The sequence below is a fragment of the Enterococcus florum genome, from assembly GCF_004309355.1.
GTDB classification, from domain to species: Bacteria; Bacillota; Bacilli; order Lactobacillales; family Enterococcaceae; genus Enterococcus_A; species Enterococcus_A florum.
On the sequence record NZ_BJCC01000004.1, the window covers coordinates 1 to 93,839 of the forward strand.

Annotated in this window: 94 protein-coding genes and 1 other annotated feature; of the genes, 63 read left to right on the forward strand and 31 right to left on the reverse strand. The window is 41.4% G+C overall.

All coding sequences use genetic code 11. The features are described 5' to 3' along the window. Window positions 1-204: 204 nt before the first annotated feature. From yidA to NRIC_RS02075, 11 genes are all read left to right on the forward strand, one after another. Window positions 205-1,026: a sugar-phosphatase gene (gene yidA, locus NRIC_RS02030; RefSeq protein WP_146621034.1), complete on the forward strand. Its 822-nt coding sequence runs from the start codon at window positions 205-207 to the stop codon at window positions 1,024-1,026. Window positions 1,027-1,058: 32 nt separating this feature from the next. Continuing rightward, the gene (locus NRIC_RS02035; RefSeq protein WP_146621035.1) at window positions 1,059-2,150 is read left to right on the forward strand and encodes an NADH-dependent flavin oxidoreductase; all 1,092 of its coding nucleotides are present in this window, start codon (window positions 1,059-1,061) and stop codon (window positions 2,148-2,150) included. A gap of 67 nt (window positions 2,151-2,217) precedes the next feature. Then, window positions 2,218-2,446 (forward strand) — a binding site (T-box leader). 323 nt (window positions 2,447-2,769) lie between these two features. Then, window positions 2,770-4,131: an anthranilate synthase component I gene (gene trpE / locus NRIC_RS02040; protein WP_146621036.1), complete on the forward strand. Its 1,362-nt coding sequence runs from the start codon at window positions 2,770-2,772 to the stop codon at window positions 4,129-4,131. After that, entirely contained in the window at window positions 4,128-4,706 is a 579-nt protein-coding gene (locus tag NRIC_RS02045) for an anthranilate synthase component II (protein ID WP_146621037.1), read from the forward strand. The genes trpE and NRIC_RS02045 overlap by 4 nt, the downstream gene beginning before the upstream one ends. Beyond that, window positions 4,690-5,703, forward strand: coding sequence for an anthranilate phosphoribosyltransferase (gene trpD / locus NRIC_RS02050; RefSeq protein WP_146621038.1), 1,014 nt, complete (start codon window positions 4,690-4,692; stop codon window positions 5,701-5,703). Before NRIC_RS02045 ends, trpD begins: the two co-directional genes overlap by 17 nt. Beyond that, on the forward strand, window positions 5,703-6,461 hold the full coding sequence (gene trpC / locus NRIC_RS02055; RefSeq protein ID WP_146621039.1) for an indole-3-glycerol phosphate synthase TrpC: 759 nt from the start codon (window positions 5,703-5,705) through the stop codon (window positions 6,459-6,461). Before trpD ends, trpC begins: the two co-directional genes overlap by 1 nt. Then, window positions 6,458-7,075: a phosphoribosylanthranilate isomerase gene (locus tag NRIC_RS02060; RefSeq protein WP_146621040.1), complete on the forward strand. Its 618-nt coding sequence runs from the start codon at window positions 6,458-6,460 to the stop codon at window positions 7,073-7,075. Before trpC ends, NRIC_RS02060 begins: the two co-directional genes overlap by 4 nt. Continuing rightward, window positions 7,053-8,246, forward strand: a complete 1,194-nt coding sequence (gene trpB / locus NRIC_RS02065; protein ID WP_146621041.1) for a tryptophan synthase subunit beta — start codon at window positions 7,053-7,055, stop codon at window positions 8,244-8,246. The genes NRIC_RS02060 and trpB overlap by 23 nt, the downstream gene beginning before the upstream one ends. Next, a complete protein-coding gene (gene trpA / locus NRIC_RS02070; RefSeq protein ID WP_146621042.1) occupies window positions 8,243-9,028 on the forward strand; it encodes a tryptophan synthase subunit alpha in 786 nt (261 codons plus the stop codon). The genes trpB and trpA overlap by 4 nt, the downstream gene beginning before the upstream one ends. A 178-nt stretch (window positions 9,029-9,206) precedes the next feature. Continuing rightward, window positions 9,207-9,359, forward strand: a complete 153-nt coding sequence (locus NRIC_RS19185; RefSeq protein WP_175579976.1) for a hypothetical protein — start codon at window positions 9,207-9,209, stop codon at window positions 9,357-9,359. Between the two features lie 401 nt (window positions 9,360-9,760). Further along, window positions 9,761-11,164: a C69 family dipeptidase gene (locus NRIC_RS02075; protein ID WP_146621043.1), complete on the forward strand. Its 1,404-nt coding sequence runs from the start codon at window positions 9,761-9,763 to the stop codon at window positions 11,162-11,164. 54 nt (window positions 11,165-11,218) lie between these two features. On the opposite strand, the gene NRIC_RS02080 is transcribed toward NRIC_RS02075, so the two are convergent. Further along, window positions 11,219-11,974, reverse strand: a complete 756-nt coding sequence (locus NRIC_RS02080; protein WP_146621044.1) for a GNAT family N-acetyltransferase — start codon at window positions 11,972-11,974, stop codon at window positions 11,219-11,221. Between the two features lie 146 nt (window positions 11,975-12,120). Between NRIC_RS02080 and NRIC_RS02085 the strand changes: the two genes are divergently transcribed. Beyond that, the gene (locus NRIC_RS02085; protein WP_146621045.1) at window positions 12,121-13,113 is read left to right on the forward strand and encodes a LacI family DNA-binding transcriptional regulator; all 993 of its coding nucleotides are present in this window, start codon (window positions 12,121-12,123) and stop codon (window positions 13,111-13,113) included. A 67-nt stretch (window positions 13,114-13,180) separates the two neighbouring features. Here NRIC_RS02085 and NRIC_RS02090 read toward each other — a convergent pair whose 3' ends face one another. Both NRIC_RS02090 and NRIC_RS02095 read right to left on the reverse strand, forming a co-directional pair. After that, window positions 13,181-13,480, reverse strand: coding sequence for a YtxH domain-containing protein (locus NRIC_RS02090; protein ID WP_146621046.1), 300 nt, complete (start codon window positions 13,478-13,480; stop codon window positions 13,181-13,183). Window positions 13,481-13,620: 140 nt separating this feature from the next. Then, a complete protein-coding gene (locus NRIC_RS02095; protein ID WP_146621047.1) occupies window positions 13,621-14,808 on the reverse strand; it encodes an aminotransferase-like domain-containing protein in 1,188 nt (395 codons plus the stop codon). A 214-nt stretch (window positions 14,809-15,022) separates the two neighbouring features. Between NRIC_RS02095 and NRIC_RS02100 the strand changes: the two genes are divergently transcribed. Continuing rightward, window positions 15,023-15,214, forward strand: coding sequence for a DUF6440 family protein (locus tag NRIC_RS02100; protein WP_146621048.1), 192 nt, complete (start codon window positions 15,023-15,025; stop codon window positions 15,212-15,214). A 59-nt stretch (window positions 15,215-15,273) separates the two neighbouring features. Here NRIC_RS02100 and NRIC_RS02105 read toward each other — a convergent pair whose 3' ends face one another. After that, entirely contained in the window at window positions 15,274-16,284 is a 1,011-nt protein-coding gene (locus NRIC_RS02105; RefSeq protein ID WP_146621049.1) for a C45 family autoproteolytic acyltransferase/hydrolase, read from the reverse strand. 172 nt (window positions 16,285-16,456) lie between these two features. Here NRIC_RS02105 and NRIC_RS02110 point away from each other — a divergent pair, with 172 nt between their 5' ends. Next, window positions 16,457-17,365, forward strand: coding sequence for a DUF2268 domain-containing putative Zn-dependent protease (locus tag NRIC_RS02110; RefSeq protein WP_146621050.1), 909 nt, complete (start codon window positions 16,457-16,459; stop codon window positions 17,363-17,365). A gap of 178 nt (window positions 17,366-17,543) precedes the next feature. Here the strand turns inward: NRIC_RS02110 and NRIC_RS02115 are convergent, their stop codons facing one another. Both NRIC_RS02115 and NRIC_RS02120 read right to left on the reverse strand, forming a co-directional pair. Next, window positions 17,544-17,978, reverse strand: a complete 435-nt coding sequence (locus tag NRIC_RS02115) for a DUF1697 domain-containing protein (RefSeq protein ID WP_307720534.1) — start codon at window positions 17,976-17,978, stop codon at window positions 17,544-17,546. A 28-nt stretch (window positions 17,979-18,006) separates the two neighbouring features. Beyond that, a complete protein-coding gene (locus NRIC_RS02120; RefSeq protein ID WP_265416094.1) occupies window positions 18,007-18,303 on the reverse strand; it encodes a GFA family protein in 297 nt (98 codons plus the stop codon). Between the two features lie 257 nt (window positions 18,304-18,560). Between NRIC_RS02120 and NRIC_RS02125 the strand changes: the two genes are divergently transcribed. The 3 genes from NRIC_RS02125 (at window position 18,561) to NRIC_RS02135 (ending at window position 20,644) form a co-directional block, all read left to right on the forward strand. Further along, window positions 18,561-19,331 carry a DeoR/GlpR family DNA-binding transcription regulator gene (locus NRIC_RS02125; RefSeq protein WP_146621051.1) on the forward strand — a complete coding sequence of 257 codons (771 nt, stop codon included), beginning with the start codon at window positions 18,561-18,563 and terminating at the stop codon, window positions 19,329-19,331. Window positions 19,332-19,466: 135 nt separating this feature from the next. Further along, window positions 19,467-19,745, forward strand: coding sequence for a PTS galactitol transporter subunit IIB (gene gatB, locus NRIC_RS02130; RefSeq protein ID WP_146621052.1), 279 nt, complete (start codon window positions 19,467-19,469; stop codon window positions 19,743-19,745). Between the two features lie 134 nt (window positions 19,746-19,879). After that, window positions 19,880-20,644 carry a DeoR/GlpR family DNA-binding transcription regulator gene (locus tag NRIC_RS02135; protein ID WP_146621053.1) on the forward strand — a complete coding sequence of 255 codons (765 nt, stop codon included), beginning with the start codon at window positions 19,880-19,882 and terminating at the stop codon, window positions 20,642-20,644. A gap of 53 nt (window positions 20,645-20,697) precedes the next feature. On the opposite strand, the gene NRIC_RS02140 is transcribed toward NRIC_RS02135, so the two are convergent. Beyond that, window positions 20,698-21,636 (reverse strand): 1-phosphofructokinase family hexose kinase, encoded by a 939-nt coding sequence (locus NRIC_RS02140; RefSeq protein ID WP_146621054.1) that lies wholly within the window; start codon window positions 21,634-21,636, stop codon window positions 20,698-20,700. A gap of 290 nt (window positions 21,637-21,926) precedes the next feature. Here NRIC_RS02140 and NRIC_RS02145 point away from each other — a divergent pair, with 290 nt between their 5' ends. The 21 genes from NRIC_RS02145 (at window position 21,927) to NRIC_RS02245 (ending at window position 43,844) form a co-directional block, all read left to right on the forward strand. Continuing rightward, window positions 21,927-22,373, forward strand: a complete 447-nt coding sequence (locus NRIC_RS02145) for a PTS sugar transporter subunit IIA (protein WP_146621055.1) — start codon at window positions 21,927-21,929, stop codon at window positions 22,371-22,373. 18 nt (window positions 22,374-22,391) lie between these two features. Continuing rightward, window positions 22,392-22,670, forward strand: a complete 279-nt coding sequence (gene gatB / locus NRIC_RS02150) for a PTS galactitol transporter subunit IIB (protein ID WP_146621056.1) — start codon at window positions 22,392-22,394, stop codon at window positions 22,668-22,670. A gap of 18 nt (window positions 22,671-22,688) precedes the next feature. Beyond that, on the forward strand, window positions 22,689-24,080 hold the full coding sequence (locus tag NRIC_RS02155; RefSeq protein ID WP_146621057.1) for a PTS galactitol transporter subunit IIC: 1,392 nt from the start codon (window positions 22,689-22,691) through the stop codon (window positions 24,078-24,080). Next, window positions 24,040-25,092, forward strand: coding sequence for a galactitol-1-phosphate 5-dehydrogenase (locus tag NRIC_RS02160; protein ID WP_146621058.1), 1,053 nt, complete (start codon window positions 24,040-24,042; stop codon window positions 25,090-25,092). The genes NRIC_RS02155 and NRIC_RS02160 overlap by 41 nt, the downstream gene beginning before the upstream one ends. A gap of 3 nt (window positions 25,093-25,095) precedes the next feature. Beyond that, complete coding sequence (gene lacD, locus NRIC_RS02165; protein WP_146621059.1) at window positions 25,096-26,103, forward strand: tagatose-bisphosphate aldolase; 1,008 nt, start codon at window positions 25,096-25,098, stop codon at window positions 26,101-26,103. Window positions 26,104-26,158: 55 nt separating this feature from the next. Further along, the gene (locus tag NRIC_RS02170) at window positions 26,159-27,058 is read left to right on the forward strand and encodes an aldose 1-epimerase family protein (RefSeq protein ID WP_146621060.1); all 900 of its coding nucleotides are present in this window, start codon (window positions 26,159-26,161) and stop codon (window positions 27,056-27,058) included. Between the two features lie 2 nt (window positions 27,059-27,060). Next, complete coding sequence (locus tag NRIC_RS02175; protein WP_146621061.1) at window positions 27,061-27,702, forward strand: HAD family hydrolase; 642 nt, start codon at window positions 27,061-27,063, stop codon at window positions 27,700-27,702. A 236-nt stretch (window positions 27,703-27,938) separates the two neighbouring features. After that, the gene (locus tag NRIC_RS02180) at window positions 27,939-29,438 is read left to right on the forward strand and encodes a BglG family transcription antiterminator (RefSeq protein WP_146621062.1); all 1,500 of its coding nucleotides are present in this window, start codon (window positions 27,939-27,941) and stop codon (window positions 29,436-29,438) included. A 46-nt stretch (window positions 29,439-29,484) separates the two neighbouring features. Continuing rightward, window positions 29,485-29,946 carry a PTS sugar transporter subunit IIA gene (locus tag NRIC_RS02185; protein ID WP_146621063.1) on the forward strand — a complete coding sequence of 154 codons (462 nt, stop codon included), beginning with the start codon at window positions 29,485-29,487 and terminating at the stop codon, window positions 29,944-29,946. A 20-nt stretch (window positions 29,947-29,966) separates the two neighbouring features. Beyond that, window positions 29,967-30,833, forward strand: a complete 867-nt coding sequence (locus tag NRIC_RS02190) for a ketose-bisphosphate aldolase (RefSeq protein ID WP_146621064.1) — start codon at window positions 29,967-29,969, stop codon at window positions 30,831-30,833. 16 nt (window positions 30,834-30,849) lie between these two features. Continuing rightward, window positions 30,850-31,158, forward strand: a complete 309-nt coding sequence (locus NRIC_RS02195; RefSeq protein ID WP_146621065.1) for a PTS fructose transporter subunit IIB — start codon at window positions 30,850-30,852, stop codon at window positions 31,156-31,158. A 78-nt stretch (window positions 31,159-31,236) separates the two neighbouring features. Continuing rightward, a complete protein-coding gene (locus tag NRIC_RS02200; RefSeq protein WP_146621066.1) occupies window positions 31,237-32,334 on the forward strand; it encodes a PTS fructose transporter subunit IIC in 1,098 nt (365 codons plus the stop codon). 17 nt (window positions 32,335-32,351) lie between these two features. Beyond that, window positions 32,352-32,867, forward strand: coding sequence for a D-lyxose/D-mannose family sugar isomerase (locus NRIC_RS02205; protein ID WP_146621067.1), 516 nt, complete (start codon window positions 32,352-32,354; stop codon window positions 32,865-32,867). A gap of 56 nt (window positions 32,868-32,923) precedes the next feature. Continuing rightward, the gene (locus tag NRIC_RS02210) at window positions 32,924-33,886 is read left to right on the forward strand and encodes an aldose epimerase family protein (protein ID WP_146621068.1); all 963 of its coding nucleotides are present in this window, start codon (window positions 32,924-32,926) and stop codon (window positions 33,884-33,886) included. Window positions 33,887-33,898: 12 nt separating this feature from the next. Further along, window positions 33,899-35,371 carry a xylulokinase gene (xylB, locus tag NRIC_RS02215; protein WP_146621069.1) on the forward strand — a complete coding sequence of 491 codons (1,473 nt, stop codon included), beginning with the start codon at window positions 33,899-33,901 and terminating at the stop codon, window positions 35,369-35,371. A gap of 215 nt (window positions 35,372-35,586) precedes the next feature. Continuing rightward, a complete protein-coding gene (locus tag NRIC_RS02220; RefSeq protein ID WP_146621070.1) occupies window positions 35,587-36,438 on the forward strand; it encodes an AraC family transcriptional regulator in 852 nt (283 codons plus the stop codon). A 95-nt stretch (window positions 36,439-36,533) separates the two neighbouring features. Continuing rightward, a complete protein-coding gene (locus NRIC_RS02225) occupies window positions 36,534-38,780 on the forward strand; it encodes an alpha-galactosidase (protein WP_146621071.1) in 2,247 nt (748 codons plus the stop codon). 23 nt (window positions 38,781-38,803) lie between these two features. Further along, entirely contained in the window at window positions 38,804-40,228 is a 1,425-nt protein-coding gene (melB, locus tag NRIC_RS02230) for a melibiose:sodium transporter MelB (RefSeq protein WP_146621072.1), read from the forward strand. A gap of 104 nt (window positions 40,229-40,332) precedes the next feature. After that, window positions 40,333-41,832, forward strand: a complete 1,500-nt coding sequence (xylB, locus tag NRIC_RS02235; RefSeq protein ID WP_146621073.1) for a xylulokinase — start codon at window positions 40,333-40,335, stop codon at window positions 41,830-41,832. A gap of 657 nt (window positions 41,833-42,489) precedes the next feature. Next, window positions 42,490-42,732 (forward strand): hypothetical protein, encoded by a 243-nt coding sequence (locus tag NRIC_RS02240; RefSeq protein ID WP_146621074.1) that lies wholly within the window; start codon window positions 42,490-42,492, stop codon window positions 42,730-42,732. Between the two features lie 140 nt (window positions 42,733-42,872). Continuing rightward, window positions 42,873-43,844: a diaminopimelate dehydrogenase gene (locus tag NRIC_RS02245; protein WP_146621075.1), complete on the forward strand. Its 972-nt coding sequence runs from the start codon at window positions 42,873-42,875 to the stop codon at window positions 43,842-43,844. A 329-nt stretch (window positions 43,845-44,173) separates the two neighbouring features. Here the strand turns inward: NRIC_RS02245 and NRIC_RS02250 are convergent, their stop codons facing one another. Further along, on the reverse strand, window positions 44,174-44,386 hold the full coding sequence (locus tag NRIC_RS02250; RefSeq protein WP_146621076.1) for a zinc ribbon domain-containing protein: 213 nt from the start codon (window positions 44,384-44,386) through the stop codon (window positions 44,174-44,176). Window positions 44,387-44,584: 198 nt separating this feature from the next. Between NRIC_RS02250 and NRIC_RS02255 the strand changes: the two genes are divergently transcribed. From NRIC_RS02255 to NRIC_RS02295, 9 genes are all read left to right on the forward strand, one after another. Further along, window positions 44,585-47,164 carry a sigma 54-interacting transcriptional regulator gene (locus NRIC_RS02255; RefSeq protein WP_175579977.1) on the forward strand — a complete coding sequence of 860 codons (2,580 nt, stop codon included), beginning with the start codon at window positions 44,585-44,587 and terminating at the stop codon, window positions 47,162-47,164. Between the two features lie 132 nt (window positions 47,165-47,296). Further along, complete coding sequence (locus NRIC_RS02260) at window positions 47,297-47,713, forward strand: PTS sugar transporter subunit IIA (protein WP_146621078.1); 417 nt, start codon at window positions 47,297-47,299, stop codon at window positions 47,711-47,713. A 19-nt stretch (window positions 47,714-47,732) separates the two neighbouring features. Further along, complete coding sequence (locus NRIC_RS02265; protein WP_146621079.1) at window positions 47,733-48,224, forward strand: PTS sugar transporter subunit IIB; 492 nt, start codon at window positions 47,733-47,735, stop codon at window positions 48,222-48,224. A gap of 17 nt (window positions 48,225-48,241) precedes the next feature. Next, on the forward strand, window positions 48,242-49,048 hold the full coding sequence (locus tag NRIC_RS02270) for a PTS mannose/fructose/sorbose/N-acetylgalactosamine transporter subunit IIC (RefSeq protein WP_146621080.1): 807 nt from the start codon (window positions 48,242-48,244) through the stop codon (window positions 49,046-49,048). Then, window positions 49,045-49,869, forward strand: a complete 825-nt coding sequence (locus tag NRIC_RS02275; protein WP_146621081.1) for a PTS system mannose/fructose/sorbose family transporter subunit IID — start codon at window positions 49,045-49,047, stop codon at window positions 49,867-49,869. The genes NRIC_RS02270 and NRIC_RS02275 overlap by 4 nt, the downstream gene beginning before the upstream one ends. Before the next feature lie 12 nt (window positions 49,870-49,881). Beyond that, a complete protein-coding gene (locus tag NRIC_RS02280) occupies window positions 49,882-52,059 on the forward strand; it encodes an alpha-galactosidase (protein WP_146621082.1) in 2,178 nt (725 codons plus the stop codon). After that, the gene (locus NRIC_RS02285) at window positions 52,060-53,724 is read left to right on the forward strand and encodes a glycoside hydrolase family 13 protein (RefSeq protein ID WP_146621083.1); all 1,665 of its coding nucleotides are present in this window, start codon (window positions 52,060-52,062) and stop codon (window positions 53,722-53,724) included. It begins immediately after the preceding gene. Window positions 53,725-53,852: 128 nt separating this feature from the next. Further along, entirely contained in the window at window positions 53,853-54,590 is a 738-nt protein-coding gene (locus tag NRIC_RS02290; protein WP_146621084.1) for an AAA family ATPase, read from the forward strand. A 204-nt stretch (window positions 54,591-54,794) separates the two neighbouring features. Beyond that, a complete protein-coding gene (locus tag NRIC_RS02295; protein ID WP_146621085.1) occupies window positions 54,795-55,226 on the forward strand; it encodes a hypothetical protein in 432 nt (143 codons plus the stop codon). A gap of 50 nt (window positions 55,227-55,276) precedes the next feature. On the opposite strand, the gene NRIC_RS02300 is transcribed toward NRIC_RS02295, so the two are convergent. Continuing rightward, window positions 55,277-56,161: a LysR family transcriptional regulator gene (locus tag NRIC_RS02300; protein ID WP_227873712.1), complete on the reverse strand. Its 885-nt coding sequence runs from the start codon at window positions 56,159-56,161 to the stop codon at window positions 55,277-55,279. Window positions 56,162-56,263: 102 nt separating this feature from the next. Here NRIC_RS02300 and NRIC_RS02305 point away from each other — a divergent pair, with 102 nt between their 5' ends. The 4 genes from NRIC_RS02305 to NRIC_RS02320 all read left to right on the forward strand — a co-directional run bounded on the left by NRIC_RS02305 (window position 56,264) and on the right by NRIC_RS02320 (window position 58,419). Then, entirely contained in the window at window positions 56,264-56,800 is a 537-nt protein-coding gene (locus tag NRIC_RS02305; RefSeq protein ID WP_146621086.1) for a prolyl-tRNA synthetase associated domain-containing protein, read from the forward strand. A gap of 549 nt (window positions 56,801-57,349) precedes the next feature. Beyond that, window positions 57,350-57,844, forward strand: coding sequence for a GNAT family N-acetyltransferase (locus tag NRIC_RS02310; RefSeq protein WP_146621087.1), 495 nt, complete (start codon window positions 57,350-57,352; stop codon window positions 57,842-57,844). Between the two features lie 107 nt (window positions 57,845-57,951). Beyond that, the gene (locus NRIC_RS02315; protein ID WP_146621088.1) at window positions 57,952-58,164 is read left to right on the forward strand and encodes a hypothetical protein; all 213 of its coding nucleotides are present in this window, start codon (window positions 57,952-57,954) and stop codon (window positions 58,162-58,164) included. Between the two features lie 3 nt (window positions 58,165-58,167). Further along, entirely contained in the window at window positions 58,168-58,419 is a 252-nt protein-coding gene (locus NRIC_RS02320; protein ID WP_146621089.1) for a GNAT family N-acetyltransferase, read from the forward strand. A 501-nt stretch (window positions 58,420-58,920) separates the two neighbouring features. Here the strand turns inward: NRIC_RS02320 and xerS are convergent. Then, on the reverse strand, window positions 58,921-60,018 hold the full coding sequence (gene xerS, locus NRIC_RS02325; RefSeq protein ID WP_146621090.1) for a tyrosine recombinase XerS: 1,098 nt from the start codon (window positions 60,016-60,018) through the stop codon (window positions 58,921-58,923). 772 nt (window positions 60,019-60,790) lie between these two features. Between xerS and NRIC_RS02330 the strand changes: the two genes are divergently transcribed. Continuing rightward, a complete protein-coding gene (locus NRIC_RS02330) occupies window positions 60,791-62,356 on the forward strand; it encodes an AcpB/EbpR/MafR family transcriptional regulator (RefSeq protein ID WP_146621091.1) in 1,566 nt (521 codons plus the stop codon). Between the two features lie 47 nt (window positions 62,357-62,403). Here the strand turns inward: NRIC_RS02330 and NRIC_RS02335 are convergent, their stop codons facing one another. The 9 genes from NRIC_RS02335 to NRIC_RS02375 form a co-directional block, all read right to left on the reverse strand. After that, the gene (locus NRIC_RS02335; RefSeq protein ID WP_227873713.1) at window positions 62,404-63,270 is read right to left on the reverse strand and encodes a sortase domain-containing protein; all 867 of its coding nucleotides are present in this window, start codon (window positions 63,268-63,270) and stop codon (window positions 62,404-62,406) included. 468 nt (window positions 63,271-63,738) lie between these two features. Then, complete coding sequence (locus NRIC_RS02340) at window positions 63,739-64,581, reverse strand: sortase domain-containing protein (RefSeq protein WP_146621093.1); 843 nt, start codon at window positions 64,579-64,581, stop codon at window positions 63,739-63,741. 554 nt (window positions 64,582-65,135) lie between these two features. Further along, the gene (locus NRIC_RS02345) at window positions 65,136-65,762 is read right to left on the reverse strand and encodes a uracil-DNA glycosylase family protein (protein ID WP_146621094.1); all 627 of its coding nucleotides are present in this window, start codon (window positions 65,760-65,762) and stop codon (window positions 65,136-65,138) included. After that, window positions 65,743-66,669, reverse strand: a complete 927-nt coding sequence (locus NRIC_RS02350) for a helix-turn-helix transcriptional regulator (protein ID WP_175579978.1) — start codon at window positions 66,667-66,669, stop codon at window positions 65,743-65,745. Before NRIC_RS02350 ends, NRIC_RS02345 begins: the two co-directional genes overlap by 20 nt. Window positions 66,670-66,728: 59 nt before the next feature. Continuing rightward, window positions 66,729-67,199, reverse strand: coding sequence for a TspO/MBR family protein (locus NRIC_RS02355; RefSeq protein WP_146621122.1), 471 nt, complete (start codon window positions 67,197-67,199; stop codon window positions 66,729-66,731). 188 nt (window positions 67,200-67,387) lie between these two features. Further along, entirely contained in the window at window positions 67,388-68,929 is a 1,542-nt protein-coding gene (locus NRIC_RS02360; protein WP_146621096.1) for a hydantoinase/oxoprolinase family protein, read from the reverse strand. Further along, window positions 68,922-70,013 carry an S-methyl thiohydantoin desulfurase family protein gene (locus NRIC_RS02365; protein ID WP_146621097.1) on the reverse strand — a complete coding sequence of 364 codons (1,092 nt, stop codon included), beginning with the start codon at window positions 70,011-70,013 and terminating at the stop codon, window positions 68,922-68,924. The genes NRIC_RS02360 and NRIC_RS02365 overlap by 8 nt, the downstream gene beginning before the upstream one ends. 4 nt (window positions 70,014-70,017) lie before the next feature. Then, entirely contained in the window at window positions 70,018-71,310 is a 1,293-nt protein-coding gene (locus tag NRIC_RS02370) for a cytosine permease (protein ID WP_146621098.1), read from the reverse strand. Window positions 71,311-71,444: 134 nt separating this feature from the next. Next, a complete protein-coding gene (locus NRIC_RS02375) occupies window positions 71,445-72,932 on the reverse strand; it encodes a PucR family transcriptional regulator (protein ID WP_146621099.1) in 1,488 nt (495 codons plus the stop codon). Between the two features lie 160 nt (window positions 72,933-73,092). On the opposite strand from NRIC_RS02375, the gene NRIC_RS02380 reads away from it, so the two are divergent. Both NRIC_RS02380 and thiD (NRIC_RS02385) read left to right on the forward strand, forming a co-directional pair. Next, window positions 73,093-73,689, forward strand: coding sequence for an ATP-dependent Clp protease proteolytic subunit (locus NRIC_RS02380; protein WP_146621100.1), 597 nt, complete (start codon window positions 73,093-73,095; stop codon window positions 73,687-73,689). 239 nt (window positions 73,690-73,928) lie between these two features. Continuing rightward, the gene (gene thiD, locus NRIC_RS02385; protein ID WP_146621101.1) at window positions 73,929-74,729 is read left to right on the forward strand and encodes a bifunctional hydroxymethylpyrimidine kinase/phosphomethylpyrimidine kinase; all 801 of its coding nucleotides are present in this window, start codon (window positions 73,929-73,931) and stop codon (window positions 74,727-74,729) included. Between the two features lie 65 nt (window positions 74,730-74,794). Here thiD (NRIC_RS02385) and NRIC_RS02390 read toward each other — a convergent pair whose 3' ends face one another. From NRIC_RS02390 to NRIC_RS02410, 5 genes are all read right to left on the reverse strand, one after another. Continuing rightward, window positions 74,795-76,177, reverse strand: coding sequence for a M24 family metallopeptidase (locus NRIC_RS02390; protein ID WP_146621102.1), 1,383 nt, complete (start codon window positions 76,175-76,177; stop codon window positions 74,795-74,797). 32 nt (window positions 76,178-76,209) lie between these two features. Then, window positions 76,210-76,965, reverse strand: coding sequence for a DeoR/GlpR family DNA-binding transcription regulator (locus NRIC_RS02395; protein WP_146621123.1), 756 nt, complete (start codon window positions 76,963-76,965; stop codon window positions 76,210-76,212). 85 nt (window positions 76,966-77,050) lie between these two features. Continuing rightward, window positions 77,051-78,226 carry a DUF6179 domain-containing protein gene (locus NRIC_RS02400; RefSeq protein WP_146621103.1) on the reverse strand — a complete coding sequence of 392 codons (1,176 nt, stop codon included), beginning with the start codon at window positions 78,224-78,226 and terminating at the stop codon, window positions 77,051-77,053. After that, entirely contained in the window at window positions 78,219-78,641 is a 423-nt protein-coding gene (locus NRIC_RS02405) for a DUF6323 family protein (RefSeq protein WP_146621104.1), read from the reverse strand. Before NRIC_RS02405 ends, NRIC_RS02400 begins: the two co-directional genes overlap by 8 nt. Before the next feature lie 309 nt (window positions 78,642-78,950). Continuing rightward, a complete protein-coding gene (locus tag NRIC_RS02410) occupies window positions 78,951-80,516 on the reverse strand; it encodes an NlpC/P60 family protein (RefSeq protein ID WP_146621105.1) in 1,566 nt (521 codons plus the stop codon). A gap of 268 nt (window positions 80,517-80,784) precedes the next feature. On the opposite strand from NRIC_RS02410, the gene NRIC_RS02415 reads away from it, so the two are divergent. Both NRIC_RS02415 and NRIC_RS02420 read left to right on the forward strand, forming a co-directional pair. Then, the gene (locus tag NRIC_RS02415) at window positions 80,785-81,756 is read left to right on the forward strand and encodes a GIY-YIG nuclease family protein (protein WP_146621106.1); all 972 of its coding nucleotides are present in this window, start codon (window positions 80,785-80,787) and stop codon (window positions 81,754-81,756) included. Window positions 81,757-81,889: 133 nt separating this feature from the next. Beyond that, window positions 81,890-82,381, forward strand: a complete 492-nt coding sequence (locus NRIC_RS02420) for a GyrI-like domain-containing protein (RefSeq protein ID WP_146621107.1) — start codon at window positions 81,890-81,892, stop codon at window positions 82,379-82,381. Window positions 82,382-82,413: 32 nt separating this feature from the next. Here NRIC_RS02420 and mgsA read toward each other — a convergent pair whose 3' ends face one another. Together mgsA and NRIC_RS02430 are read right to left on the reverse strand one after the other, a co-directional pair. After that, window positions 82,414-82,836: a methylglyoxal synthase gene (gene mgsA, locus NRIC_RS02425; RefSeq protein ID WP_146621108.1), complete on the reverse strand. Its 423-nt coding sequence runs from the start codon at window positions 82,834-82,836 to the stop codon at window positions 82,414-82,416. 89 nt (window positions 82,837-82,925) lie between these two features. Beyond that, complete coding sequence (locus tag NRIC_RS02430; RefSeq protein WP_146621109.1) at window positions 82,926-83,540, reverse strand: histidine phosphatase family protein; 615 nt, start codon at window positions 83,538-83,540, stop codon at window positions 82,926-82,928. A 323-nt stretch (window positions 83,541-83,863) separates the two neighbouring features. On the opposite strand from NRIC_RS02430, the gene NRIC_RS02435 reads away from it, so the two are divergent. Beyond that, window positions 83,864-84,127 (forward strand): hypothetical protein, encoded by a 264-nt coding sequence (locus NRIC_RS02435; RefSeq protein WP_146621110.1) that lies wholly within the window; start codon window positions 83,864-83,866, stop codon window positions 84,125-84,127. A 34-nt stretch (window positions 84,128-84,161) separates the two neighbouring features. Further along, the gene (locus NRIC_RS02440; RefSeq protein WP_146621111.1) at window positions 84,162-84,908 is read left to right on the forward strand and encodes a YdcF family protein; all 747 of its coding nucleotides are present in this window, start codon (window positions 84,162-84,164) and stop codon (window positions 84,906-84,908) included. 42 nt (window positions 84,909-84,950) lie between these two features. On the opposite strand, the gene NRIC_RS02445 is transcribed toward NRIC_RS02440, so the two are convergent. Continuing rightward, window positions 84,951-85,193, reverse strand: a complete 243-nt coding sequence (locus NRIC_RS02445; RefSeq protein ID WP_146621112.1) for a hypothetical protein — start codon at window positions 85,191-85,193, stop codon at window positions 84,951-84,953. A gap of 189 nt (window positions 85,194-85,382) precedes the next feature. Here NRIC_RS02445 and NRIC_RS02450 point away from each other — a divergent pair, with 189 nt between their 5' ends. The 5 genes from NRIC_RS02450 to NRIC_RS02470 all read left to right on the forward strand — a co-directional run bounded on the left by NRIC_RS02450 (window position 85,383) and on the right by NRIC_RS02470 (window position 89,994). Then, window positions 85,383-85,820: a GNAT family N-acetyltransferase gene (locus NRIC_RS02450; RefSeq protein ID WP_146621113.1), complete on the forward strand. Its 438-nt coding sequence runs from the start codon at window positions 85,383-85,385 to the stop codon at window positions 85,818-85,820. A gap of 104 nt (window positions 85,821-85,924) precedes the next feature. After that, entirely contained in the window at window positions 85,925-87,526 is a 1,602-nt protein-coding gene (gene aspD / locus NRIC_RS02455) for an aspartate 4-decarboxylase (protein WP_146621114.1), read from the forward strand. Between the two features lie 192 nt (window positions 87,527-87,718). Further along, window positions 87,719-88,540 carry a bifunctional hydroxymethylpyrimidine kinase/phosphomethylpyrimidine kinase gene (thiD, locus tag NRIC_RS02460; RefSeq protein WP_146621115.1) on the forward strand — a complete coding sequence of 274 codons (822 nt, stop codon included), beginning with the start codon at window positions 87,719-87,721 and terminating at the stop codon, window positions 88,538-88,540. Next, window positions 88,530-89,078, forward strand: coding sequence for an ECF transporter S component (locus NRIC_RS02465; protein WP_146621116.1), 549 nt, complete (start codon window positions 88,530-88,532; stop codon window positions 89,076-89,078). Before thiD (NRIC_RS02460) ends, NRIC_RS02465 begins: the two co-directional genes overlap by 11 nt. A gap of 142 nt (window positions 89,079-89,220) precedes the next feature. Next, complete coding sequence (locus NRIC_RS02470) at window positions 89,221-89,994, forward strand: DeoR/GlpR family DNA-binding transcription regulator (RefSeq protein ID WP_146621117.1); 774 nt, start codon at window positions 89,221-89,223, stop codon at window positions 89,992-89,994. 78 nt (window positions 89,995-90,072) lie between these two features. On the opposite strand, the gene NRIC_RS02475 is transcribed toward NRIC_RS02470, so the two are convergent. From NRIC_RS02475 to argH, 4 genes are read right to left on the reverse strand one after another with little or no spacing between them, the layout of a single operon-like run. Next, window positions 90,073-90,921 (reverse strand): substrate-binding periplasmic protein, encoded by an 849-nt coding sequence (locus tag NRIC_RS02475; protein ID WP_146621118.1) that lies wholly within the window; start codon window positions 90,919-90,921, stop codon window positions 90,073-90,075. 16 nt (window positions 90,922-90,937) lie between these two features. Continuing rightward, complete coding sequence (locus NRIC_RS02480) at window positions 90,938-91,660, reverse strand: amino acid ABC transporter ATP-binding protein (RefSeq protein WP_146621119.1); 723 nt, start codon at window positions 91,658-91,660, stop codon at window positions 90,938-90,940. Further along, on the reverse strand, window positions 91,647-92,399 hold the full coding sequence (locus tag NRIC_RS02485) for an amino acid ABC transporter permease (RefSeq protein WP_146621124.1): 753 nt from the start codon (window positions 92,397-92,399) through the stop codon (window positions 91,647-91,649). The genes NRIC_RS02480 and NRIC_RS02485 overlap by 14 nt, the downstream gene beginning before the upstream one ends. 3 nt (window positions 92,400-92,402) lie before the next feature. Then, window positions 92,403-93,731 (reverse strand): argininosuccinate lyase, encoded by a 1,329-nt coding sequence (argH, locus tag NRIC_RS02490; protein WP_146621120.1) that lies wholly within the window; start codon window positions 93,729-93,731, stop codon window positions 92,403-92,405. Window positions 93,732-93,839: the final 108 nt, after the last annotated feature.

A 93,839-nucleotide genomic window follows, 5' to 3' on the forward strand; every position in this document is an offset into this window, starting at 1 on the left:
TAAAAGAAAAAACTGTAGACAGCATCCATAAAATGGACTTTGTCTACAGTCTGAAACAGCTCGTCATGAGCTGTTTTTTTGTGAAACCATTTCCGAATCGATTTCATTTGTCCGTTCACTTGATTTTTTAAATCAGAATTCAAATAGCTGATTTATTGACTAAAAAAACGTATACTAGGAAACAGTACTTTTAAGGAGGAAGCTATGACGATCAAATTAGTAGCCATTGACATGGATGGCACTTTATTAAACGAGCAAGGAATGATTACCGACGCAGTTGCCGAGACAATTAAAAGAGCTCGAAAGCAAGGCGTTTATATTGTTTTATGTACAGGGCGGCCCTTGATGGGTGTGTTGAATTACCTGACTGATTTAGAGCTGGTCACATTGGATGATTTTGTGATCTCCTACAACGGAAGCCTCGTTCTCAACTCGAAATCAGGAGAAGTGATCTCAGAGTATGGCTTGAGTCGTCAAGATTATTTGGCAATTGACACATTGGCCCGGCAGTTGAATGTCCACCTGCACACTGTCAGTCGTGAGGCTATTTATACCTCGAATCGCGACATTAGTCGGTATACAGTCAATGAGGCTTTCCTAGTTGACATGCCTTTGAAATATCGGACACCCGAAGAGATCGCAGAACAAATTTCTGTGACCAAAATGATGATGATCGATGAGCCGGAAATCTTGGCAGACGCAATTGGTAAGATTCCACAGCATTATTTTGAACAATACACATTAGTGACAAGTGCTCCCTATTACTTAGAAGTTTTGAATAGAGAGGCTTCTAAAGGCGCTGCATTAAGAGAATTAGCCGCATATCTGTCGATCAATGCATCAGAGATTATGGCAATCGGAGATGCTCAAAATGACTTGTCAATGATCGAATACGCAGGGCTGGGTATAGCGATGGGCAATGCCACTGAAGAAATCAAAGCTGCTGCAGACCACATTGTAGCCAGCAATGCCGAAGACGGCGTAAAGGAAGCTATCGATCGTTGGGCGATGGGGAACGTTCTTTAAGCCATTCGATAACTAAGTACAAGGAGGCAGCAATGGAAAAATTAATGAAACCCGTCACGATTAAGGGTCTTACCTTAAAAAATCCAATCATCATGGCGCCAATGACTACCAAAATGAGTTTTTTTGATGGGATCGTGACACAAGATGAGATTGAATATTATGCGATGCGTTCAGGCCAAGTTGGTGCTGTGATCACGGGTGCAGCCAATGTTGAGCTCGATGGAAAAGGCTGGGAGGGGGAATTAGGTGTTTATGAGGACCGATTTATCCCTAAGCTAAGTAAACTAGCCGCTGCAATCAAGCGAAATGGTACCAAAGCAATTTTACAAATTTTTCATGGCGGACGGATGACCAATAGTCAAATTTTACGTGGAGCCCAACCTGTTTCTGCTAGTGCAGTTGCTGCAGAGCGGCCGAATGCTGAAGTTCCTCGCGCACTGGAAAGTCATGAGATCTTGCGTTTGATCCAAAGCTTTAAACAGGCAACCCAGCGAGCAATCGCGGCAGGATTTGATGGGGTCGAACTGCATGGGGCGAACACCTATTTGTTGCAACAATTCTTCTCTCCACATTCTAATCGCAGAGAAGATCAATGGGGTGGAAGTCTTGAAAACCGCTTCGCATTTATAAGAGAAGTCGTTGAGGCAACCACTTCTGTCGTCGATCGCGAAGATTTCATTGTTGGGTATCGTTTTTCTCCCGAAGAACTTGAGACCCCAGGAATCCGTTTTGAAGACACGCTGTTTTTAGTTGATCAATTGTCAGCTATGAAAATTGATTATCTGCACATTTCATTGAATCAATTTGATAAAAAGTCCCAGGATGAACACTATCAGGAACGTTCAATGATGGCCTATATTCACGAAAAAATTGACGGACGTGTGCCATTGATCGGTGTCGGCGGAGTCCAAACTAAAGATCAAGCAGAAGCACTTTTGGAGCATGCAGAAGCGGCCGCCTTGGGGAAAATCCTGCTGACTGAACCAAACTGGTACGCAAAGGTGACCAACGATGAGGAAAATCTTGTACGTCACGACCTTTCACGTTTTGATCAAGAAGAATTGCGTATTGGCAGCGGAGTGTGGGGCTTTTTAGAGAGCATGATGCCAAAACGTCTGCATTAGAAAATTATTAAGTTTATTTCATAAACCTATTGACACTTCTTCAAACTAAGTGTAGTATGTTAAAAAAATACATGTCATACAAAAGAGTAGTAACAGGATTTCTCCTTTTCAGAGAGCTGATGGTGCTGAGAATCAGTAAGGAAAATGGTGTGAATGGACTTTTGGACTGAGATTTTGAAAGCAAGTAGGGATCTCCGGGTACTCCCGTTACAGAGAAAGGCTGTTGCTAGACAGCTGATCGAGAGATGCTTTTTAAGCATATATTGAGGTGGCACCGTGGATTAACCGCCCTCAAACTGGACATTCGTCTGGTTTGAGGGCTTTTTTTATTTATTGAAATCAAAAACAAGAGAAGTAGTTTGGAAATGGAAAAGATACAGAAAGCTTCCAGTGATGAGAATGAAGCACTTTTCACCAAATGAATGGACTTGTTGGAGCATCCTTGAACAACAGTAGGGGATGACGGGTACTCCCGTTACAGAGGAAGATCGTTGCTAGACGGTCGAGAGAGATATACTTTTATCGAAGTATGTGTTGAGGTGGTACCGTGCGAAATGCGCCCTCAAGCTGGATGACCCTGTCCAGTTTGAGGGCTTTTTTCTTTGGAAAGGATGAAAAAATGAAAATCGTTAAACAATTAAGTGCAGACTGTGTTACCCCGGTTTCCTTGTATTTTCGGCTAAGCGGAGAATCGAAATGTTTGTTGGAGAGCATTCCTCGTGATTCTGAAAGCAATCGCTATTCTCTTTTGGCATTTGATCCAGTCCACCATATTCAGTTTATGGATGGGGAATTTCAAATCGATCACCATCGTTACACCTGTGAGGACCCCTTAAAAGAACTAGAAAAATATGTACTAAAGGATGAACGTATTGAGGGATTGCCTTTTGAAGGCGGTGCAATCGGGTATGTAGGATATGATATCGCTGCTATGTATGAGGAGTTAGGGAGGATTCCTGAGGATGTATTAGGCTTGCCAGACATGCAGTTTTACTTATTTGAAACGTTTGTAATCTATGACCATCAAAAACAGACGTTAAGTATTGTTGCCAGCGATCTTTACAGTCAATGTGGAAAAACTCAGTTAGACCGACGCATCCAGAGGATCGAAACGGAAATCTTCCAATTACAGGCAGCAGAAAATCAGCCCTTAGAACCAATTAAACTCACATTTACCAGTAATTTTACTCAGGATGAGTACGAAGCAATCGTGGAAAGAGCCAAACAGTATATTCGTGAGGGGGACTTGTTTCAAGTCGTCCCTTCACAACGATTGACGGCTGATTTCCCCGTGGACCCTTTCCAGTATTATCGTCATTTGAGGGTTACTAATCCCTCCGCCTATTTGTACTTTCTTCCTTTTTCGGATGTGACCGTAATCGGCAGCTCTCCAGAGAGCTTAGTGCGAGTGAAGGGAAATACCGTAACGACCAATCCGATCGCAGGAACCCGCAGAAGGGGAACAAACGAAATCGAAGACGATCATTTAGCAGAGGAATTGCTGGCAGATGAAAAAGAAATCGCCGAGCATCAAATGCTGATCGATCTTGGCCGGAATGATATTGGCAAAGTCTCCGAGATTGGGAGTGTACATGTTCCTTTGTTCATGACGATCGAACGATATCGCTTTGTGATGCACATCGTATCATTGGTCGAAGGAAAGCTAAGAAAGGATCAAACAGCGATGGACGCCTTGAAAGCCACCTTACCGGCGGGGACAGTCAGTGGTGCTCCTAAGATTCGCGCGATGACTCGAATTTACGAGTGGGAACCAGTCAAACGTTCCATTTATGCAGGTGCTGTCGGATATCTGTCTTGTGATAATCAAGCCGATTTTGCGATCGCGATCCGGACAATGGTCGTCAAAGATCAACAAGCGCATGTACAGGCTGGAGGAGGCGTCGTCTACGATTCAAATCCAACCAGTGAATACCAAGAAACGCTGCAAAAAGCCAAAGCCTTATTGGAGGTAGGAAAATGATTTTATTGATCGATAATTATGATTCATTTACGTATAACCTGGTGCATCAATTTGAGAGTGACCAACTAGTCGTTGCTCGAAACGATGATCCTGAACTGTTTGAACTGGCAGAACAGGCTGCCGGCATCGTCTTGTCTCCTGGGCCTGGAAAACCAGCAGATGCTGGACTGATGGAAGAAGTGATCCGCCGCTTTTACCGAGACAAGCCGATTCTGGGAATTTGTTTAGGCCATCAGGCGATCGGCGAGGTATTCGGCGGTAAGATCGTTTCAGCTCCTACCATCATGCACGGCAAGCGTTCGACAATCTTTTTTAAAACAAAGGGCTGCTTTAAGGAAATCCAGACCCCTTTAGAGGTGATGCGTTACCATTCCCTGATGATTGCCAAGGAGAGCTTTCCAGTTGAACTGGAGATCATCGCTGAATGCGACGACTGCATCATGGCATTGCAACACAAAAAATACCCCGTTTACGGGCTGCAGTTTCATCCAGAATCGATTGGTACCGAAAAAGGACAGCAGCTGATCGATCAATTTGTAAAGGAAGTAGGGAAAAAACATGCAAACACTATTTGAAAAAGTCTACCAGGGACAAGATTTAACAACTGATGAAATGACGACTATTTCTACAAATATTTTTGAAGGAAAATTGAGCGATACACAAATCAGTGCGTTGTTGATTGCCTTGAAGTTAAAAGGGGTAACTTCTGAAGAATTGACTGGTTTAGCCACCATTATGCAGGGAAAAGCAGAGAAAATGTTAACTCCTCCTAAAGGTGTGATGGACAATTGCGGCACTGGCGGTGACCATTGCAACAGTTTTAACATCAGCACAACAGCAGCTTTTGTTTTAGCTGGCGGTGGAATTCCAATGGCTAAGCATGGCAATCGGAGTATTTCAAGTCGTTCAGGCAGTGCGGACGTACTGGAAACGTTAGGTATTAGCTTAACGGTTTCACCAGAAAAAATCGACTATTTATTGCGAGAAGTCGGCATCGCCTTCTTGTTCTCGCCAGCGATGCACCCAGCTATGAAATACGTGATGGGTATTCGCCGAGACTTAGCAACTCCTACCATTTTTAATTTAATTGGACCAATCATCAATCCGTACCGATTGGATAACCAATTGATGGGGACCTTCGCAGGTGATTCTTTGATGGAAACAGCCGAAACCTTAGGAAAAATGGGCCGGGAAAAAGCCATTGTAGTTCATGGTGCCCATGGCATGGATGAAGCCAATTTAGCTGGAATCACTAATTGTGCGATTTATCATGAGGGCAACGTATCCAGCTTCTCCTTTGCACCAGAAGAATACGGCTTTAGGCGGGCACCTTTAGAGGCAATTGTTGGCGGAGAAGCGCTGCAAAACCGCGACATTTTATTGTCGGTTTTACGCAATGAACAATCTGTTTACTATGACACGATTTTATTAAATGCCGGCTTAGGTTTTTTAGCTAGCGGCAAAGTGGGCACTTTGGAAGCTGGAATTGCCGAAGCGAAACAATCCTTAGCTTCTGGAGCGGCAATGGATTGTTTACAAAAATTAGCACAAGAACAAAAGGCGGTGGCTTAATGGATTTTCTAGCAACGATTTTAGAGAAAAAAGCTGAAGAGGTAGCCCTGCTGCCAGAGCTGAAAGTACAAATAGAAACCCAGCGTCCATCGTTTTATCAAACAGTTAAGAATGCACCCGAAACGGTGCACTTAATCGGTGAAATCAAACGAGCTTCTCCTTCCAAGGGAGATATCAAAACAGACGTAGATATTTTGGCACAGGCTAAGGCGTATGAAGCTGGAGGTGTTAGTGCCATTTCAGTATTGACGGATGAAGTTTTTTTCAAGGGAACAATTGAAGATCTGAAAGAGGTTGCACAGGTGGTAAAGCTGCCGATTTTGTGCAAGGACTTTATCATCGATGAACGCCAATTGGTCCGTGCGAAAAACGCTGGAGCGAGTATTGTCTTACTGATTGTTGCAGCCTTAACAGAAGAACGCTTATCGGAGTTGTATCAGACAGCCAAATCACTTGGCTTAGAAGTGTTAGTGGAAACCCATAACCAACAGGAACTGGATGCGGCTCATCGGATCGACGCTCAAATCATCGGTGTGAACAATCGCGATTTAACTACCTTTGAAGTAATGATTGCTACGAGTGAGGCTTTGGCCCAACCGGAAAATGAACGAGTATACATTAGCGAATCTGGTTTTAAGACTGGTGAAGATGTTCAACGAATTGCTAAAGACTATCAAGCCGTTTTAGTAGGAGAAACGTTGATGCGCTCAGACAATATTGCAGAAAAAATCAAGGAATTGCGAGTGAAACGGACATGACCCGAATTAAAATTTGCGGATTGTCCACTCAAGAGGCAGTGGAAACCGTAGTAAATAGCGGGGCCGATTATTTAGGCTTTGTTTTTGCCAAAAGCCCCCGGCAGGTGACAGCAGAACTAGTAAAGAAAATCACTACAAACGTGCCAGCGGAGATGAAAAAAGTTGGCGTCTTCGTTTCACCTAGTCGTGATGAGGTAGAGACAGCTATTCAAGCTGCTGGTTTGGATCTGGTACAAATTCATGGCGAACCGCTAACCGAGGCGGTAAGTGTTCCGATCATTCGGGCCGTCAGCATTCGTAAATCGCAGACCTTGCCTGAAGCGGGAATTGAAGACTACTTATTATTGGATGCACCACCGACAAAATATATGGGGGGCAATGGGGAAGTTTTTGATTGGCAGGCGGTCAATCCGACTGAGCTGCCACAAGATAAGTTGTTTGTCGCCGGCGGTTTAACACCAGAAAATGTTGCAGCAGCCATTCAATACTTCAATCCCTTAGCAGTTGATGTCTCTAGCGGCGTTGAAACCAACGGAAAAAAGGACTACAAAAAGATAACTGCCTTTTGCCAAGCAGTGAAGGAGGAAACACATGTATCAGCAACCAACCACTAAAGGATTTTACGGAGAATTTGGCGGGCAATTTGTGCCTGAAACCTTAATGTACGCCGTGCAGGAATTAACCGAAACCTATGAAAGCTCTAAAACCGATCCTGAGTTTCAAAAGGAATTGGCGTATTATCTAGCTCAATATGTCGGTAGAGAAAATCCTTTGTATTTCGCGGAGCGTCTGACTGAGAAATTAGGCGGAGCCAAAATTTACTTGAAACGGGAAGATTTGAACCACACGGGTGCTCACAAAATCAACAACGCCATCGGCCAGGTCTTACTGGCTAAACGCATGGGGAAAAATAAAATCGTTGCCGAAACGGGCGCTGGACAGCATGGGGTTGCCACCGCAACCGCGGCTGCTTTATTTGGTATGGAATGTATTGTTTTTATGGGAGAAGTCGATGTCAAACGACAAGAGTTGAATGTCTTTCGCATGGAGCTTTTGGGGGCGAAGGTAGAAAGTGTAGTCTCTGGCAGTAAAACTCTGAAGGATGCCGTAAACGAGGCGTTAAGATATTGGGTATCCAATGTAGAAGACACCCACTACGTCATGGGTTCTGTTTTAGGTCCCCATCCTTTTCCGGAAATTGTGCGGGATTATCAGAGTGTGATCGGTAACGAAGCCCGCCGCCAGATTTTGGAGGCAGAAGAAAAATTGCCGGATGTGGCAATGGCCTGTGTCGGTGGCGGCAGTAACGCGATGGGATTATTTTATCCTTTTGTGGAAGATGAGGGTGTTCGCTTAATTGGTGTAGAAGCAGCTGGAAAAGGCGTTCATACCGATGAACATGCTGCTCCCATTACTCAAGGTGATATCGGAGTATTGCACGGCGCTCGGATGCACTTGCTGCAAGATGAGGATGGCCAAGTGATTGAAGCTTATTCTATCTCAGCTGGGTTGGATTACCCTGGGGTAGGACCAGAGCATTCCTATTTGTCCAGCATTAAGCGGGCAGAATATGTTACGGTTGATGACGAAGAAGCAGTAGAAGCTTTCCATTTATTGTCACGTGTAGAGGGCATTATACCAGCTTTAGAAAGCTCGCATGCCATTGCGCATGTGATGAAGCTGGCACCGCAAATGGAGAAAGATCAACTCATCGTCCTGTGCTTATCAGGTCGCGGGGACAAAGATGTTCAGCAAATCAAAGATCGGATGGAGGCAGCAAAATGAAAACCTTAACCACCTATTTATGCAAAAAGGCAGAGAAGCAAAAGCTGTTTGTTCCTTATATTATGGCTGGGGCACAGGGACTTGGTGCATTGACAGAAGAAATCACGATGCTGGCGAAAAACGGCGCTGCTGCGATTGAGCTGGGGGTTCCTTTTTCCGACCCAGTAGCAGATGGGCCGATTATCCAAGAAGCTGGGTTGAGAGCATTAGAACGAAAAGTGACGTTAAAAAAAATAATCGAGCGTTTGCAGAACTTTGATTCGCCCGTTCCATTGATTTTGATGGGGTATACGAATTCCTTTTTCCACTATGGATTAGAAAAGTTAGCTGAGGATTTAGCAAATACGGATGTTAAAGGTTTTATCATTCCCGATTTGCCGTATGAGCATCGTGATTTGGTATTGCCGGTTTTTGATCAAGCTGATTTGGCATTGCTTCAGCTGATTTCTCTGACTAGTCCTAAAGAAAGGATCAAAACCTTGCTTCAGGCAGCAGAAGGGTTTGTTTATGCAGTGACCATCAACGGGACAACAGGCACCGGGAAAAATTACCGAGATAACTTGGATGAGCACCTTGCTGCGATCACAGCAGAAAGCAAAATTCCTGTATTGGCGGGATTCGGCGTCTCTGAGCGAAGCCACGTAGAACGCTTTAACGCATGCTGCGACGGTGTTGTAGTTGGGTCAAAAATTGTTCAAAGTTTATATGAAGAGGGGATAAAGGAGACTGGAAAATTTGTGGCTTCCCTAACGACCCCAATGAAGCAAGCAGACGCGGTGTAAATGAAGACTGACCATTATGGACGGACGAGGCTGTGACAGTGATGTCACAGTCTCTTTTTGTGCAGTGGTCAATTGAAATTGTGCCATTTAGGACTGAAATCAGACTGTTTTGGAAAGAATACACGATTTCGACAAATGACAGGTACAATAAAAGAAAAAAGCAAAGGAGAAAATCAAAATGAAATTCAAGCTCATCATTATTTACTCAATTAGGGACTACAACAAGAACAAAGAAAAAGATGGACACTTCCCTCATGACGGCGTTGTCATCAATGCATTAATCAACGCAAATAATGGTACCAATTGTGTCGCAGTAGGATTTGAAAACTAGAAAGCTTGAAAGAAATTGCTGGAAAAGTGTGGGATGTACTGATAAAAATGGATTCAAAGTGAAAAGTAGCAGGTTTTGCTTATGACAGCCGGGTAAACTACAGTTCATACAAACGACAGTAAAACGGTCTATTAAACATCTTACGTATCTTCAATCATGTGATCCGCCCCTCTTGACAAGGCAAAAAACAGTTGCTTTTGTCAGGAGGGTGTTTGCGGAGAAGCCTATGCAAAAATTCAAACTAAATTTATCATTGTCTCTTTATGTAGCGAACAAAACATTTTTTACTAATACTACATTAACTTTCAAAAATTTCATTAAAAGTTAAAACCAACTATCACTTTGCTCTTCATTTTGTTGGTGCTATAGTAGAGAAAGAACGATAGAAGGAGTGTCTCAGCATGAAAAGAAGAACAGGTTCTTGTACGACGATCTTAGTGGGAAAACAAGCCTCGATGGACGGATCAACGATTATCGCCAGGAATGATGATGGCCATGAAGCTTTGGATCCTCAGCGTTTTGTCGTAGTGACTCCAGAAAAACAACCGAAGCAGTATCAATCTGTAATCAGTCAGGTTTCGATTGAATTACCAGAGGATCCGTTGCAATACACCTCGATGCCTAACGCAATTTTAACTGAAGGCATTTGGCCTGCGGCGGGGATTAACAGTGCAAACGTCGCAATGTCTGCTACAGAAACCATTACCACGAACCCTCGAATTTTAGGCCTTGATCCTTATGTGGAAAACGGTATTGGAGAGGAGGATCTGGTTACTTTGGTTTTACCTTATATTCACAGTGCCAAAGAAGGAGTTAAAAGGTTAGGAATGTTGCTGGAAACATATGGTACCTATGAGTCAAACGGCATCGCCTTTTCTGATCAGGAGGAAGTGTGGTGGCTAGAGACGATCGGCGGACACCATTGGGCTGCAATCCGTATTCCAGACGATGCGTATGTTGTGGCGCCAAATCGGATGAATATCGATGCATACAGCTTCGATTCTGAAGATACTCTGTATTCAAAGGATCTGCCTGAAATGATCGAGACCTATCACCTGAATCCAGATTATGACGGAATCAACCTGCGGCATATTTTTGGGAGTGCTACGAGTAAGGATACAGTCTATAATAATCCACGGGCGTGGTACGGACAAAAATACTTCACTCCTGAGATGATCCAAGACCCAATGGATCAAAACCTGCCTTTTATCTGCTATGCGAATCGAAAAATCTCGATTGAAGATATCAAATGGGTCTTGAGTTCTCACTTTGAGAATACAGTTTTTGATCCTTATGGAAACGGCACCGAAGAGCAAAAGAAATTGTTTCGTCCAATTGGCATTAACCGCAACCACAATGTGCACATTTTGCAGCTGCGAAATGATGTTCCTGCGGAAATCGCTGGTATCCATTGGTTGGCTTATGGTGCCAACACCTTTAACGCAGTCGTCCCCTTCTATGCCAATGTTGCGGATACACCCGCAAGCTACCGAGACGCTGACGGAACCTTCGATCTAACGAAAATGTACTGGCTCAGTTGTACAACGGCTTTGCTCGGTGACAGCAACTATAGCATGTATGCAGATTTTCGTAATACCTTCGAGCTGCAGGCGATGGCGGCATTTCGTGAGATTCAGATCAAAACGGATCGGGAGGCGATGCAGCAGGCAAATATCCAAGCATTTTTGGAAAAAGCCAATGCACAGCTCGCCGAGATTTCGTTGCAGCGTGCGACTAAATTGCTAGGCGATATGGTTATCTACGGGTCAAATCATATGAAATTGCGCTATAACTTAAACGACTAAAGCAAACAGCCAGGCTGAGGATTTCGGCCTGGCTGCTTTTATGTCGAACAATCATCAATCAGTATGTTTTTCTAAAAACTTCTTCAACTGCCCTTCGTTCATCATGTGGACTGTTTGGAATTTTCCTTTATAATAAATTGCCCAGTTGTTAAAGATACCAGGCAGTGCTTTGGCTTTCTCCAAACTATCGACCGGAATGGTGGTTAAAGGGATTGCATTGGCTTCACAATAAGCCGTCACTTCCTTCAGTCCGTTCGGGATAAAAGGGCATTGCATGCCATAAAAAATCGTCAATTCTTGGTTATTGATTTTTTGGTTGTGCGCACTTTCGGCAAACTGAGGGGTGGTGCCATCGAAAGACAAGGCCAGCAGCTCATAATCTCCGTCCAATGTATCTACTGTTACGAAGCCATATTTTGCCATAAATTGTTTATCCGTTAGAAAAGGTGTTTTCTTTTTTGAGCTGATGACACAAACGCCTGATTTGTTGCGAGCCTTGGCATCCTCAATGCAATCGTTCACTAAGTTTTTGGCATGTCCTTGACCTTTGAATTTTCCGGAGACCCAAAGACAGTAAATATAGATATAATTTTCACCGATAACAGGAACCCATGCACTTTCTAAAGGTGCATATTCAATAAAAACCTTGCCATTTTCGTTCAGCTTTCGAAAAACATGTCCTTCTTGGATTCGTTCTGCTAACCAAGCACGTTTCACATCCACGCCCTGTTGATGCTTTTGTCCGGCGATCGCACAGCATAGATGCTCCTTTTTGATCGTTTCATCAGTTAATGTGAGATAATTGCTCATAAGAAAACCCTCTTTTTGCTTTTCATTTTATCATGAGGAGAAGTCTTTTAGTAGGCCATACTTAACTAAACTTTGTATGAAGGAGAGGACACACACCCTGGGACATGGTATGATGAGTAAAATGATTCAGACAGGAATGACGATGGATGAAAGTGACGATCAAGGAAATTGCTGAGCTTTCAGGGGTTTCGGTGACGACTGTTTCTCAAATCATGAACAATAAAGGTGGAAGATTCAGTGAAAAAACCAGAAACAAAGTCCTGAAGGTCATTGAGGAAAATGAGTATGCGCCAAATTATTTTGCTTCAAACATCATTTTGAAAAAATCAAAAACCATTGGTGTGATCGCACCTTCTGCCTCGGAACAATTTACCAGCGGGATTTTGAAAGTATTGCGTGATGCGTTGCAGAAGAGCGGCTACTATCTGATTATTTGCGAGTCCGATCACCAGCAGGAAAGAGAAACAGCCTTATTGAAAAAGCTGAATCAGTTAGGTGTTGAGGCAATCGTTTTTTTCACAGCCAATCGGTATTCTCAGGAAGTGATTCAGCAGGGAAAATATCTAAAAACCCCAGTTTTGTTTGTAGACCGAGGCTTAAATCAAGGATACTATGGCTCGATCTTAGTGCAGGAAGAGGCTGGTGCGTATCAAGCTACGCAATGGCTGATTCAAAGAGGCAATCAGCGAATTGCTATTTTGACTGACAATGCCACGACCTATCAATTGAACGAGCGCTTTTTAGGTTATCAACGAGCGTTGGAGGAAGCGGGGATTTCATTTTCGGAAGAACTGGTATGTAAGATTCCTCTGACGATCGAAGGGGGCTATACAGGTACAGAACAGTTGATGCAGATGCCTTCTGCAGCTACCGCGATTTTTTGTGTTGACGACATGGTGGCTCTAGGCTGTTATCAAGCGGTCTATGATCTAGGGAAACGATTGTATCAAGAGATAGACATCGTTGGATTTGATGGGGGAGAGATCACTGATCTTGTTCGCCCAAGAATTCGGACGGTTCGGCAACCCTTGACTCAGTTTGGCATCCTCTTGGCAGAAAAAATCAAAAAGGTCACCCAATACCCAAATGAACGGATCGGGGATGTTTTATTGGATACGGTATTCGAAGAGCAGCCTTAAAACTCACTTCTAATAAACCCTCACCGGAAACAGCCGTTTATGTTCTGTTTCCGGTGAGGGTTAGTTTTTATTCAAAGGCAGTTCTTAGATCCTTTGAAAGATTTTTCAATTCTGATTTACTTTCTTCACGAGCTTCAATCAGGTCTTTTTTGATTGATTGTTTGCTACGGTTAAGGCCTTCTCGACTATTTTTCAGTTCTTCTTTGAGGTCCTCTTTGTCTGACTTCAACTCCTGCTTCAATGCAACCATCTCACTGCGAACCTCAGTCTTCCAAATTGGTTGAAACGCATAACGATTGACTACCATCAAACTTAGACAGGCTAGCCCCAACAACAAAACCGTAATATCTAACGCATTCTTTCTCATCCCCGAATCCTCCTTGGTTATTTATCTACCGAATCGTTTCTACTCATTTATCATAAAAGAGTTTTCCATAGATAGCGTCCAACTTGAGACCTATTTTCTTCTAGGCAATAGGACTTGATCTCAAAGGAGTGGGGAAACAGTTAATTCTGGATGACTTCTCGAATAGCTTCTCCAAGACGCTTCATTCCTAAGTCGATTTGTTCTGCTGGCATATTGGAATAATTGAGACGGAAGGTTCCGGGAACGATCTCCTGACAATAAAAGGGTTCTCCTGGAACAAAGGCCACATTGTTTTGAATACAACGATCAAAAAGGTCCTGCGTACTGTCAATACCGGGAACTTCGATCCAAATAAACATACCGCCTTCAGGCCGGCTGTAGGAAACAGTTTTGGGAAAATACTTTTTGATAGCTTGCATCATTACATCTTTTCGTTCTTTATACAATGCTGTGATCTTTGCGATGTGCTCAGCAATATCGTTGTTTTCAAAGAAGGCTGCAACGATGTATTGCGAAAGGATATCAGAATGTAGATCTGCGGATTGTTTCAGTCGTTTATAGTTGCTGATCAATTCTGACGGTGCGATCACCCAGCCTAAACGCAATCCTGGAGCGAGAATTTTGGAAAACGTACTAGTGTAAATGACATGGTCAGTTTCGTCGAATGATTGGATCGCAGGCAGTGGTGTGCCTTCAAAACGAACGGCACCATAAGGGTTGTCCTCCAATACAAGAACATCGTATTGTTGCGCCAGCTGCGCTATTTTTCTCCGGCGTTCCAATGACAAGGTACGTCCGGTAGGATTCTGAAAATTCGGGATCGTATAGATCAACTTTGCTTTCGGATTGGCTTGCAGCGCAGCTTCTAATTGATCCATCTTCATCCCATCTTCGTCCATTTCTATGCCGACCAGGTGTGCGCCATAGGACTTAAAAACATCGATCGCACAAAGATAGGTTGGTTTTTCTACAATCACGGTATCTCCTGAATCAAGAAATAACTTAGCTGTAAGATCCAATACCTGCTGAGAACCAGTCGTAATCAAAATTTGCTCCTCGTTGGTAGTGATGTCATCGAGGGTAGCTCGTGCTGCCACCACTTTGCGAAGTTCAGGAATTCCTTGAGATCCACCGTATTGCAGGGCGGTCATGCCTTTAGCTTGAAAGACTTGATTCACTGCCGTTTGAATTTCTTTTACCGGAAACAACTCTGGTGCAGGAAGTCCTCCAGCAAAAGAAATAATCTTCGGATCAGCTGCCGCTTTCAAGATTTCTCCTACGGCATCTGTATCTGTGTTCGGCGTTTTTGACGAATAACGATAGTTCATTGGATCCTCTCCCTTCAAAAATAAAAAAATGATTATAAAAGATAGTATAGTCTAACTTCCGTTTTTAATATAGGCTTTTTTGTTCTTTGATAAAAGTCGTTACCTGCATTTCAAGATATCTATTTTAAACGATAACGTTACCGTAGAAAAAGCGATTCGTTTGTAGTAAGATTTTTATAGAAGATGTCAGACAATAAAAAATGGAGGGATAACGATGGCAAAAGAAAAACGTTTCGTAAGGATTTATTCTCAAGGAGTCACTGATATGGTTACTATTTTGGTTGATCGAGAAACGGGTGTGAACTACCTGGCTACAAAAATGGGGTATGCAGGAGGATTAACCCCTTTGCTGGATAAAAACGGGGAACCTGTGATTACACCGATCAATCAGATTCCTGAAGAGTAACAGAAGATTTCAATGAAACAAGCCTCTCTTATTTTTTAGGTAAGAGAGGCTTGTTTTGCTTATGAAAATCCTTTATCTTGTTGGAATTCGTTTCGTGAAGGATTGCCTGCACTTCGAAAGATTTCAGAAGATTGCAGATCATAAACACAGGACCAGACGGTATCTTTCCCTGTTGAGCGATCATATTCACACATAAAGCCAAACTTGCCAGACAACAGCTCCTGCGATTGTTTCAGATCAATCGTTTCAAGATTTTCTGACAGATAGTGAGTCATCGTATGGTAACGTTCTTCTGCGAACCAGGTATCCTCAGGAAGACGATTGAATGTCTTCATCTCTGGTAGATTAAACATATTTGTGGCGATCAAACAGTCTTGTTCTTTTTCTAGTCGGCGAATCGCCATTTTATCAGGACTAAGCTCTACTAAGATTCCTTGTTGCTGTGCATCACCGATCACTAACGTACCAGAACCGACATGAGGGATCTGCGTGATCAACACTATGGCATCATCCACTGACTTGCAGCGCTCCAAAACGAGGCGAAGCAGCATTCCGACGTTGATTCCTGGCTGGACCTTATAGGGTGCGACAGAGGTCAGCGCGATCGCTAAGCCGTATTGATTGATGCCATCCTCCATTTCTACAAAAGCAGTAGTGTTGCCTAAAAAGTCGTAGTGTCCAGCATCATCAAAAGAATAGCGGATGTTCATACATCGTTCTTCCGTTATTGTCAGGAAATCACTGTTGCGGCCTAAGAAAACCCCCGATTTATTTCGTACAAGAAAACTAGAACAGTGGGGTTCTTCGGGCATAAGGCAGTACATCCCAAAAAGAACGGACTGCAATCTTTTCACTGAAATCTCTTGTCCGTCAGCAATTCCTTGAATCTCGGCTAAAATATCGGGGCAAAACCTTTGATAAAATGGCAAACAGGTCTCAACAAATTGTCTTCGTTCCTCGGTCTCTTGAAAAGGGACACTTTCCATCAGGTGTATCTTGTTTTGTTTTAACATCCTTCCCCATTTTTGCCCAATGGTGTAATGGTTTCCTTGAAATTGTAATTGCTGCATCTTTTTCCTCCTAATTTGTATTAGGATGTCGACGTCCTTGAAGTCAGTCTAACGGAATAAAAAATGAGATGCAATCAAATAAAATGAGAACTTTTTTCAATTTTTTTCTTTTTAGCTTGTTGACTTTCACGCGACGTAACCCTTTAAACTAGAGAAAAAGGAGGGGAAGAAAATGGATTCAATCAATTTAAAAATCATAGATAGCTTGTCGTTTTATAAGAGATGTATAAAACAAGGATGCACAGAAGATGAGTTTCGCTATGCACTTATGAAGCCTGTAGAGACGATGTGGAAATACCTTAATGCACCTTTGCAGGCAACTATTCCAGGCGGCTATGATGTAGTGATGGCTTCCGAGATGTTGGGTATTTGGACACCGCGAAAATCCGTCGATTTAATCGAGCCGCACATCACCAATTTAGAAGCCACTGGTATTTTTTCGAAGGCTTCTGACGTTATTCGTGAAGGTGTCCAGCGGTTTGCAGCTATCGGCTATCAAATACCGTTGACTGAGATCGTACTTAATATTTTATTGGGAGATTCAGAAAATGGTATTTTGATGGCTAGTCAGGGCTACAGCGGATTCGCGGGTATTCCTGGCTATATCGTGCTGTTAGTCGTGCCAAATGCGTTTAACCAAACAAGATTAGAGTCTGCATTGGCCCATGAATTCAATCACAATGTCCGGTTCAGTTATCAGCCCTTTCATCACGGTGATATCACCGTCGAAGAATATTTAGTAATCGAAGGATTGGCTGAGGTTTTTGCGGAGGAGTTGTTTGGGATCGAAAAACGAGGACCATGGGTACAGGATTATGACCAGGAAGAGATGGCCTACACGATTGAAGTAATGAAGGATGGCCGATCCGCTAAAGGATTTGACCAAGTATCTGCCTATATGTATGGAGACGAAGTGGCTCGTGAACAAGGGTATCATCCAGTTGGACTTTCACGAAATGCAGGCTACACGATCGGTTATCACTTGGTAAAAGCCTATTTAAGAAATACTGGTCATACCATTGAACAAGCAACTCTTACACCAAGCGAAGTAATTGTGAAGGAGTCAAAATTATTCGAGTAATTGACTTAATTCAAGACATCAGTTCAAGACATCAGTTCAAGAAGATCTGATGTCTTGGATTTTACAGGTATCAATCAAATCGACATAGCCTTTTTATCGTATTGGCATTGCGAATCGTAACATGTGGGTTCACAGAGGAGCTGGCAATCTTTGACCAGCGAGCCCTAGAAAAGGTTTCTCATGGAGCGGACCAAAAGAAGATTTCCTCGCAGCGTGCGATTTTTTCATAGTCTGGTTTTATATCACCAATAACCTCCATGACCTGTGATGCTTGCATAGGCGGGATCACAAAAATGACGTAGTGGATCGTATCGTGTGCAACGTCCCACCACTCTGGTGTGGTATCCACTAAACCCTGAAGTTTTTTCAATGAAAGAACCATCACAGGAAGCTCTAACCCAAAATGCTCAGAGATCGCAGTCTGACAAAGCGAGATCAGCTGCGGTACATCGTCGCTCTCACTTGAAAAAATAAGATAGCCGCTATTGATGTACGTAGATACGTCAGAAAAGCCAAGCTCTTCAAATAGTGCTTTAAGCTGCGGCATAGCTAGTTTATTTTTTCCGCCTACATTTATCCAGCGTAGCAAAGCTACATATCTTTTCAGTTGGATCCGCTCCTTTTTAAAGGTTTATTTCCTATCAAGTACTATTCATTTTTTTCGTTTGATTTGCAAAATCATAATAGGCCGGCTTGCGATCGTAAAAAAGCTGCAGGCCAAAGTGGGCATCTTGAATAATCTCAGGGAAAAGTTCTGCATTTAAACAATAGTGATCCCTTTGCAAATGATGCCAAAAAAGATAGGTACCGCAAACAGCATAGAAAGCCCGCTCCATCCCTTCGCTGGAAAAGTAGGTGGTTACTGAGGCTGAGTCAAGTTCAACTATCACGTTTTCGCTAACTTCGGGATCGACTGCCATAACAGGACCTGCGTTCATTTTTCGACACATGTGACAATGACAGCTGTATACAAAATTCCCATATTTTTTACCGCCAGATGATGTTTTCCACGCAAACAAGTTCCAGTAATCGTATCCATACAAACCTCCACGTTTTTCCTTTATCATACCATTGACATTGATCTACTGAATATAGCGAAATATTGGAATCTCCCACTTCATTTCTTAAAATGCCAAATTTGATGTGGTATGATAGAGAAGAGAAAAGACAGAGAAAGTTTGCAAAGGAGAAGCCTATGAATTCGGAAGCCAGAAGAGATCTGATCATTAAGGAATTAGAGGAAAATCATACCGTTAAAATTTTAGAATTGAGTCAACAGTTGAAGGTAACTCGTGAAACGATCCGCAAAGATCTTTACTATTTAGAGAAAAAAGGTCTTATTAAAAAGGTTCACGGAGGAGCTGTTTTAGAGATAAGCAATCAGGAGACCGATTATGAAAAACGCAAAAGCGAATTTCACGATGAAAAGCAGACGATCGCCAAACGAGCAGCTGCCTATATTGAAGAAGGAGATACAGTCTACTTGGATTATGGAACGACAACCTTGGCACTTGCCAAAGAAATTGCAAAGATGAAAAATATTACCGTCGTAACGAACACTATCCCAATCGTCAATCTGCTTTTGAAAAATAAATCGATCCAACTGATTATGCCTGGGGGAATCGTCAGGAACAATGAATCTTCTTTATATGGTCCTTTTGCTTCTAACAATATCAAGGAGATCTATGTTTCAATCGGCTTTTTTGGATGCAGCGGCATTGATTTGGAACGAGGGCTGACTTCGCACCATACAGGAGAAAACGTTGTTTCCAAAGAGATGATCGAACACAGTCAAACAACGATCATCCTCGCGGATCATAGTAAATTTGGAACAGTGGCCTTTAATAAGACCGCGTCTTTTGATCAAATCGACATCGTAATCACCGATCGATCTAGAAGTAAAGATGAACAACAGCAATTTGCGCAACAAGGGGTGGAACTTATCGACCATCATATAGAAGAATGAAAATAAGCAGTGCGCAATTTGCGCACTTTTTTGCGTTAAGTTTGCTAAATGCAAAGTTTTTAGTTGCAAAAGCCAAAAAATGTGTTATTATAATGTTAACGGTTACAGAGAATAAGACAGAAAGCAGGAACGGTGATGAAAAAAGTGATTGTAGCATGTGGCGGAGCAGTAGCAACGTCAACAGTGGCCGCCAATAAGATTCGCGAATTGGCGAAAAGAGAAGGAATTCCAGTCGAAGTCAGTCAGTGCAGAGTAAACGAGTTGGAATCCAAAAAGGATGGCATTGATCTGATTGTCACAACCGCAAAAGTAAAAAAGGATTATGGCGTACCAGTAATACACGGAGTAGCCTTTGTTTCAGGGGTAAACATTGAAGCAACAGAACAAAAGATTTTGGATGTACTGAAACAATAAGCGGAGGAGTGATCCTTCGTTTATTGTTTTAACAGCAGAAACTGTCTTTATATTAGTGAATTAATTAACAAACAACAACTCAAGCAGGAAAATCATGTTCTTTTTGTCTGTTGTTTGTTTGGAAAGGGGAAAAGATGAATTCAACAGAGCGAAAAGAATATATCCTTGATTCATTGGATACGAATCGATCAGTAAGGATCAATGAATTGAGTAAAAATCTCAAGGTTACGAGAGAAACGATTCGTAAAGATTTGTATACTCTCGAGAAGGAAGGTATCATCAAAAAAGTTCATGGTGGCGCTGTTCTTGATAATCAAACAGGGGAGACCGATTATGAAAAGCGTAAGATCGAGCGTTGGCATGCCAAAGAAAAGATTGCAAAAGCAGCCATCCATTATATCGAGGAAGGCGACAGTATTTATCTCGATTATGGAACAACAACATTGGCATTAGCAAAAGAGATATCCCAATTGAAAAACATCACTGTTGTCACGAATACGATTCCTATCATAAATACGCTGCTCAAAAACGATGCGATCGACATCATTATCCCAGGAGGAATGTTGCGCAACAACGAATCTTCTTTGTTTGGACAATTTGCATTAAATAATATGTGTGAAATTTACGTAAATCTTGGTTTTTTCGGCTGCAGCGGGATAGAGAGCAGAGCAGGGATCACCAGTCATCACATGGGGGAGGTGCAGGTTTCTAAGCAAATGATTCAACAAAGTCAAACCAATATCGTTTTGGCAGATCAAAGCAAGTTCGGAAATATGGCATTCAATCGTACAGCTTCTTTTGATGAAATCGATATTGTGATCACTGACTGTTTATCCGATGAGGCTAGAGAAAACGATGCGTTAGCCGAACATGGCATAGAATTGATCTCGGCGGAATAAAAAAGCAACTAGTCCAATCTTCATGACTAGTTGCTTTTTATTGTTTGCTATGTTCATTTGTACTTTTGAACTTCCAATGAATGGTAAATAGCATCGATGTCTTTTTGATTTAACTCAGGATACCAACTTAAAACATTTGCAGTAGAATAACTGATCGCTTTTTTGAGAGTGGTCAAAGCATCACTTTGCAAACAATTATATTTCACTAAGCCACCAAGAAAAAAGTCACCACAAGCAATAGGATTTTTCGCCTGAACCTGTTTTGCTTGAATATGAAAGATCTGATCCTCCATTTTTGCAATGATGCCCTTCGCTCCTAAGGTGATGATAAAAACAGGGATATCTGTCGTCCTTTCTGACTTTAACAATTCAACATAAGACTCGATCGTATCCAATGTCAAATCCGGAAACAAATCAAGAATTTCTTCATCATTGATCTTTATGGCATATGGTTTCGCTTCATAGGCATGAACTAATGCTTGACTGCTGGTGTCAACAAAAACGTTCACGTCCTCATCTCGAAAGCCTTTAATAAAGTCAGCAATGTACTCTGCTGGCATCCCCTTCATCAAGGAACCGCTGAACACCACAACGTCTTTCTTATGAATTTTCTTTTTTAAATTTTCCGTGAATTCTTCCAATAGCATAGGATTCAAATCAAAGCTGTTCTCATAAATCGGATAAGTATCTCCTAGATGGGTATCCATAATAATGTTGCAAACTCGAGTATTTTTGTCGATTCTAGTTAATTCGACTTTTGTTTTATTGGCATTCGCCAATTCTATTAGCAACTCACCGTTTCGTCCACCAGCGATCGTATGGACACAGAAATCAACATCAGGGGACTCAAATCCGATAGCATAAGCGACATTGAAACCTTTTCCACCAGCAAACTCTTTTAATTCATAGGGCCTATTTGGCTTTTCTTTAACAAAGCCATCGATCAAAAGAGTTCGGTCGATTGCAGGATTGGGACAAATCAAATGTATCATCAGATGCAACTCCTTGCCTTTTTTTGTCAATAATAGCATTTAGGCAAAATTAAAGCAATAAAAACAGGGAAACAAGCGTGCTTTTTTGCTTATATACGGATAATGAAAAATATTATTCTAAAAAAGCAAACAAAAGTATTGCAAACGCCAAAAAATGTGCTATGATGATGTTAGCGATTACAACGGAAGAATGAAACATTCGATTAGCAATCATTGTATTTTCGTTAGTCGAAGGGAACCCTTTCGCCAACAAAACGCAAATCGTTGCAAACAGACAAAGGAGGAAAAAAATGATTACCAAGGAGTTCATGTATTGTCGTTACAGTGTGAAGGACAAAGAGGAATTGTTTGACCGTTTGACAAAAGACTTGATGGCTAAAGGAATTGTCAACGAAGGATTTTCTCAGGCTTTGAAGGATCGAGAAGCAGAATTTCCTACAGGCTTGCCAGTCAAACACGGTGTGGCGATCCCACATACAGATGGGTCGTTGGTCAACTCGGATCAATTGATTTTCGCTACATTGACTGAGCCGATCGTATTCAATGAAATGGGTGGAGACGATGAGGATACGATTAATGTAAATGTAGTCGTCTTGTTGGCAGTCAAAGATGGTCAAAAACACTTAACGGTTTTACAGAATCTGATTGAAGCGCTGCAAAAGGAAGGGTTTGTCGATCAGCTGGTTGATGCAAACGACGAAGAAGAGATGTTAAAAACAGTCAATAGTTTTCTATAAAAGAAAGGAAAGATAAAAATGAAAAAAGTAATTGTAGCATGTGGTGGAGCAGTAGCAACTTCAACAGTGGCGGCGAACAAAATTCGTGAATTGGCAAAAAAGGAAGGAATTCCAGTAGAAGTCACACAATGTCGAGTAAATGAGTTGGAATCAAAAAAAGAGGGTATTGACTTGATCGTGACTACGGCAAAAGTAAAAAAAGATTATGGGGTGCCTGTGATTCATGGTGTGGCGTTTGTTTCAGGAGTGAATATCGAAGCAACAGAACAAAAAATTCTGGATGTATTAAAAAAATAATTATTGGAGGAAATAATCATGGGAGTTATTCAATATATTGTTGATTTAGGTGCAAGCGTAATGCTACCGATCGTCATCTTGATTTTAGGTTTACTGTTAGGGCAAGGAATCGGAAAATCATTAAGAGCAGGTATTACGATCGGTATTGGATTTGTTGGGATTAGTTTGGTCATCAGTTTGCTGACAGAGAACTTAGGAGCAGCGGCTGAGGCGATGGCAGAGAATTTTAATCTTGGATTGAATGTAGTAGATTTGGGTTGGCCGGGAACATCACCGATGGCGTGGGCTTCTGATCTTGGTTTGATTGCTATTCCAGTAGCAATTGCCGTGAACATCATCATGTTGGTATTGAAAATGACTCGAGTAGTCAATGTAGATATCTGGAACATTTGGCATATGGCATTTACCGGTGCAATCGTTCAAACAGCAACAGGCAGTTTTTACATGGGTATCTTAGGTGTTGTCGTTCATGCGGTGTTGGCTTACAAACTTGGAGATATGTTTGGATCAGTCACTGATGAGTATTTCGGATTGGAAGGCATTTCGATTCCTCACGGCTCTTCTGCATACATGGGTATTTTTGCAAAACCAATCGATGATTTGATTGAAAGGATTCCGGGACTTAATAAAATTAACATTACTTCAGAAAAAATCGAATCTCGTTTAGGTGTTTTGGGACAGCCTACCATCGTTGGCGCATTTCTTGGTTTAATTATTGGTCTATTGGCTGGCTATAACTTTGGGGATTCAATGCAGCTGGCAATTCAAATGGCGGCTGTGATGGTCTTGATGCCAATGGTTGTTAAATTGATTATGGAAGGCTTGATCCCTATTTCAGAAGCTGCCAGAAATCTGTTGGATAAACATTTTAAAGGCAGTGAATTAAAAATCGGGTTAGACCCAGCACTGCTTTTGGGGGATGCACAGGTCATTGCAGCAAGCTTGATTTTTGTTCCACTCACTATTTTGATAGCGGTAATCGTACCAGGCAACCAAGTATTACCTTTCGGTGATCTGGCAACTATCGGGTTCTTCATTGCAATGGCTGTTGGGGTACACAAAGGCAATTTATTCCGTACATTGATCTCTGGCTCAGTGATCATGTTTATGACGATTTGGATCTCCAATCAAATGATCAATCTACAAACATTGTTAGGACAAAATGTCGGACTGGTTGGTGCTGGTGAACGGGTTTCTTCGCTTGACCAAGCAGGAAGTCCAATCACTTATCTGCTGGCAAATGGCTTGACTTTTGAAATGGGCTTAGGATTCTTTGTCATCTTGACACTGTATATTGCAGCCTTTGTATACACGTTTATCAAATACAAAAGAAATACCTTGTATGTAGAAGTGGATGAAGTTGAAGGAGATGAAACTGGTGAAAGCTTTAGTAGTAACCAAGAAGCATAAACTGGAATTACAGGAAATTGAAAAACCAACGGTTGTTTCAGGCAAAGTTTTAATCAAGGTTGCCTATTGCGGAATCTGCGGTTCAGACCTTCCAAGATATTTCGACGGAGGGGTGCATGCCTTTCCTCAAGTATTAGGACATGAATTTTCTGGTGTCGTTGTAGAAGTCGGAGATAAGGTTACAAATGTAAAAAAAGGGGATAGAGTTGCTGTTGCTCCGCTTGTTCCTTGCGGAAATTGCGAGAATTGTCAAAAGGGAGAACCAGCAATGTGTGCCTACTACAGCTTCATCGGCTCTCGCGAACAAGGAGCAATGGCGGAATATGTCGTTGTTCCAGAAAAAAATTGTGTGAAGGTTCCTGACAGTCTCTCACTGAAAGAAGCTGCTTTGGTAGAACCCTTAACAGTGGCGATTCATGGGATCGAACGGATCAATATCGCAGCAGGAGCCAAAGTTATGGTTTTAGGTGCTGGAACGATCGGCTTGTTGACGGTTTTATCTTTAAGAGCAATCGGGGCAGGAGAGATCATTGTCGTCGATTTGAATGATAAAAAATTAAGTGTTGCAAAAACGATCGGAGCAGACGAAGGCATCAATCCTGCGAATCAAACCTTGGAAGAATATTTCCAAGAGCACTCTCTGCCTGATGCGGTGATTGAAACTGCCGGCAGCTCGATCACACAGAAGCAATCCATCGAATTCGTCAACAAGCGCGGGAAAATTGTTTATGTTGGCACAAGCACGAAAGATGTCGTACTTGATCCAGAAACATTTGAAAAAATTCTTCGTGGAGAGTTAGAAGTTACGGGTTCATGGATGTCCTACTCAGCGCCATTCCCAGGTTATGAATGGGAGACGGGATTACGGTATATGTCAACAGGGAAGATCGATGTGAAGCCTTTGATCACCGGACTTTATCAACTAGAAGACATCGCTTTGCCATTCGATAAAATGGTGGAGCCAAATTCAGAAGCTATCAAATTACTATATGCGATTAACGAGGAGAAATAGTTCATGAAAACAATTACTGGAAGTCAGTATAACGCACTGAAAAATACTAGCAATCAAGATGGAGTGATCGGTGCCTTAGCGATCGATCAACGCGGGGCCTTGAAAAAGATGATTGCTAAACACAAAGATTCCGCTACAAGTCAAGATATAGAGTCATTCAAAAAAATTGTTTCGGAAGAATTAACCCCTTATGCAACCTCCATTTTATTAGATCCAGAATATGGATTGCCGGCAGCAGAGGCTCGCGCAGACAGTGCTGGACTATTATTGGCCTATGAAAAAACAGGTTATGATGCATCCACTCCGGGACGTTTACCCGATTCATTAAACGTTTGGTCTGTTAAACGTCTAAAGGAAGCTGGAGCAGATGCCTGTAAATTCCTTCTTTATTACGATATCGATGAGGCGGATGCCATCAATGATCAAAAGAAAGCGTACATGGAACGAATCGGCTCCGAGTGTGTAGCTGAAGAGATTCCATTCTTCCTGGAACTGGTTTCTTATGATGCGACAATCAGTGACGCAGGCTCCAAGGAATATGCCAAAGTGAAGCCTCATAAAGTAAATGACATGATGAAAGAATTTTCCGATCCTCGTTACAATGTGGATGTGTTAAAGGTAGAGGTGCCTGTCAATATGAAATTTGTTGAGGGGTACGGTGACGAAGCTGTTTACACCAAAGAAGAAGCTAGCAAATTGTTTGCAGAGCAAAGTGCCGCAACGAATCTGCCGTTTATCTTTTTAAGTGCTGGCGTAAGTGCAACGTTATTCCAAGAAACACTTAAATTTGCTAAACAAGCAGGATCGACTTTCAATGGGGTACTATGCGGCAGAGCCACTTGGGCAAACGGTGTCGAACCTTATATTACCAAAGGTGAAGAAGCTGCTCGCGAATGGTTACGAACAGAAGGTCGTAAAAATATTGACGAACTAAATGCAGTATTAAAAGAAACAGCTTCCTCGTGGCACGATAAAATTAAATGCCAAGAGCAGACACAACGATTTTCATAAACTAAGGAAGGTAGAGTTCTTCTGCCTTCTTTATTTTTAATGAGGAGGAAAACAAATGAGCATTTTGACCATCGAGAACAGTCGATTAAAAGTGGAAATGGTAGAAAAAGGGGCCGAGCTGACTAGTATTCAGTCGAAAGGGGATGGCACAGAATTTTTATGGCAGGCTGACGCTGCTTACTGGGGTCGACACGCCCCGATTCTTTTCCCGATTGTAGGAAAATTAAAGGATGATCGTTATGAATACGAGGGACAAACTTATTCAATGAGTCAGCACGGCTTTGCCCGTGATATGGATTTCACAGTTGTAGAAAAAAATCCAGAAAGCATTCGGTTGAGCTTGATGAGCACCTCGGACACACAAAAGCGATATCCCTTTGACTTCCAATTGGAAGTCGAGTACCTTCTAGAGGAAAATTGTTTACGAACGCGTTATATCGTCACAAATAGTTCAGATAAAAACCAACTGTTTTTTTCAGTTGGTGCCCATCCTGGATTTAAAGTGCCTTTGGAGGCGGATCAAACATTTGAAGACTATTGGTTAGAGATTTTACCTGAAAAAGCTAGAAAAATCATTCCTATAACAAAGGAAGTCTTGCTGCAGACAGACCAACTTTTCGAAACCGAACAGACTCGTTTTGATTTAACTAGAGAGCTGTTCAAGGAGGGTGTATTGATTCTTGAAACCTCGGAGCAGACTCAGGTAGCTTTGCGTTCCCAAAACTCTCAAAAAGCAATCGTTATGCAATACAGGGATATGCCTTACTTAGGAATCTGGTCCCCTTTCCCATCGGAGGCGCCATTTGTTTGTATTGAACCGTGGAATGGAATCGCGGACCCTTCCGATGCAAGTGGTCGATTGGAAGACAAAAAAGGCATCTGTCGTTTAGCACCAGGAGAACGTTTTGACACTGAATATCGGACGACTTTTGTGGATACCGCTGGAGGTGATTAACTATGCAGGCAATCATTTTTGACATGGATGGTGTATTGATCGACACAGAGAATGTTTCGAAAGCCGCATTTGGCCAAGCTTTTGAAGCGGTTGGCCTGAGTTTTGGTGAAGAGATGTATCGCAAGATTTTAGGACGAAGCTTAAAGGATATTGAACATTTCCTGACTGAAACCTTCAATAATCCTGCTCTTGCCAGCAACATTATAAGCCAAAGAGAAACAGAATTTGCCAATCATTATCGTAAAAATAAAGTGGTGGTTAAAGAAGGGATAAAAGAGTTTTTAAGCTTCAGCAAAAAAAGAAAATTCAAACTGGCCGTAGCGACATCTGCCAAAGAATCCATTGCAGTTCAATTATTGAAACAGGCCGAACTAATTGATTGTTTTGATACTCTCATATATGGTTCTCAAGTTAAAAAAGCTAAACCAGATCCTGAATTGTTTCTTAAAGCCGCTGAACACTTGCAGGTTTCACCAAGTCAGACATACGTGATCGAGGACTCAGAGTCAGGAATTATTGCTGCAAATCGAGGCGGATTTCATCCTGTGTTCATCCCTGAAAAGCTGCCGACGGCACGATTTTCAAAAGAGCATCGGTTTAAATGCTATCCATGCATCAGTGATTTTCAAGAGTCTTTTGAATAAGTCAGTATCACAAAGCCTATGATCGAGTGAGCGCACTCTTTCGTAGGCTTATTCAGCATGCTTTAAGTAAAAATTTGCGAATGTGATGAAAATACTCAAAGCGATGAGATACAATACTGTGAATGAAAACGAGAGGATAAAACCTATGATGACGCGATTTGTCCGTGGACCAGATCGGCTTGTCCACATATCTAGACAAAGGTTGACGAAGAAAACGGATTCAAGGGAGATAGAATATGAATCAAGAGGTGAGAGAAATGATTTTTAGTTCAAACGAAAACATGCTGATCAATATTTTAAATTTTGAGGAATATGTGTCAGCCAAATATCTCTCGGAAACCTTGTATGTTTCAACAAAAACGATTTATCGGATGATCAAAAAAATCAATGAACTGTCATTAAAAGAAAATCAAAAAACGTTGATTGTCTCAGAACCTGGAAAAGGCTACAAATTGAACACTATTTTCCGCAATCAGGATATTTACTCGATCGTCGAGTTCACTGAAGAAAATAGTTTAAATGAATTAGTCTTGGCTCTATTGTTCAAACATCCCAAAAAGGTCAAACGAAGTGTGATGGATACTCAATTTTTAAGCGATAGCACGATCGAACGTCGGTTAAAAAAGGCTGCAGAGATTTTGAAAAATTATGCGATCCAGCTGAAAGTAGATCGTGAATATTTGTGGCTGATCGGAGAAGAGATTGATCTTCGTAAAGCCATTAACAGTATTTTTTTAGAAATGAACAAGCTAAACAGTCTAAATGAAATTGGTGTAGAAATCCATACGATCGATAAGCATTTTATTGATCAGCAGATCAGTTTGATCGAAGAAATGCTGGGGGAGTACATCAATTATCCTTACGACATTACGATTTACACTCATATTTTTATGATTATTAAGCGCTATCGAGAAGGAGAGGTTCAATATTTAGGTACCCAAGACCCGTTGGAAAAGGAAGAACAGCAATTGATGGAAGCTAATCCGCAGATCAAACAAGTTTCAGAACAAATCATCACCAATATTGAGAATTACTTGACCATCAAAATGAGTTCTTTAGAAAGCTATTTTGTTTTTCAAAACATTTATTCTATCAATAGTCAAAAAAGAGAAAGCAGCAATGTCGATAAAAAACTTGCTGAAGAAATGACTAAAAGATTTATTCTTGACTATTTTTCTATCTCAGATGTTTCTTTATTGCCGTCTAGCCGATCATTGTATGAAGATCTTCACCAGCATATTTTACCGATGCTGAGTCGATTACGTGCAGGGATCAGAGTTGAAAACAACCTCTTAGACGACTTGATGCTGGAATACCGTGCAACTTTTTTGAAGGTAAAAAGAATTGCTGAAGCGATCAATCAGGAATTGATGTTTGACACGAAAATGAACGATGCGGAGATTGGTTATCTTACGCTATATTTTGAAAAGTACAAAATCGACCGCCAAGAGAATAAAAATGTTTTGCTGGTTTGTTCGACTGGTGTAGGTACCTCGGAGCTTTTAAAAGTTCGCGTACAGCAAAATTTCCCGAATCTGAATATTGTGGCCACGATGAGCCAACGGCAGATGAAGAAAAACCAAGGCTTTATTTATGAGAATATCGATTTAATTTTTTCAACCTTGCGTGTGCCTTTAACGATTGAAGAAATACCTGTCTTAAATATCAGTCCGCTATTAACGGATAAGGACATTCAAAATATCAACTATACACTTAACGAACTAGATACTACTTGAGTTTTAGTTAAAACTACTTGCAAAGATAAAAAAGGAGAGAAGAACGATGGAGAAAATCGAACTGGATAAAGTCATCCACAAAGAGTTGATGCAGATTGAGTCAACCGCAGAAAACAAAGCCGAGATCCTAAATGAGCTGGCCCAGCTTTTAGATGAAAAAGGGTATATCGAAAGTGCGGAACGTTTTTTAAAAGACGTTTATTTGCGAGAAGAGGAAGGTGAAACGGGGATCGGACAAGGGATTGCAATCCCTCATGGAAAGTCCCCAGCTGTGAAGGAAACAACTGTTGCGATTGCAACGCTAAAGAATGAAATAGAGTGGGAAACTTTAGACGGTAAGGGGGTTAGCGTGGTCATTATGTTTGCAGTCAAAGATTCTGATGCGAATACCACTCATGTTTTATTGCTGCAAAAAATCGCTATTCTGTTAGCAAACGATTGCTTTATTGAACGTTTGAAAACAGTGGCAACGGTTGATGAATTATTTGAATTAATTACGAATTCCTAAAAAAGAGGAGAGAAAATTAGATGTTAGTAACGGGAAAAGAAATTTTGAGTGTCGCAAAGGAACAAGGATTTGCTGTCCCAGCTTTTAATGCTGGGTCAGGGCAACTATTGAATGCTGTAATGGAAGCTTGTGAGGAAGCACAATCTCCAGTTATGATTGCTATCCACCCCGATGAGTTGAGCTTTTTAACTGACAGTTTTGTGGCTCAAGCGATTTATTTAGCCAATCATACAAAAATCCCGGTGTGTATCCATCTGGATCATGGGGCCAGCTTTGAGCAAGTCATGCATGCTATCAGTATCGGCTTCACTTCGGTCATGATTGATGCTTCACACTTGTCCTTCGAAGACAATGTGGCGATTTCGAAAAAAGTGGTAGAAGCAGCTCATGCTGCTAACGTTTCAGTCGAAGCTGAATTGGGAACGATCGGCGACACAGGAAATACCGTGGAAGGCGGCGTAAGCGAGATCGTTTATACCGATCCTAAAGTCGCTCAAGATTTTATTGACCAAACCGGTGTTGACAGCCTAGCTGTTGCAATTGGAACAGCTCACGGAATTTATCCAAAGGATGTTGATCCTAAATTACGTCTAGACATTTTAGAAGAAATCGAGGCGTTAACGGATATTCCGTTGGTATTGCATGGCGGCTCCAGTAATCCAGATGAAGAAATCAGCAAGGCTGTAACAATGGGCGTAAACAAAATCAATATCTCTAGTGATATCAAAATTGTCTTTGCCAATGAATTACGGGAAGTTTTGAATGCTGGCAACCTAGAAGCAAGAGAGCCAAATGTCTTATTCCCAAGCTGCATGTCAGAAACCAAAAAGGTTGCTCTAAACAAAATTAATTTATTCAAATCAAACGATAAAGTTAAATTCTATTAAGAAAGGCGGAATTGCTATGAAAATTGTTGGAATAGCCGCATGCACAGCCGGAATCGCCCATACCTACATTGCTAAAGAAAAGCTGATTCAAGCCAGCACTAGCCGCGGTCACGAAATTCATATCGAAACGCAAGGCTTGGCAGGTACCCAAGATGCATTAACACAAAAGGATATTGATGAGGCCGATGTTGTCATTATTGCGGCCGACATCAAAGTCAATGGTCGCGAACGTTTTAAAAACAAAAAAATCGTAGAGGTTCCGACCGGTTTAGTCGTAAAATCCCCCAATAAACTAGTGGAAAAGTTAGAGGAAGTCAAAGTCTAAATCTTCTTGTTGGGAGTCCTGAGTATGCAGTTTACAGGGGTTCCCAACAATGAAGCGTAAATTATGAGGAGGAAGATCATGGAAAAGATCAAAGCGATTGGTTTCAAAAAACATTTGATGACAGCTATTTCATTTTTCTTACCAATTATTGTTGCTTCAGGTTTCTTGCTGGCCATCGGCAATATGATGGGCGGTGCCAGTATTGAGAATTTTCGAGAAGGCTTTAGTTTTGCGGACACAATGACTACGATGGGAGGTTATGGGTTAGGCTTCTTGCCAATGATCGTTTCTACTGCGATTGCCTATTCGATTGCAGATAAACCAGGCATTGCCCCTGGTCTAGTAGTTGGATTTGTGGCTCACGGAATCGGAACTGGTTTTCTAGGCGGAGTAGTCAGCGGCTATGTTTCAGGATATGTCGTCGTAGTCATGATGATGATCATCAAAGTACCAAAATGGATGGAAGGTTTAATGCCAACGCTGGTTTTACCTTTCCTTAGTGCCTTTGTGGCTGGTATGGTAATGTATTATGTTGTAGGCACACCGATCACTTGGTTTACAGATTTGATCACTGGATACTTAAGTAATTTGAATACCTCTTCACTATTTGTTTATGGCGCAATTATCGGAGTTTTAGCTTCGATTGATTATGGTGGCGCTATCAATAAAGTGGTTTTCGCCTTTGTCTTCGCTTTATTCTCAGAAGGCATCTACGAGCCGATCACTGTTTTGATTCTAGCTTCAATGGTTACGCCATTTGGATTAACCATTGCTTACTTTATCGGAAAAATAATTAACAAGAATATCTTTAATCGACAAGAAATCGAAACGTTGAAAACGGCTTTTCCGATGGGAATTTGTCAGATTACTGAAGGCTGCTTCCCAATCGTGTTGAATGATTTGGTCCGTAATGTTATCGCTACCGGCGTTGGCGGTGCAATTGGCGGCGGGTTAAGTATGCTTTGGGGAGCAGATAGCCACATTCCAGCTTCTGGTATGTTCGCTATTCCAACGATGACTCGTCCTTGGGCCTTTCTAGCTGCCTTAGCCATCGGTTCCCTGGCAACTGCTATAACGATTCTCGTGTTGAAAAAAAGAGTGGATCCAAACGCTGAAGTTGTTACGGAAGATAAGGAAGAAGAGGAAGTTTCTTGGGATGATTTGACGATTTCTTAAGGAAAAGAGGACAAAACATGATGTATCAAGAAGAAGTGAAGCAACGCTTTTTAGACTCAGGAATTGTATTTACCGAAAAAGAATTGTCTTCGATTGATTATGCAGACTTTGGTTTAAAGCGTTTGGAATCAGAAGGTTTGAATTTGATTGTTTATGAAAACAACGATCGTTATTGTGCAAAGGAAATGGTGTTGCTGCCAGGTCAAACCTGCCCAGAACACCGGCATCCTCCTCGTGAAGGGGATGTAGGCAAGCGAGAAACCTTCCGCTGCCGTAAAGGAAAGGTGTATTTATACGTCGAAGGCGAAGCAACTCCTGTTATTCAAAGTAACATTCCTGAAGGACAGGAAGCCCATTATACGGTGATGCACGAAGTAGAATTGAATCCTGGAGAACAATACACCATTGAACCTAATATCAAGCATTGGTTCCAGGCTGGAAATGAAGGAGCGATCATTTCAGAATTTTCTTCACCTAGTGATGATGCCAGTGATATCTTTACCAATCCTGAAATTCAACGGGTAACCAAATAACCACAGCCAGACTAGGAACCTTGATGTTCCTAGTCTCTTTTTGAAAGGAGCAGCTGATGGAAATTTATCAACTAGAAAATGAGTTTGTTTGTATTGAATTTTTAAGTTATGGAGGAATCTTAACTAAAATGATCAACAAAAAGACTCAGCAAAATTATCTTTTAGCTTATCAGAATTACAAAGATTATTTGAAGAATCCCTATTTTTTCGGAGCAACAATAGGTCGGAATGCTGGACGAACATTTCCAGCATTTTATCAAGATTCTTATGGAGATAGAAGGGTGCTGGATACCAATGAAGGAAAGGTACACTTGCATGGCGGGAAGTCCGGTTTGCATCAAGTAGAATGGACGGTTGAAAAGCTGTCTGATACGACTTATCATTTAATGTTTCAAGATACAGAGTCTCCCTATGACCCAATGAAGCTGGAGCTGATCTATCGATTAGAAAAGAATCACTTTGCGATTCAAATGAAAGGTCAGGCAGATCAGCCGACTGTTTGCAATTTGACCAATCACAGCTATTTTAATCTGGGGGAAGAGCCAACTATTGAGTTCCACCAACTGCAGACAGCACCGGCCAAAATTCAGCTGATTGATGAGCAGTTTGTACCAACAGAAGAGTATTCTGAGATGCAGACATTAGAATATACCCCTTTTAATTTCACTGAAGAAAAGGTGATCCAAAAAGCCTTGAATTTAGATACTCCATTGTCAAAAATCTGTGCCAATGGAATCGATTTGGCTTATTGCTTCATCAATAACGATGAACTGGAGCCAAAAATCCGTTTAACGGATCGCCAACGAAAAAATAAGCTGACCATTTATTCCGATCAAGAAGCTTGTATCATCTATACCCTGAACAAGCTTTCTAATAAAGTAACATTAGCAGCTGGCGCAACCATCGAAAAATACAGTGGGATTACTTTTGAGATGCAGCGCAAACCCAATTATGTCCACACAGCTGTGGACTACTTAGAGACTGATTACGCTGCATACACCATTTATGAAATCGAGTAGGAGGACAAACCCATGACCCTTTTTTTAGGTGTCGATCTAGGCACAAGTTCATTAAAAATTATTTTAGGTACGGAGACTGGCGAGTTATTAGGCAGTACCAGCAGGCCCTTTGCTATTTCTTCCCCACAAGCCGGCTATAGCGAGCAAGATCCTGATGAGTGGCGCCAAGCGTTTGAGCAGGCAATGCTGGATTTGATCATTTTGTTTCCTGAAGTTGCCGAAGCTTCCCTGATTTTAGGTTTTTCAGGTCAAATGCATTCGCTGGTTCTAATAGATCAGGCGGGGAACGTTTTACGGCCGGCAATTTTGTGGAACGATAGCCGTACTTCAGCAGAAGTTCAACAGCTGAGGGAAGTCTTTGGTGACCATTTATTATCCATTGAAAAGAATATTCCCTTAGAAGGGTTTACTTTGCCCAAAATTTTGTGGGTTCAAAAGCATCAGCCAGAAATTTGGGCGCAAACCTGGAAACTCATGTTACCGAAGGATTATTTAGTCTACTATTTAACCGGACAGGTTTATACAGAGGCCTCTGATGCGGCTGGAACGATTATGTTTGATATCGAAAAGCAGTGTTGGGATGAAGAACTGCTACAGCAATTGGCTATTTCTTTAGAACAGTGTCCAGACATTCAACCTTCTACTAAAATAATTGGTGAAATGAACGCTGAAATTAAACAACGACTTGGTTTAAAAGGGAAAGTTCAATTGGTTATGGGAGGGGCGGACAATGCTTGCGGCGCTTTTGGCAATCTAACTGATTCTCAAACTCAAGGGCTTATCTCAGTTGGAACATCTGGTGTTGTTCTCACTTATGAAACGGAAAAGTCCAAGAAAGATTTAGGAAAGTATCACTATTTCAATTCAGTGATAGCCGATCAAAACTATAAAATGGGGGTGACACTTGCTGCTGGGTACTCCCTTGACTGGTTCAAAAAGTTTTTAGCTCCTGAAGAATCTTTTACCGCATTTACTCGTTTAGCAGAGGATAGTCCCATCGGCAGTCAAGGAGTGACCTTTCTCCCTTATCTATTCGGCGAACGCAGTCCTTATTTTACTCCGAATTTAAGCGGCGCGCTGCTTGGCTTACGTGCGCACCATACTCGCAGTGATATTGTTCGCGGAGTTATGGAGGGTATCGCCTTTTCATTGAGAAATGTTTATGAAAATATGGGGATTCAATCTGCAACGTCCTTTAAAGTCTTCCGTATTACTGGGGGAGTCGTTAAGAATCCTTTCTGGTTGCAGCTTTTTGCTGACGTTTTTCAAACGAAAATGGAAGTACTCAGCTTTGATGAGGGTCCCGCTTATGGTGCCATGCTATGTGCTGTAGCTGGTAAAAATGATACCCAGCTTATGGCGACATGGCAGGCAGCGAATCAAGTAAAAATGATTTACCGGTCGAATGCTGAACAAGCGGGCGCTTATCAAGAAGCTTATGAACGGTTTAAGAAGTTGAGTGATCAACAGGCTTCAGCATATTAGATGTTTCAACGCCTGGAAAAACTTGTGTCAATTAACTATACCTATTAAAATAGACTTAGCGAAATGAACCAATATTAGTCTTATACAGTAGAAGAAAACCAAGAAAATGAATGAGATTTTTGGCTGGCTGGTCTGAACCTTTAGTCAAAAGTGAAAAAGGACGAAAAAGTTATCAAAAAATGATATCTCAGCCTCATTAGACAAAGGAGACGAAAATGGAAGAAGCGATTTTTTTAGTCAAACAACAGCGTTCGAATTTCAAGGATTTCTATTTTTCCTTTTGTGGTCATTCTAAAACATTTCCTAGCCACAGCTTTGGACCAGCCGTAAGAGATGTTTTCTTGATCCACATCATTTTGGAAGGCAGCGGCTACTATTCTATTAAGAAAACCAACTATCATCTTTCCAAAGGCCAGGGCTTTGTTATTTACCCTGGAGAGTCGACTTTCTATCAAGCGAGTGAGGAACAGCCTTGGGAGTATGTTTGGTTAGCAATTGGTGGCGAATTAGTCGAATCATATTTGAGTAATTTAGGAATTACCCCTGCTCATTTGTCCTTTGAGGTAACAAACTTAGCCGATTTTCATGCATTAATATTGCAATGCTTAGCCTATGAACAGGACACGCAATTAAATGAATTGATCTTACAAAAAATTGCCTACAACTTTATGGAGCTGCTGTCTAAGTCAATGACTCAGACTCTTAAGGAGAGCCACAGTACTAAAATGAATGGCTATGTTTTAGAGTCATTAGAAATCATTGGAGAGCATTTCTGGCGAAACATTACAGTTAAGGAAATAGCTGAAAAGCTAATGATTGATGCCAGCTATTTATCCCGTTTATTCAAAAAAGACATCGGAATTTCCATTAAATCTTATATTAACGAAATGCGAATTTCTACCAGCCGAGATATTATCGCAACGACGAATTTACCCATTTCTAAAATTGCGGAGATGGTAGGATTTCCCACGACACAAGCTTTCTCCAAGGCTTTCAGCAAAGGCATGGGGTTGTCGCCCTTCGCTTATCGCAAGGAACGAATCGGCTCAAATCGCGAAATTTCATAAAGTCAAAAATTGACAACTTTCCGTATCAAAGAGCGCTTACTTTTCAGGTAAGCGCTTTTTATAATGGAGTCAAGTTAAGCGGAGGTGTCACAAACATGACAAAGCAAACAAAAGCATCGATTGAATATCTAACGAATTGTAAACAGTTCCACCTGTCTAACGAACAAATCAGTTATGTATTTTGCGTTTCTGAGGATGGCAAGCTGCTGCAATTATACTATGGCAAAAGAGTACCTCAAGACAAAGACTATACTCATTTGATTGAACGACATTATCGACAGCAAGCGCCTTGCCGGAAAAAGGACGATTTACTGTATTCACTGGATAGTTTGAAACAGGAGCTGCCTGAATACGGAACGTCTGATTATCGACATCCAGCGATTCGCCTACGTCAGTCCAATGGGTCAGCCGTTAGTGAGCTGGTTTATGATTCGTATGCTATAAAAGCTGGCAAAGAGGCGTTGCCGGGTTTACCTGCAACCTATACTGAAGAGCCGCAAGAAGCAACCACTCTAAAGGTCCATTTAACAGATGAACTCACTGGTTCAGTGGTTGAAGTTGTCTATACGATTTTTTCTGAATTGCCAGTGATTACTCGAAATGTAAACGTTCTAAATCGTGGAACAGAAGATCTTTTCTTAACCCATCTCATGAGTTTGAATTTGGATTTGCCAGACAGCGACTATGAATGGCTGCAGCTTTCAGGTGCCTGGGGCCGAGAACGTCATGTGAAAAAACGGACCCTGCAGCAGGGGATTCAATCGATTGAATCGACTCGCGGGATCTCCAGTCCGCAGCAAAATCCTTTTGTAGCCTTGGCACGTACGAAGACCACTGAATTTTCCGGAGAAGTAATTGGGGCAACACTGGTTTATTCAGGAAATTTTCTAGTCCAAGCAGAAGTGGACACCTTTGATGTGACTAGACTGCAATTAGGTATTAATCCTTTCAACTTTGAATGGAAGCTGGCTCCTGAGGAAAGCTTTGTTTCTCCGGAGGCGGTGCTGGTTTATTCTGATCAGGGATTAAATGGCATGAGTCAGACCTTCCACAGTCTCTTTAGAAAACGCTTAGTTCGCGGAAAGTGGCGTGATCAGGATCGTCCTGTATTGATTAATAATTGGGAAGCGACTTATTTTGATTTCACCGAGGAGAAGCTGTTGGCGATTGCTGAAAAAGCCAAACAGGTGGGCGTGGAGCTGTTTGTTTTAGATGATGGCTGGTTTGGTCAGCGAACGCATGAAAAGGCTGGCTTAGGGGATTGGTATGTTAATCAGGATCGATTACCTGATGGGATCGGGGCATTGGCTGATAAAATTCGAGCTTTAGATTTGAAATTCGGCCTGTGGTTTGAGCCGGAAATGGTTAATCTGGATAGTGATCTTTACCGCAATCATCCCGATTGGATGCTCCATACCCCGAATCGCAAAGCAAGTCATGGTCGTCATCAATACGTGTTGAACTATGCCAATCCTGATGTGGTTGACAATATTTTTCAGCAGATGTGTTTGATAATTGATGAATCGAAGCTGGAGTATATTAAATGGGATATGAATCGCGTGTTGTCCGAGGTTTATGCGGTCAATCTTCCAGCTGATCGTCAAGGAGAAGTTTTTCATCGCTACGTCCTAGGTGTTTACGACCTGTATGAACGGTTAGCAACGAAATATCCAAATATTTTGTTTGAATCTTGTTCTTCCGGTGGGGGACGCTTTGATGCAGGAATGTTGTATTACGCGCCTCAGGCTTGGACAAGTGATGACACGGATGCTATGGAACGTCTGAAGATCCAATACGGGACCAGCTTTTTGTATCCATTGTCTTCAATGGGTTCTCATGTATCAGTCATTCCTAATCATCAGACCAATCGTTTGGTTCCTTTAAATACCCGCGCAAATGTTGCCTATTTTGGTACCTTTGGCTATGAACTGGATTTAAGCAAATTAAGTGACGCTGAGATCGCTGAAGTCAAAGAGCAGGTTGACTTTTTCAAAAAATACCAATCGGTTTTCCATGATGGGACCTTCTACCGCATTCAGTCGCCCTTCGAGAAAAACAGGACCGAAACTAGCTGGATGGTAGTAAGCGAGGATCAGACCATTGCGATTGCCGGGTATTACAAAATGTTAAATGAAGTCAACCGTTCCTTCCATCGCATGAAGCTGCAGGGGCTAAAAGGGGATTGGGAGTATGTAATTGATGGAACCGTTCATAGTGGTGCTGAGTTAATGCATGCAGGATTAGTTTCTTCCGATGCTTCCAGCGGATTTTTAATCGATCAAACACCACTGCCGCCGACTCATGACTATGATTCAAGACTCTGGATTATCGAAAAAGCTTAAGCAAGAAAAAAGGAGAAGATATCATGAAAGTATCTGCAAAAGAAAAGTATTCCTACGGGTTAGGTGCATTAGGAAAAGATATGATTGTTGCTATGATTTTTGTTTTCGCTATGTTGTATTTTACTGATGTATTAAAAATATCCGCGTCATTTGTCGGAAGTTTGTTCTTTCTGGCTAAATTCTGGGATGCCATCAACGATTTGGCCATGGGGGTCATTGTTGATAATACTCGGACCAAGTTTGGTAAATTCCGACCTTGGCTGGTCATCGGAACACTGATCAATGCCATTGTATTTGTTTGTCTATTTACCAATTGGGGGTTGTCAGGAACCGCTCTTTATGTCTTCGCAGCGGTGATGTATATCTTATGGGGGATGACCTACACAGTAATGGATATTCCATATTGGTCGATGCTTCCTAACCTGACCAGCGACAAACGGGAGCGAGAAAAATTATCGGTGATTCCCCGTATTTTCGCTTCGATTGGCGGTTCTTTACTTGTAGCCGGTTTTGGCTTACAGATTATTGACTTCCTAGGCTCCGGAGATATGCAAAGCGGCTTTACCCGTTTTGCTTGGATTATTGCCATTATCTTTATTGTGACGATTGGAATTACGGTAGTAAATGTGAAGTCCGCAGATAAAGCAGTCAGTAAAACTGCGGAAAAAGTATCCGTTAAGCAATTAATGAAGATTATTCTGAAAAACGATCAGCTGGTAGTTGCCATTGGTATTATTTTAACCTTCAATTTGGCGATCCAATTCGTTAATGGAGTGTCTACGTATTACTTTATTTATGTGACAGGCAGTAAAATGATGTTCTCTGTTTTTACCATGTTTGCTGGTTTCGCGGAAATCGGCGGGTTATTTCTCTTTCCTAAATTAGTGGGCAAGTTTTCACGAGCAAAGGTTTATCTGCTAGCGTGCTTGTCGCCGATTATTGGTTTTGTATTATTATTAATCACAGGTTACGTCTCACCTGAGAATGCTTTTCTGACGGCTGCTGCTGGGATTTTGGTTAAATTGGGTTCTGGCCTGCAATTAGGAACCGCTACAGTCATCTTGGCGGATGTCGTAGATTATGGTGAATACAAATTTGGTACTCGCAACGAATCTGTGACTTTCTCTATTCAAACCTTGATGATTAAATTTTCTTCAGCAATTGGTGCTCTTTTGACTGGATTTGCTTTAGATTTAACCGGCTATGTGCCAAATGCTGCACAGAGTCCAGCTACTTTAATGGGTATTCGAATCGTAATGATTGTTTTACCAATTGGTTTTACCTGCATCAGCTATCTAATCTATAAAAAATTCTTCAAGCTCAGTGGCGAGTTTTATGATGAATTTATGACGATTCTAGCAAAACAAAAAGCTGAAATCGAAGAAAAACAAGAACTACTATCAGAGGAAAACCTAGAGATGCTGGAGAAGCTTCCAGCAGATATTTAAATACTCAACAGCAGGGTTCCTCCTTTGACAGCTAGACGTGCTGTTTTGCTTCTGTTAAAAAGATGCTAAGCTTAAGATAACCTCTCTGAAAAGGATGAATTATCATGTATTTATTAGGTATTGATATTGGCACATCTTCTTGTAAAGCGGCTTTGTTTACTTCTGCCGGTGAAGCAATCGCCCAAGCAAGTCAAAGTTACTCAGTTTTTTATCCTCAGGAAGGCTGGGCCGAACAAAATCCTGCTGATTGGTGGCTGGCGGTCTGCAAAGCGACTAAGAAACTAATTGCCGAATCAAAAATTAATCCAAGTACGATTGCTGGAATCGGAGTGGCAGGTCAAAGCTGGTCAGCGATTCCGATGACGGCAGACGGACAGGTTTTAGCCGACACTCCGATTTGGATGGATACCCGAGCAGTGGATATTTGTCAGGATCTGGAGGAACAAATTGGAGAGGAGCGATTTTTTCAGCTTTGTGGAAATCCACTTCAGCCAGCTTATACGCTGCCAAAAATTTTATGGTACAAAAAGCATCAGCCAGAGATGTATCAACAAATCGATAAAATTCTGCAATCCAACAGCTACATTGTTTATCAGTTGACTGGCTGCTTTTCTCAGGATGTTTCGCAGGGCTACGGATATCAATGCTTTGATTTGCGAAAAGGCTCCTATGACCAAGTTATTTGTCAGGAATTGGGCATTCCAATGAAAATCTTACCGGACATTTTCGCTTGTCATGAGATTGTTGGCAAAGTAACCAACGAAGCGGCTCTTCAAACAGGATTGACTGCGGGTATCCCGGTGGTTGCTGGTGGTTTGGATTCAGCCTGTGGCGCGTTAGGTACCGGAGCGATTCAAGCAGGGGAAACCCAAGAACAAGGCGGGCAAGCTGGAGGTATGGGTATTTGTCTGGACACTTACCAGGCTGATAAACGGTTGATTCTCAGTAATCATGTAGTTCCCAACAAGTGGCTGCTTCAAGGTGGTACAGTTGGTGGAGGCGGTGTCCTGAACTGGCTGGAAAAACAGTTAGGGGATGCAGAACGATTACTAGCAATAGAAAATAAGACAAATAGTTTTATCGAATTAAGCAAACTAGCCGAAAAAATCACACCAGGTTCAGATGGATTAATCTTCTTACCTTATATGGCGGGAGAACGTTCTCCTATTTGGAATTCTAAAGCAAAAGGCGTCTATTATGGACTTGATTTCAGTAAAACAAAGGGGCATCTAATCCGAGCGGGAATGGAAGGTGTGGCCTACTCCCTTAAGCACAACCTAGAAACTGCCCAGCAGGCTGGTGCAGAAGTTTCATTACTGCGAGCCATGGGTGGTGCTGCCAACAGTGAAGTGTGGACGCAGATTAAAAGTGATGTAACCGGCAAAGAAATTCGCGTAGTCAACACGGATACCACAACAACTTTAGGATCAGCGATTCTAGCAGGTGTGGCAACAGGTGTTTACAAAGATTTTGAAGAAGCAGTCAATCAAACGGTTACCTATAGTAGACGCCATCTGCCAAATCAGGCATTGATAAATGTTTATCAAGAAGGGTATAAGAAATATTTGGCAATCTATGAGTCGCTATCTGGATTGATGGTTTGATTTTTTGAATAAGAAGGATACGGCGAGCCCGCTCAGTTGTAGGGCTCGCCGTATCTTTAAATCAAGATTTTTCTGTCGACATGGCTTTGTGACTATCGGTTTTGCTTCTATTAGTCTGTCTGAACTAAATAAATCCCAAAATCTCGATAAGACTATCTGCAACTTCCATCTTAGAAAGTGTTTCTGAAAACAGAATCGACAAATAGATCGGAGCGTTCGCCGGTTGGGATAAACAATGCTCAAGAAAAGCGCCTCGTTTGGCTCCCCTTGGCAATGAGCGAAAAAATGATAACCTATCAATGGAAAAAGCTCTTCCCAAGTTTTTGGAAATTTAAAGTTCTTCTGAACAAGCCGAGATCGCAAACAAGGCTTCAGCACTACTAGAGGCCGATATAAACATATAAAGGCTGAATGTTCACCAAATCAGCTTTTATAAGGTTTCAGCAAAATTGACTTATCAGATATTCCAGATTGTATCCAGCAGATGCATAGAGTGTGAGCACCATGGGTATCGTTCAAAATTCCTTATACTATAAAATCAGACGTTCGGTCCACCAGAAATAAGTCTTGGGACGGAGGTCAGGATGACCAGATCAATGCTACACTTTTAGTACGTTGAAAAGGAACTTATTCGTAAACAATGAGGAGGAAGAACAAATGGAAAGCATTGAACATCGTGTTGAGCCAGTCGAATCAAGCAATAGACTGCTGCAGGTCTCTAATAAAGTTCGTTATGAGCAGGCCAAGCATTCAACAGTTGTCTCTTTGGCGATTGCCATGTTAGGGTATAGCGTAGATAGTTTAGCAAACAGTGATTTAGGTCCGTTGATGCTGGCGGGCGGGTTGCTCTTAGGCTGCAGAAATCTTTATTTAGTCAAAAAATATAGTCCAGGGAAATAAATGTTTATTGCCATTATTTGTAATGTAGCTATTTCTACAGTGAAGAATGCGAATATTCTTCACTGTTTTTTTGTACGGCTTTACTTTTCTGTCCATCAATATAGTATAATTTTACTAACAAAAGAGAAGGAGCGATGCAAATGACAAGAGTAGCGATTGTTGGTTATGGTAATTTAGGACGCGGTGTTGAGCGTTCCTTGAAGCAAAATCCTGATATGACTTTGGTGGGTGTTTTTACTAGAAGGGCACCAGAGTCAGTAGCGACTGAAGGGGCAGCCGCTTATACGATGGATGAACTGCTGCAGAAAAAATCAGAGATCGACGTGTGCATTTTATGTGGGGGATCTGCTACGGATTTGCCAGTCCAAACACCAGAGATCACAAAAAATTTCAATACGATCGACAGTTTTGATACCCATGCCAACATTCCTGAGCATTTTGCTGCGGTGGATCAAACGGCAAAAGAAAATCAAACAGTGTCTATTATTTCCACAGGATGGGACCCTGGGTTGTTCAGCTTGAATCGGTTATATGCTCAAAGTATTTTACCTAAGGGAGAGACGAATACCTTCTGGGGCAAAGGAGTCAGTCAGGGACATTCGGATGCGTTACGAAGAATTAAAGGTGTGGCGGATGCTGTGCAATATACAATTCCCAACACAGAGATTATCCAAAAACTCAAATCTGGTGAAAAACTGGACTTGGAAACTAGAGACAAACATTTTAGGGAGTGTTTTGTTGTTTTGCAGGATGGAGCAGATGCTGAGGCGATCAAAGAAGAAATCGTCACCATGCCAAACTACTTTGCTGATTATGATACGGATGTTCACTTTGTCTCCCAAGCAGAGCTGAATCGTGACCATAAAGCAATGCCTCATGGGGGAACAGTGCTTCATACGGGCACTACTCATGAAAAAACCAAGCAAGTGATCGAATACACCCTGCAATTAGACAGCAATCCTGAATTCACTGCCAGTGTTTTAGTAGCCTATGCTAGAGCATGCGCACGTTTAGCGAAAGAAAAACAGTTTGGTGCGTTCACCGTATTAGATATTGCTCCAAAATATTTATCACCGATCGATGATGCGACATTGAGAAAAGAGCTGCTGTAATTAAATAGTCCGCTATGCTATAAACCTAGTAAAAGGAGGTTAGTGCTGTCTTTTACTAGGTTTTTTATGGAGAAACAGAGGTTTGAATAATTGGATAAATCAATTGATATAGATAGACGGCTGATAACGAATTTACGTAGATAGTCAACCTATGGAGATGAAGAAAATGAGTGACAAAGAATGGAAATCAGTAAGCACAACGCCGCTGATTTTAAGCCGACTTTCTGAAAATTACCTGTACGGCTAGGAGATGACTGAAGCACTTTGCATTGTAGATTTTTAATTTAAAAGGTAAAGGGCAATCCTCGTGAAGAGAACTGCCCTTTTTATTAGCCATTCATCAAGAAATCAAGGATGTTCCAGCCATCGGAAGTTACACCGCGATACAACTCTGTAAAGCCGCATTGTGAACAAGTAACGGTATAGAATTTTTTATTTTGCACATCAAAAATTCGCGCAAAATTCCCGCCAGTTGCCTGGAATTGATCTGTCTCATAATGTTGGTTGCCACACTTATCACATACGTACTGTTTTTTATTCATTTTTTCTCTCCTCTATTGGTCAGCTGCTTGGTATAGGTATACTATACCAAGTTTTTAGTAAAAATTCTTAGGCCAAAGGACTGAATTTTTCTTCCATCCTTAGTACAGCTGGATCAACTCAGAAAAAATTTTGTATTTCTCGCTCTGCGACTTGTTGTATAATGAACAAATAAATCATAAGGCAAAGGAGGGATCGTAGTGAAACGCTCTCGTTATGTAGTACTGGATCATTTAAAAGAATTAGTGGAAAATCAAGAGAAGGTCACAACAAATGATGTTGCCGAAAGTACACATTTAAGTAGAAATGTTGTGACAACCTATCTTTCTCAATTATTAAATGAAGGGCTAGTGAAAAAAAGCGGGACTCGTCCGGTCTTTTGGCAGCCAAACAACGAATCAGCGGATGCATTTTCAGGCTTTATTGGGGCACAGGGTAGTCTAGAAGCGGAAATTGCCGAATGTAAAGCTGCGGTCACTTATCCACCGAAAGGATTTCCGATCTTAATCACCGGTGAATCTGGTGTCGGAAAAAGCTATCTTGCATCATTGATTCATCAATATGCAGTCGAGGAAAAGGTTATTGAGCCATCGGCTAAGTTTGTCACCTTGAATTGTGCCGATTATGCAAATAATCCAGAGCTGTTGTCCTCCGTCTTATTTGGGTATCGCAAGGGTGCCTTTACTGGAGCAGAAAAGGACACAGAAGGGCTGGTGCAGCAGGCAGACGGTGGTTTTCTATTTTTAGACGAAGTTCATCGTCTCAATAGTGAGAACCAAGAGAAGTTGTTCACTCTGTTGGATTTAGGCCAATATTATCCGTTAGGTGAAAAGGAACAAGCAGTAAAAGTCGATTTGCGGTTTATTTTTGCCACAACAGAGTCTTTGGATGAATCATTGCTGCGCACATTTCAGCGACGTGTTCCCATGACCGTCAAATTGCCGGCCTTTCATAGACGTCCGATTCACGAGCGATTAGAGATCATTTTTGATAACTTTGTACGTGAGGCGAAAAATTTGGATAAAGATTTCGAACTCGGATTAACCGAAATTTTTTCGCTGATCAATCGACAGTACAAAGGAAATTTAGGAGATGTCAAAAACCAGGTACGCCTGCTTTGCGCCAGAGCGTTTATGGAGCAAAAGAAAGAATCGGTTCTTTGTGTTGGCGAAATGAAGGAGGGACTGATTTTCTTATCTAAAGAGACGGTTTCTTCAACGTTGACGGAGAGATTGTTTAGGCAGAGCTTTTCAGATTTTTTGAACGAAGTCTTTGTTCCTGAAAAAATCCATGACATGAATGAATGCCGCTTTTTGATCCGTAAGGAAATTAAAAAAATCCGTCGACAGCTGCAGCAGCAATCCACCAGTACTTTGATTTTAGCCAGTTTTGTTCAGCAGTTGTCTGACCAAGCGAATGCCTTTTGCGAACAATACGGCATCTTTACTCAATTACAAGAAGAAGATTTGCAGGAGGCTGCGTTGATTGTTGCCCTGTTTCTTGAATCGACGTTCTCACTCAAAGATCATGCGGTGATCGAGAAAATCAAGACTACGTATCCCCGCTCTTATTATTTGATGGGCAGATTTATTGAGCGAATCCAAGATCCTTTTAAACTCGGGAACGAACAAATAGATGTTTTGCAGTGTTTGCTGCTGTTTATTTTGATTGGTGAGGAATTTCAGATAATTGAAAAGATCCCATTTTATTGCTTGCTGTTGTCTCACGGGACGATGGCCTCCAGTATTCAACGAATCGTGAATAGTTTATGTCACACCTACCTGTTTGAAGCGTTTGACATGCCCGTCGATGCATCAATCAAAGAGATTAGTACAGAGGTAGAGACTTTTCTGCAAAAGCAAAACCGTCGAGACCAAGAAGTCATTTTGCTGTTTGACATGGGGTCATTGAGTCAAATGTACAAGGAAATTAAAAAGCAATCGAATGCTGATTTGATGGTCATCAACAATTTGACAACTTCTATGGCATTGGATATCGGCCTGCAGGTCCAGCAACAGCAGCCTTTTAAGGAAATTGCCAAAAAAGCCGAGCACTATAGTGAAATGACGAATGTCCAATATTTTGAAGGGTTATCACAAAACCGCAATATCATTGTTTCCTGTATGTCCGGGGTAGGATTGTCTGAAGAGATCAAGACTATTATGCTGGACAGTTTGGCGGAAGCGACTGAGATCATCACGATGGATTACAAAGATTTAAAACAAACGTTGAATTCTCATGATTTGGCTTATTTTGCCAATACCCAAATGATTTTAACCACGACAGACATCGATACTTTTGAAGAACTCTCGATCATCAATATCTATGATGTGATGGAACCAGAAGGAGCCGCATTGGTGAAGCAACTGTTGATTGAAAATGGTGAATCTGAAATAGCCTGTGATCGCTTGTTGGAACAATTTTTGCAGTTCTTTACGATTGAAGGTATTGGTGCTCGTCTGCAATTTCTGAATCCTGAGATCGTAATTAAAGAGGTTCAGGAAATCGTAGAGAAATACCAGCAATACTACGAATTGACCGTCACTGGACGGGACAAATTGAATCTTTACATGCACATCGCACTGATGATCGAGCGAATGATGGTCAGCTCAAGAAGAGGCGAGGAGAGTCATGTAGAAGAAAAAATCAGCGATGCCCAACGCAAAGAGTTCTATTCGGTCTCTAGAAATATTTTTCACGCAGTGGAGCGAAAATACAATATCCACGTCGATGATTATGAATTGTCATTGATGTACGAGTTGCTTAACATGCAATTTTAATGGGTTATTGCTTAAACATAGTGCTTAGTTTGTTAAGCACTATTTTTTTGTGCTTAACAGACCTTGCCAGCAGTGAATTTGGGAAGTTGGCACATGACTTGCTTATAGTAAGGATGAAAAGGAGGGGAAGAGATGACTAAGTTCGCAATCGCTACTCATGGGAATTTTGCACAGGGGTTGAGAAGTACCTTGGAATTATTTGTACCAAATGAGGAGGTCGCGTTTTTGTCCGCCTATGTGGAAGAGGAACCACCTATCGACGACCAGTTGGAAGCATTTTTTGCCTCATTAGGTGATGACGAATCAGCGATAGTCTTCACGGATTTATTTGGCGGCAGTGTGAATCAAAAAGTTTTATTAGCCAGTGAGGGGAAACAGGTTCAAATCATTGCCGGATTTAACTTGCCAGTAATCTTAGAAGTTGTATTAAATAAAGAAAATTTGACAACAGAAAATTTAACGCATTATTTGGAAACAAGTAAACATGCGATGCAGCTGGTAACACCCATTGTGGAAGACACAGTCAGCGAAGAAGACTTCTTCGCATAATAAAAAGGAGAGAATAACTATGATTAAGGCATTACGAGTTGACGAACGGTTGGTTCACGGACAGATCGCCATGGTCTGGTCAAAAGAATTAAAACTACAAGGCTTAGTCATCGCCAATGACGAAGTAGCTAATAATGACACGCAAAAAATGGCGCTACAAATGGCAGTACCCAGCAATATTAAATCAATTATGAAAGACACCGATGGCGCAATTGCTTTATTAAAGAATCCAAAAGCCAGTGCGATGAATCTGATGGTTTTAGTCAAAACAGTTGCGGATGCCCTTAAAATTGCTAAGGAAATTTCAACGATCGAATATGTAAATATCGGCAATGCCGGCAAAATGATCAATGAACCGAAAAAGGAAATCACTAAATATGTCATGCTGACAGATTCTGAAATTGTTGCCTTGAAAGAGTTGGTTGAAATATATCCAGAAACAGCCTTCCAAGCAGTACCGACAGAAGACAAGCTATTAGCTAGTACGATCATTAAGGATCAAAAATTATAAAAAAGGGGTGTTAGATCATGTGGGATGCATTTTTAGTTGGGTTAGTCGTCTTCCTTTGTGTAGGAGGACATGAGTTAATTGGATTTTCATTGCTGTTTCGTCCAATTGTTGTCGGACCATTCTTAGGATTATTGATGGGAGATTTGCAAACCGGCTTAATGATCGGTGCAGCTTTGGAAACAATCTTTATGGGTGTCATCAATATTGGCGGGGCCTCAGCAGCTGAGCCTGGCTTGGCAACTGCTCTAGCTACTGGCTTTGCGATCAAATTAGGCGGTGGCGTGGATGCAGCAATTGCATTAGCTTTACCAATCGGTATCTTAGGTCAACAAATTAAACTTGCTATTTATATTTTATTCAGTGGGTCAATGGCACCGGTATTCGATCGTTTAGCAGCAGAAGGCAAACAAAAACAATTTACTTATCTGCACTTTGGTGTTTGGGCAATTTGGTTCTTTGCTTATTCCTTGATCCCATTCTTTGCAATGCTGTTTGGTGCGAATGCTGTGCAAGCTGCCCTAGATATGATTCCTGATGTTATCATGAACGGCTTATCTATTGCAGGAAATCTACTGCCTGCAGTTGGTATGGCTATGTTGTTAAGAATGTTGTGGGAAAACAAGATTGCTGTCTTTTTCTTCCTAGGCTTTCTCTTTGTTGCCTATCTTAAATTGCCATTAGTCGCTGTGGCTGGAATCGCCTTTGTAATTGCGATTTTAATTGCTCAACGCGATTATCAATTAAATAAGTTAGAAAAAGCAAAACCAGTTGTGGTACAAGCGGCCGATGGGGTTGATCAAGAGGAGGAGGACTTTTTCGCATGAGCAAACTAGGGAACGATTTAACGAAAGAAGAGAAAAAATTGGTTCGCCAAATGTTCTGGCGTTCGCAAACCTTATACGTTTCAGTCAATCCAGCTAAACAAGGTGCCAATGGATTTTGTTACTCAATGATGCCGTTTATCAATGCTTTTTATAACGAAGAGGAGCAACGCAAAGAAGCGTTAGTTCGCCACATGTCTTATTTCAATACGACCGTGCCGATGGTTTCTTTCATCATGGGTATTGCTGCTTCAATGGAAAAAGAAAATTCTGAAAAGGAAGGCTTCGACGTAGCATCTATCAATGCCGTTAAAACAAGTTTAATGGGACCAATGGCTGGTATTGGCGATTCCATCTTCTGGGGTGTTTGGCGCGTAATTTCTGCTGGTTTAGCTGTTGGCTTAGCAACTAGCGGGAATGTATTAGCACCCATCGTATTCTTGGCGATGTTTAATATCCCACAATGGTTAACCAGATATTATGGTGCTTTCTTAGGCTACTCTTTGGGATCTAAATATATCGAAAAGCTTTATTCAGAGGGCTTAATTGGTATCTTAACGAAGGGTGCCAGCATGGTTGGATTGATGATGGTAGGTGCTATGACGAGTTCAATGGTGGTTTTCCAAACAAAGCTTTCCTTTGATATGCAAGGGGAAACAGTTATGAAGCTGCAGGAAATGCTGGATCAAATTTTTGTCGGTATCGTACCATTATTATTAACCTTGCTTTGCTACTACTTGTTGAAGAAAAAAATAAGCATTACTGTCTTAATGTTGGGGATTATTGTTTTGGGCATTGTCTTATCAGCACTAGGAATTGCATAGGAGGACGAAAAAATGATTACGTTTGATGAAGCAACTGGTATTTTTCATCTTCAGGGAAAACAAACAAGTTATTTCATGCAAAAAAACGAACAAAATCATCTTTTTCATCTATATTGGGGGAGCCGCTTAGCCAAGCGTCTCCCTGATTATGTATTGAAAGAGATTCAACGTGCCAGCTACATAGCGGATACAGATCATATTAAGGAATACAAATTGGAACGTCTCCCTCAAGAATATCCGGCTTTTGGCAATAGTGATTTACGCAAACCAGCTTATCAACTGACATTTCAAAATGGAACGCAAATTAGTGATTTTCGCTATGTTACTCACGAAATCATCCAAGGTAAGCCCGTGTTAAAAGGATTACCAAGTTTGCGGGAAAGCATCGATTGTGAGACGCTGAAAATTACACTGCACGATGCGTATCAGCAAATCAATCTATCTTTATTTTATACCTTGTTTGAAGAAGCGGATATCATTACTCGGCATAGTGAATTGGAAAATGTTGGCGATGATCCGGTAGAAATTAATCAGCTAAACAGTGCCTGTGTTGAATTACCAACTAGCGATTTGGATTTGCTGCATCTGAGCGGTTCTTGGGCACGAGAAACACATATCCAACGGACGCCTCTAAGCCAATTAAATTATCGAGTAGAAAGTACTCGTGGCAGCAGCAGTCATGAGCACAACCCTTTTATTGCTTTAATGGAAAAAGAAGCGACTGAAACTAATGGGGACGTTTACAGCATGAATCTAGTCTACAGCGGGAATTTTGAAGCAACCGTTGATGTAGAAATGCAGGATGCTGTTCGGATGCAAATTGGGATGAATAGTACACTATTTGGCTGGCAGCTGCAGCCAGGAAAAACCTTCGTTTCACCAGAAGCTATCTTAGTATACAGCCAGCATGGACTACAGGAATTAACGCACAAATATCATCAGGCATATCAAAATTATTTGCTGCCGAAGAAATTCGCTAAAAAGGAACGGCCAATTTTGGTCAACAGCTGGGAGGCCTGCTATTTCGACTTACAAGAAGAAGCGCTGTTGGAGTTAGCACAATCTTCCAAAGATCTGGGTGTAGAGTTATTTGTTTTGGATGATGGCTGGTTTGGTCATCGCGATGATACCAGCAGTTCATTAGGTGACTGGTTCGTGGATTCGCAAAAATTTCCACAAGGGCTAGAACACTTTATTACCCAAATTAAGCAAATTGGGTTGGACTTCGGCATGTGGGTAGAACCAGAAATGATTTCTGAAGACAGTAATTTGTATCGTCAACATCCAGACTGGTGTATTGAGGTTCCAGGGCGATTGAAATCTTATTCTCGCGGACAATTTGTCTTAGATTTAGCAAACACTGAAGTACAGAATTGTTTGATTGAAACCTTGTCAGAACTTTTCCAGCGTTATGATATTGATTACGTCAAATGGGACATGAATCGCAGCATGACGGAAACTGGATCAAATGCCTTAACCAGCAGCCAACAAAAAGAATTTTATCATCGATATATGCTGGGATTGTATCGTGTGTTAGCCAAAGTAACTGAGCAATTTCCAGATATCCTATTTGAAAATTGTGCCGGAGGTGGCGGACGGTTTGATCCGGGAATGATGTACTACATGCCGCAAACCTGGACCAGTGATGATACGGATGCAATTGAACGTTTGGCTATTCAAGAAGGAACTAGCTTGATTTATCCTGCGATTTCTATGGGTGCCCATGTTTCTCAAGTCCCGAATCATCAGATTGGTCGGGTAACTCCTTTGAATACTCGGGGAGTGGTCGCGATGCAGGGAAATTTTGGTTATGAAATGGATTTGTCCAAAATCCCACTGGAAGAAAAAATGGAAATAAAAGCACAAATTGAACAATTTAAGAAAATTCGTTCGACGGTGCAATTAGGAACGTTTTATCGGTTGGCAGTACCAGTAAAGGATAATGCTAAAGCTTGGTTGTTTCTGGATGAGCAGCAGGTAGTAGTTTCTTATGTCCAAATTCATGCTAAACCTAATTCACCATCCAAGCGCTTGAAACTAACAGGTTTGAATCCAGAAGGCTTGTACTTGCTTCCAACTGGCGAGAAACGTCATGGAGATGAATTAATGGCTTTCGGTTTAGCTATCGATCCAGTGAAGCAGGATTATTACAGCCAACAATGGATTTTACAGAAAGTAGAGGATGAGTAAATGCAGGACTGGTGGAAAAAAGCAGTATTTTATCAAATTTATCCTAAGAGTTTTAAGGATACAAATGGAGATGGGATTGGTGACATCAATGGTATCCGCGAAAAGCTTCCCTACTTAAAACAGCTTGGTGTTGATGCTTTGTGGATCAGTCCCGTTTACTTATCACCGCAAATTGATAATGGCTATGACATTGCCGATTATCGTAGGATTGATCCAATGTTTGGTACTAACAACGAAATGTATCAGTTGATTGAAGAAGCACATCAGCAAAATTTAAAAATTGTGATGGATTTTGTGGCAAATCATACGTCAGATCAGTGCACTTGGTTTCAGGAGAGTCGCAAATCTAAGGATAATTATTTTAGCGACTTTTACATTTGGAAGGATGCAAAAACAGATGGCTCTGTCCCAAATAATTGGGGCTCCAGCTTTGGCGGCTCCGCTTGGACTTGGGACGAATCTCGTCAGCAGTATTACTTGCATTATTATGCCAAAGAACAACCAGACTTAAATTGGGAAAACCCAACCGTTCGCTCATACATTTATGATATGATGCGCTTTTGGAAAGGGAAAGGAGTAGACGGCTGGCGCATGGACGTAGTGACCTCTATCTCCAAGAATTTAGATTTCCCTGATAACCCACGTCCGTTCACTACCGAGAATCAACAAAATGGTCCACGTATGCATGAATTTATTCACGAAATGAATCAAGAAGTTTTGAAGCCTTTTTCTATGATGAGTGTCGGTGAATCACCAGCGGCTAAATCACCTGACGGCCATTTATTAGTGGATCCCGCCCGAGAAGAGCTGGATATGATCTTTACCTTTGAGCACATGCACGTAGATCGAGTCAAAGGTAATGTTAATGGTCGCTGGGCCTTAAAGCCAATGGATCTGCCGGCATTGAAAAAAATTCTTGCATCTTGGCAGAAAGAATTGCGAGGCCGTGGTTGGAATGCCTTATACTTTGAAAATCACGATCGTGCCCGAGTGATTTCACGTTGGGGAAATGATGAGGAGTATCGTTATGAATGTGCCACTGCTTTTGCGACAGTTTTGCATGGGTTGCAAGGAACACCGTTTATTTACCAAGGGGAAGAAATCGGCATGACCAATCCTAAATTTGCAATTGATGAGTATGAAGATGTGGAGTTGCAAGGCAATTATGAGTTCTACGTGAAGCAGCAACAGACAATTTCTGAAGAAGAATTTCTAGCAGCGGTTCACAAGATTACCCGTGATAATGCTCGGACACCTATGCAATGGGATGACAGCCAAAATGCTGGGTTTAGCGATGCTGATCCTTGGTTTAAGTTGAATCCTGATTATTCGTTGATCAATGTAGCTTTTGATCAAACCAGTGAGAAATCTGTTTTCAAGTTTTATCAAAAGCTGATTGAACTTCGGCATACGGAGGAACTGATGACAGAAGGCGAGTTTGAACTATTGTATGAAGAGGATCCGGCACGTTTTATCTACAAACGCAGATATAAAAAAACGAGTTGGTATATACTGGCCAACTTTTCAAATCACAACCAATCGATTCCTGAAGATTTAAGAGATCTGAATGGACGCTTCGTCTTAAAAAATAGGCCAGAACGAAACACATTGGATCCGGCGTTGACTCCTTATGAAGCTTTCATTTTTGCTGTAGACGAAGAATAAAAATACTATTGATCATACCCCAAAAAGCTAGATGAACCAATCCAGCCTTTGGGGGTCGGTCATTTCATATCATTCTAAATTTGCGGTATACTGATTCTACTAGAGTCAAAAGGAGATGGATCGGCAACATGTTTGTATTCGGATTAATTCTCGAGGATTCGTTGCCTCGCAAAGGGTACCCATTTGAAGTTCCCGCCATTCAAGAATTGATAAAAAACGAGGGTCGACTAGCTTTCGATACACCCGTAACGTTTCTTTCGGGAGATAATGGAACTGGCAAGTCAACGATCTTAGAGGCGATTGCTGTTGCTTATGGAATCAACCCGGAAGGTGGAACACAAAATTTTAATTTTTCAACAGTGAACAGTCACTCAGACCTTCATAAGTATGTTCGATTAATCAAAAAGGGCACTATCCCCAAAACAAAATTCTTTTTGCGTTCTGAGACCTATTACAATGTTGCCTCCGAATTAGAAGAGATAGCGGCAGATTTTCCAGAAGAGACTTACGCTTCTTATGGCGGCCGGTCGCTTCACACACGTTCTCACGGTGAGGGATTGTTTTCGATCATCGTTCATCGCTTTGGCAGTCAGGGATTCTATTTGTTAGATGAGCCGGAGGCAGGATTGGCGACGAACCGACAATTCTCTTTGCTGCAGGAAATCCATAGACTCGTTAAAAATGGGTCACAGTTGATTATTGCGACCCATTCACCGATTTTGATGGCCTATCCGAATGCGAAAATCTACCAATTTTCACAAGAACGAATGCAAGAAGTTGCTTTAGAAGAGACAATCGCTTACCGAGAAACTAAACTTTTCTACGATGATCCTCAACGAATTCTACACTATTTATTATTAGAATAAGACAGAGCATTTGCAGAAAAGTGGAATGATAAAGTATGGCGGCCTCCGTTTGTGAAAGAATGATCTATTAATTGACATTCAGCTAAAGGATACGTATAATTCGTATATAGCTATTCGTGAATATTTTCACTAAATTTAAGTAAGGTTTAAAGTGATCTGTCACTTTTAATAGATCAATTAGAATAAAAAGGAGGAGGGAGAAAAATGGAAACGATCATGCTTGCAGCGGAAGAGATTTTTTTAGACACAACGGATCATGATCCGTGTATGACAGCAGACTGTCGAAAATTAATGGCGTATTCTAATCAAAGAAACTTGAAAACTGCTATCGTTGCCTTTAACGATTCAACTGTCTTCGATACCGATCAAGAAGAGATCCCTGTTTTTAAACTTAATGATGAAAAAGAACTGGAAGAGTTATTACGCCAACCTACCTTTGATCGGTCAACCAAATATTTCTTGGATCATTCACGGAAAAGATTGAAAAAAGCAGCGGAATACGGCTTTACCCCTGTTTTGATAGACCAAAATATCCATATCGAAAAGCCTGATTTTGAATGTCTGGCCTTTCATTCACTGTCCGACTTTCATCTTGCATTGATTCAAGAAAAATTTGAAAATCATCTTCGTGTTTAGAAGCGAAACAGCGGTTGGTTTCAATCTGAAATCAGCCGCTGTTCATTTTATTAAAGTGATTTGCATAGCTCAATAAAAGTTTTACTAGCCAAAGAAAGCATCCGCTTATCCTTATAGGCCAATCCAATTGTTCGAACAGCAGGTACATCTAGTTTTCTAATTGATATCTTATAGGAGATACGTTGTAGTATCAAACGCGGGAGAATGCTGACGCCTAGATTTTTTTCGACCATAGCCATGATAGCATAATCGTCCCAGGTGGTGGCCTGAATGTTCAACGAGACATTCAGGTGTGTCAATAATTTTGTGACATCAGAATTTCCTTCTTTTTCTAATAGAATAAAAGGAAGCTTTTCTAAATCGTGAAAAGAAATTTCTTTTTGCTTAGTCAAGGGATGTTCCCTAGGCAATGTAACCATCAGTTCATCTTCTTCGATAAACTGAACTTCTAACTCCGGCAGCGTTGGCAAACGTAAGAAACCAAAATCAACTCGTCCATTCATGATCCAAGTTTCAATCTCATCATAGTCACCCAAAAGCAGCTCAAACGTAATTTTGGGATGCTTCTTTTTGAACTCACTTAAAAGATCGGGTAGCCGATGAGTAGCCATACTTGAAAATGTACCAATTCGAATCACGCCCGTTTGAATACCGCTTAATTCTTCTAAACGTCTTTGAACCGCTTCGTATTGCTGACAAAGCTGTTTCGCCAATGGGTAAATATTTAAGCCGTCAGAAGTTAAACGAAGACCGGCACGGTTGCGTTCTAACAAGATGATCCCCCACTCATTTTCCAAATCATTGATCATGCGACTAATGGCGGATTGTGAATAGCTCATCACCTTTGCTGCTTTTGTAAAACTGCCCAATTCAACTACTTTGACAAAGGAGATGTATTTTTGGATATTCATATCCAATTGAATCACTCTTTCCATCTGTTTTCATCATGTATAATATGATTATAATTCTTTTTTGTAATGAATAACCTTATGATATGCTAGTTTTGCAATGAATGCAATTAGAAAGTTGGAGAAAACATGATTACGGTGAGTGAGATCTATACCAGAAAACCTGAAAGAATAGAAACTTCCTTGCAGGAAAAAACATATCAAGCCCTGGAAAAGTTAAAAGTTCGATTTGAACGAGTATCAACAGATGAGGTAATTACAATGGAAGATTGCCAGCAAGTCAACGCTCGCTTGAAGATGAACATGGTAAAAACCTTGTTCTTATGCAATCGCCAGCAAACAAAGTTCTATCTTTTTGTAACAAGAGGAGATAAACCCTTTCGGTCAAAAGAGTTCAGTCAGTCATTGGGTATCGCCCGTGTGTCATTTGCCTCTAAAGAAGCAATGGCTAAAATGTTGGAGACCAAAATTGGTGCAGCGACTGTCTTCAGTGCGCTAATTGATGTTGAGAACAACATAGAGATCGTTTTCGATCAAGAGGTAGTTGATGATGAATGGTATGGCTGCAGTGATGGCACTACCACAGGATATTTAAAAATTGCAACGAAAGATATTATTGAGAAACTACTGCCTTATTCGAAGCATGAGTTGAAAATAATAGAGTAGACTTGGACAGTTCATAAAGATATTTTTTGACAGAAAAAATGAGACTTCCCATGAAGTAAGAAAAAGGAGAACAGTAACGTTTTCCTTTTTTAGTTACAACGAGTTTAACACACCAAAGGGTTCATTATTTTCGATTGCGAACGCTGGTTACACAATTCTGTTCAAAATCGAGATCGTTTAAGTGAATGCTGGTAACAGATTAATAGCCAATATCAGTGGTCGATCGTTAAGTCTCGTTCGCAATTACGACGAACAACTGATAGAAAAAGAACATTTCATGATTAGCAGTACTTCTGACAATGTGAGATGCTTTTTTTTGAGCTTGATAAATGCATGGAAATCCATTCAAAATGATGGGCCGTTTCAGACTATCCAAGTACTTGAACTGTATCATGACCAGCAACTAGTACGAGATTGTTTACTAGATATTGCTGGATGAGGACTATCGCAGGCAGGGATTGGAATTGTTAAACATGTGTCCGTATTACGTATGAAAACAATAGTAAGCAACTGATTATCATTGCTGAAAACGGGTAAGGAGGATGAGATATGGCAGATTTAGATTTGAGGCCGTTGGAGGAGAAGGATGTGCCTCTAGTGGAAACATGGTTGCATAAGAATCATGTGAAAAGATGGTACGAAATACCTCATATGGGCATCACCATCGACGACTGGATGACTGAAATCAGTGAGCGTAATGAGGAATTCAGCTGGCTGACCTACCTGATTGCGACTTGGCAAGGACAGCCGATTGGGATGTGCCAATATTATCGGTGCTCGGACAGCGACGAAGAAGACTTTGGAACATTACCTCTGGCAGGTTCCTATGGCATTGACTATCTCATAGGGGAGGAAACCTATTTGGCCAAAGGATTTGGCAAGAAAGTCATCGACCAGCTGGTGATCAGAATTATGCAACTCCCAGATGCACAGAGAGTAACTGCAGACATAGGCCCCAACAACTTTGCGTCACGAAATGCGCTGTTATCTTGCGGGTTTACGCTGTTGGATGCAGAGCGTGGCCGTTATGTATTTGCAAAGTAAATCTAATCCAGTGAAGAAGTTTCGAACAACTGGTGAGTTGAAATGGCTGACGCTGGGTTAAGTCGCTGGCTAATTTTAGAATGATAGATTCGGAGGATGATTGATTTATGACAATACAGTTTGTATCAGTTAGTCAGGAAAATTATCTGGAGTGCATCGACCTGAGTGTCGATGATACTCAAAATCGCTATATTGCACCTAATGTATTTTCATTAGTACAAGCCGCCTACGATCCAGAAATGTATCCTCTTGCTATTTCCAACAATGAAACAAGGGTCGGCTTTATTCTCTTTCATCTCGACGAAGAACTTAGTGGGTGATCGATGAGCCGTTTTATGCTCGATAAAAAGTATCAAGAACGAGGACTTGGAAGACAGGCGCTCCATGCGTTCCTAAACTACTTTTTCCTTTCATATGATGTTTTGAGCCTTTATACCGGTGCGGAGATCGATAACGTGGTTGCCTTAAGACTTTATGAAAGTATGGGTTTTCAGCGTCAGGAAACTATTCAATATGATGCGGGTAGAGAGCATCATGTAGAAATACGTTTACTCTATAATCGGGAAACAGGCTAATGTAGGTGATATCAAATGTTGTTGAGAAAGAAGAAAGGCAACAAGCTGCCCATCAAAACGTGTTTGGCAGCAGGTTGTACGACTGCACCAAAATAGCTGAAAAGAAGAGGAGACATTCAAATAAGGAAAAGACATATGCAAACTATGTTGCAGTAAGGAAATGAAATCGGGAAAATCGATGAGAGTTGCGAGTTTGCAATCACGATCTCCTCGCAGTGGTCTTGGTGGTTCTGAGCTCAACCTTGCCCCTTTTGTAGCGTTATTTCTGCGGCTTCTCTCGGTGGTGTCCATCCTCATCCATATTCTGGAACTGGGAAAAAAGAACAATGAACATTATTTGAACTGATCAGGCTTGTAGAAAGGCTGAAATTTATATAACAGTAGAGAAAGTGAATGGTGTGATTGGTAATGCTTTGTGGCATCAATTGTATAAGATTTACTGACGTATAATATAAAAAAACCTAAATCAAAAAGTGATTTAAGGTTTTTTACTTTTCATTTTTACAACGAATTTAACGCATCAGTCGTTTCATCATTTTCGATATGTGTGTATAAAGTCGTTGTCGTCGTAGAGCTATGGCCCAACTGTTGTGCGGTCAGTACTAAATTATTGGTTTGACGGTATAAGCGAGTTGCTAAGGTATGACGCAGTTTATGGGGTGTCACACGAATCTTGAACTGCGAAGAATATTTTTCAACCATTTTTTCGATTGCGGAGCCCGTGATTCGTTTGGCTTTGCCTTTACTGATAGAAAGGAAGAAGGCATGTTCATAGTTGTCCGGTTGGTAGCGACTTTCTCTGATTGCAGCGTAATTAGCCAAGTATTCCATCGCAAAAGCCGCGATCCGAACTGAATCTGTTTTGTTGCCTTTGCGAACGACAGTCACACGATTTTGTTCAAAGTTGATATCGTTTAAGTTAATACTGACAACTTCCGACAAGCGTAGTCCCGAAGCCAACATCAGCGCATTGATCGCCAAGTCTCGCTCGCAATCACGACGGTAATATTTCATCGCTTGAGCGGATAAAGCTTCTGGGTAGGTATCACGAATGAATTCCAGGTAATTTTCCGTTTCATCACCTAAGAATAATTTTTCCTCCAATAGATCTGCTCGGGACTGTAAGGTTTGCCGATCAGAAACATTCGCGATTTCCCGCATGATGTTGTGGGAAAGATAGGGGTTGTTTTGACTATTGTTAGAGCTTTCTGCCAAATACTTGAAAAGTACTTTCAAAGCGGTAATGTTTCGCTGAATCGTTACTTTTGACAGAGTAGCACTCGATTGTTTTTTTGATCCGTCTTGATTAATTCGCTTCGTGTTCTGTTTTTTTCTTCTTAATAGATAAGATTTGTATTGTGTAGCGGTTCGAAGCTGCAGCGCATCCAAAGAAGCGATGGAAAGTTCTTTAATAGACTTTTCTGGAACTTGCTTTTGTTCGATCAACCATTGAAAGAATTGATGGTAATTTCTTAGATACTCGAGAATCGTATTAGGGGAGTATTCGTCAGCAATTTTTATCTCAACAAATTCTTGAATAAAGAAGGGCATTTGTTCAAGAAGCTGATCGATTTTTTCATTGGCTTTTTCTTTAAGCATAAACACACCTTCCTGTATAGACCTATTTTTGAAAAGAGGAGTTGGTTAACTCTATCATTAGTATAATTGGATTAGACCAATTTGTCAATAGAGATGTAATTTTATTTTAGAAAAACTTGATTTTTAAAATAAAACGGGAGAGTGATAGCGTTATTTTATTTTCTAAAAAAACTTATCTTTTGTGAAAGTTGCACGTAAATATTTTATGTAAACAAATAAAGAATCTGAATTTGTTGAAATTAATAGATTTAAATGAATGAACCAGATACATCAAGTTGAAACAAAAAAGTTTAATTGAGAGCAATGTTCATCCGAAATTTTATAAAACAGAAAAAATAAGTTCAGTGCCATAACCAGAAACGATTAATGGTTTAGCGTGATTGTTTAATGATTGACTGTAAATAAAAAGGAAGATGGTTCGAAAAAGCAAACGGTGTGTAAAAATCTACTAGCAAGGATCCATTTGTGTACAATGATGTTAGAATGGCTCATTTACCAATGTTTACACTATTTTGACTTTATCTGAATAATTCTTATGTTCATCTTTCCGAAAAACGTACATTTTTTAGAAAGATGATTCAATCAGCATAGGCCTTCATATTTTCCATCTGGCTTTATCACCTTATTTCTCAAATAAATCAGAGTTGCGGAGCAATTGCGTCCAACGGATTCAAAAAAATATTTTCCTTTGCAACTAGCATATTTTAGTGGTTTTTGCTCAAAATTTCTGTAAAATAAAAGTAACAACAGTTTTTCTGGAAAGGAAATTCTTATGAGAACATTGTTAAGTACTTCTATTTATCGGAAGATCATGCTGATCGAGTTTCTGGATAGATTTGCGAGCTGGTGTCCAACGAAAGATGTGACGACCTACATCGATTGTTCGCCCAAAACCCTGTTGACAGATATTGATTATATCAATGAATTTTGGGGCGAGTATATCTTTGTAGAGTATTCCAAATTTCAAGGGGTTCGTTTGAATAATCTAGCCTCTAATAAATTGGCTAATGTCTATGCATTGATTTTTCAAGAATGTGATGAATTCCAGTTTATTGAAAAGCTGCTTTATCGACCAAATGAAGATGCCGATTTTTGGATCAATGAGCTATTTATGAGCGAAGCCTCCTTCTATCGCATGGCAAACAATATTGAGGGCTTTTTAGAAAACCGTGGACTTACTCTGGAAAGAAACCCCTTTCGTATCACTGCGAAGGAAGAACGCTGGGTTCGCTTTTTTTACACAGAATATTTCAAAGAGGCCTATGGAGTCAATGACTGGCCCTTTGAATACACCAATCAGCAAGAGACCTATTGTTTCATTATGCGTACCTCTACCGATTTTGATGTTTCTTTAGATGACCGTGAGATTCAGCTGTGTTCTTTTTTATTGATGGTCAGCTTCATTCGAATGGGACAAGGCTTTTTCATTTCTGAAGAAGAATACGATAAGCCAGACGATGTGATCGATCAGGTGATTCAGTACAGTGAACCGCTGGCAAAACGCTTGCTGGCCCACTCCCCTTACTCTCTGCGGGAACGCTGGTATAAAGGCATTGGACGTACCGTTTATTACGAGTTTTATGCCTGGGACAATCACCAACAGGAGATTCGCATACACGACAAAATTGAAACCTTCTTAACCAAACTCTCGCAAGCAGTCGACTTCCCATTGCTTGAAGAGGACAAAAGTAAAATTATCCAACAAATGAAATCCTGGTATCTGCAGTATAACCTTTACCCTTATAATCAAACATTGCTATTTGACAATCAAAAGCGAATGGCAAGAGAAATTTTGAACGTTTATCCAACTTTTTCTGCGATCGTTTCTATGTATCTTGAAGATATCGAGCGAAAAAAACCGGAACTTTGGACCAGCATTCGGATGCACGATATCCTTGTGCTGCTGGTCAAGGAATGGACCAATTTACCGATTCAATTGGAACAGCTGCGAAAAAAGGTTTCGATCATGATTGTCAGCAATTTAGGCAAAAAGCACGCAGAAATGCTCAAGGATTTTCTTTATTCTCAGTATGGCGACAAAGTCATTTTAGAAGTATACCCTTCTCCAACCCTATTTTCTGATGAGGATGATTTTGCTATCTTAGACGATTACGATATCGTGATCAGCAACAATCCGATTGAGAAATACCACGGAGAGCATTGCCTAATCGTAAATAATTTTTTCTCCGCCTCAGATCGGGAAAGCATTTACGAGCTGATTGTGTCCATCCAAAAAGAAGCTTCAGAGAAGCGGATTCATCAATTGGGAATCGCCTATTTTCAAAATGCCAAAAACATTTATTCCTTTCTGCATGAGGATATCGCAATTGATGCGTAGTAAAATTAACCCTAAGGCTGTGACAGCGATGTCACAGCCTTTTTTCGTTATTTGCTGGCAAAAACAACCAAGTTTGTGGAGTCATTGATACACGTTTGCAAGGTGATCCTCTCACCCCCACCGCTGCCGATCATTTGATCCCAATAGTCAACGCCATTGCTGCCATAGGCGTTGTCATCGACGGTGACACAATATTGTACTGTGTAGGAGGTTACTTGTCCGGCCCCATCGGAAACCTGAATCGCGGATCCTGCCCCCACAGAAAACAATGCAGAAAATGCTCCAGGATTATGTCCAATGAAGTGGGTATTCATCCCATCATTTCCAGATTGCACAGCAGCACCTCCCCAGGTTGCACCGATTCCAGAGTTGCTGTCGATCACAGACTGTCCGGAACCTTGACCGGCATTTGAATAAGGAATGTAAGAGCCTCCGATATTTAGCATCATGGCTTGCATAACCGGGGGTCCTGCTGGAGGGTTTGGTGCAGGCGAAGGGTTACTGGTTGTTTCTTCAATGACGGGAGTTTGATTGGATTCATGCTGTACAGGAGCTGGTGCGGGTGCTGGATTTTGCTGTTCTTCAACTACAGAGGGTTCTGTTTCAATCGTGGGTGTTTGTTCTGTTGTGCTGTCTGGAGTAGTTTCAAGGGTCGGGGAAATCTTTGACTCTATACTTTCTTCTGTCTGAACAAAGTCAGGTTCTTTTGATTCTTTGCTTGATGTAGAAATTGATTCGACAGATGTGCTTGTCTCCTCCTTTTTCTTTGCAGTTGATTTTGATGTCGCTGTACTTGCATCTTCTGTCTTTTCAATAGGATTTTCTTCATAAGAAAACGGATAAATAACAGAACTTTCACTGGTGACCAAAGTGACAAAGCTAATTAACAACAATAATACTCTTGGGAACAACATATGGATCATCCTCCTAATTTTGATTTTTGATACGCATTTCTGTTTTTTATATTAGGTTGGATGTTGGGAATTATGAAATCCTTTATTTTTAAAATAACTATTATATATGATGTTAAATTATTTTACTTGCTTATGTTAAGGACATATTGAATCATTCAAAATAACTAAAAAAACATTTTTATTTATTAAATATTTTTTAAGTTGATTCTCCAATTCAACAAATTGTTATTTTATAAATTCTTCGAACTTTGTCAAAAAATATATTTATCTCTAACCCTTCTCTTATCTTATCGTCATTCTATTGTGAAAAAATTATCATAATAGTATAAAAAAACACTAAAATAATAGAATTGTCAGAATAATTAGACAAAGCAATGGCTCTAGATGAGAATTTTCCTCATCTAAAATTCGATTAAACAGCAAAACCCTCAATCATGCTCTAGGAGCACAATTGAGGGTTTTTGATGACTATTTACTAGCAAATACCACTCGGTTTGTCACATCATTGATACACGTTTGCAAGGTGATTCGTTCTCCTCCACCGCTTCCGATCATTTGATCCCAATAATCAACACCATTCGTACCCACGGCGTAATCATCCACATCGACAGTAAACTGTACAATGTATGAAGTCACTTGACCAGCAGCATCAGATACTTCAATGACAGAGCCTGGCCCTACAGAAAACAGGGCACTGAATACTCCAGGGTTATGCCCGATAATATGTGTGTTTAATCCATCGTTTCCGGATTGAACAGGTGCACCTCCCCAAGTAGCTGCTACACCATGATTGCCATCGATTATCGCTTGGCCAGAGCCTTGACCGGCATTTGAATAAGAGATGATCGATCCAGCAATATTTAACTGCATAGGCCCCATACCATTGCCTCTGCTCTCATTTTCAGGAGTGGATATATACTGACTGGTTGGTTCCTGTGTTACTGCTGGCTGTGTTGCAACAACCTCTTGTTGAGGTGCTTCCTGAACTGGTTCTGGAGGAGTTTCTTGAATCGGTTCTTCTGCAACTGGATCTTCAGTAACAACAGGTTGAACTGCTTCCTCGGTACTAACATTTTCCTCGATGTTTTCTTTACTTGCTTCAGAAATTTCTTGACTGGCAGATGATTTTGATGTTTCCTTTTTTTCTTCCTTTTTAGATGATTGTGGAGCTTTTTTCGTATCACTCGTTTCAGTTTGTTCCATTTTTTGTGAATCAGAGTCAGCAAAAGAAGATGGTAACATAACTAAACTTCCGAAGAGAGTTAGCGAAGCAACTGTTACAATCAAAGTTATCATTTTTGAGCTCGACATTTATTTTCGCCTCCTGAAATATATCCATAAGTGTCCTTCTTGTACTTTAATGGTAGAACACAAATGGGAATTCAAGAGTTTGTAGATTTTAAGATAACTAAATATAAATATAAAAAGCTTATATATCGCCCGTTTAACAAGGTTTAAAACAATTTTTGCATAATTTTACTTTAAAAAGAAAAAAATGGTTGAGCATATTTTTTGTTGAAAATCAAGGGTTTTTCAATGTTTTTTTATGAGCGTTTTCTCATATAGATAAACTCGCCATTTTATAATCATTATAATTTAATTATTTTATATCCAAAAACAAAAAATATGTACCAACCGTTTTAAAATAACATATTTATATGGATTTTAATATTGTGAATCATCGTGATACTTGATGCAGCAGTCAAATGAGAAGCCTTCTCGTTTGAATTATCTCTTTTATAAAACAAGAGTTTTCTCATAAATCTGCTATTTTTGAGAAAAATTCGGAAATTCAAGGGAATAAATGGTTTCGCAATCTTTTATACAACAAAAAAAAGACTGAAGCGATTCAGCCTTTTTCGATGCTATTCTTTAATGATTTGGAGCATTTTTGAGATTTCTTCTGCGGACATGACACGCTTCGATTTTTCGATCTTTAAATTTTTCCCCGTCATGATGTAAGCTGGCAGCAGCCGAATCTCTTTGAAGTAGTTTTCTTGGTGGCGCAGTTTATAGGTGGAAGTGGCAGGTAAGGCATTTTTATTTGTTTCTTGCTTACTGATACGGTTTACCGCTTTTCTTGCAACATCCCCCATCAGCATCCACACTTTCGCATCTGGAAACAGTGACAGCTCTCTTTGAAGCAGAGGTAAATAGTGGTCAATATCCGCTGGCTGAATCTTTCCCGATACACTCGGTGTCTTGACGACATTGGTAATGTAGATTCCCGCATTTAGTAATTCCTCTACTCGTTTGATTGGAAAGCCGGCTTCTTCGAATAATTGGACCGTTGTTTCCATATAATAAGAAAGCTCCTGATCACTGTAGAAGTCATCCTCGGGCGTAGGTGCGGCGATTTCGTTCAGCATGATTGCCTTGATCGATTGTGTGTTTAGTTGGTGTGCTGGGAGATACTCAAGTAGTTCATTACATTCTTCTGAGTAGTTCTCTTGAATATAAGTGGCCAATTCATCACGAACAGTGATTTTCATTTTGCTTCCTCCTCAATTGGTGATATGCGGCTTGATGCTGTTTTGCGACTTGTTTCTTTAAAGATACCGGTGAGATATCGATAACTGCTGTACCTAATGAAAGTAAAAACGATACTATCCACTCTCCTTCGATTAACTCTACGTCGACCAATACTTTTTCTTGATTGAAAGTGACTACTTCTGATCCAAAGATGTCCAATAAACGCGAAGTAATCCTGCGATCGGCAACCAATTTCAATCGGACGAATTCAAAACGTTCCGTCTGATAATCATAGGGGGGAAAAGCAGATTCTCTTTCAAAGCAATCATTCAGCACCTTGATCTTTAGTAAACGAGAGCAGCGAAATAGACGGTACGCTTTCCTCAGGTGACAATAGCCATAAAGATACCAGCTGTGGTCTTTAAACAATAGCTTCAACGGATCAACTTTGCGAATAGAATCTTGTCCTTTTTCATTTACATAGCAAATCTCTATCGATTGAAGTTGTTGGATCGCTTGTCTGAGTTCTTGAAATTTCGCGGCCTCTGTCGAAGTGTCCGCCCCCCAGCGTGAAAAATCGACATCGATCGAAGGATCACGCTCATTTTTGAATAAACTTTTCAGTTTGTTCAATAAAGGATCGGTATTCAAAAAACCAGCGGCTTCCAAACTGGATAGCCCATCTAGAAGCTCGGATTGCTCTTCGTTTGTCATGTATAAACGATCCAGCATGAAACTGTCCAATAAACCGACTCCTCCGTTTCGTCCGGTCTCCGTATAGATCGGCAGTCCCATTTGCGACAGACGATCAATGTCTCGGTAAATTGTCCGCACAGAGACCTCAAACTCCTTTGCCAGCATCGAGGCAGAGGTTTGCGGATGCTGCATCAGGTAAAACAATAATTGAAATAGTCGATTTGTTGTCATCATCATCACCTACTTCAGTATAACAAATAAACACTGACAGGGTTTGTCAGTGTTTACGATTAATTTAGAAATAGAATACTGTAGCTTAATACGGAAGCAAAGGTGACCCATAAGAAGTAAGGACCCATCAGCCACATGGCAAGCGGCTTGTGTCGCAGATAGTAAAGCTGCTGGATCACTAATAAGATCCACAAAGCAGTGATGTCGACGACTGCCAATAAATTATTTTGCAATCCGAAAAAGATTGGAGACCATAAGAAGTTCAAAATGAACTGAACAATGAACAATGGAATCATCACTTTTTTTTGCGTCTCGCTAGGATGGATCAAAATAAGGTAAAAGGTCACACCCATCAAAATGTAAAGAACGATCCATACTGGACCAAACAACCATCCTGGAGGCGCAAATGAAGGCAGTGTCAACTCCTGATAATAAGCACGTGCATTTGTTGCAGATATCCCTGAGAGCATTCCCAAAAGGGTAACACCAATGGTGCTTGCCCAAAATCGAACATCTTTGACTATTTTCATCATACGTCTTCCCTCCTTCCTTAAATCCACTCTACCACGAATTATTTTATCAGGCGATAAATCAGCTTACAGTGCCGTTTTAAGGGGAAAAAATAAATTTCTAAATGATTTTTTTATTTAAAATGAGCTTCTAAAATCAAAAACACATCACACTCCTTTTCGAGCGTGATGTGAGAAATGGTAGTATTTTATAGCTTCAGCTTCCCTGCCACCTTAGCCTTAACATTGACTGCTTGTTTTGACAGATAAGCTAATGGAATGACTTCGATTGATATAGGAACTAGATGCTCAGCGATGGCACCGGATTTTATTGCTTCCTTTTCTGCAGTTTGCAGAGCTTTGGCTACCACCGCTTCTTGGGTGGTCCCTTCCAACGAATAAATTGAGTTTATTTCACCTGAAACTTCACCTAATGCTGCGCCTATCGCATTTGCAGCATCGTAATTTTCAGGAATAACGACTTCGGAAACGCCAGCCATTTCTTGGGGTAAAATAATACTCCCTCCGCCGACCAGAACAACAGGTACCTCTCCACTGTCGGTCTTCATTTGATCAATCGCCTCTTCGATCAGTTCCTTGATTTCCGCTTTCACCTCAGCAACCAACTGAGTATCAAGCTGAGGTGATTTTGCACCAGTTACCTCATGCTGCGAACAATTCGCAATGGCGATATCCGTGGCACAGAGGGTTTGCCCTCCAAAAGCCAAGCTTTCTTCCAAAATACGGTAGCCTAAGCTTTCAGGACCGACCTTAATTGCTTCACCTTGATGGACGATCGTTCCTCCTCCAAGACCGATAGAAAGAACATCGGGCATTCTAAAATTGGTCCGAATCCCGCCAATAACGGTTGCCAGAGAAGACTCACGAGGAAACCCGTTTTTCAGCACCCCGATATCTGTCGTCGTACCGCCAACATCAACGACTAACGCATTTTTTAACCCGCTTAAATGAGCCGCTCCCCGAATGGAATTGGTAGGACCACAGCCGATAGTCAAGACAGGGTAACTCAAGGCTTTCGATAAATTCATCAGTGTGCCGTCATTTTGACAAATATAAACATCAGCAGTGATGGAATTCTTCGTTAATGCTTGCTGCAGACCATGGATCATTTCTACAATCGTTTTGGTTAATGCAGCGTTTAAAATGCTTGCATTTTCCCGTTCAAGTAAACCAACGGAGCCGATCTCACTGGACAATGTTACTGGAACATCAAGTTCTTGGGTAACGATTTCTCCTGCTTTTCTCTCTTGATCATTATTAACAGGAGAAAACACACCAACGACTGCGACAGCTTCTACTTTGCCTTTCATCTTTTGGCAAGCTAGACGAATTTCAGACTCGCTGATTTCTGCAATTTTGTCCCCATTGTATTCATAACCTCCTGCAACAACGAATGAAGAGCAATCCATTTTTTCTGCCAAATCCTTCGGCCAGCCTATCATGGGTTCTACCGAGGTAGTGGCAGGTTTAGCCAGGCGGATGATCCCGACTTTGCTAAGTTCTTTGCGCTGAACGATCGCGTTCGTACAATGAGTCGTTCCCAACATGACGACATTGATTTTTTCTGCTGAAATTTTTGTTTCCTGCAGCACCTTTTGGATCGCCAAATGGATTCCCTGACTGACGTCTTCCATGGTGGGACTCTTCACTTTACCGACACAGTGTAGGTGTTCATCTAAAATGGCGCAGTCTGTATTTGTTCCGCCCACATCAATTCCTAATCTATACATTTCCCTTTTCCCCCATCAAGTTCTCCACTGGTGTATATGAAATGTCATATCCGAAATATTTTGGCCCAGCGACTTCGATCCCGCGATCCGTTCGCCATTTAGGATCACAAGGCAGCGCGATCATATGAATCCGTGCACCATAACGCAACGTCTCTGTCGTGATTGGACGGCCCGTTTCATGATCCAGTGCACAAATCAAGTCGGGTGTCATAGCGATCACTTCACCATTTTTTCTTGCCAGCAAAAGTTCATTTTGGAAAAACACCTCAAGCTGGTCACCTTTGTTTTGATTAATCCCGCTCAGCGTCGTTCTTCCCCGGGTAAAGCCTCCCTCGACATTTCTCTCGATATGATTGATTTTGCCTTCGAACAGGGAATAACCCTGCAGCATTTCCAACAAGTTTTGGACAGGAGACGTCACATCCGCCAGGCGTGTCAATGTCTCGCCAATTTGCTTCGCTAGGCTGAGTGTGTTGCGAATCCCACATTCCTTCACAATCTTTCCTGGAAAAATATTGTCAACCATGTTGGCATTTCCACCCATCACATCGGTTATAGCTCGAGCGATTTTTTCCGACCATTCGCCATCTTTGGGGTAATAAACGATCCGGTTCCCTTGGCTGTCTGCCATTGCGACAACATTTGGTTGATACCCCTTCAAAAAGAAGGTGACCATTTGGGACTCAGGAAACGCCCGGCCCATAGCGTCTGCGTCCACGATCGGCAATCCCATTTTTGCTGCACAAGCGATCGGCAGTAACGAATTGCCACCGCCAATTTCGATCGGCATGATTGCTTGTGTCGGTCGATCAAAAAAATCTTTCAGCGCTTCGACTGGTGCAAATACTTCTTCTTCTGAAGCAATTTTTTCGTTAGAAACAGACGGCGCACCGATCGATCCTACGGGCATAACCAAGGCTTCATCATCTAACTCTTCCACCTGCAGCACTTTAACGGGGCCGTATTTTTGAAGTGCCTGTAAGGCCATCAATTTGCCGACAAACGGATCGCCTCCTCCGCCTGTACCTAATAAAGTAGCCCCAATGGCAATATTGTCTAAATCATCAACTGTGATCCATTCCATGTTGTTACGACCGTCCTTTTGTCAGTTTATTCAATATAAAGTAGCAAATCCCCGCAGCAATGATCCCATCTAAAGCTGAAACATTCGTGAGGCTGAAAATGCCAAATCCTGCTGGAGGAGCACTCGTCATAAAGGCGATCACACTGCCGATGATCCAAGAAACAATAGCGACAGGATAATAATCCTTTAATTTGTTTTCGTAAGAGAAATCGTATTTTTCTTTGTAGAAAAAATAGTCAATCAAATAGATCCCAGCAATTGGCGAAACCAATACCGTAATAATAGAAAGAAATGTTTCAAATTTTCCATAAATCCCTAACATTGCCATTAAAATTCCGATCGAACCGCTGATAAAAGTGATGATCTTTGGGTTTGCTCGCCGGAAAACGATGGAAAAATCTAGAGAAGCAGAATACAAATTATTCGTGTTCGTTGTCCATTGTGCCAAAGTAAGTACCAAGATCGAAGGAATTCCCAACCCCAATGCAAAGAAAACAGCAGTCAGATCAGCGGTATTCATCACTTTGACTAAGATCAAAGAAATAATAATCATAAAGCTGTTGCCCACGGTGAAGCCAACAAAACCGGCGATCATTGCTTGTTTAGGATTCTGAGCCCATCTTGCCACGTCTGGCGCCATTACAACTCCCACCATATACACACCAATCACTAAAGAAACAGCAAGGCCAAAAGAAATTGGTGTTCCCTGCGGTGCGGTTGTCAATCCGGAGGTCCCTTGGTTGTTCACTGACATGATCGTAGCGACAATAATCAAAATTGCCAACAGGGGAACAGAATACGTACATAGTTTTTCAATGGCTTGATAGCCCCAGAAGGCAGAGAGCATCATCAATCCCCCACCAATGAATGAGAGCAGCCATAAAGGCAAGGAGGTGCCGGTCAACTGATCGATTGCACCACGAATATTTTCTGCGAAGAAACCAATTTGTACACCGAACCAGCCTAAAGAGGAAATTCCCATGATCACACCCATCAAAGCTGCCCCATTTTTCCCGAAGGCCACACGGGAAATCATTCCCGTTGATAATCCCGCTTTGGCACCAATGTAAGCTGTACCAACAGCCAATATCCCTAGCACTACTGAACCAATCATGATTGCGGCTACGGCTGTCCAAAACGCCATTCCTTGTGAAAGAGCCACGCCCATAAACATTCCTGAAAGATCGATCCCAATGGCGATCCAGACCATGCTGATCGAGAGCCAACGCTTCCGCTTGTTTTCCGGCACTCGTTCCCGTTCGTAATTTCCCGTGTTTGTTTCTGCTACTTCCTCCATCCGTTTCCCTCATTTCTGAATTTTCTGATAAATAAATATTTTTAACAGTATAGCGAAGAGCGGGGAAACTGACTATGTTTGTGTGATCAAAAACTAAATAAGCCTTTGTCTATTTTGACAAAGGCCTTACCATATCAATGATATTTCCGAAAATAAATTAGACTCTTCACCAATAAATAACGCGAAGAAGTGTGGACGAAAGACATTTTTAAAAGTTCTTGGGCTCTTTTGATCCGATATTTTATCGTATTATTATGCAGAAAAAGTGCTTTGGCCGTTCTGTTTATACTTTCGTCATGATCTAGAAAATAGGCCGCCAATGTGTGAATCATCTCTTTTTCCAAATAGGAATCAAACTCTATTGGATTGAACTCACGAGAAACATCGGACAAGAGAGTCAAATCTTCTGGAATAAAGCGAGTTTTTCCTGGGAAAACTCGTGTTAAAGCTGGCAGATACTCCTCGATCAGCTGCATATTCTTTTGAACAAGTGATAACGAAGGAATCGACTTTGCCTCAAACAAGAACTCTGAAGGCTGCCTTATAAGTAGGGGTCTCTCCTCGGGTTCCCTGATTGTGTTTCCGATCAGCCATTCAAATTTGGCTTCTTGATAATACAGGCTGTTTGAGTGAACAGTCACCCATTCCTTTAATCGACTATCGCCTAAATGATTGCGGAAACAATAAAAATCAAAGGGCTGGGTCAGTTCGACTCCTGCTTTTTTAGCTAATAAAGCGGCTGTTGAAAAATCTCCTGTTTGACAGGCGAAAAAGAATTGTTGCCCTGTATTTAACAGCTGATCCTCCCCAAAAAATTTGATCATTTTTTCTGTCATTGTTTGCAGACTGGATAGTTGAGAGTCAGACAGCGGATCCTTGCGGAAAATAGCAAGCGTGTATTTTTGTGCCAGTGAAGGCAGATTCAATCGCGTTTTTGTATAAAAATAAACCATTTGCTGCATTTCGATGACAGCATTTTTTTGTGTGATTTGTGTCGATCGTTGGAACCAGGCTCTTAAATGAGCATCTAAGCTTCGCGGCCAAGACTTGGATAATAGGATCTCCTGTTCTTCATTTAGTAAAAAAAGACTGCATTTCAATTTATCCGATAAGATGCTTAACCCGGTTTCGATTTGGTGCTGCTGTTGCGGCAAATTGCGAATCGTTTCAATCAAAATATCCTGCTGGTTTTCGATCTGTGCTTCTTCCTCGTTTACGTAAGTCAGTACTTCAGAGATAACTTCACTATAGCGCAGTTCCATCCGGCTTCTTGGCATCACGATCAAGATCATTTGCAGTTCATCCATGCGCTTGATTAGCTGAGGAGAGACTTCTGGCATGATGATTCCGACATAGTACAAGATGATTCCCAATTGACTGTGCTGATGTAAGATCGAAACGATTTCCAGTTGTTTTTCCACATTGTCAGCAACTTGAGCAAAGGAGGTAATGACAAATTCATTGCCTGAGTATTCACCTTTGATAGGCATTTTACTGTAAGCATCCGGTTCAGAAACCTCTAATACGGACACTGTCGTTACTAAACGATCCAGTTGATTCTTACCTGCCAAAACACTCGCCCCTTTCATAGAAGGGATTTTTAACAGATCATTTACATTCATTAGGAGGCTCCTTCCATCTACTCTCTTTAGTCAGTAGTATAAAAGAATTTTCCCGTGTTGAATAGCTTTTTTCCGCGCTTTTAGTTGTGAACGTCCGTATTCATCCATTTTAATCACTTATGTTATAATAGATAAATAATCAAAGAAAGATGGTGTTCTGATGTTCTATTTAGACGAAAATGAAGAAAACGAAAATAAAACCAATGAGATCCCTGACGTGTATCGAAAAAAATTACTGGATCAACGTACGGTTTTGATCTATGGCGAGATTACCCAAGAATTAGCAAAAGATATTACTTCTCAGCTTTTGCTGCTTTCCGCATTAAATGATGATCCAATCACCATTTATGTGAACAGTCCTGGCGGTCATGTGGAATCTGGTGATACGATTCACGATGTCATCAAGTTTATCCGACCACAAGTCAACATGATCGGTACTGGCTGGGTGGCAAGTGCTGGAATCACGATCTTCTTGGCTGCTGAAAAAGAAAATCGCTACAGCCTGCCTAACACTCGCTACATGATCCATCAGCCGGCTGGCGGTGTCAGTGGACAAACGACTGAAATCCAAATCGAAGCAAAAGAAATCATTCGGACACGTGAACGGATCAACCGGTTGATCGCAGAAGCCACTGGGCAATCGGTTGAAAAAGTGGAGCAAGATACGGACCGCAATTTCTGGATGTCTGTTGATGAAGCCAAAGACTATGGCATCGTCGGCAAAATTATTTCGACTTCTGAGGAAATCGGTAAATAATCTCTTGTTTCAACATGGAATTTCGTTTATTCTTGAGATATCGTAAAAAATGAATAAGTATTTGCGGGGGGACGCATCGCGTTGAGAAGGTAAAACCTGACCCTTAGAACCTGTTGGTTAACACCGTCGGAGGGAAGCAATCGATCTAGTTGATTCGCGCCCTTAGTTTAAAGGGCGCTTTTTTTGATGATCTGCCTCCGATGTGCAAGACTAAATCAGAACAATTTGGAGGAAGCTATATGAAAAAAGCATTGACTATCGCTGGTTCAGATTGCAGTGGAGGTGCCGGAATCCAAGCGGATCTCAAGACCTTTTCTGCCCATGGCGTATTTGGGATGTCCGTGATTACATCGGTCGTGGCAGAAAATACCGCACGTGTCATCTCCTACCAGGACATTGATCCGATCATCATCAATCAGCAAATGGATGCAGTATTTGAAGATATCGTCCCAAATGCAGTGAAGATCGGCATGCTTTCCACTGTGGAAACAATGCGGGCTGTGACCAAAAGCTTGAACAAATGGAAACCTGAAAAGATCGTTCTCGATCCAGTGATGTACGCCAAAAACGGCTGTGCCTTAATGGACCCTGCCTCGATCGATACATTGATCGAAGAGGTCTTGCCGCTTGCTGATTTAATCACGCCTAATGTGCCAGAGGCAGAAAAAATCAGTGGTATGACGATTGCAACGTTGGATGATATGAAAGCCGCAGCACAAAAAATCTATCAGATGTGCAGTGCCGCTGTCATGTTAAAAGGTGGACACAAGTCTGGTGATGCCACCGATATTTTATATGATGGCTATGAGTTTACTGAGTACACGAGCGAACGAATCGATACAAAAAATACACACGGTACCGGCTGTACCTTCTCTTCTGCAATCGCTTCTCAGCTAGCCTTAGGAAAAGAGCTCAAACCAGCAGTTGCTGAAGCGAAAGAGTATGTCACCACGGCCATTCGTCATTCTCTGCCGTTAGGGAAAGGCCATGGGCCAACCAATCACTTTTATCAACTTTATCGTTCAGGATTGCAATTGTAAAAAAGCCGAAACTCAAGGTTGTTTCTCCCTGAGTTTCGGCTTTTTAATTGTAAACAGTTCTATTTTTAACCGATCTTCAATGCCAGATCTTTTGCCAAGAAGAATGGCCGTAAATACCCTACTGTATTTGAGAGAGGGAGAATATCTGGTGATACGTCGATATTCAATTCTTCTTTGATATAGCGCTTGCGCGTAACGATCCGTTGCCATAAATCCGGGTACTGTTCTTTTATTGCGTGCTGCAGCTTTTGATCGGCGATTGCAACACACTCTTCAGCACTTGTCCCCTGATACCCTTTGACTGAAGGAATGATATCGATCTGGAACAGCATGCCGCTTTTGATCTCTTCCTTTGAACCGGGATAGATCGGTGAAGACATCCATTCTTCATCCGCCACTAAATGTCCAGGATTTAAGGACCAGCCATAGACTGATTTAGGTAGAGCGTCATCAATGACTTGATAAATTTCTTCGCCTGAACAGCCGATCTTCACCTCGCTCAACCATGCCGTTATTCCACGATAGTAAGGAAAAACAACTTTTTCCAAATAGTCGTTTTGATCGTCTGGCAGCTGCTCTACCTCTTTGATCACAAATCCGCTGCGACTGGATAATCCACCTTTATAACCGACAGTCAGTGACAACTTATCACCTGTTTTAATTTCTTTATGCGTCGGATAAAAATTGGCCTTTTCAAAGCGGTCGCCTGTTGCTGCAATCGTCACTACTGGATTCAATTGCCCTTCGCCATTCAAACATTCCCCAAGATCGCTTTCCTTTACACCGGGCTGAACGGCATTCATTGCTTGCAGCATTCGAGTGGAAGCGAGGTTTGCACCATATTCGTAGTGTGCGATTTCGTTGGCATTATTGGTCGTCCGAACGCCATTGCTGCCGCCAATGAACAAATGACAGGCATTGATCAATTTTGCTTGCTTTGCCGACTGCTTCAGCTCTTCAACGATAAAATAAGGAATGTCAAACAAGGCTTGTCCATCACATTGGTTCGGAGTAAACATTTTCCAGCCAATCAGACCAACTTTTTGTGCACCGTTCAGGCCAATTTCATTGAAGATCTCCCGCAAAGCGCGCTCATGCGCCATCGGTTGATTCGGCAATGAGAAATACGGAGAATGATACAAATTCGCTTCGATGCGAGAATGATCACCCATTTTCAAATTTTCATTTCCTAATACAAGTGAGGCTTCACCCGTACGGTGTAAAATCAATAGCCCTTCTTCAAAGCGCGGCACAAATCCGGTCAAATACTCGAAGTTTGCACCATGCTCGCGATCTGCGTAAATAACTAAGGAATCAAACTGCAGATCCTTCATTTGTTGCAGCAGCTTCTCTTTTCGAGAATTCATCGTTTCATCCGTCAAAAATACAGGTGTAACAGCTTCGAAAATTTTTGGTTCTTTAACGGTGGTATATTTGATTGTTTTCATTTGCAGCTCCTTTGATTGTTTTGAAAGTAGTATTACACAAGGATCAGTTCGACATGGTTTTGTTCCAAGGCTGTTAAAAAATCGGATGAAGGTTCTTGATCAGTGATCAAAATATCCAGTTCCTTTAGAGAAGAAATCTTAAAAAGTCCCGTTGTATCCAATTTCGTGTGGTCGGCTAGAGCAATCGTTTGTTTGCTTTGCAGTAACATTTGCCGTTTGACTAGGCCTTCTTCTTCGGTGTGAATGAACATTCCATCAGCATTGATTGCAAAAACACCAAGAAACGAATAATCAACAAAATAGTCACGAATCTTGTCTACTGTCTCTGCGCCATAAATGAAAAGCTGTTGCTTATGAACCTTTCCCGGCAGAATTCGCACCTCGCTGCTGGGAATCTGGGTCAGCAACGAGGCATGGCTCAGCGAGTTGGTAATCGCCAATATTCCCTTGTCATGCAAAAAAGGAATGATCGCTTCCACACTTGTGGAGGAATCCATTAATACAGCAGCGTTGTTTTTAATCAGCTGTGCAGCCTTTTTTGCTATTCTCTCTTTGATGACCTGATCTTTGCCAGCTCGCTCCTGATAATTGAAAATCATGGCCTCACGGTTGGCCAACATGGCTCCGCCGTGGATTCGTTTAACAATCTCTTGTTTTTCCAACTTGATCAAATCACGTCGGATCGTGTCCTTGGAAACCTTCAATTGCACAGCAAGATAATCGATCGAAGCACTTTTTTTTGCTTCCAAAATCTCCTGAATCCTGCTTAATCGTTCTTCTATCAGCATCATTACTCTCTCCTTGGAATCAATTTACCATATTTTGCATTAATTTGCAATTATTTCTATACTATGTCGCAAAATAATGCATATCCTAAGAAAAATCCCGATACCCTAAGTGATAATGCTGCAAAGCCTCATCTAATTTTTTTTGGTTTTCCCTGGACATTGAAGCAATAAATGAGCGAAAATCAGATAGATAGAGCTGCGTATCCTCTTCTAGGCTGCCATAAGAAGACAACAGTAAAAAGAGTCCCGTGATTGTTTCCACAGATAACAATGCAAAAAGTTGCAGATAAAAACCATTCGGTTCTAAATGTTGCTCAAGATAATCAAGTAAATCATACGGAGAATCCATTTTTTCAGCTATCAATCCCATTCTTTTTTCCGTATCCAGCTGATCGTAGCTCTGCATGAGCAGCGCATAATCAGTCGCCGCCATTGGTGGTGTTAATCGTAGTTCTTTTCTTTGCTCCATCTCTGTTAAGAAGAGGTTTGATAGATCCGCCACACTTTTCAAAGCAAGGACCCGTTGCTGTAATTGTCGGAAGGTTTGTTGATAATACGTATTCTTGTCTAAGAAACCCAGCAACGTAGCTGGAAACTCCTCACGAAGAAAACGATCATAAACATAAGACATTTCGTTCAATGTTAGTAATAAACTTGATCTTGGATCTCCGCCACTCACCCATTTACTTATCCATTGGTCGAAAATAATTTGATAGAGATTATTGATGTCTTTCCGATAATCAAATCCTAGATGATCACTGTATACAGAGAGTATTTCAAACACTAGCTGTTCGGGGACATTCTGTAGAAATCGCACTTCTAACGCCATGCGTCTGAGGTATTCAGAAATAAAATCGATTCCTTGGTAAATAAGATCATCCGCTCCATGTGCCAGCTGATAGTCGATCCACCCAGCACAAGAAACATTGGCTTGATAGTCGCTATCATAGGTGGTAAAAAACGTTCCGATCTCTCTCAATGTCCCCTCAAATGATTCAATCCCATACGATTGATATGTTGTTAAAATTTCGTTATAGCATTGTTCTGCTTGTTGAAGTTTTCTTTTAATGACTTGCTTTCCGTTTTCAAATCGGTCGGAAACGCTCTCCTTTTCAACTGCATGGTCTAAGACAAACAAAATCGATTGGCGAATGGCTTCGATTTCGTCAACTGAGATCACACTGGTTCCGCTTAGACGCTTTTGTACGTGCTGAATTAGAAAATAATTAAATTCTTGAGGATTTCGAACGATTTCATTCATTTTTTCCACCTCCTGCGCTTTGCGGATTGTCTTCAAAATAGCCTTTGAGATACTCAACATCCCCCTCAAATCGGTGATAGACCTCAAAGATCCGTTCCATCAGGACCTCATCTTCAGCAAATTGCAGAGAATGCAAATAGTAAAAGACCTCTTGTAAATCCTCTATCTTTTGCAGATACTCCTGTTTAGTAAAACGCTCCTGTGCAGCGGTTCTCATTAATAGACGAATCGTATTTTTCAAGCTGAAATCGATTAAGTAGTTTTCCTCTAAAACGGCTTTGCGATGCTCCAAAAGTTCTTCAACATCCATCACAGATAAAGAAAACGATTGCCGATTCGTCTTTAATGTCTGATTTACTTGATGGATCACCAGTTGTTGTTGACCTTTAAATAACGTTAACGCAAAATCCTCCATCGTATCAACACCTCCATTGTATAGAGGATATACCATAGTTCACTTTCAATTACTAGATTGAAATGATGCTCAAAATATGTTAATATAAGCTTATAAGAAAGATAAAGCCTTAGTCTTTCTTAATGTTTTCTTTAAATTTTTAGAATTTTTCTTTTTTTAAATAAAGCAAAAAACAACAGCCACACGTGAAGCGTTGGCTGTTTTTCATTTGATTCTCTTTTGTTAAATACGTGTTTGCACAGATAGCTATTTTTTATTGACCAACTTAAAAAAATCCCGCTGATCCTAATCAGCGGGATTTTCAAATGACTAATAATACACACGTACTCCAAAGTCAGGAGTAAACCATTGTGTTGATCCGTATTTCACATCTTCTCCTGGTTGCGAAGCATGAATATATTGGTCTCCTCCAGTAGAGATAGCTACATGATACGTATTTCCTTGTTCTCCCCAGAACAATAGATCGCCTTGTTGTGCCTGATCATAAGCGATTTGTTGACCTGAAGATTCTTGAGGAACCGTCCAAGCACCAATGTCTTGTCCAGTTACTTGTTTGTATACGTATTGAGTGAAGCCTGAGCAATCAAAGCCATCAGGTGTTCTTCCACCCCACTCATAAGGAGTTCCAAGATATTTTTTAGCCTCATTGACAATTGCCTCACCATTCGGATTCCCTTGCTCTGGTGCTGGCGCAGGCTGTTCCGGTGCGGGTGCAGGATCTGGTGTCGGAGTCGGCTCAGGAGTCGGCGTTGGTTCCGGCGTTGGTGCTGGCGCAGGCTCAGGTGTTGGAGCTGGTTCTGGTGTTGGCACAGGCTCTGGCTCAGGAGTCGGCGCAGGTGCCGGATCTGGCACTGGGTCAGCTATCGGATTCTCATCCGGAACGACTGGATTTGTCATATTATCCAGAGTCGGCTCGTCTGGCGTAGGTACAACGACATCTACTGCTGGCGGCACCACTGCTTCTGGTGTTGTCGGTTCAGCAACTTCTGCTGGTGCAGGTGTACTATTTTGAGTTGTTTCGCCTGTTCCCACAATCACGCTTTGACCCGCATAAACGACATTGTCTTCTAAATTGTTCCACTCAGAAAAGTCTTGCGGCTCGATCTGGAATTCAGATGTGATCGAATGAATCGTATCCCCTGATTGAACAACATATTTTTGAACAGTCGGTGCGGCTGCAGGTGTTGCAACCTCTTGAGTCGCAGGTGCTGCATCATAAGTTAACAAATCATTTTCTTGGATCACGTTCAGCAATTCTTTTGCATACTCTGGACGGCCAGCAAACCGTTCTTCCAAAGCTTTCGCTGCCGCTTCCGGTGTTTTCGCATTGCTGCGCCATACATCAGAGAAGTAAAGCTCTTCGCCATCTTTCGAAGCTGTTTTTACAACCTCTACATAGTCTTGGACTGCTTCGAGGTAAGAATCGTAGTCTTTTAATTCTTTCTTACCAGGAACCGCTTTGCCATCTTTGTATTCTTCTTTATCTAACATCGCTGATTTGCCCTTATACTGTCCCTCTAACCCAAAAAGGTTAAAATATGGCGCTTGGGCATAGCTGTTTTGTCCCCAATTGCTTTCAACGATTGCCTGAGCCATCATAACAGAAGCGAATAAATCATTCTTTTCTGCTAATGGTTCTATTTCTTTTGCAATCTCATTGATAAATGCGACTTTATCTACTTTAGAGGTCGTTGCGGTTGGTTTTTCGTTTTTCTTAGCATCAGCCTCTTTTGCATTGACTAATGGTGCGGCTACAGAAACCGCTACTAAAGCAGTACCAACAACAGCCGTTCCCTTTTTCAAGTATCGGTAATTCGTGTTGTGACGACGCTTCTGCTCGCGCAGCTCTCTTCTAGTAAGTACTTTCTTTCCCATTGACACCTCTCCCATTTCATCATATTAATAGATAATAATGCGTTGTTTTGAAAAATAATTAAAGCATAATTTTTTTCTACAAAAGTAATTATAGCATAATTTTTAAAAACACGTTAATGGTTGTTTCGAGAATTTTTTTCTTAGTCGCATTTTTTTTTAATCAAAAATCGCAGAATGCTTATTCTTGCTATCATAGCGCAGATTCTTTATTCTTTATTTTAGTGAAGATAAAAAAAAAGAACGGAAATTTATGAGGAGAATCATGTGCATGGAATCCTTAAAAGAGAAAGTCGCCTCCCTTCCGACCCAACCGGGGGTTTATTTTATGAAAAATAAACAAGGACAAATCATCTATGTCGGCAAAGCCAAGAATTTGAAGCGGCGTGTCAGTTCTTACTTTGTTCAGAACAAGCAGCATTCTCGAAAAACCAAAGAAATGATTTCGCAGATCAAAGACTTTGACTTTCAGCTCGTGGATACCGAGTTTGATGCTCTTTTGGTAGAATTACAAAATATCCACCAAATTCGGCCAAGATACAATCGATCGATGAATCATTACGAGGAATATGGCTATTTTCAATTGTTGAATCGGTCACCTTATTTGCGGGTGCTGACTGAGTGGTCAGATGAACATTTAGTTTTGGGGCCTTTTTACAAAAAAAGCAAGATGCTGACGTTTCGAGAGATCGTCAATAGTGTTTATCATCTTGACGGCCCATTACGCGATGTTCGAGGGATCGTTCGCGATTTTAGCGAAGTAACTCCACAAGAGGATCTGGCTCTTCGGGTCGATGAAATCCGTGAAACCCTGTTGGGACGATCCAACATGTTTTTGGAACGCATTCAACAGAAGGTCGATCAAGCCAATCAACGCAACGACTTCGAAGCTGCCGCTCAATGGTGGAACAACTATTTGCTGGTACAGCGGTTTTTACGACGAAACCGTCAGCTCCTGGCTGCAGCCAATGACAATGTCTTTGTCGGGATTTTAGCAGAGAACGGGCAATACTATTGTTATCTATATGCAAAAGGACAAATTTTGCAGCGCGTCGTCTATACTCGAAAACCAAAACCTGAGCAAGCACATAGGCGTTTGATGAAAGACACCCGAAAAAAAGACTGGTCGCTTTTGGCGCAAAAAGTCTATTTGAATAAGCAAGATGTGGATCTATTTCCGCTTTTTTTTAACTATTTAAATCGGAATGGGGAAATCCATTTTTTTGAATGGCCAAATGCTTGAAACTAATTCTAAATGAAGCGGCCTGATTAAAAAATTATTTTTTGTAAATCAAAAAAACTTAAAAAAAAATTGTATTCGTTTGCAAGGATTGGTAAAATGAGCGAAGAGAAGCGTTGATTGGAGAGATGATGTTATGCAGATCGAAAAAATTACAAAACCGGACCAGTTGATCGTTTCAACCTCCGCCCATCTTTCTTATGAACATTTGCCGGAATACATTGGAAGGTCTTATATCGAGTTGTTGACTTACAGTGAAACTCATCAGGCTGCGACTGTGGGAACTCCTTTTGTATCTTATTTGAACTTGGGAAAAGACGGCATGCCCAAAGATGAGCTTTATCATGTGGAGATCGGTCTGCCGATCGATCGCATGATCCCTGAAAATGAAAAGTTTCAAGTCTATACCCAGCCGGCTTATCAAGCTATGCGCACGTTGATTATCGGCGATTATGATGAATTGACCGAACCATACAAGGAACTGCTGCAGGCCATTAAATATGACAACGGGGTCTTCGCTTCAAGAAGTTATGAATACTTTTTGACCAACGAGACTGTCCCATTGGCAGAACAGGAAACGATGATCGAACTGGCTTACATCCCCAAAAAACGCTTGACCGCTCAATAAGTAGAGGGCAAGCGTTTTTTGCTGTTTCTTTTTTATAGTGAGATCGGTTGATCATTGTTCTCATGAACGATCTCGCGAAAGTTCAGCATTCCTGCCTGCAGCCCGCGAATCAAAACTTCAGCAGTTCCAATGTTGGTTGCCAAAGGAATTTCGTAAACGTCACACAAACGAATCAATGCATTGACATCCGGTTCATGAGGCTGTGCCGCTAGAGGATCGCGCATAAAAATGATCAAATCCATCGCATCCTCAGAGATCATGGCCCCGATCTGTTGATCTCCCCCTAAAGGTCCTGATTTAAATCGATGTACTGGCAAATCAGTCGCTTCCATTACTTTAGTTCCTGTTGTTCCGGTAGCATAGAGCTCGTGATTCTTTAAAATTTCCCTGTAAGCAGTGGCAAATTTGATCATCAATTCTTTTTTTCGATCGTGAGCGATCAACGCAATTTTCATAGTATTCCTCCTTGCATTGTCTTAGATTTATTGGTAATCATCTGTTTGTCTTGCAGTGAATCAGCAGTCAGATGGCTGTTTCTATTGACTTAATAAGTTTGTCCCCACAAGCTAAACCGATACCCATCTTCTTCTGAAACTGCTATGGTCAGACTTGAATTATCAAAAGCAGGCTGCTCACGAATTTTAGATAATGGGATTCCCTTCATCGTATTCAGCAACGTACGTAAGACGATTCCATGACTGACAATCAACAATGTGCCTTCTGGATAATGCTCTTTCAGCTCTTCGATGACCTCCGTGCTGCGTGAAAGGACTTGCTCATAGCTCTCGGCAGAAACAGCATCCGCATCAAAACGCTCTGGGTGATGAAAATAATTCTCGAAAGCGGGGTGCTTTCTCACCTCTTCGACCTTTTGGCCTTCCCATTCGCCAACATTCATTTCCTTTAGTCGATCCTCCGTCTGGATCATATCCGGTTTTAAAAAGCGATGTTGACTTAATATGATCTGGCCGGTTGTTTGTGCTCGCAATTGCGAAGAAGTAATCACCTTGTCAAAGGGAACCTCCTTCACCTGTTGTCCCAATCGTTCGGTAGCCGCGACCCCTTCAGGTGTCAGCGGAGAGTCCACTGTTCCGCCATTAAAGCGGCCCTCTTGATTAATTTCAGTAATCCCGTGACGAACAAAGTAAAAAGTTGTCATTCTTCCACCTCTTTTCGCTTTGAGTATACACTAAGTTTGCCCATCCGAATATCGTTTCACCTGTTTTTTTTGCTCGGATTTTACTATTTTGTCCTTTTGGAAAATCGCGTGGCGATCATCCTTATAAGAGGAAAACAGTCTCAAACTATTGAGTACTCAAGCCTGTAAACTATCATCCATGGACTCAATGACTTCAAAGCCAATGAACGAACAACAAAAGAAAAAAACCATTTGTCTTAGCATCCGTCTAAAATCTAAGATGACATTGGAAACGGAATCACTTATAATAAAATCTATAGAGCCGTTGATGGGGAGCGAAAAAAATGCAAAAACAAAGACCACAGAGAAACAGCACCGACTTCGCGGTAGCGACCGCAGGATTATTCAGCTTAGTGTTAAGCAGTGTGCTACTGATTGCGCGCATTTTACAGCATCGGGAGATGTTGGATCTGCTTTGCTTGCTCTCTGGTGCAGCATCCGCTTTCTGCTACGGAAAATTCATTGAAGAACGCGAGAAAACGTGGCTTGGTTTAGCTGGGCTCCTGCTTCTGGCTTGTATTTTTTTCTTCGTTAAATACATTCTTTAACAGAGACTCGTTCTCTGTTTTTTTGGAGGTTTTTATGCAAGAGCTTACCCGATTAGTGAACTATCTGACCAGTTTCGAAAAGCAGAATGACTTTAAAAGCGAGACCTTGCTTGTTGCCGGCAACAGCATTCCGGACTTAATTGCAGAAGCAGCAGCCTTTTGTCGAGAAAACGGGACAATCCGAACAATTCTTTTTTCAGGCGGTATCGGGCATGCAACAGGACGTTTGATCGAGAATATCCGTCTTCAGGTTCCGAATTTCAAGCCAGTGAAGGATTGGGAGAAAAGCAGTGAAGCTGAACTGATGGCAGAACTATTCCTTTTTTTTAACGGACCTAGTTCAGAGATCAGCATTCTTTTAGAAAAGCATTCTACAAACACTGGAGAGAATGCTCGTTTCTCTCGACAGCTGCTTGAAAAAAATCTGCCGAATCACATTTGGCTGGTCCAAGATCCCTTGCTGCAAAAGCGGACGATGTATACGATCGCTAAAGAATGGGCCTTGCCGCTTCATGCAATTCGGCCAATCCCGATGACAATGCCCCGGCTACTTTCCTATTCAGCCGAAGGACCTAGATTTCAAGACGCAAGAATGAATGAATGGTGGGCAAAAGATTATTTTCTTTCCTTGGCGATCGGCGAAGTTCGCCGGCTGATTGATGATTCGGATGGCTACGGGCCAAACGGTGCAGGCTTCATTCCTCATGTAGAAATTCCGAAATCTGTCATCGCTGATTACCACATGTGTAAGCAACTCTTAGGAAAAGATGTCCGAGCATAAAAAATCGCATGGGAAACAGTGATCCCATGCGATTTTTCGTGGTCAAAATAGAAAAGACATCATCCAATCCCAAATGCCGTTGAAAAAATTTCCTATTTGTTGAAATAGACCACCGAAATTCGGTGTATCCAGAAACGAGTTGAATTGCGTAATCAACTGATCCTTATAGGTATATAAAACGAACAACAGAAACAAAACCCCTGCGATCCGCCACAAAAACGATCCGACTTTCACAACAAAATAAATCAACAGTGCGATAAACACGATCGCAATCAATTGCTCCACTGGTTTCCCTCCTAAGTAAAACGGACAATCCCGTTTATTGTGTTCTTATCTTGTGTCTAGTATCACCGAATGCTGCTTAATTGTCATGCGTCTTGCGACTGATTTAAGCAAATCTATAAAGGAAACTTCCATACTCGAATTTTTTCTAAGGGTATGAGAAAATCATTTCATAAAAAGGAGTTGACCAAAATGATTCGACGAATTGCTGAAAAGGAAGACTACCCTGTTTTGCAGGACTTATGGGAGCGCTCTGTAATTGCGACCCATGATTTTCTGTCTGAGGAAGATCGAAAACAAATCAAAAGCAACCTGCCGCAAGCATTTGAACAAGTTGCAGTGACTCTTTGGTATGATTATGACAAGCTAGTCGGCTTTACCGGTACATACAACGGAAAACTGGAGATGTTTTTTCTAGAGCCTTCCCTGCGCCAACAAGGCTTTGGAAGCATGATCTTGACTGAATTAATGAAGGTTGAGAACATTCATTCTGTTGACGTCAACACACAGAATCATTCCGCCCTAACCTTTTATCTTCGACGCGGATTCGAAATTGATTTTGAAGAAGCCTTCGATGATCAAGGACGTCCCTACCCGATCACCCATTTAAAATGGCCGGAAAAAGGATGAGGTTTTGCTTATTTGCTTAAAAGAAAACTCTTAGAGGTTTTACCTTACTTTTCAAAGCTCATTGACTATGATGAGGGCATAACCTATGAAGTGAGGAAGAGAAGATGCCTATCGTTACAGAAGAAGCCCTTGAAGAATTAAGTCCCTTTGAACTCAGCTTATTTTTAGAGCAAAAGGTCCACGAGAACAACGACGAACGAACTACTTTGCTGAATGCAGGTCGCGGCAATCCAAATTGGACCGCTCCGACACCCAGAGAGGCCTATTTCTTATTAGGACAGTTTGCAGTGCAAGAGACTTTGTATGATACGGAGCAGCTGACTGGTAGTATGATTACGGAGCAAGAAGGTCGAGAACAGCGTTTTTTAACATTTTTAGCGGGTCATCCAGGAAAAGGAGCCGCTTTTTTAAAGAAAATTTGGTTTTCGGATAATAACTACTTAGGAATGCCGAAAAACCTTTGGCTCACCCAAATAATCGATCACATTATTGGAGACAACTATCCTCACCCAGTTCGCTGTCTGACAGCTTGCGAAACACCGATCAAGGCTTATTTGAACCAGGAATTATTTGCAGATCAGGCAGCACCTTTTGATATTTTTGCAGTGGAAGGTGGAACGGCTGGTATTTGCTACATCTTTGATACCCTAATCCATAACTTTTTGCTGAAGCAAGGAGATAAGATCGCCTTGATGCTGCCGACCTTTGCTCCTTATTTAGAAATTCCAGAACTGCCGCAATATGCTTTTGATGTGGTTAAGCTTCAAGCCAAGCAGACCATATTGGAAGGAAAAATGAGTTATCAGTTTCCCGATAGTGAGATCAATAAATTAAGGGATACCAGTATCAAAGCAGTCTTCGTGGTCAATCCCAGCAATCCGACTGCGAATGCCATCTGTCCTTCTACGATTCAGTTGCTGAAAAAAATCGTCAAGGAAGATCACCCGGAGTTGATGATTTTAACGGATGATGTTTACGGTACCTTTGTTCCAGAATTTCGCTCATTGTTCGCGGAGCTGCCTTACAATACGACCTGTATTTATTCCTACTCCAAATATTTCGGTGCGACTGGCTGGCGGATTGGTACGATTGCTGTCGCAAAAGATAATTTATTTGATGATCTGATCACTCAGCTGCCAGAGCCGCTGAAAACCCGTCTGAATGCTCGATACGCTTCTTTGGCCTCTGATCCTTCTACCATTTCCTTTATCGATCGGATCGTAGCAGACAGCCGTGATATTGCACTGAATCATGCAGCGGGTCTCTCCTCTCCTCAGCAAGTGATGATGACGCTTTTCAGCCTCTACTCTCTTTTAGACGAGGGCCAAGCATACAAGCAGGAAGTCATGACGATTTGTCATGAACGAGAAAAACTTTTGTTCCACACGCTAGGTCTAGAAGAGCCGCTAAAAGCCTTGGATACCGCTTATTATTGCGAAATCAACTTTGAAGAATGGACGAGAAAACGCTATGGCGCAGAATTTTCAAATTACTTAAAAAATTCTTGGACAGTCACCAAGATTTTGACCATTTTAGCTGAAAAAGAAAAGCTGATGTTGTTAAAAGCCAATGCTTTTGGCAGCGATGAATGGTCTGTTCGCATTTCTCTAGCCAATCTGTCGACCAATCAATATGCCGAGGTTGGCCAACGCATTATTCATCTAATCGAAGACATTCGGGATGAATGGCTACTTACTCAACAATAATCTCAGCAATAATCGATGACGAGAAATCTGTTCAGGTTTCTCGTTTTTTGAATTGGATGAGTAAAAAAACAACCAATTGGCTGTTTTCAAGCTGAATGGTTTTCGATACTCTAGGAAAGTAGTTTTTATCTGTCACTGTTAACGAATGAACAAGATGATTTTCAATCACTTAAATCTATGAGGAGGGATTTTATGAAGAAAGCCATCACAATCGCCGGTTCGGATGCAACTGGCGGCGGTGGACTTGAGGCCGATTTGAAGGTTTTTCAAGAATTTGGGCTTTATGGATTTGCAGCGATCACCTCGATCGTTACAATGGATCCCACAACAGGGGGCTTTTCGATGACCCCTTTAGCAATCAATCTGCTTGAAAAACAAATCGACACCATTTTTGCCGGACCCTTTGATGCAATCAAAACCGGTTTGCTGCCGTCTGCTGACATGATCAGATATGTAGCAAAGCGGCTACAGGATCGAAGCGAAAAAATCGTAGTTGACCCCGTCGTCGGCGGCAAAGGAACACATGATTTCATTAATGCTGATCCAGTAGAGGCCCTTCGAAAGCACTTGTTGCCGCTAGCGTTTGTTACAACGCCTAATTTAAGAGAAGCTGAGCTGTTGGCAGATGTAGCGACCATTCAGACGAAAGACCAGATGAAAGAGGCCGCACAAATCATTCATGCTTTTGGGGTCCAACATGTTGTGATCAAAGGCGGCACCCGCCTTCCTTTCGACGAGGCATTGGATTTGCATTTTGATGGAAAAATTTTTACCTTTTTTCAACATGAATTACTTGATCTACCATACAATCATGGCGCTGGATGTACTTTTGCAGCTGCGATCACCGCTAGTTTGGCAAAAAATCTGCCAATATTAGAAGCCATTCAAACAGCAATTGACTTCACTGCCGCAGCTATCGAAGCTGGAACAAAGATCAACCCTTTCACTGGACATGTCTGGCACGGTGCTTATACTCACGCAGAACGTAGAATGGAGAGTCCTTATGACAAATAATCGTAGAGTTCAAAATATCGTATTGATCGCCCTTTTCACAGCACTGACCTTTAGTGGGACCATGATCAAGATCCCTTTGCCTACGGGTGCCTTTATTCACTTTGGCAACGCAATGGTTCTCTTGGCAGTTCTTCTCGTCGGGTACTGGCAAGGTGCCTTGGCTGGCGGACTGGGTTTCTTTATCTTTGATATCTTGAACGGATTTGCAGCAGAGGCTCCTTATTTTTTAGTGGAGAGCTTTGTCGTTGGGGCAGCAGCATATGCCGGCTTTTTGATTTTTCATAAAAAGCCAACTCATGCCAGTCAGATCATGCTTATTGGAGTGATGGCCGGCATCGCAAAATTCATAATGTCCGTAATCAAGGCAACGGTGATGGCCGTGATCGCCGGTGCTGATGTAGAGCCTGCTTTTTTCGCAGCATTAGCCACTATGCCAGCCACGGTCATCAATATCTTTTCGACGATTTTCATCGTTACCCTAGTCTTCTTCCCTTTGCGTCGAGCGATGCATCTGATCTTTCACAACCAGCCGCAATAGATTACTTCTTCGATGGAGAATTCTCTTAGGATCAGTTGACAGAACCCTTTCTTTTTCAGTACACTCTACTAAAAGAGGATTCTTTTATAAAAAAAATGTAAACGGTTTGACTAGAGAAGGACTAAAGAATCGAGGGATACTGATGCTTACAGAAGAACGAAGGGCCAAAATATTAAATCAAATAGAAGAAAAACAGTTTATTTCCGTCAACCAACTTTCAGAGATTTTTAATGTCCATGAAACCACGATCCGTCGCGATCTAGATGAACTTGAAGCTCAAGGTGCTGTCTCTCGAATCCACGGAGGTGTTGTCCCGGTCAGCGTGAAGCGCGACGAACCAGATTTTGAAGACCGAGCAACCGAAAACATCAATGAAAAGGTACGGATCGGCAAATACGCGGCTACCTTAATTTCTGATGGTGAATGTGTCATTTTAGATTCAGGGACGACCACTTTGCAAATTGCCAAAGCGTTAAACGAAAATAACAATTATCAGGCACTAACGGTCATTACGAATGACGTTAACATTGCCTCTGTTTTACGGACCAATCGGAAGATCACTACAATCGTTACCGGTGGAACTCTGTTTCATGACAGCTTTATGCTGAATGGACAGATCACAAACGAAACTTTGGAAAAACTCAATGTCGACAAAGTGTTTATCGCTACGCCAGCCTTGAATATTGAGAAAGGACTGACCCATTTCAACGAATTATTGGTGCCTGCAAAGACCCACATGATTAAAGCGGCCAAAACACGGATCGTGGTGACTGACCATACGAAGATCGGACATCGTGCGTTGTATACATTTTTACCGATCACCGAGATCGATTTATTGGTGTCAGACAAGGACTTGGAAGCGGCAACGAAAGAGATCATGCTGGAAAATGGTGTAAAGCAGATTACACTGGTGTGAGGAACAGATCGACCCATTAAAAAAAAGAACAAGCCGATTATCGCAATCCAGAGAATAATCGGCTTGTTCCTTTTTTACTTATTTCTTTTTGTTTTCTTCGATGAACTTTTCACCCATCCATCGTGAAGCAATGTCATCCATGGTTCCATCTTCACGGTACTGATTGATATAGGTGTTGAAATCAGCAGTTAATTCTGAATCTTTTTGAAAGGCAATATTAAAGGTATTATCTCCAGTGATTCCTAGCTCTTCGTCACTAAAAATGATATAAGAGTAATCTGGATTTTTTTCTGATTCGATTGCGGCTTTTGTAGCATCCATCATCGCACCATCCACCCGGCCATTGTATAGATCTTGAAGAACCGCCGCTCCTGAATCAAAAGGAGTCACCTCCGCTCCCATACTTTGCGCTTGTTTTTCATAATTGGTTCCAAAACTTACAGCAATCTTTTTGCCCTTCATGTCTTCAACCGTCTTAATTTCACGGTCTTTCGGGAAAATCACACCTGTTTTTGTGTAAAAATACGGGTCAGAGAAGTCGACACTCTTTGCTCGTTCCTCAGTGGCTGTCATCCCTGAAATAATCAAATCTGCACGTCCGGATTGCAATTCACCAATCAAGCCTTTAAATTCCGTTTCAATAATCTCGTATTTAAAGCCCATATCTTTTGCCAATTGGTCCATTAGATCTACGTCAAATCCAACTACCTCTGTTTCACCCTTATCGTTTAATTCAGCTGATTCAAAAGGAACAAAATTTGGACTCATCGCGACCTTTAAGGTTTGACCTGCAAGTGGTTTTGAGGCATCTGCTGAAGATGAGCTTGCTTCGTTCGTGCTGTCTGCCGTTCCGCCGTCTCCTCCGCCGCAACCTGCCAATAATCCAACCAATCCTACTGCTGCTAATACACATTTCCACTTTTTCATATTTTTCCCATCCTTTTTATAAGACTTTCGCTAAGAACTCTTTGGCTCTTTGTGATTTTGGTTCAGTAAAGAAAATTTCTGGTGTAGCGTCTTCTTCAATAATTCCGTTCTCAACAAAACAGATCCGATCTGCCACCTCTCTGGCGAAACCCATTTCGTGAGTAACTAAAGCCATCGTAATGTTCGTATCCGCTAATCCTTTGATCACTGCCAACACTTCTTTGACCATCTCAGGATCCAGTGCGCTGGTAGGTTCATCAAACAGCATGACTTCTGGCTCCATACAAAGGGCTCGTGCAATCGCTACCCGTTGTTTTTGACCTCCAGAAAGTTTTGAAGGATATTCATTTTCTTTGTCGCTTAACCCCACTCGCTGAAGTAAATTCCTAGCCTTTTCAATTGCCACCTTTTTATCCAATTTTTTGACTTTCATTGGAGCATAAATCATGTTTTCCAACACTGTTTTATGAGGAAACAAATTGAAATGCTGAAAAACCATGCCCGTGTTCTCCCGAACCTTTTTGATATCGATGGTTTTTTGAGTAATGTCTTGTCCATCAATAATAATCTCACCATCATTCGGCTTTTCCAACAGATTCATACATCTCAGAATGGTGGATTTCCCCGAACCTGAAGGACCAATGATCGCAACGATCTCTCCTTTGGCAATTTGTAGATTGACACCCTTTAGCACCTCAACAGAACCAAAAGATTTGTGAAGATTTCTAATATCGATCACTGCGCTTCAGCCTCCTTTCAATAAATCCGGCAAAGGTATTCAAAATCATTACTAAGACGTAATAAATCAATGCCACCACAATAAATGGTTCGAAAGCTAAATAAGTAGCATTCATTGCTACTTGAGCAGAGCGCATCAGATCAAGCATGCCGATGGTCGAAACCAGTGAAGACTCTTTCAATAAGGCAATGGTTTCGTTGACTAATGCAGGTAAAACCGTTTTTAAAGCTTGTGGGATGATGATATCGATCATCGTATCTTTTTTTGAGACTCCTAACGAAAGAGCTGCCTCCATTTGCCCCACATCAACTGCTTCGATACCGCCGCGTAATATCTCCGAAATGTAGGCCGCAGAATTCAGTGAGAAGGCAATTACGGCCGCATTGAATGCTGGAATCTCATAATTTGTCAACTGAGGCGTCGCAAAATAAACAATGAATACCTGGACTAGTAAAGGTGTACCACGAAAAATCGATGTATAAAATTGTGCCAGCAGTTTTAAAGGTTTAATGCCTGACACTTTAATTACTGATAGAAGGATGCCTAAAACCAATCCTCCTAATAAAGAGAACATGGTGATTTGCAAGGTGCTTTTTAAGCCGTTGATATATACATTCTTGTATGGGACGATCCGGTCAAAGGCCAAATCCAATCCTGCAGCTTGTACTGGCAGATTTGCTGCAAAAAACAGAAGGAACAATGCTGAAACCGTCAAAAGGATAAGATGTTTTCTCTTCATCACTTAACTCCCTCCCCGAATTTCTCTTTTGTTTCCTTGATTCAAGCTACTCTCGTATTCGAGATACTCAAAAATATCTTCATCAATATGTTCGGAATATTGCTGGAAGGTTTCTAAAGATAATTCCTCGATCGAACATTGTTTTTCTTCACAGTACAAAACAATGCATCCTACAATGTCATGGGCATCACGAAATGCAACCCCTTTTTTCACCAAGTAGTCAGCTAAATCTGTGGCATTTAAAAAACCGTCCTTCATGGCCTGCTGCATCTTTTCTGGATGAACCTTCAACGTAACCAGCATTCTTTGCATGATGGTTAGTGTTTGATCTGTCCGATCGAAGGCTGAAATAAAAGCCTCTTTGTCTAGCTGCATATCCTTATTATAGGTTAAAGGCAATCCTTTCATTATGGTCAACATTGAAACTAGCGAACCGATTGCCAGCCCAGCATGTCCACGGACTAGTTCAGCGGCATCAGGATTTTTCTTTTGCGGCATCATACTGCTGCCAGTGGCATAGGCATCGTCAATGGTGATAAACTTGAATTCTTGAGAACACCACAAAATTAGTTCCTCGCTTAAGCGACTCAAATGCACAGCGATCAATGAACAGGCTGAAAGTAGTTCAATGATATAATCACGATCACTCACAGCATCCATAAAATTTGCTGATGGAGTCCGAAAGTGCAGGTAATCAGTGGTAATCTCACGATCAATCGGATGAGTCGTACCCGCTAACGCACCTGCACCTAACGGATTTTCGTCCATGATCGCCAACGCATTTTCCACACGAGCTCTATCGCGTTTAAACATTTCTACGTAAGCTCCCAAATGGTATTGAAAGGTCACCACTTGAGCTCTCTGCAAATGGGTATATCCGGGCATCAATACCGGATTTGCCGCGCCTTTTTCTTGTAAAGCTGCAATCAGCTGCTCCAGTAGTTCGATAAAATGCAACCCTCTTTTGCGACAGTATAGCTTGGTATCCACAGCAACTTGATCATTTCGACTTCGTGCAGTATGTAATTTTTTACCCAGCTCACCAATACGTTGTGTCAATGTCAATTCAGTAAAACTATGGATGTCTTCAAACGCCTCTTCATCGATCACCAGCTCACCTGACTGAAGTTCTTTCAAGATTGATTCAAGGCCACTAACTATTTTTCTGCTCTCTTGGGTGGTTAAAATACCTGCCTCACCCAACATCTGTGCGTGAGCGATACTACCAATAATGTCTTCTTCATAATAGCGCTTCCCTAACGGTAGAGAATTATCAAATGTTTTCATCAATAGATCCTCTTCTTTATTGAAACGCCCTCCCCATAACTTCATCCTTTTTCTCCCTTGTTTTTATACATTATTTTGACAACAATTTGTTAACGTGTATAATTGAGCTAATTTCATAATTATCAGCCCTTGTTATATCAATGTTTTCAAAGC

Excerpts from the sequence above, each read along its gene's own strand:
- trpA (WP_146621042.1), top strand. The coding sequence starts at position 8,243 with ATGAAAACCTTAACCACCTATTTATGCAAAAAGGCAGAGAAGCAAAAG.
- NRIC_RS02400 (WP_146621103.1), bottom strand. The coding sequence starts at position 78,226 with ATGAATGAAATCGTTCGAAATCCTCAAGAATTTAATTATTTTCTAATT.
- NRIC_RS02390 (WP_146621102.1), bottom strand. The coding sequence starts at position 76,177 with ATGAAAACAATCAAATATACCACCGTTAAAGAACCAAAAATTTTCGAA.
- NRIC_RS02355 (WP_146621122.1), bottom strand. The coding sequence starts at position 67,199 with ATGAAAATAGTCAAAGATGTTCGATTTTGGGCAAGCACCATTGGTGTT.
- xylB (WP_146621073.1), top strand. The coding sequence starts at position 40,333 with ATGTATTTATTAGGTATTGATATTGGCACATCTTCTTGTAAAGCGGCT.
- NRIC_RS02105 (WP_146621049.1), bottom strand. The coding sequence starts at position 16,284 with ATGCAGCAATTACAATTTCAAGGAAACCATTACACCATTGGGCAAAAA.
- NRIC_RS02210 (WP_146621068.1), top strand. The coding sequence starts at position 32,924 with ATGGAAATTTATCAACTAGAAAATGAGTTTGTTTGTATTGAATTTTTA.
- NRIC_RS02200 (WP_146621066.1), top strand. The coding sequence starts at position 31,237 with ATGGAAAAGATCAAAGCGATTGGTTTCAAAAAACATTTGATGACAGCT.
- NRIC_RS02075 (WP_146621043.1), top strand. The coding sequence starts at position 9,761 with ATGAAAAGAAGAACAGGTTCTTGTACGACGATCTTAGTGGGAAAACAA.
- NRIC_RS02375 (WP_146621099.1), bottom strand. The coding sequence starts at position 72,932 with ATGAATGTAAATGATCTGTTAAAAATCCCTTCTATGAAAGGGGCGAGT.
- NRIC_RS02140 (WP_146621054.1), bottom strand. The coding sequence starts at position 21,636 with ATGATACATTTGATTTGTCCCAATCCTGCAATCGACCGAACTCTTTTG.
- NRIC_RS02465 (WP_146621116.1), top strand. The coding sequence starts at position 88,530 with ATGACAAATAATCGTAGAGTTCAAAATATCGTATTGATCGCCCTTTTC.
- NRIC_RS02370 (WP_146621098.1), bottom strand. The coding sequence starts at position 71,310 with ATGGAGGAAGTAGCAGAAACAAACACGGGAAATTACGAACGGGAACGA.
- NRIC_RS02170 (WP_146621060.1), top strand. The coding sequence starts at position 26,159 with ATGAGCATTTTGACCATCGAGAACAGTCGATTAAAAGTGGAAATGGTA.
- thiD (WP_146621101.1), top strand. The coding sequence starts at position 73,929 with ATGAAAAAAGCATTGACTATCGCTGGTTCAGATTGCAGTGGAGGTGCC.
- NRIC_RS02320 (WP_146621089.1), top strand. The coding sequence starts at position 58,168 with ATGAGCCGTTTTATGCTCGATAAAAAGTATCAAGAACGAGGACTTGGA.
- NRIC_RS02430 (WP_146621109.1), bottom strand. The coding sequence starts at position 83,540 with ATGACAACTTTTTACTTTGTTCGTCACGGGATTACTGAAATTAATCAA.
- NRIC_RS02305 (WP_146621086.1), top strand. The coding sequence starts at position 56,264 with ATGATTACGGTGAGTGAGATCTATACCAGAAAACCTGAAAGAATAGAA.
- NRIC_RS02155 (WP_146621057.1), top strand. The coding sequence starts at position 22,689 with ATGGGAGTTATTCAATATATTGTTGATTTAGGTGCAAGCGTAATGCTA.
- NRIC_RS02260 (WP_146621078.1), top strand. The coding sequence starts at position 47,297 with ATGACTAAGTTCGCAATCGCTACTCATGGGAATTTTGCACAGGGGTTG.
- NRIC_RS02315 (WP_146621088.1), top strand. The coding sequence starts at position 57,952 with ATGACAATACAGTTTGTATCAGTTAGTCAGGAAAATTATCTGGAGTGC.
- NRIC_RS02340 (WP_146621093.1), bottom strand. The coding sequence starts at position 64,581 with ATGTCGAGCTCAAAAATGATAACTTTGATTGTAACAGTTGCTTCGCTA.
- NRIC_RS02330 (WP_146621091.1), top strand. The coding sequence starts at position 60,791 with ATGAGAACATTGTTAAGTACTTCTATTTATCGGAAGATCATGCTGATC.
- NRIC_RS02360 (WP_146621096.1), bottom strand. The coding sequence starts at position 68,929 with ATGTATAGATTAGGAATTGATGTGGGCGGAACAAATACAGACTGCGCC.
- NRIC_RS02220 (WP_146621070.1), top strand. The coding sequence starts at position 35,587 with ATGGAAGAAGCGATTTTTTTAGTCAAACAACAGCGTTCGAATTTCAAG.
- NRIC_RS02185 (WP_146621063.1), top strand. The coding sequence starts at position 29,485 with ATGGAGAAAATCGAACTGGATAAAGTCATCCACAAAGAGTTGATGCAG.
- trpB (WP_146621041.1), top strand. The coding sequence starts at position 7,053 with ATGTATCAGCAACCAACCACTAAAGGATTTTACGGAGAATTTGGCGGG.
- gatB (WP_146621056.1), top strand. The coding sequence starts at position 22,392 with ATGAAAAAAGTAATTGTAGCATGTGGTGGAGCAGTAGCAACTTCAACA.
- NRIC_RS02295 (WP_146621085.1), top strand. The coding sequence starts at position 54,795 with ATGGAAACGATCATGCTTGCAGCGGAAGAGATTTTTTTAGACACAACG.
- NRIC_RS02245 (WP_146621075.1), top strand. The coding sequence starts at position 42,873 with ATGACAAGAGTAGCGATTGTTGGTTATGGTAATTTAGGACGCGGTGTT.
- NRIC_RS19185 (WP_175579976.1), top strand. The coding sequence starts at position 9,207 with ATGAAATTCAAGCTCATCATTATTTACTCAATTAGGGACTACAACAAG.
- argH (WP_146621120.1), bottom strand. The coding sequence starts at position 93,731 with ATGAAGTTATGGGGAGGGCGTTTCAATAAAGAAGAGGATCTATTGATG.
- lacD (WP_146621059.1), top strand. The coding sequence starts at position 25,096 with ATGAAAACAATTACTGGAAGTCAGTATAACGCACTGAAAAATACTAGC.
- thiD (WP_146621115.1), top strand. The coding sequence starts at position 87,719 with ATGAAGAAAGCCATCACAATCGCCGGTTCGGATGCAACTGGCGGCGGT.
- trpD (WP_146621038.1), top strand. The coding sequence starts at position 4,690 with ATGCAAACACTATTTGAAAAAGTCTACCAGGGACAAGATTTAACAACT.
- NRIC_RS02475 (WP_146621118.1), bottom strand. The coding sequence starts at position 90,921 with ATGAAAAAGTGGAAATGTGTATTAGCAGCAGTAGGATTGGTTGGATTA.
- NRIC_RS02250 (WP_146621076.1), bottom strand. The coding sequence starts at position 44,386 with ATGAATAAAAAACAGTACGTATGTGATAAGTGTGGCAACCAACATTAT.
- NRIC_RS02270 (WP_146621080.1), top strand. The coding sequence starts at position 48,242 with ATGTGGGATGCATTTTTAGTTGGGTTAGTCGTCTTCCTTTGTGTAGGA.
- mgsA (WP_146621108.1), bottom strand. The coding sequence starts at position 82,836 with ATGAAAATTGCGTTGATCGCTCACGATCGAAAAAAAGAATTGATGATC.
- NRIC_RS02350 (WP_175579978.1), bottom strand. The coding sequence starts at position 66,669 with ATGACAACAAATCGACTATTTCAATTATTGTTTTACCTGATGCAGCAT.
- NRIC_RS02135 (WP_146621053.1), top strand. The coding sequence starts at position 19,880 with ATGAATTCAACAGAGCGAAAAGAATATATCCTTGATTCATTGGATACG.
- NRIC_RS02190 (WP_146621064.1), top strand. The coding sequence starts at position 29,967 with ATGTTAGTAACGGGAAAAGAAATTTTGAGTGTCGCAAAGGAACAAGGA.
- gatB (WP_146621052.1), top strand. The coding sequence starts at position 19,467 with ATGAAAAAAGTGATTGTAGCATGTGGCGGAGCAGTAGCAACGTCAACA.
- NRIC_RS02035 (WP_146621035.1), top strand. The coding sequence starts at position 1,059 with ATGGAAAAATTAATGAAACCCGTCACGATTAAGGGTCTTACCTTAAAA.
- NRIC_RS02300 (WP_227873712.1), bottom strand. The coding sequence starts at position 56,161 with ATGGAAAGAGTGATTCAATTGGATATGAATATCCAAAAATACATCTCC.
- aspD (WP_146621114.1), top strand. The coding sequence starts at position 85,925 with ATGCCTATCGTTACAGAAGAAGCCCTTGAAGAATTAAGTCCCTTTGAA.
- yidA (WP_146621034.1), top strand. The coding sequence starts at position 205 with ATGACGATCAAATTAGTAGCCATTGACATGGATGGCACTTTATTAAAC.
- NRIC_RS02060 (WP_146621040.1), top strand. The coding sequence starts at position 6,458 with ATGACCCGAATTAAAATTTGCGGATTGTCCACTCAAGAGGCAGTGGAA.
- NRIC_RS02205 (WP_146621067.1), top strand. The coding sequence starts at position 32,352 with ATGATGTATCAAGAAGAAGTGAAGCAACGCTTTTTAGACTCAGGAATT.
- NRIC_RS02090 (WP_146621046.1), bottom strand. The coding sequence starts at position 13,480 with ATGAGAAAGAATGCGTTAGATATTACGGTTTTGTTGTTGGGGCTAGCC.
- NRIC_RS02310 (WP_146621087.1), top strand. The coding sequence starts at position 57,350 with ATGGCAGATTTAGATTTGAGGCCGTTGGAGGAGAAGGATGTGCCTCTA.
- NRIC_RS02410 (WP_146621105.1), bottom strand. The coding sequence starts at position 80,516 with ATGGGAAAGAAAGTACTTACTAGAAGAGAGCTGCGCGAGCAGAAGCGT.
- NRIC_RS02120 (WP_265416094.1), bottom strand. The coding sequence starts at position 18,303 with ATGAACGCAGGTCCTGTTATGGCAGTCGATCCCGAAGTTAGCGAAAAC.
- NRIC_RS02420 (WP_146621107.1), top strand. The coding sequence starts at position 81,890 with ATGCAGATCGAAAAAATTACAAAACCGGACCAGTTGATCGTTTCAACC.
- xylB (WP_146621069.1), top strand. The coding sequence starts at position 33,899 with ATGACCCTTTTTTTAGGTGTCGATCTAGGCACAAGTTCATTAAAAATT.
- trpC (WP_146621039.1), top strand. The coding sequence starts at position 5,703 with ATGGATTTTCTAGCAACGATTTTAGAGAAAAAAGCTGAAGAGGTAGCC.
- NRIC_RS02145 (WP_146621055.1), top strand. The coding sequence starts at position 21,927 with ATGATTACCAAGGAGTTCATGTATTGTCGTTACAGTGTGAAGGACAAA.
- NRIC_RS02440 (WP_146621111.1), top strand. The coding sequence starts at position 84,162 with ATGCAAGAGCTTACCCGATTAGTGAACTATCTGACCAGTTTCGAAAAG.
- NRIC_RS02365 (WP_146621097.1), bottom strand. The coding sequence starts at position 70,013 with ATGGAATGGATCACAGTTGATGATTTAGACAATATTGCCATTGGGGCT.
- NRIC_RS02080 (WP_146621044.1), bottom strand. The coding sequence starts at position 11,974 with ATGAGCAATTATCTCACATTAACTGATGAAACGATCAAAAAGGAGCAT.
- NRIC_RS02470 (WP_146621117.1), top strand. The coding sequence starts at position 89,221 with ATGCTTACAGAAGAACGAAGGGCCAAAATATTAAATCAAATAGAAGAA.
- NRIC_RS02280 (WP_146621082.1), top strand. The coding sequence starts at position 49,882 with ATGATTACGTTTGATGAAGCAACTGGTATTTTTCATCTTCAGGGAAAA.
- NRIC_RS02485 (WP_146621124.1), bottom strand. The coding sequence starts at position 92,399 with ATGAAGAGAAAACATCTTATCCTTTTGACGGTTTCAGCATTGTTCCTT.
- xerS (WP_146621090.1), bottom strand. The coding sequence starts at position 60,018 with ATGCTTAAAGAAAAAGCCAATGAAAAAATCGATCAGCTTCTTGAACAA.
- NRIC_RS02275 (WP_146621081.1), top strand. The coding sequence starts at position 49,045 with ATGAGCAAACTAGGGAACGATTTAACGAAAGAAGAGAAAAAATTGGTT.
- NRIC_RS02095 (WP_146621047.1), bottom strand. The coding sequence starts at position 14,808 with ATGAACTATCGTTATTCGTCAAAAACGCCGAACACAGATACAGATGCC.
- NRIC_RS02125 (WP_146621051.1), top strand. The coding sequence starts at position 18,561 with ATGAATTCGGAAGCCAGAAGAGATCTGATCATTAAGGAATTAGAGGAA.
- trpE (WP_146621036.1), top strand. The coding sequence starts at position 2,770 with ATGAAAATCGTTAAACAATTAAGTGCAGACTGTGTTACCCCGGTTTCC.
- NRIC_RS02450 (WP_146621113.1), top strand. The coding sequence starts at position 85,383 with ATGATTCGACGAATTGCTGAAAAGGAAGACTACCCTGTTTTGCAGGAC.
- NRIC_RS02240 (WP_146621074.1), top strand. The coding sequence starts at position 42,490 with ATGGAAAGCATTGAACATCGTGTTGAGCCAGTCGAATCAAGCAATAGA.
- NRIC_RS02110 (WP_146621050.1), top strand. The coding sequence starts at position 16,457 with ATGGATTCAATCAATTTAAAAATCATAGATAGCTTGTCGTTTTATAAG.
- NRIC_RS02100 (WP_146621048.1), top strand. The coding sequence starts at position 15,023 with ATGGCAAAAGAAAAACGTTTCGTAAGGATTTATTCTCAAGGAGTCACT.
- NRIC_RS02195 (WP_146621065.1), top strand. The coding sequence starts at position 30,850 with ATGAAAATTGTTGGAATAGCCGCATGCACAGCCGGAATCGCCCATACC.
- NRIC_RS02160 (WP_146621058.1), top strand. The coding sequence starts at position 24,040 with ATGAAACTGGTGAAAGCTTTAGTAGTAACCAAGAAGCATAAACTGGAA.
- NRIC_RS02405 (WP_146621104.1), bottom strand. The coding sequence starts at position 78,641 with ATGGAGGATTTTGCGTTAACGTTATTTAAAGGTCAACAACAACTGGTG.
- NRIC_RS02290 (WP_146621084.1), top strand. The coding sequence starts at position 53,853 with ATGTTTGTATTCGGATTAATTCTCGAGGATTCGTTGCCTCGCAAAGGG.
- NRIC_RS02225 (WP_146621071.1), top strand. The coding sequence starts at position 36,534 with ATGACAAAGCAAACAAAAGCATCGATTGAATATCTAACGAATTGTAAA.
- NRIC_RS02285 (WP_146621083.1), top strand. The coding sequence starts at position 52,060 with ATGCAGGACTGGTGGAAAAAAGCAGTATTTTATCAAATTTATCCTAAG.
- NRIC_RS02265 (WP_146621079.1), top strand. The coding sequence starts at position 47,733 with ATGATTAAGGCATTACGAGTTGACGAACGGTTGGTTCACGGACAGATC.
- NRIC_RS02415 (WP_146621106.1), top strand. The coding sequence starts at position 80,785 with ATGGAATCCTTAAAAGAGAAAGTCGCCTCCCTTCCGACCCAACCGGGG.
- NRIC_RS02085 (WP_146621045.1), top strand. The coding sequence starts at position 12,121 with ATGAAAGTGACGATCAAGGAAATTGCTGAGCTTTCAGGGGTTTCGGTG.
- melB (WP_146621072.1), top strand. The coding sequence starts at position 38,804 with ATGAAAGTATCTGCAAAAGAAAAGTATTCCTACGGGTTAGGTGCATTA.
- NRIC_RS02175 (WP_146621061.1), top strand. The coding sequence starts at position 27,061 with ATGCAGGCAATCATTTTTGACATGGATGGTGTATTGATCGACACAGAG.
- NRIC_RS02395 (WP_146621123.1), bottom strand. The coding sequence starts at position 76,965 with ATGCTGATAGAAGAACGATTAAGCAGGATTCAGGAGATTTTGGAAGCA.
- NRIC_RS02435 (WP_146621110.1), top strand. The coding sequence starts at position 83,864 with ATGCAAAAACAAAGACCACAGAGAAACAGCACCGACTTCGCGGTAGCG.
- NRIC_RS02045 (WP_146621037.1), top strand. The coding sequence starts at position 4,128 with ATGATTTTATTGATCGATAATTATGATTCATTTACGTATAACCTGGTG.
- NRIC_RS02345 (WP_146621094.1), bottom strand. The coding sequence starts at position 65,762 with ATGAAAATCACTGTTCGTGATGAATTGGCCACTTATATTCAAGAGAAC.
- NRIC_RS02335 (WP_227873713.1), bottom strand. The coding sequence starts at position 63,270 with ATGTTGTTCCCAAGAGTATTATTGTTGTTAATTAGCTTTGTCACTTTG.
- NRIC_RS02180 (WP_146621062.1), top strand. The coding sequence starts at position 27,939 with ATGAATCAAGAGGTGAGAGAAATGATTTTTAGTTCAAACGAAAACATG.
- NRIC_RS02380 (WP_146621100.1), top strand. The coding sequence starts at position 73,093 with ATGTTCTATTTAGACGAAAATGAAGAAAACGAAAATAAAACCAATGAG.